Source organism: Yersinia vastinensis (assembly GCF_044905075.1).
Classification (GTDB): Bacteria; Pseudomonadota; Gammaproteobacteria; order Enterobacterales; family Enterobacteriaceae; genus Yersinia; species Yersinia vastinensis.
The window spans coordinates 3,165,428-3,280,770 of sequence record NZ_CP173260.1; the positions used below are offsets into that span (position 1 = coordinate 3,165,428).

The window sequence follows — 115,343 nt, forward strand, 5'->3', positions numbered from 1 at the left end:
TTGGGGGGAATTGGCTTGTCTGCCGTCATCGGTGCACAGATGGCTGGAGCCAGCCGAATTATCGGCATCGACCTAAATACCAGTAAATTCGAGCTGGCACGCAAACTGGGGGCAACTGATCTGATCAACCCGAAAGATTATGATAAACCTATCCAAGATGTGATTGTTGAGCTGACCGACGGTGGCGTAGATTTCTCATTTGAATGCATTGGTAACGTCAATGTCATGCGTTCAGCTTTAGAATGCTGCCACAAAGGTTGGGGTGAATCCGTGATTATTGGTGTTGCCGGTGCCGGCGAAGAGATCTCAACCCGTCCATTCCAGTTGGTAACCGGCCGAGTCTGGCGTGGTTCTGCATTTGGTGGGGTGAAAGGTCGCTCAGAATTACCCGGCATTGTGCAGCAATATCTGGACGGTAAATTCGCTCTGAATGATTTTATCACTCATACCATGGGTCTGGATCAAATCAATGAAGCCTTTGATTTAATGCATGAAGGCAAATCCATCCGCACCGTGATTCATTTCGATAAACCTTCACAAGATAAATAAGGCAAGGAGGCAGACAACGCATGAATACGTCACTTGAACTTCTCGAAGAGCACCGGATGTTTGGTGGGTGGCAGCAACGCTACCGCCACGCCGCCAGCAGCCTGAATTGTAATATGACTTTCAGCATCTATCTGCCACCGCCACGGGATGATAATCCTCCTCCCGTGCTTTATTGGCTTTCAGGGCTGACATGTAATGATGAAAATTTCACCCTGAAAGCAGGCGCACAAAGAGTTGCTGCCGAACTCGGATTGGTATTGGTGATGCCCGATACCAGCCCACGTGGTGATGAAGTGCCCAATGATGATAGCTATGATTTGGGGCAAGGCGCTGGTTTTTATCTAAATGCAACGCAAGCGCCTTGGTCAGAGCATTTTCGAATGTACGATTACATTAGCCAAGAGCTACCAGCGCTAATCCGCCAGCATTTTAGTGTTAACCAAGAGCATCAATCTATCTGTGGTCACTCAATGGGGGGCCATGGAGCACTAATGCTCGCCTTACGCAATCCTGGTCAGTATAAATCTGCTTCTGCTTTCGCACCGATCGTCAATCCGTGCCAAGTCCCTTGGGGCCGCAAAGCCTTTACAGCATATTTAGGTGCGGATGAAAGCCAATGGCTGCAATATGATAGTTGCCATTTACTTACTCATGCCCAAACCACATTACCCATGTTGGTTGATCAAGGTGATGGTGATCAGTTCCTGGCTGACCAGTTGCAGCCAGCAAAACTGGCTGAACTCGCGCGTCAACGTGACTGGCCGCTGACTCTGCGTATTCAACCTGGTTATGATCATAGCTATTTCACCATAGCGACTTTTATTGAGGATCACTTGCGCTTCCATGCGGAATATTTACACCCGTAACTGTCGCAACTAACTAAATTATCAATAATAAATATTACCAGCCCCTTTTGGGGCTTTTTATTTGATAAAAAACTTATCATCATCATCGTTACATTTAGTTCTAAAAAATAATTTAAATAACAATAAAATTAATTAGAGGCTATGTGACAATCAGAAATAAAAAACATTGATAAAGTCCAAAAAAAGAATTACAAATAAATGGCTGAACACTTACCAAGCTTCAGTAACATCTAAAGGATATTATTTAAATGGAGAATTATATGCATATTTCACACCAAACTGACGGAAAAACAAACAAGACAAATTTAATGATGTTGAGAACCAAGTTAGCGTCATTAGAAGCATCATTTGAAAATAATTCGCTCTCTATAAATGACCATGAAATAGAAAATTTAAAAAACAACGGAACCAATACCAAAATAACCGCATGGAATTGGTCAAAAAGCTTTACTCAACAATAAGTTAATCAATGACATTTTTTAATATATTGGATTAAGGTGTTTCATTAACATCTTAATCCTAACTGTTACTCAGTATATTTTCAGCATTGCAATAGAAATATAATATATTTTAGTGTTGATACGATAATTAAAATAAATAATTTAAAGAAATAACATCACTAAATTTCATTAAAACAAGTGAGATACTTCCATATGCTGACAAGTGAATTTTTCAATGATTTGAAAATAAGTCCATTATCAAGCCTGTTAGCCATAATAGTAACAGCCATTGGATTAATCTCCTCGTTCTTAGTTTTACTTCTTTATTTAACGGATGATCGCATTGAAAAACAACATAACAATTACAATGATATTTATCGGATAGAAACACAGTTTAACCTGCCCAATGGTGATGAAGTAAAATCAGCACAATCCCCCTTACCGCTGACTTCCGTTTTAAAGAATGATAAAAATATCAAACGCGTGGATTCTATGGTTCGTATTGTTACTCACTTGCAGGTTAACGATAAGACATATTCTGATGTAGATATCTATGCAGTTAGCACTGATTTTTTTGATGCCGTAAACCCTTTTCGACAAAAGCCATCTCACTTGGCACATAACGAAATTATTATCACCCCCGAGTTCAACCATCGATATCTTCATTTAGATATTCCACAGGGCCACGTCATTACACTCGGAGATAAAGGACAATTCATTATTAAAGATATGGTTGAACTTGATAAATCCAGTCGCTTTAAAACCGGAGCTTTCGTCACATTGTCTCCTGACATAATAGATAACTACCATGATAAAAGGCACGATTGGTATGACACGCACGCCTACGTTTTTATCACTATGGAATCGGGAATAAAGCCTAATATTAAACAATTGAATTCACACATTAGCCAACATGCCCCCCAACTTCCTGGTGCACCCTTTAGCCCTGAAGAGTTCATTCAATTATCAGCCCGCAATATCACTGATATCCATTATGACAATGCACTCCCCGATGAAATGAGTTCCGTTGTCTCAAGTGCATATTTAAATATTTTATACGCTACAGGTTTGTTTGTTTTTTTAACCACGACCATGAACTTCTTCAACATTAATAATGTCATTAACAACAATAAGAAAAACAGTTTCTATGTGAAAAAAGCCGTCGGAGCCTCTCTGTACCAACTACTGATTGAATCTTTTTTCATCGCAACATTACAAACTGTATTTATGCTTCTATTGGTTCTTTTCATTTTAATATCACTCACACAGTTTTCTGATAACGTCAGAGAACTCATACTGACTCAAGGTAGTCAGGATTTTTTAACCGCATTTTCTATGACTTTAGCTGCAACGTACATTGCCATTTTGCTTGCTCATATTTTATTCTTATTTACACTATCACTCCCTAGCCATATCTATTATGACAGTATTTATGCTAGACAAAATCATACTCAGAATATGCATCGCATTATGTTTTGCCTGCAAATTATTATTGCTGGCATCATCATTTATTTATGGGCAGGTATCATGACGCAAATATACTTGATGCAAAACAATAATTTCGGCTATGAGAAAAATAATGTAGTGACTTTTGCATTAAATGATGAACTTAAATCCCAGGTGTTGATTAATAGTTTACAGGATGAATTAAATAAAAAAATTCGCACCGAAAATATAGCGATGAGCAGTTGGCGTCCATTTGATATGTCGAGAAGAAATATTTCTATTTTTCACCACAATCAACAGGAGAAAGATAAACTTATTACGGTTAACACACTAAATGTAAATAATCACTTCATTAATACATGGGGGATAAAAACACTTGCAGGTGATAATAATCTAATATTGCCGAGCACCAGTAATAATATGCACCATGCTATTGCTACTAAGTCTTTTTTGGCATTAATGGGGCTATATTCCTATGATCAGGTATTGAATAACGTATTTTACATTAACGAAAGCGGTACACCGCAGACCGTAAGAATCCTTAGAGTTATCGATGATTTCCATCTTGCCGAGCGAGAAGATGTATCATCTCCGTTACTTATTTTTATTCAGAACAGTGCCCAACGCTATGCTGCAATCAAGCTAAATAACATTACAGATCGCGCTGCTGTAGAGAAAATATTAAAACACTATAACGTTAGCACTGAACAGATAAAATCCGCCAATGAATTACATCAAGATTACTTTAACAATAACAAACTTATGAAAGAGACCATTAATATGGCCACCTTACTTTCTGTAATATTAATACTCATCAGCACCATTATAGTTGGTACTTCAGAAACAAAACGACTAGGGAAAACATTAGAAATAATGGAGTCAATAGGTGGTTCTATTTATACTAATGTTATATTTTTTATACAACAAAACCTAATCCCTATAGTGATAGCCGCTGGAATATCACTTCCTATCAGTTTTTTATTATTGCAACGCTGGCTCAGTCAATACCCCTTAGTGAATAGTATTTCTTATATTTATGCCACCAGCGCACTTATTATTTTCATGTTAAGTGTAATTACAGTCATGGTTGTCACACTCATATTTAGCAGCAAATCATTGAATATTTTGGGAAATAAATAATACCCATGGATATAAAAATAGAACCAAAAAAACATATAAATAACAGCGCTAAATTAATTATTATTTGCGTGCTCATGCTGTTTATTGGCAGCCTTTACTCTGTATATTATTTATCAACAATTCAGCGAGCACTCCTAGTTTCGCGAGAGGATGTTATCTTTCATGAAATTAAGCCAGAGTCGTATCAAGATCTACTCATTACACGGGCAATTACAGTACCAAAGGAGAGCATAATTATCTCAAGTGAACGCGGTGGGAAAGTTATAGATATCACAAAGCAGGCCTTTGATACTGTGGCTAAAGGTGATGTTATTGCCAATTTATCAAACTATGACTTTATGCTAGAAGCAACATCTAGAATAGCGAATATTGCAGAAAAAATAAATAACCTGCGTAATATAAAAATGCAGCTTGAGCAAGATAATCGAGATACAAAAATAAACTTGCAAGACGCAGAGTATCAAATAGCTGTCATTTCTAAAACATTAGACAGACATCAAGTACTAGATAGGAAATCAATGATTGCCAAATCTGAATTAGAAAACCAAATTGGCATGCTAAGAAACTGGCAGATAAAAGTTGACATATTGCGGGAACATAATGATAAAAATAAAAAATCATTTCCATCACAATTTAAGGAGATAGAGAATTCTATTTCATTACTAGAGAGAATGATGGGAATGATTGAAGATGGTGTGGATCAGCTAGTAATAACGGCACCAATTGATGGAACATTATCTGTTCTGGATATTGAGTTAGGTCAGCAGATAAAACCCGGTGAAAAAATCGCAATAATAGATAATTTACAATCATACTATTTTAATGTTTACTTCAGTGAGTATTATCTCGATAAAATCATACCGCAGAGCCATATCGTTTCACAAATAAATGGTCAGAATGTCCCTCTCCTCATTGAGTCGGTATCAACCATTGTTGAAAATGGTAAGTTCAAAGCCAAACTTGTACCGTATCAAGAAAGTATTTTTCCGTTAAAGAGAGGACAGTCGATTGAAATACAGATTATATTGCAGGAAGAAAATGATAATGTATTACTAGTTCCGACAGAAAGTATTGTCTCTAGCAAAAATGGGGATTATTTTATCTATATTTACCAACCAGAAAAAGATACAGCCATTAAATCCAAAGTAAGCATTAAACGAAGAAGTGCCATAAAAACAGAGATCACAGCAGGGCTGACGGCTGGACAACAAATTGTCATGCCTCCTGAAACCAATAATAATGAATACGATATCATTGAGTTTAAATAAAATGCTAAATATACAAAATGCTGAAAAATGCTACATAACCAAAACAGTAAAAACTAAGGTTCTTAATCATTTGAATTTTTCTGTTGAAAAAGGCGATTTCGTTTCAATTATGGGACCATCGGGATCGGGAAAATCAACACTGCTCAATATCATTGGTCTATTTGATAATTTGGATAGTGGTTCACTAACTCTCGCGGGAGAGGAAATAACTAACTTAAGTTATTCACAAAAGATCATTCTGAGAAGAACTCTGATAGGGTATATTTTTCAATCATTTAATCTTATACCTCATCTATCCATTTTTGATAATATTGCATTACCCCTTAAATATCGGGGTATTAACAAGAAAGAGCGGATTGAAAGGGTCGATCAGATTTTAACTCTCTTCGGTATTGATAACCGGAGAGAACATAAGCCTGCGCAATTATCAGGCGGTCAACAGCAGCGTGTAGCTATCGCCCGGGCGATGGTGTCTAAACCCACATTGCTTTTGGCTGATGAACCTACTGGGAATTTAGATAGCAAAAATGCACATGCTGTACTCCAGCAATTGAAATATATAAATAAAAAAGGCACCACTATTATTATGGTGACGCATTCAGTTGAAGCAGCCACTTACGGAAATAGAGTAATCAATATGAAAGATGGTAATTTCACATGACCAAATAGGAATATTTTATGGAAAATAGAATTCCAGTCAAAAACATTGATTGCATTAAAATTAATGATATAGACACTCAACATTTAAAAAAACTTGAAACTTGTGAATATAAATCATTATCCGCATATTTGATTGGTAAAATCCCTGCCGATCAAATATTAGATAATGATGAGGTGGAAATATACAATCAAGAAATAAAGAAATATATTTCTGCAAAAGCAATCAAAGCAGAAAAACTGGTTATTGTATTGAAGGCGACACGTTTATGTAATCTACGCTGTACCTATTGCCATTCATGGGCCGAAGGCCCCAACCAAACGGTTTCATTTCATACACTAGTTCATAGTGTACGCCAGATTCTGGCTATTCCTAATGTAAATAGATTTGAGTTTGTATGGCATGGCGGTGAAATAACATTACTCAAACCTGCTTTTTTTAAAAAGTTGATCTGGTTGCAACAACAATTTAAACGGCCGGGACAATATATTACGAATACGATGCAATCAAACTTAGTCAGTATTTCAGATGAGTGGCTAAAGTTTATTCAAGGTATTGGAATGAATGTCGGAATAAGTCTGGATGGTGTCCCAGCAGTGAATGATAAAAGAAGAATTGACTATAGAGGAAGGGGAACTTCCGATCGTATTGCAAAAGGAATAAAAAAATTACAGCAACATAATATATTGTATGGTGCCCTCATAGTTGTTGATCGAGATGTGTACCAAACGGATATGAAAGAAATGCTCGATTACTTTATTTCAATTGAATTAACCAGTATTGAGTTCCTCAATATAGTGCCTGACAATCGGTTAGTTAAAGGTGAATACATCGGCAACAGTTTCATCAGTTATGCCGAGTTTATTAACTTTCTCTCCATACTGTTTACGCTCTGGGTTAAAGGTTATCAAGATAAGATACATATCGCTGTTTTTGACGATTTTATCAAAGTGCTAAAAAACCCGGCGACAAAAACTGCCGCTTGTTATTGGTCTGGGAATTGTTCACAAGAGATAATTACTTTGGAGCCCAACGGAGATGTCTCCCCCTGTGATAAATATGTCGGTGATAAAGACAGTATTTATGGTTCATTATTACATACTGACTTAGCCGATCTTTTAGCTCACTCATCCCATAATCAACAAGCCATCAATGAGGAAAAAGAGGCGACGATAAAAATGCACCATTGTCAGTGGTTTTCTATTTGTCACGGTGGATGCCCCCATGACCGCGTCATTAATCGCCGGCATACTGAAGGATATAATGATACATGCTGCGGGACAGGGAGTTTGCTGGCAACAATCCAACATTACATCGCTAATACCCACTGAAGCCACATGATTGTGGCCTCAATTTTTTATTATAGGTATTTATAATTTAATTTATAAATCAACTTCTTGCCCTTTACGATGTAAACGTAAAGAGACGAGGAAAGTCAGGAAACACATTGCAGAGACGTACCAAAAGAAGCTGCTCTCCATATCAAATGACTTGAGTGATAGCGCCACATATTCGGCACTGCCACCAAACATGGCATTTGCGACAGCATAAGATAAACCAACCCCCAGTGCCCGGACTTCTGGCGGGAACATTTCTGCTTTCAGCAACCCGCCAATGGAGGTATAAAAGCTGACAATAATAAGAGCAGTGACAATTAACATAAAGGCAATATAAGGGCTGGTAACACCTTTTAGCGCATGTAAAATTGGAACCGTCAGCAACATAGCTAATAACCCAAAAGTGAGCATAGATGTACGTCGACTAATACGGTCAGACAATGCACCAAATAAAGGTTGAATTATCATAAAAATAAACAAAGCAGCAGTCATCACCAAACTGGCAGTTTTCACATCCATGCCCGCAGTATTAACTAAATACTTTTGCATATAGGTGGTGTAAGTATAAAAAGAAAGCGAACCACCCGCAGTGAAGCCCAATACCATAATAAAGGCACGGCGGTTTTTCCACAGCCCTTTCAAACTGCCGGCATCTTTCTTATTGCGCGTCTTTTCATCTGAAGTTTCATTCAATGAACGGCGTAAATAAAGTGCAACAACTGCCAGCAGCGCACCTAATACGAAAGGAATACGCCATCCCCAGCTATGTAACACTTCGGATGAGAGTGTTTGTTGTAATAAAACCAGTACCAGTAAAGCCAGTAATTGACCACCGATTAATGTGACATACTGGAATGAAGCATAAAAACCTTTACGCCCTTTTACTGCAACCTCACTCATATAAGTTGCGCTAGTGCCATATTCTCCGCCAACTGATAGCCCTTGGAATAAACGTGCAACCAATAGTAAAATTGGTGCCAAACTTCCAATCGAGGCATAGGTAGGTAGGCAAGCAATCATCAGCGAACCGGCACACATCATATAAACCGAAATAAGCATTGAGAGCTTACGCCCATGCTTATCAGCAATATAACCAAATAACCAGCCGCCAATTGGCCGCATCAAAAAGCCCGCAGCAAAAACCCCCGCAGTTTGAACTAATTGTGTCGTGGGATTATCACTAGGAAAGAAAAGTGGCGCAAAGTAGAGCGCACAGAAAGAATAAATATAGAAATCGAACCATTCAACCAAATTGCCTGAAGAAGCACCAACAATAGCCCGAACTCTCTGCCGAGTATCCGCCTTATCTGTGAGTCGTGCTGATTGCGCTGCTATTGCTGTATTTTCTGCCGATACTATCTCTATTGATGTTGTGTCTGCCATATTTGATGCATCCGTCATCTTATGAGACATCCACGCCGGCATAAACCGAGAGCTGAGAATATGCAAACATTGAAGGCTCATTTATATATTGTCGTATTGTTATATATTAGTAACAATACCGTTTCAATCTAAGTTCTATCCTAGACAATAGTTTAGGAAAAACCTTATTTCTCCTGTGATCGCAATCGAATAAATATGCAATGTGGAGTGTAAGATTAATATTGGTTTGTGAGAAACGAAGTTATTAGGAATATTTCCGCCCACAGAGAAAGGGCGGAATAGCGTTGTCTTAGCCTTTGTATTTTAGCTCTGCAACTTAAAATGCTGATCCCGGTTCTAACAGAAAAGCCTGTTCTTCTACGCTGGATACCCGCCCAAGAATAAGGTTACGATGTGGGTACCGACCAAAACGATCAATAATGGCTTTGTGACGCAATTCATAATCTAGCTGAATCTCGTTACCTAATTCCGTATAGAGTGCTAACGCTTGTTGGTGAATTAATGCAGATTCGGAATGCATAAAAGGCAGATAGAGAAACCCGCGTTGAGTATCGGATAACTGCCCTGCCAGACCGGTATTCACAGCCTCCTGAGCCAACACGAGTGCCATTCCATCACAGGAAAATGAGGCCGGTAAATCACGGAATAGATTTCGACTAAACTGATCTAATATTAGAATTTCAGCCAAACGCCCTTCAATACTCTGCCGCCAATGAGCTAGCTCCCCCTTTGAGGCAGACTGCCAAATGGAGCCAAAATGCTGGCGTAAATGGGCATCAAAATTCTCGTCTTTTTTAAACCACAAAGCCGAATCCATCTCACTAAACCAGAATTTCAGAATTTTTTGATAGTCCATGTCCCCTCCTATTCACCCAATAAAAGCAAGTATCGATAAAAAGAATATTACTGACCAAGACAGTAACAGTCTGAGGTCTCTTTGCCTCCCATCAATTCACCCACATGGTAATCTCTGCCATAATGATGCTCTTATTTGATAGGTATCTCTGCATCCATGATATGCAACGATGCCCTCAGACCACGGAGTTCAGCATGGATCACTGTAATACCTCGGATTTACTCTCTCTGGAACAAGCACTGACTAAAATGCTGTCACAGGTCACGCCCTTACAGGCGACAGAAATCATCGCACTCACTGATGCTGCGGGCCGTATCACAGCCAGTGCAATAACATCACCCATTGCCGTACCACCTTTCGCCAATTCTGCCATGGACGGTTATGCTGTTCGCTGCAATGAGCTTAGCAGCACAATGCCATTACCGGTGGCGGGTAAGGCTTTTGCAGGCGCGCCATTTAAAGATGTATGGCCTGTCAATACTTGTGTGCGAATCATGACCGGCGCACCTATTCCTGAAGGTGCCGATGCCGTCATCATGCAAGAGCAAGCAACGGTGAGTGAACAAGGGGTAACCTTTAGTGGCAACCCGCGTGCGGGGCAAAATATCCGTCTAGCGGGCGAAGACATCGAGCAAGGGGCTGCCGTTTTTCCTGCTGGTGTTAGATTAGGCGTAGCGCAACTGCCGTTATTGGCTTCATTAGGTATTGCCGAGATTAACGTTTTCCGCACATTAAAAGTGGCTATTTTTTCCACAGGAGACGAATTACAACCTGTCGGACAACCACTCGGTGAAGGCCAGATTTATGATACGAATCGTTTTGCTGTCCGCTTAATGCTGCAACAACTCGGCTGCCAAATTATTGATCTCGGTGTTATCCGTGATGATCAGCAAGCATTACGTAAGGCATTTGAAAAAGCGGATGCCGCCGCAGATTTGGTCATTAGCAGTGGTGGCGTTTCAGTCGGTGAAGCCGATTACACTAAACAAATGCTCGATGAGCTGGGAGATATTAGCTTCTGGAAACTGGCCATAAAACCCGGTAAACCTTTTGCTTTCGGCAAGTTGAAGAATGCCTGGTTCTGCGGCTTACCGGGTAATCCGGTTTCGGCAGTACTGACATTTTATCAATTGGTGCAACCGCTTATCGCCAAGCTTTCAGGGCATTCGCAATGGCAACCACCATTACGTTTACAGGCAAAAACGACGACGGCGCTGAAAAAAACGCCGGGCCGTTTAGATTTCCAACGTGGGATCTTTTCAACTAATGCTCACGGAGAACTAGAAGTTCGTACCACCGGACATCAAGGTTCCCATGTTTTCAGCTCATTTAGTCAAGGCAACTGTTTTATCGTCCTTGAACGAGAGCGGGGTTCGGTGGCGGTCGGTGAAACCGTTGAGATCGAATTATTTAACGGGTTATTGAATTAGTCGATTGTTGAACAACTAATTGCTAAGAGGCTACTATGTTGCCGGAACTTTCCGATGCACAAACCCTGCGCTATAACCGGCAAATCATTCTGCGCGGTTTTGATTTTGATGGTCAGGAAAAACTAAACGCAGCCAAAGTCTTAATTGTTGGGTTGGGCGGCCTTGGATGTGCAGCAGCACAATATCTAGCCGTGGCAGGTATTGGCCATCTTACACTGCTGGATTTTGATACGGTTTCTCTTTCCAACTTACAACGACAAATTCTACACCGTGACAGCCGCATCGGTATGCCTAAAGTGACCTCTGCGGCACTGACGCTGTCAGAGCTGAACCCTGATGTAAAACTGGAAGCTATTGATGCACAACTAGATCATGAGTCACTTTCTGTTGTTATTGCAGAACATCAATTAGTACTGGATTGCACAGATAACGTCGCCAGCCGTGAGCAGCTTAATCGTCTATGTTATTTGCAGCATAAACCACTGGTGTCTGGCGCAGCAATCCGCATGGAGGGGCAAGTGAGTGTCTTTACTTATCAGGAGAATCAGCCCTGCTATCGCTGTTTGAGTCGATTGTTTGGCGATAACGCCCTGACCTGTGTTGAGGCTGGTGTCATGGCCCCATTGGTAGGGGTTATTGGTAATTTACAGGCCATGGAAGCCATTAAGCTGCTGGCTGATTACGGTCAGGTAATATCAGGTCGCATACTCATGTATGATGCCATGACGGCCGAGTTTCGTAGTATGAAACTGGCAAAAGATGCCAACTGCGAAGTTTGCAGTAAGGCAGAGTGAGACCATCGTCTAATCATTAAAATAAAAAAAGCTGATGCGATGCATCAGCTTTCTTATTAACACTCAATCAAATAATCAGGACTGAATACCTTGGCTACGCAGATAATCTTCGTAGTTACCGGTAAAGTCGATCAGTTTTTTCGGTGTCATTTCAATCACTCGGGTCGCCAGGGAGCTAACGAACTCACGGTCATGGGAGACGAAAATTAACGTACCTTCGTACATTTCCAATGCCATGTTCAGAGATTCGATGGATTCCATATCCAAGTGGTTGGTTGGTTCATCCATGATCAAAATGTTAGGGCGCTGCATCATCAACTTACCAAACAGCATCCGTCCTTTTTCACCACCAGACAGCACCTTAACTTTCTTCTTGATGTCGTCTTGGCTAAACAACAAACGGCCTAACACACTGCGCACAGCCTGCTCGTCGTCTTTTTCTTGCTTCCACTGACTCATCCAGTCAAATACAGTCAGGTCGATTTCAAAATCGCTGGCATGATCCTGTGCGTAGTAGCCAATTTTGCTATTTTCTGACCATTTAACCGTACCTGCATCAGCCTCATAATCCCCGACTAATGTTTTCAGTAAAGTCGATTTACCGATACCATTTGGCCCAAGGATTGCCACTTTCTCACCCACTTCCAAGCGCAAATTCAGGTTCTTAAACAGTGGACCGTTATCAAAACCTTTGGTCAACATTTCAACTTCTAGCGCATTACGGAACAGCTTTTTATCCTGATCAAAGCGGATAAACGGGTTCTGGCGGCTGGACGCTTTTACTTCATCAAGTTGAATTTTATCAATCTGACGAGCACGTGATGTGGCCTGCTTGGATTTAGAGGCGTTGGCACTAAAACGGCTAACAAATGATTGCAGTTCAGAGATCTGAGCTTTCTTCTTAGCGTTATCAGAGAGTAGACGCTCGCGGGCTTGCGTCGCCGCCGTCATATATTCGTCATAGTTACCCGGATAAACGCGTAATTCGCCGTAATCCAGATCTGCCATGTGCGTACAAACCATGTTTAGGAAGTGACGGTCATGGGAAATAATGATCATGGTGCTGCTACGTTCGTTCAGAACTTGTTCCAACCAGCGGATAGTATCGATATCCAAGTTGTTGGTTGGTTCATCGAGTAACAGAATTTCTGGGTCTGAGAACAGGGCCTGCGCCAGCAACACACGCAGTTTCCAGCCGGGAGCAATTTCGCTCATCAGGCCGTAATGCTGTTCAACAGGAATACCAACACCAAGTAGCAATTCACCGGCACGGGCTTCTGCGCTGTAACCATCCATTTCACCGTAGGCCACTTCCAGATCAGCGACTTTATAGCCATCTTCTTCGCTCATCTCAGCGAGGGCGTAAATGCGGTCGCGCTCTTCTTTTACTTCCCACAGTTCGCCGTGCCCCATAATGACGGTGTCCAGCACAGTGTTGTTTTCAAAGGCGAATTGATCCTGACGTAATTTACCCAGACGCTCGTTTGGATCCAGGAAAACGTTACCGCCGCTTGGCACCAGATCACCACCGAGGATTTTCATGAATGTGGATTTACCACAGCCATTAGCGCCGATCAGGCCATAGCGATTACCGCCGCCGAATTTTACTGAAATGTTTTCAAACAGCGGCTTGCTGCCGAATTGCATGGTGATATTGTTAGTACTTAGCACAGAGCTCGCTCTCGATTGGATTACTGAATAGGGATATTCAAGAATACTAGAAAATGTGATTCGGCGCGCATTATGCCACAAGATGGCAAGAGTATCGCCTCCAGTTTGCATGAAATCTCAACAGGAAGATAAATCGGGGAATGAGCGGCGGCTACAGCAAGGCCTATCACCAGAAAAAGGGCCAAATAGCCCCTTCTCAATAAAGCTCAGATGGTATGTGTCAGTTAGGCACTTTATTGCTGCATTGCAATGCACCGCCTTTATTCAACAAGAAAGGCCGGAGATAACCCACCGTATTCGACATTGGCAATACTTCTTCACTTAGATGGATATTCAGTGTCTCACTGAGATAATCGCGACGTTTTTGTATTCTGTGCCAAACATCTGGATAACGGGTAGCCAGTTCATCACGTAACGGTTTGTCAGCCAAAGCAATACAGTCCTCTGCGCTAACTCCTGCATAGCCTTTTACCGAAGGGATAATATCAATTTGGAATAGCATCCCGCTGCGAATTTTCTCTTCTGAACCAGAATAAATCGGCGAACAAAGCCACTCTTCATCCGCAGTCAAATGACCTGGATTTAATGACCAGTGGTATTGCGCTTTAGGGAAAATAGTTTCCACTAGCGCATACATCTCTTTGCCGGGCATTCCGATTCGAATGCTTTCCAGCCAAGCCACTACCGTGGAGTAATAAGGAATAGCAACCTTATCAAGGTAATCTCTTTGCGCTTTTGGTAGCTCATCTGCATGATGGACGGCATAACCGGTTCGGCTACTTAAGCCGCCTTTAAAGCCCGTGGTCAATGATATTTTATCACCTAGCGTTACCGTTTTATCGCCCGGATACAGATTAGCCTGTTCAAAACGATCACCCGTGGCAGCAATTATCACAACGGTGTTCGGTTGCCCTTCATCTGTCAGATAACTGCCAAGTTGTTTTTCTGTTATGCCAATATCTACTGCAGCTAATGCACTGAGAACGCAATTTGATGCCAAATTAGCGCCATATTCATAATGAGCTAATTCATTAGCACTGTTTGTCGCCCTAGCCGCCACATCACTGCCAATAAATAGATTTGTCGCATTCGTTACCGACGCTGCCGATGAAACAGACTTCTTGATAGCATCGAGAAGAAAATAGGGAACATCAAATAGCTGGCTATTATCTTCTAACTTGCTGGTGAACAATTTCCACCCCACCACTCCGACATTTTTTGCCTGTCGTATTCCGGTTTCAGCCAGTAATTCCGCCATGGTTTTAGTGGTGTCCATCGGCTGATTAGGCAGCGAAAAATAAGGAACATGGATCGCGGTATTTTTCACTCGGGCATATTGTGACAGCTTTAAATTCTCATTACCGAGCAATAAATAGATTTCGCCTGAAGCATGCACAACCATGGCAGCCTCTTCAAACCGCGGAATAAATCCGGCCAAATACTCGAAATTACCACCATGCTCTTTATCAGCATAAATAAGTAAGTAATCAATATTAGCGTAAGCCATATTACTGATAATTTTAGCTTTACGTGCAGCAATAGTGTCATCACTAAGCGCTACTTTAGCAACTGAAGTCAATCTTGGTGGTGCATCAATCGGGTTAAGTTTTACTTGGCGTTTCGTCATCATCTTTTTCATTATCCCGGTGAGTTAATGTACATTCATCTGGCCCATGACTTTTTACTATAACCACTTCGCATTGCGGGTAAAGGAAATGGTTAACCAACGATGTGGCCCTGACTCGCCAATCGCATGGGAGATTTCATCACGTATTTGGTCAAAATAAGAGACTCCGCTATTTTCCATCTCTGGTGGAATAACCACATGAATTTCGACAAATAATCCCCGACCAATACGGGTGGCGTAGTGTGAATAATCAACAAACTGGTACTTAGCCATTAGTCTGTCCATTAAGCTTTCCATCGATGCATCCAGTGTATCGGGTGTCATCTGTAATACTTCACGAACAGCGGCAATGACTGTTTTTATTGGAACTGGAATCAAGACCAATGTTAACAGTGCTAACACGCTAGGGTCAGTATAAACAATCAAATGTTCATAGCGCGTGCCTTCCATGCTCCAGGAAAGCAAAAAGGCCACTAATAAAGCAGAGCTAATACAAGCTGACATCAGCCAGCTTTTGGTATCCAATGCAATTAATTCAGACTTCACTCGTTTATTTAGGCGGCGTTGTTTTAAGAAGATAGTAAAACAGAAAACACTGACGACCAGCGCATAAACAATTGCCCAGCCAAGCTCCAGCTCCCGCCCTCCATCGATAATCCCTTTAATAGCATTAACAAAAGCATACAGACAAAGGAAAGCCAGTAGACTGCCATTAAAGGCCAAAACTAAAGGTTCGACATGCCAGAAACCATATTGAAAACGCCGGCTATTGGGTTGACCCAGTAATCGAGATACCAATAAAGATAAACTGCACATCCCAGCATCTAACGCAGAAAACATACCATCAAAAATAATCGACATTGAGCCACACACAATACCGAAAACGATGCCCATAATGGCAATAAACAAGGTACAAAAAATCGAGCGGCGTAAAATTTGCTGTTCTAGTTTGGTATCATGCAGTATAGGAGCTACCTGTTCACTGAGTATTGTCATGATTACAACCTATTTTAGGGCAACTTATTGTTTTATATTGACCAATTGTTTTTATTCAGCTTGATACGTCAATCACGATAAACACAGTGACAATCAATCAAAGCTATGAGTAGTGTGTCATATTATTCCATTTTTACCAGTAAATTACGTGGTAATATCAAGAGATAAAATCAGGTTAATCTCTTGTTTTTACTTATTTAAAATAGCCTCTATTTTGTTATTAGGGATTTTATATCGTTAAATATCACATTAATAGATTAATTGAATAGCCTTTTTTAGTATTTATCTTAAAGCCATTCATCTCCGGAAGCTTATACTTTAATTCTAATAACAGAGTTGATTAATTTTAATAACATACATCAGTCATTAAAACTTGTAATTAAGAACAGTAAATGACCAGAAATTGTTATTCATCAAGAATACCGTATCTGCATAAAGATATTATGCACGACTGACGATAATACCCGTTCAGGGGGAAATATGGTGGCAAAACTTAATATTCTATTAGTACATGGAGCATGGGCTGATGGCTCACAATGGCGACATATTATTCCCGCCTTACATGCAATGGGACACCGAGTTATTGCTATCCAGAATCCGCTTACATCATTAGCCGATGATGTAGAACGCACGATCAAACTCACCACTGCATTGTATGGCCCGACATTATTAGTCGGTCACTCTTATGGCGGAATGGTGATTACACAGGTCGGGCACCTGCAAAATGTGGTAGGGATGGTTTATCTTGCCGCATTTGCCCCTGATGCTGGTGAAAGTTTATCTAGCCTATTAGCTTTACGTGCCCCCCCTGCCGGGACAGCTTACATTCGCCCTGATGATAACGGTTTTTTGTGGATTGATTCCGACAAATTCCATGAGCACATGTGCCAAGATATCGATGAAAACGAAGCCTTGGTTATGGCGTTATCACAAAAACCTTTAGCCGCCCGCACTTTTACTGATAAGTCAGCCCAACCAGCCTGGCGCGTCAAACCCTGCTGGTATCAAGTTTCAACCGAAGACAGAATGTTACCAGCCGAAACACAACGTGGATTTGCCGAACGAATTCAAGCACAAAAGGTGATTGAGTTACTCTCTAGCCACGCATCACATATTTCACATCCACAACAAATCATCGATTTGATTGCTGATGCCGCCAATACGGTCAAATAGTTTTCATCCCGTCAAATACGGCCACTCCCAGCATCACTGATTGATACCGATGTAGGGTACAGACGAAAAAAATCCGCCCGAAAGCGGATTTTTCAAGCACAGCATGTCACGATAAAAGATGAATGCTGAATGCTGATAGACCTGAGCAATTGCTTAGAAAGTGTAACCTACGCCAGCAACCCAAGTACCCACATCAACGTTGCGGATACGGCTCTGTTCGTAAGAAACATCCAGAGCAACATTTTGCATTGGGTTAAACTGCATACCTGCGCCGTAAGTGAAACCGTAATCGCTGGTGCTGTTTTTGTCGCCCGCAGAAGTTGGGAAGTTCTGAGTGAAACGACCGTAACCCACACCTACCAGACCATAGATGCTAGCCCAATCGTTGATGCGGTAAGCTGGACCACCGGTGATGGCATTGTATTGTGCTTTGTTGTAAACAGACGCGCTGTCACCGAAGCTGCTTTTTTCAGTGTGAGTGAAAGAGGTGATGTACCCCAGTTGAGAATCACTCCACTCGTAACGGTATTTCAGGTTGAAACCTGAAGATTTGTTAGCAACACCTTGGTAATCGCTCTGGGCATAACCACCAGAAACAGTGCTTTGACCTGCAAAAGCGGAACCTGCGGTCACTGCTAATACACAAGCTGCTACAGCTGAAAGACATGCAATTTTATTCATAACCACCTCGAAAGACGCAAAATTTTAGATGAAACAAAAACACCATGAAATTATAACAATAAACAGTTAGAAACTCTGCCTGATAATGATTGTCTAACTATTTATTTGGTGTAACAAAGAATTTCAAGCATCTTCCATCTTGCTAATACGCTTACGATTTTTCACTATACCACTCTATTTTGTGACATCCATCACCAAAAGGCATTCCAGACTATTCTTAATTTTCATGCTCAAATTAACGTCAAAAATAGCGTTAAAAAACAGCAAGTCAGAAAATTATTTATCTTTAATTTTCTGGGCGACGTCTTTTCTTTAGTTCTTGGTTATTTTCAAACACTTCGCTGACATTTCATTTACACTGGCAGACATGGATATCTAATACTTTTCTTCGAGGCTCAACAGGATGTCTTTGTCTCCTTCATCCAAACATTCACTGCCACTGCTTCCGATTTTCTTGCTGATAATCGCTATGATCTCAATACAGAGTGGCGCATCGCTTGCAAAAAGCCTGTTTCCCGTCGTCGGAGCACAGGGAATAACGTCGCTGCGCCTTGGTATTGGCACATTAATACTGTTTATCATCTTTAAACCGTGGCGAATGCGATTTGAAGCGGGCAGTCGTTTACCCTTGTTTATTTATGGGGTGACGTTGGGTGGCATGAATTTTCTGTTTTATCTGTCATTAAAAACGGTGCCATTAGGGATTGCCGTCGCACTGGAGTTTACCGGACCTCTGGCGGTAGCTATGCTATCTTCACGCCGCCCCGTTGATTTCATCTGGGTCGGATTAGCCATACTTGGTTTGTGGTTCCTATTACCCTTAGGGAATAATATTGGCACGATAGATTTGTTTGGTGCGGCTTATGCGCTAGGTGCGGGGGCTTGCTGGGCACTGTATATCGTTTCAGGGCAAAAAGCCGGGGGAGATCATGGGCCAGGAACCGTTGCAGTTGGCTCTCTGATTGCGGCACTGGTTTTCTGTCCAATAGGGGTGGCTTATAACGGTTTGGCACTGTTTGACCCCGCAATTTTACCGGTTGCCTTAGCGGTGGCTATTTTGTCCACCGCGTTGCCCTACTCACTTGAGATGGTCGCCCTCACCCGCCTTCCAACCCGTACATTCGGTACGCTGATGAGTTTGGAACCTGCATTAGCGGCAATTTCGGGGCTGGTATTCTTAAATGAACATCTAACATTGATTCAATGGTTGGCTTTGGCATCCATTATCAGTGCATCGATTGGTGCAACGTTAACGATCAAACCCAAGCCCCAAATTGACCAAATTGCCTAAAAAAGGAGCTATACATGGAAATCAGAATGGCGACGCCCGCAGATTTTGCCCAAATATGGCCGCTATTTCAGGCAGTCATCAGCCGTGGGGATACTTATGTCTTCACTCCTGATACCTCTGAGCAAGATGCTTATGATTACTGGTTTGGCCCCGGGGTGCGCTGTTTTGTCGCGCTGCATGAACAACATATTGTTGGCATGTATAAATTAATCGATAACCAACGCGGTCTCGGTTCTCATGTTGCTAATGCATCGTTTATGGTTGACGGGCAAGCTCGCGGCTTGGGGATTGGCAAAGCCTTAGGGATTCATTGCATTGAACAGGCAACAACTCTCGGCTATCGGGCAATGCAGTTTAACTTTGTTGTCAGCACCAATACTCTGGCCGTTGCTCTATGGCAAAAGTTAGGTTTCGACATCATTGCCACATTACCAAACGCATTTAACCATCGCGAACTGGGTTACGTTGATGCCTATGTTATGCATCGGGTACTCGTCCCAAACTCGCACTAATAGCCTTTCTGATGCCTACCAGTATTCTCGCCAACCCAGTAATTTCAAGGGTTGGCGTTTTTTCTTTATTATTTTTTAATTTTTTTGCATCCAAAACACCAAGCTGATTCGTATAGGTAGATGTGAGGCAAGACTTCACCTCAACCATCCTAAAAGGAATACATTATGAAAACGCTTATTCGTACCGCTATCTGTGCTTCTTTAGTGTTCAGCAGTGTTTCAATGGCCGCCATGATGTCCGACACTGTCATGGTGGGTGGCGCTTCAATGTTTCCGAGCAAGAATATTATTGAGAATGCGGTGAACTCGAAAGACCATACCACTTTGGTTGCAGCAGTTAAGGCCGCTGGGTTGGTTGACACACTACAAGGCCAGGGTCCCTTTACCGTGTTCGCACCCACTGACGCCGCGTTTGCAAAATTGCCAGCAGGTACGGTTGAAAATCTGGTCAAACCAGAAAATAAAGCCATGCTCACCCAGATCCTGACGTATCACGTGGTGGCCGGGAAGTACGATATGAAGCAGTTAGCAAGTAAAATTAAAGCCGGTGGGGGCACTGCTGAACTGAAAACTGTTAACGGTCAACCACTATGGTTTATGAATAATGGTCCGCACAATATTCAGATCAAAGATGCGAAAGGGAATGTCGCCAACATCAGTACCTATGATGTACAACAGAAAAATGGTGTGATCGATGTTATCGATACTGTCCTGATGCCTAAATAAAACCCGTCTATACTGGGTGCAGTGTCTCACTGCACCTGACGGATTTTTTAGGGATTGGCACATGAATGAATGTTCGCTGGAACAACAGATCGGACTGATAAATGCCATAGCTCAAGGCGATCAGTCCGCTTTTGAAAAGCTTTATCGACTCACCTCCCCCCGATTATTCGCAGTCGCGCTACGCATGCTCCGTAATCCTGCCCGAGCAGAAGAAGTTTTACACGACAGCTTTCTCACCGTTTGGCACCGAGCAGGAAATTATAATGCGCAACTCAGTGCACCGCTGACGTGGCTAACGCATATCGTACGTAACCGAGCTATCGATTTGATGCGGGGTAGTGATAATCGCCTGCAAACATTGGACGATGAAGAAACTGCTGCACTGCCCGATGACACCCTGACACCGTTGGCGCAATTGCAGCAAGATAGTGAAGCTCAACAATTAGCCAATTGCCTGGCGCACCTATCAGTAGAGCAACGGCAAAGTATTATGCTGGCTTATTATCAAGGGCTTTCTCATGGGGAAATCTCAATTCATTTACAGCAACCACTTGGTACGATAAAAAGCTGGATACGTCGTGCACTGGACCACCTGAAGGACTGTGTAGGCTTATGAAAAACAGACGCGAATATGACTCAGCACTGGCTGCAGAGTATGCGCTGGGAACCTTGCGCGGACTGGCCCGGGTGCGTTTTGAACGAAGAGTCCGCCGTGATCCCCGGCTGGCAGCAGATGTTGCCAGTTGGCAAAGCTTGTTTACTCAATTGGATAATCAGCTAGCCCCGTTAGAGCCGCCTGAGCGTGTTTGGAAACGGCTGGAGCTACAGTTACCAGCCATTAATGTGCGCCATATTAAGCGAAATCGTTGGTCTTATGCTGGTTGGGCGGTCGCCGCCGCTCTTGCTGCTATATTAGTGATACCGCGACTACTGGTAACCCCCCCCACGGCAATACCTGTAGCAGTGTTGTCTAATAGCCAACAACATGGCCAATGGGTTGTCAGCCTTGAAAAATCGACTCGCAGTTTAACGCTAACACCACTCAATCCAGTTGCAGTCAGTGATAGCAACAGCCTTGAATTATGGAGTATTCCCGCCGGTGAAAAACCTCACTCACTGGGCTTGCTAAATACCCATGGGCCAACCCAACTGACACTGGCTGAAAATCAGTTAAGCGCAAATTCATTGCTGGCAATCAGTCTGGAGCCGCACGGCGGATCTCCTACTGGTCAGCCAACTGGGGCGGTCTTATTCAGTGGCGCATTACAAAATCTGTAAGATACTGTTGTTCTTTGTTTTTGTAAGGCTTGAAGTTGTAGGACTTACGTTAAAGAGTGATGGCGGTTTTTACTACCCAAATCACTCCACTGTTACTCTCTTGGAGGTTATTCATGCAAGACTGGGATCCTGATTTATACCGCCAATTTGAAGCGGAACGCACCCGCCCTGCCAATGATCTGCTCGCGCATATTACGCTAGCAGCCCCAAAACGGATCAGTGACTTAGGGTGTGGGCCGGGCAACTCCACTCAGTTATTGCAACAGCGTTTTCCCCACAGCCAACTTGTTGGAATTGATAATTCAGCAAGTATGTTACTCAGCGCGCAGCAGCGCTTGCCTGATTGCGCCTTTCTCGAAACAGATATCCGCCAGTGGCAGCCTTCTGAGCCACAAGACCTTATTTATGCCAATGCCTCATTACAGTGGATCACTGACCACCAGCAACTTTTTCCTGATTTATTGACCAAGCTGGCACCCGGCGGTGTCCTTGCGGTTCAGATGCCTGATAATCTGGATGAACCCAGCCACAGAGCCATGCGGGAAGTGGCAGAAAATGGCCCATGGCAACAAACCTTACAAGAAGCAGGGGTTATCCGAACAAAAGTGCTCACGGCCAATCAATATTACGATTTGTTGGCTCCACATGCCGAACGGGTAGATATTTGGCGTACCACCTATCACCACCCAATGCCTTCAGCACAAGCGATTATTGACTGGCTACGTGCTACCGGTTTACGCCCCTTCCTCGAGCCACTTTCTGAAGCTCTGCGAGTAGATTTCTTGCAAGATTATCTGGCTCTCATCGATACCGCCTATCCACAACAAGTTGATGGGCAACGCTTACTCGCATTCCCACGCTTATTCATTGTTGCCCACATGCCACAATAACCCTCTTATCAATGCCGGTTAAATTAATCGGCATAACATATTGATAAAATAGCAATGAAATAGTCCAGAGTAGAAACTATTTATTTTTCATGTTATTAATCACCGAAACTGAGCCACGCAAGTTATTAATTAACCACAGCTTCATTTCATCTTCAGTATAAAATACCATTCAAAACCATTTAAATAATAAAATATATATAAATCACAGCCATAGTCATTATCGATTAGACGCCATAAAAGCAAAAAATCTATTTTAAATAGGAAACACTCAATTACATTTTAAAACACTCTTGCTAATAAGCTATTTAATTGATAGGCACTATCTAAACCACAAAGTTAAATATTCTTGTTATACTTATTGCGGTGAAGAAATTGGCAATCAACTCAATAAAGGGATACCTATTATGAGTACAGCAAAACTGGTAAAAGCAAAATCTTCCGAACTCATCTACACACGCAATGATGTTGATGAACATACTAAAGAAATAACCATTAAGTACTTAAATGACATGGTTATTCAGTTCATCGATCTGTCACTTATCACCAAACAAGCACATTGGAATATGCGTGGTGCCAACTTTATTGCTGTCCATGAAATGTTGGATGGCTTCCGCACTGCCATTAATGATCACTTGGATACCTTCGCTGAGCGTGCCGTACAGTTAGGTGGCGTTGCGTTAGGTACTGCACAACTCGTAACTCAAGAAACACCATTGAAGAGCTATCCAACCAATATCCACAGTGTGCAAGAGCACCTGAAAGAGTTGGCGGATCGTTATGGGGTGGTCGCGAACTTCATCCGTAAAGCAATTTCAGAAGTTAAAGATGAAGATACGGCAGATATGTTTACCGCCGCATCTCGTGATCTGGATAAATTCTTGTGGTTTATCGAAGCAAATATTGAGTAATTATCATCCTATAGCTCAGTAGATTTTAAATTGTAGGATACGATACAGGGCCGGTGATTATCCGGCTCTGTTCATGGAGGTCATATGGCAAGTGGATGGGCTGGCGACGGCGCAGTACAAGATCAAATTGACTCGACCTTAGAAGACGCAGTCCAACGCGCCCGACAAGCTCTTGGTAAAGGTGAGAGTGAATTATATTGTCTGGAGTGTGGGCACGCTATTCCTGAAGCACGACGCAAGGCACTGGCCGGTGTTAAATATTGTCTGACCTGCCAAAATGAATTAGATAAACACCAAGCAACCCATGCTGGCTATAATCGTCGTGGCAGTAAAGATAGCCAACTTAGATAGTTTTCAACTCCCCTCACTGCACCCTTTTCAAGCAAAAATCCGATACAGTTAACAATATTGTTACATTAATGTTGATTACCGATTGTTTATTATTGACTACCGAGTTAATAATAAGTAAATAATCGATAAGTTGCACCAAAATGACAGTAACGCACCATTTTGGTGGGTCACATTGGTGCAATGAGTGTCAGCTAAGTATTTACCTGCAAATTAATTTAAGAAATCTCTTTGTTTTTAAATAACTTGCATTTCTGGCACGATCTTTTCATATTGCATCCTGAAATATAAAAATGGATCTCCATGCCTCAAGCGATTGGCATTGCAGCTCACTGCAATCTCAACAACCCAAGGTATATCCACAAAAGCACAAAGGAACTCCCACTTATGAAGTCACTTGTCAAAGTTTCATTGGCCGCACTCACGCTGGCCTTTGCCGTTAGCTCCCACGCCGCAGAGAAAGAACTGATTGTTGCAACAGACACCGCTTTCGTTCCTTTTGAGTTCAAACAAGGGGATAAATATGTCGGTTTTGATATCGATTTATGGGATGCCATCGCGAAAAAACTGGATCTGAAATATACCCTGAAACCAATGGATTTCAGTGGCATCATTCCTGCGCTGCAAACCAAAAACGTGGATCTGGCACTGGCCGGTATCACCATTACTGACGAGCGCAAAAAAGCCGTTGATTTCTCCGATGGTTATTACAACAGCGGCTTACTGGTGATGGTCAAAGCAGATAACAATGACATTAAAGGCGAAGCTGATCTGGCGGGGAAAGTGCTGGCAGTGAAAAGTGGTACGGGTTCTGTTGATTACGCGAAAGCCAATATCAAAACCAAAGACCTGCGCCAATTCCCAAATATTGATAACGCTTATCTGGAGTTAGGTACTGGCCGTGCTGATGCTGTATTGCATGACACACCCAACATCCTTTACTTCATCAAAACCGCCGGTAATGGCCAGTTCAAAGCTGTAGGTGACTCCATTAAAGCCCAGCAGTATGGTGTCGCATTCCCACAAGGCAGTGACTTGCGTGAAAAAGTTAACGCTGCTCTGAAATCCCTGAAAGAAGACGGCACTTACGCTGCAATCTATAAAAAATGGTTCGGCGTAGAACCTAAGTAATTTATTTTTGCCGTTTTTAGACCAGGAGAATATCCATGCAGTTTGAATGGAGCGCTATTTGGCCCGCCATCCCAATCCTGCTTGAAGGCGCCAAGTTAACCCTATGGATTTCGGTCTTGGGGTTGCTTGGCGGCCTGATTATTGGGGTTATAGCCGGTTTTGCCCGCGCCTATGGCGGTTGGCTGAGTAGAAATATCGCATTAGTTTTTATTGAACTTATCCGTGGCACGCCAATTGTGGTGCAGGTGATGTTCATCTACTTTGCATTGCCGATGATGATGCCTGTGCGCATTGACCCCTTCTCAGCAGCCGTTGTGACGATCATTATTAACTCTGGTGCCTATATCGCGGAAATCACCCGTGGTGCCGTGCTATCCATTCATAATGGGTTCCGTGAAGCCGGACTGGCGTTGGGTTTATCCAAACGTGATACCTTGCGTTATGTGATTGCGCCATTGGCCTTGCGTCGTATGTTGCCGCCATTAGGTAACCAATGGATCGTTAGCATCAAAGACACTTCACTGTTTATTGTGATTGGCGTAGCCGAACTGACTCGTCAGGGTCAGGAAATTATTGCCGGCAACTTCCGCGCCATGGAGATATGGAGTGCGGTGGCGGTGATCTACCTGATAATTACCTTGGCTCTGAGCTTCGTTCTGCGCCGGTTAGAAAGAAAACTGAAAATCATATGATTGAATTTAAAAACGTCTCCAAACACTTTGGTAAAACCCAGGTGCTCCACGACATCAATCTGAATATCACCAAGGGAGAAGTGGTGGTCATTATTGGTCCTTCCGGTTCAGGTAAATCGACCTTGCTGCGTTGTATCAATAAGCTGGAAGTGATTACCAGTGGTCAACTGATTGTCGACAGTCTGGATGTCAATGACCCTAAAGTCGATGAACGCTTAATTCGTCAGGAAGCTGGCATGGTGTTCCAGCAGTTTTACCTGTTCCCGCACCTGACGGCGCTGGAAAATGTGGCATTTGGCCCGATCCGTGTACGTAAGGCATCAAAAGAAGCTGCCAATAAGCTCGCGATGGAGTTATTGACCAAGGTGGGTTTAGAAGAGCGCGCTCATCATTACCCGGCGGAACTGTCGGGCGGTCAACAACAGCGTGTGGCTATCGCCCGTGCATTGGCGGTAAAACCGAAACTGATGCTGTTTGATGAGCCAACATCTGCACTGGACCCTGAATTGCGCCATGAAGTCCTGACGGTAATGAAAGACTTGGCCGAAGAAGGCATGACCATGGTGATTGTGACTCATGAGGTCGGTTTCGCCCAAAAAGTGGCGTCGCGCCTGATCTTTATTGATAAAGGCCGCGTGGCACAAGATGGTGATCCTGATAGCTTGATTTCTCATCCACCCAGTGAGCGTTTACGGGAATTCCTGCAACACGTATCTTAATGCGCTACAGGTATCAAATCACAACGGGCGGGTATCTCACCGATACCTGCCCGTTTTTTATCTTGCGCTATCTTAAACCTAGCCTGGCATACTTTGCCGATTCTTTACTTGAGCAAATGCGGCCATCAACTTCACCACATCCTGCATACCGATATTGACCTGATTGATAACCTCACCGGCATCTTGTGTCAGTGTCACTCCGCCACCGGCATGTTCGACGCAAACATCCATGCCCTTAATGGCCGCCATAACACCGTTTTGAATCGTCTTTGTCATATGTTCGATTTCTGTCGCTGCCTTGCGAGACCTCTCTGCCAGCATCCGGACTTCACTCGCTACCACTGAAAAACCTTTACCATGTTCACCGGCGTGGGCAGCTTCAATAGAAGCATTGATCGCCAGTAAGTTAGTTTGCGAAGAGATTTTACGAATAGCTTCTACAATGGTGCCTATCTCTTTCGAGCAGCGGCCTAACTCACTGACAACATCCGATGTTTCACGAGCGACAGATTCGACCTCTTGCATACCACGCACCGCCTGCTGAACAATTTCAGCGCCCTGAGATGCGGAACGATCGGTGGTTAATGACAAATGGTGCACATCGCGGATCAGGTTTTCCTCATGTTCTTGCTGCAACATCAACTGTGTAATATCTTGAGCAATCTTTACTACTTTCAGTATCTGCCCATCATTATCCATAATCGGGTTATAACTCGCCTCCAGCCATACCCGCTCACCACGGCTATTGACTCGCTCAAAACGCCCGATAACAAACTCACCTCGTGCTAATCGCTGCCAATGCTGACGATATTCATCCGAGTGAGCAAATTCAGGAGTACACAAGATATGATGGGGTTTATGCTGAATCTCTGCCAATGAATAGCCAATCACCTTAAGCAAATTATCATTGGCATCCAAAATAATGCCCTGCGGTGTAAAGGTAATCATCCCCATAGAGCGATTTAAAGCAGCCAGTAAACTTTGATGTTCCTGAGATTGCAAAACTCGCTCAGTTACATCACTCGCAATCTTAATTATTTCCACAACTCGGCCTTGACTATCAAGTACCGGTGTATAGGTCCCCTGTAGCCAGATAATGCTGCCATCTTTACGAATGCGCTTAATATTATCGGTAATAGGTCGCCCTTCATTGAGTAATTGCCAGTGGCGGCGATAAGCATCACTTCGCGCATAATGTGGGTCACAAAATAATTTATGATGTTTACCCACAACCTCATTTTGCTGATATCCCATTGCCTGTAAAAATAATGTATTCGCGTGTTTTACTGTGCCGTCGGGCTTAAAAATAATCATTGGAACTGCATTATCAATTGATGTCAGTTCTGCGCGTGGAGATGCATGAGATGAGCTGAAGTTAAACAGCATAAGTTGAGTCCTTATGGCGAATGATTGAGCCGCAAATTAACAATGTGCCGATCAACGTGCATGCACGATAAAACCAAAAAGCCTTAAGGCTCTTTGGATTTTATTCTTCACCCTGGACGATGAGTTAGAGGAGTTTCTAAAATCAAAATACGACAAAAAATTACAATAAAGCCATTACTTGTCGGCTTATTATGCCCAACTAAGATTTATCTTAATTAGCTTAGACTAAAGTCGATAAGCATCAAGTCATTAGCTTATATAACTCAGTGATTCGGGAGACATATCTGCTCGCTGTGCCCCAAAGAGTCGAGGCACAGGAAAGAGTTGAACCAGTGAAATCAGTATGTGATTCGGGTGAGTGAATACAGCGAACACCGCTGCAGCGTCAAGAACGCAGAGTATGACCCAAAGTTATTGCCGTTGCAGCAAGGCAGCAAGTGAACTCATCCCGATGAGCTTACATCAGTAAGTGATTCGGGTGAGTGAATACAGCGAACACCGCTGCGGCGTCAAGAACGCAGGGTCCAGCGCTCGGCTTTCCAAACGACTTGCTCCTCTGGTGTCAGAAAAGTCCATGCAACAAACCGACTCACTTTCTGCCCTTGTGCCATATCAATGGTGCGAACTTCCACAGCATTGGCGTAACGCAGGGCATGATAAATAGCCGGTAATGTTGTTTTTTTGGAAATCAATGAAGTAAACCAGAAGCAATTTTTTGCCTTGGTTGCGCTCTCAGCTACCATGCGACTGACGAACCCTTCTTCGCCGCCATCACACCACAGTTCGCTATTTTTCCCCCCAAAATTTTGTACGGGTTTCGCTGCAACTTCCCCTTTGCCCAACTTATGTAGCTTGCGGCGCGTGGTGGCTGCCGCTTCTTCAGCTGAACCATGAAATGGTGGGTTACACAATGTGGCATCGTAGCGCTCATTGACTGCCAGAACACCGTCAAAAATTGCCTGTGGATTCTTCTGGTGTCTCAGTCGCAGTGCGTTTTTCAGTGTCGGGTTCATAGAGACCACCATTTTTGCCGCACTGAGTGCTTGTGTGTCAATCTCCGTGCCGGTAAAACGCCAGCCATATTCTCGCTGACCAATAATGGGATAAATACAGTTAGCGCCCACACCAATATCTAGCAAAGCAATGTTCTTCCCCTGCGGGATCACGCCATCGTTACAACTGGCAAGTAGATCAGCTAGATGATGCACATAATCGGCTCGGCCTGGGATAGGTGGGCATAAAAAATCAGCAGGAATATCCCAATACTCAATACCATAGAAGTGTTTTAGCAGGGCCTTGTTTAACATCTTCACCGCCAAAGGATCAGCGAAATCGATGGAAATATCACCGTAGGCAGTGGGTGCCAAAAAAGGGATCAACTCAGGGCAACTCACTGAAAGAGCATCAAAGTCATAACGCGAACGATGACGGTTTCGGGGATGCAATCCGTTTTTTTCTTTCGGGAATACTTTTTTGTTTTCCATCGTACAGGCTCTCTGGTAGGCATTTTCTGGCGCGTAAGATAGCATAAATTAGCGTTAAGCGGGTTAGCGGTAAACGGATGAGTGTCCGCCTACAATTAATATTCAAATATTTTGATCAATTAACTCAATTCTATCCGGTTTTAAAGTTTCAACAATGGCGTAGCATAGCTTCTATCGAAAGGAAGCGCCCTTTCAACTTTAAAATCGAATAGGAATACATCATGAAAAGCATCAAAAATTTCGTTGCAGTTATCGCACTCTCTACTCTCTCTTTCGGTAGCTTTGCAGCTGAATACGTTAACAGCCAAGATGCCGCTAAATTAGAACAAGTCGGGGTCGTCTCTGTCAGTGGCGTGACTGATTTAAGCAGCTTGAAAGCACAACTGGCAGAAAAAGCAGATGCAGCTGGTGCGAAAGCGTTCACCATCACATCTGCAACAGGGAATAACTTGATGCACGGTACTGCGGTTATTTATAACTAATTTAACGTTTTTGTTTGAAATTATCACGGTGTCAGTGGTGTCTAATCCCCTTCGCTGCCATAAGAGAAAAAGCTCATCAGCACTGGTTTGATGAGCTTTTTTTTTGGCGAGAAAAATGCCAAATTCATACTTAATGAAGCAATTTATTTATTGCATTGGCAAATGTGCGGCACATTGCTTCATCACCTTGCTGATTATCCGCCAGTAATTTATCCCCATCGACTATTCGCAACGTGACATTCAAATCAAAGTCTGCCGTGGATTGTGGGCGCAAAGCTGCCTGCTCGATGGTTTTTTGCGCATCGAACCAAGCGTCCTCAACGGTTTGGTTACAAACTTTCGCCAAATAATCAGGATTGAAGCCTTCCCCTGTCAGGCTACGCAATGTCTCATCGTGGCTGACACTGTTACCTGGTCGCCAATAATGTTGCGCCAGATCCGGGCCGATTGTTGGGTTATCTGTCAGATAACCATCACGTTTAAGGAAAAATGCTCTCGTCTGCTCAACTGCCATCAGTGCCAGTAAATATCCCTGATAGGAGCAAGCCGACTCCATCGATAACAGATGCGGAATCGCTAATGTTGGTCTTGGGCTACCACTGACTCCTAGAATTTTCAGTTCAATATCCCGAGCTAATTGAGTAATAGCTTGTGGTGTGCGTTGCGCATCATCCCACTGATAAAGCTGCCATTCAAAATAGGGAACCAATAATATATGACGCTCGTTAAAAGCCCGCATGGGTTGCCGCGCCTGAATACTTTCTTGAATCAAGACGTCGGGTACAGATTCCCCCGCGCTGTTTTTAGCATAACGTTTTAGCCAATCAGCATCGTTGAGCAGGCTGTCGCAGAACATGGATTGAGTTTCGGCATAGGCCATTGAGGTCGGTGGAAACTCTTGTGAAAAACAGGGTGCATTTTGCACAATATTGGCGAAGTGTGCCGCATGCCCACCTTCATGAAATAAGGTGTTTAACCCCGAAGCCCCACTACCAACCTGATCTGGCTTGGCTAAACTGGTGAAATTAATCCGCGCCGGGATCCATTTTCCTTGGTCGACATAGGGTGGTACCGGGCCATGCATAAAGCCATTTTCATATTTCCCTGAGCGTACCAGCAGATCCAGATTCATTTGTGCGCCGCGAAAACTAATATGCAGTCGTTTAAAGCTATTGACCCAACGGTGGAGAGACTCAGCAAAGGGGAAATAAGGGTCTAATTGACGAGTCACATCGCCACTGCTGGCGAAACGGATATTCCAAGGTTCCAGTGTTTCAGGGCCTTTTTCTGCAGCTAATTGCCTTAAACTGCGTTGATTCGCCTCACGCGTCTGCACTTCAAAGCGGTCTAAAATAGTGAACAACTGCTCTGGCGTCATGCGTTCGGTTTTATTCACTTTATAATCGAAGTAATTGCGATACCCCATTTGCCGTGCAAAGCGATTCCGTAAATTAATTAACTCTGGTAATCCATTGTGTAATAACCATTGCTCCAGTTCACGCAATGCCAGATGTGAACTATGGCGACACTCTGCATTTTCATTTGTACCCTGATTGGTCAGTAGCTCACCTAATGATGCGGGAACTCGCTCACCCGCTGCATTCATGTGCGTTAGAGTAAAGGCTTTACGCCGCTGATATAGATCGGATTCAGCAGAAATAATCTCATCAAGTAAGACTTGCGTACTGGGGTCTTCAATCGCATTACAGTCAAAAAAACGATACCACCCCTGTAACCCATGCATTAACTCATCACGCTCTATACTAGCCGGTTGATTTTCTAATGATTGAATCAAGTCGCGCAATTCTGTTAAACGATGGCTTTGAGCAATAAAACGTTTGTAAGCTGTTTCCGCCGCAGAAAATTGCCGTGCAATATCATCCCCCCCTATCCCCATGTAGTTCTGCCAGAAAAGATCTTCTTTGGCTTGATGGACAGCCAGATAATCCTGGTTCAGTGCAGTAAAGTAGTTCAAAGCCTGTTGCATAATCTTCCTTTTCAGCAATGTTCCGGTAAGAGAACTAATGGACTTTCCTCAGTCTAGCACTGTCAGAACAGACGACAAATGGCGATTATCATGAGGCAAAAACACACAGAAAAGAGGTAAAAAGCCGACTTAATTAAGAAAAAAAGCGATTGCTCTTTAAATATTCGGTTAGCAGTTTAAAAATCGTATTTATTGGTTATAAACACTGATTAGATAGGCATTTGATTGAGGAAAATATTTTATTGCAGAAAATACGCCGGGGGCATTAAAAGTAAAAAATCTTATATTAAAAATCGGTATTTAGGAAAGTTTTTGACACCTTGTAAATAGCAATAAAATGCATAAATAACCCGATAAGATAATTACAGGCCATATATTCACCGGATAAATTAATAAGGCCCGATGATTCAGGCCCAGTGTTCACACAATTTTAACCTGCTGTAGTGCCTGCTCAACCGTGTCTGCTCGCCCTACGCCGACCAAACAGCATGCTAATTGTTTTTGGATAGCATCAGGGATTGGCAATTCACCTGCCAGACAACGTTCAATCCAACGTGCCGTGACGGCAACCTCTTTCGACTCAGGTAATATCAGCTCAGTCGCTTCAGGTTGACGATCCAATAAAATTGTCTGCGCACCACCATGAATATAATGAATTGGTGGGCAGCGCAGTGGATTGGCATAAACTTCCCCTTCAGTGCCTTGCTGCAACAGTGCTGGGGCGTTTATCGCCTGGAAGAACCCTCCTACTTTTTCCATATATTCGGGATGAGAAACACTGGCAAGACGTAGCGCTTTATCGTGAATAAAGGGCGTAGCCAGCTTTGCCAGCGTGTGACTGCTATTTCTGACCCCCATACGCCAACGTTGCTGTAGTTGTTCATCTAATGGACTGGATAATGCCGACACCGGAATAAACACAGGTAACCCGCAATCAAGGCGCTGTTGAGCGTCTTTAGAATTCAGTGACCAAGGGATATTCAATTGTTGGAAAATCTCGGCACTGGTCACTCGGCTACTGTCTTCTGTAACACCATGCACTACCACGGGTAGGCCAAGGCGTGAAAGCAACAATGCTAATAATGGTGTAAGGTTGGCTTGCTTACGAGCGCCATTATAACTGGGGATCACGACAGGTAATGGGTATCCCTTCGGCGCACGCAGTGGCATAACCTGTTCTTGCATCGCCTGATAAAAACCCAGAATTTCTTGTTCGGATTCACCTTTAATACGAAATGCAATCAGGATACCCCCCAATTCCAGCGCTGGAACCTGCCCCGCCAGCATGGATTTATACAGTTCATAGGCGGTATCCAAACTCAGATCGCGAGCATGATTCTTACCACGTCCAATCTCTTTGATAATTTTGCTGTAATCCATGGTGCAGTGTTTCCCCTGTCCGTATTCGGCAAATATAAATCAGGTTAAATATTACTTAAACTTTATCATTGATAGCGATAGCTATACTCGAAATATCGGCATTGCAACGGTAGGCAGCACGAATATAGGGGAATAAAGGGCAAAACGTTGATAGGGGGAAGTCGGCCGCAACAGAGGATTAGCTCCCGCTGCGACCTATAAATCACTCTAGGTTACTCAATTCCTCCGGCGGGCTAAAGAGTACACGGTAGATGGCTCCGCCCAAAGCACCGCCAACCAAAGGTGCTAGCCAGAATACCCACAGTTGCTGCAAGGCAATACCCCCGGCAAAAATAGCCACCCCAGTGCTGCGCGCAGGATTTACCGACGTATTATCCACGGGAATACTGATCAGATGAATCAGCGTCAAACATAGTCCAATGGCGAGTGGTGCAGCGGCAGGATGTGAACCTTTGTCCGTTGCTCCCATAATCACCATCACAAATCCCATAGTTAAAACCACTTCAGCGACCAATACCGCTTGTAGGCTATATCCGCCCGGCGAGCGTACACCAAAACCATTACTGGCAAACCCGGCGCTAACGTCAAAACCGGCTTTACCACTGGCAATTAAATACAAAATTGCCGCCCCCATTAACCCGCCAAGAACTTGTGCCACAATATAGGGGATTAATTGTGCGCCGGAGAAACGACCACCGACCCATAAACCAAGAGACACTGCTGGGTTAAAATGTGCGCCTGAAATATGCCCCAAGGCATAAGCCATTGTGACTACAGTCAGCCCGAATGCTAACGCGACGCCAAGAAATCCAATCCCCGCTACTGGAAACATTGCGGCTAATACTGCGCTGCCACATCCGCCCAATACCAGCCAGAAAGTGCCAATAAACTCTGCCATTAGCTGTTTCATTCTGCTTCACCCCTGCCCGCTAAACATGTCGATACAGTTAGCGCTGCCGCTAACCAATAACCAGCAATTGACACCGGAGGTACGGACTGGCTTGACTTGTTAGGTTCAGCTCACCAGCGGCTTATATAATCTTAGTCACTGGATTGATGTCTATAGGGAAAGATTTCAAATCAAATGGTTTTTTATATCGATAATTAGCTACTGGGCGTTCGTTTCCTTCGCACTTTTTTCGCGCCTGACTTAGCGGGTACTTTAGTCACTGCGGCAGGTGTAATGAGGCCCTTTGGCATTTCCGGCTGTTCAATTGGGAATACCGGCAGTGCCGCTAATAGCCGCGAACCATAACCTTTAGTTAATAAACGCCGGTCATAAATAACTATTTCACCGTGACATGCATTACTGCGAATCAAGCGCCCAACCTGCTGAATCAAGTTAAACGAAGCACTAGGTAGACTTTGAACTTCAAATGGGTAGCGGTTCTGTGATTTTAGCCACTCGCCTTCCGTTAGAATCACCGGGCTGTCGATCGGCGGAAACGAGATCTTGTGAATATGAACCTGAGTCAGCAATTCACCTTTCAAATCCAACCCTTCGGCAAATGATTGCAGGCCAATTAATACACTGGCGGTGCCATTTTTTACCCGCTTGCGGTGTTCTTCAACCAACCGATAACGCGGTTGATCCCCTTGAACCAACAGCATTAAACGCAAATCGGTGACATGACTAAGGAAAGTTTGCATTGCGCGGTGGCTACTAAACAGGATCAACATGCCTTTATGCCGCCCGCTGGCGTGTTGCGCACGGAAAAATTGAGCCATCTCAGCCAGGTGTTCCGCTTCATGGGCCATGGTTGGCTCATGGCACATCTTGGGGATAATGAGTTTCCCTTGTTCGATATGATTAAACGGCGATGACAATGTTTCAAACCGATCACCGGCTTTCTCACTCAACCCGCTAAGTTCTTGTAGGCGTGCAAAACTGTTCAGCGAACGTAAGGTTGCCGACGTCACAATCACATGAGGAACTTTACGCCACAGCATTTTATCGAGCTGATCACTGACACGAATTCCCACACAGTGGAAATAGAGGTGCGTTTGGTTCTCGCGATACTCACGGGTTACCCATTTGGAAATCGGCGCATTCGAGGCTTTTTCCATTGCTGCCAACCGCCAGAGTTTACTCATGGCTTCCAAATAACCCAACGTCCTGCTCATTTGCAAAATAGCGCGATGTAAACGAACGATATCGTGCTTACCGGTTTGTTCACTCAAGTCATTGAGGACAAATTCGGCCAAGCCACGCAGAGCGTCCGTCAGCTTGAATAATTTGGCACAATCGTCTGTCAAACTCCCCGGTAGCACCCCCATTTCAAAACGATGCACCGCCGGACTATTATCCGTTGGCAAAAGTTGGCTGACTTGTTGCTCGACACTCAACATCAACTCACGCAACTGCTCGCAATGATCTTTCAAGCGCTCAGGGTTTGATAAGCCTGGCGGGTTTTTAGGCCGATACTGCACCATGCATTGGTCCACCAAACGTACAATCATGTCCAGCTGCATATTGGCAAAAACGGCGGTAATTTCACCGTCAATTTCCAATGCATCCCGCGCCACATCGGGCAAATGGTGCCCCTCATCCAACACCAACAGCAACTCTTTTGGATTGGGTAACACAGATTCGGTTTCGAGTGCGGCCATCACCAGCGCATGGTTAGCGACCACCACATCAGCACTTTCAATCTCTTTACGGGCAATAAAAAACGGACATTCACGAAAATAATGGCAATTACGGCCAAGACAGTTGGCTTTATCGGTACTCAATTTCGCCCACAAGCTGTCACTAAGGGATAACTGATGATGGTCACGCAATCCATCCCAGGCATGGCTGTTCAGTGACTTCGTGAGCGCTAAACAGGTCGCCTGTTCTTCACCGTTAGCAGGTGCCAACTCACCGCCGAGAAACAGTGACAAATCCCCTTGCCCCGAGACGTCCGTGCACATTGCCGCTAAATTACGCGGACAAACATACCGCCCGCGCCCAAAGGCACCGGTGAATTTGAGGTCAGGAATAATTTTCTTCAACAGCGGCAAATCTTTGCTGTAAATCTGATCCTGCAACGCCACGTTCGCGGTACTAACCACCAGCGGCTTACTTTCTGCACGACTGACCGCAATACCGGGGATCAGATAAGACAGCGTTTTACCCACACCGGTAGGAGCCTCAATCGCCAAATGGCGACCGGCATCACCGGCTAGCGTTTTCGCCACTTCGGCTATCATCTGACGCTGAGGTGCTCGAGAGATAAAGTCCGGAATCTGCTGCGAAAGCGCTTTATACCACTGACTGATTTGTTCTTTTACTGCTGGGGATAACGCCATGCATATCTTATCTAAACTGAATGTTGCCCTATTGTCCCACACCACAACGTCCACGTCAGCCCGAAAGCCCGTTGCAGTAGTTGAAATATCCTTCTTACGCAAATGACAGTGGGATGAAATTTACGCAATGTCGCAGTTATTTATGATTTGTCATAAATATATCACACAGATGCGGTAAAAATTCTGCGCTGGATGAATTCAGAAAGATATTGGATACAGCAAAAAATTCTACTACTCGCGTCTTTTAAATAAGAGAAACAGGGCAAAAATATGAAACGTAATATTCTGGCAATCTTAGTACCGGCTTTATTAGTTGCCACAACAGCACACGCAGCAGAAATTTATAATAAAGACGGTAATAAACTTGATTTATACGGAAAAGTAAAAGGATTGCATTACTTCTCTGATAATAATAAAAGTGATGGCGATAAATCTTACGTCCGCTTTGGTTTCAAAGGTGCAACACAAATTACTGACCAATTGACCGGTTACGGTCAGTGGGAATATAACATTGCCGCTAACTACGCTGAAAGCCAAGAAACAAAAGACAATAAAACACGTTTAGCGTTTGCGGGTTTACGTTACGGAAAATTAGGTTCAATCGATTATGGCCGTAACTACGGTGTGTTATATGATATCGCCGCTTGGACAGATATGCTGCCGGAGTTTGGTAATGACAGCTATACCAGAACCGATAACTTTATGACTGGCCGCACAACTGGCGTGGCGACTTATCGCAACACCGACTTCTTCGGTTTGGTTGATGGTCTGAAGTTCTCTCTGCAATACCAAGGCAAAAACGGCAGTGAATCAGATAGCAATAATGGTCGTGCCGACGCAACAAAACAGAATGGTGATGGCTTCGGTTTGTCTTCCAGTTACGAGATTGGTGCCGGTGTGAGTGTTGGTGCCGCTTATGCGTCGTCTAACCGCACTACCGCTCAGAAAAATAGTAACTTCGGTAAAGGTGATAAAGCAGACGCTTGGACTACCGGCCTGAAATATGACGATAACGGTGTTTATTTAGGTGCAACCTATGCCGAAACTCGTAATATGACGCCTATTTCTGGTACTGCGGTTATTAATAATGTCTCAACCAGCGTGAGTGGCTTTGCAAATAAAACCCAAAACGTTGAATTGGTCGCGCAATATCTTTTTGATTTTGGTTTGAAACCTTCTTTGGCTTATATTCAGTCTAAAGGAAAAGATATCGAAGGTATCGGTGATGCTGATCTGGTTAAATATGTTGATATTGGGGCTTACTATTACTTTAATAAAAACATGTCTACCTATGTTGATTATAAAATCAACCAACTGAACGATGATAACAAGCTGAAATTAAATACAGACAACGTTGTTGCTGTCGGCCTGGTTTATCAGTTCTAAGTAATGTACATCGGTATTATCCTCATTGTTTGAATGCTTCATCGTGATTTGTGAATTTTATTAATCATCATTATTTTCACTTTGCCGGGAGGTCACTCCCGGTTTTATTTTTATCAATAAATTATTCATAATTAGCAGGAACAGATAATAACCCCACCTCACGCACCACTTCAGCCCGCGCACCTTGTTGTCTCGGCATCGTTTTGGTCAAATCCGCATGTTGAATCCAATATTGATAACGATTCTTCCCTAACGCTTTATCTGCCTGAACCATCAGCGGAACTAACCGTACCCCTATATGGTCAAGGCTGTGATAGGGCCACGCTTTTTGTTCATCGGAAAAAGGAGCCATAAAATCAAGTGCTTTAATCACACTACTGCCGTGAGATGTTTGATAATGCCACAGATCTATGTGCATTTTATCCGCTAACTGAGCCATCAATACTGCGGCTTGCAAACTGAAATAGCTGTAATGGAATGAACGTGTTCTGGCCAGTTCCAAAGGTTGTGAACCATCTGCGGCTAGTTGTGTATCCAGTTTTGTTTTCAATAAATTGGCCATCTCTGATACCACATCCGGTTGTTGCAGATACCAAGCGATGCCCGCTACTTGCACTGCATACCAGTTAGCGTGGTTATTCCGTGCTGCCGCCTCTTTTTTACCTGCCGGGCTATGCCGTAACCACGCCAGATATTCTGTCATCCATTGCTGTATCAGCTGCTCATCCTGCGCTGTCCAATGTTTGTTTTGCTGCAGCATAATGAGTGAATCGACAATCCGAGTGGCGAAATAACGCCCATCCAAAACCCCAGCCCCCCGCCCAGAAGCCATTCCCGGTACACCTTGCGCAAAATCGAGATTCGGGTTCATTCGGGTTTTCGGAGCAATAAACCAGGTTCGAATCAAGCTGATGGCTTTATCGGCATATTTTTGTTGTCCAGAGAAATACCAAGCTAATGTCAGTGTTTGTACTTGGGCCGTAAAATCGGCCAAGCGCACACCATCACTATCATCATTTTTACTCGCGGGGTTAACCAGCCCATCTTTACGTATCCAGGGTAAACCCTCATTTTTTTGGCTATCGGGCCACCAATAAGCGCTGAGACTCAGATAATCATGTTTAGAACCACTGGGAGGTACCCTATTTTTATCCATGACACTGGGATTCGCCCGTTTCAGCGCTTTATCTGCCTGCTGTAATAACTGGCGGTAAGCTTGCTGAGTCATTGCGGGCAGTTGCCCCCTTTGCGCATCTTCCGCTATGGCCCGTTGATTATGCTGCACCGCGCTGGTCGATAAAAAGGCATAGTCATGTTGCGCTGCATCAGCTACAGGTGGCATAACAAAGGCCAGTAACATCATCAGTACAACGTAAACAGGTATCCAATTTAGAGCACGAATATCAGCTAATTTACCCACGCGCACAGCACTCATAATTTATTCACCTTGTCTGATAATCGGTTATGTATGGCCGTTATTCTCTGATTTTATGCATCATGCCTGAAGCTTTATATGCTTTCTTAAAAAGTGCAGTTTTTGTCACTGTTTCTTAACCTAACCATTGTACCCACAAGAATAACCCTCTGTTTTAGTGCAAATTTTAGACGAATAATTAAAAGGTAAAAAAATGATAAAAACCTTTGCTAACGATCACTGTTCTCATGTTTACTGGTGCATCTGTGTTTTACCTCTCCTTTCTTATTGAATAACTATGCTGAAGCAAAATAGTCGTAATCTGTGGTTGCTGATAGGTTCACTCTTCACCTTATACTTCGTCTGGGGTTCTACCTATCTAGTCATTCGTATTGGGGTAGAAAGCTGGCCTCCCTTGATGATGGCAGGATTACGCTACTTGATTGCCGGGATATTACTGTTCAGTTTTCTTGCTATTCGTGGTCACGCATTACCAACGTTACGCCAATGGATGGGAGCCAGCGCCATCGGTATCTTATTATTAGCAATAGGTAATGGCCTGGTAACCATAGCCGAACATCAGCATGTTCCCTCGGGAATTGCCGCCGTGATGGTGGCAACTGTTCCCCTATTCACCTTGTGTTTCAGCATGTTATGGGGGATGCGTAACACTAAATTGGAGTGGGCTGGTATTGCACTCGGCTTAGTAGGCATAATATTGCTTAACACTGGCAGTAACTTGCTTGGCAACCCACTGGGCGCGATGCTGATATTACTGGCGTCGGCCAGTTGGGCGTTCGGCTCTGTCTGGAGCTCACGTTTGGCGCTGCCGAGTGGTGCAATGTCCGGAGCAGCTCAGATGCTAGTTGCAGGAGTGGTTTTACTGCTGGCCAGTACAATCAGTGGCGAAGAACTTAACCAAATGCCCTCTATGGGCGGGATTCTTTCGTTACTTTATTTGATTGTTTTCGGTTCAATGCTCGCCATCAGTGCTTATATGTTTTTGCTAAAAAATGTTCGCCCTGCGGTAGCCACCAGCTATGCCTATGTAAACCCGGTCGTCGCAGTATTGTTGGGTATTGGTTTTGCCGGTGAAAGTTTATCAACTACCGAATGGTGCGCATTAGCGGTTATTGTTTCTGCGGTGGTATTGGTGACCTTGGGGAAATTTTTGTTTAAACCTCGTTAATCTCTATACAGCAAGAATGCAACATGGTTGTTTCATTTAGTGAACGGGCTATAATTCACGCTGTTTAGGTAAAAAGTGAAAATAATTATGCTGAGAAAAGCACTCATTATCCTGATTGCGATAATGGCTCTGAGTTCGTTAGGCGGCGTTTTTCTGGCTGGGCTGAACATCTACACCCGTTCAACCACTCCACATGAAACTGAAACCATCGAATCGACCCCCTTGTCTGATATTGGCCCTGCGGGCTTATCTAACAATGGTCAAGAATCACCGTAAGCGCCGGCATCACTGCTGCAAAAGTGCTTGTAAGCCCCTAACCCATTCAGACACCTGTGAGCGGTGGGGGCACAAGATCATTAAAGGTAAAATATCCCCCGACCAATCCGGCAATATATGGATCAAACTTCCTGCACGAATATCGTCAATAACATCAATTGCCGATTTAATGACCATATTCCATCCTGCCAACGGCCAATAACGAGCAACTCGCCATCATCACTGCACATTCACCTGACATGGCGATCTCTTGCATATTGTCTTACCAAATTAATCGCTACTGACTATAAAGGCACCCATATCGGAAGAAGTGTACAAAGAGAGGTTAGTCACTTATTTATGTACGCCATATTCCTCACAGACAATTTTATATCCTGCCTGAAGGTACTGATGTAGTACCCAGATAACCGAAATACACCCGCTCACTCACCTAAAAACAAGAACCTGCATCAAACTGTGGTGACTCCCAATGCAAACGCTTTTTTTTGCATTTGACTAATGACGTCATAGGCCGTCCAAGGCAACACAGTAAATGTTCCTATTAATAACTTATTTTTAGCTGAAGTTGATGTCGGTGAGTTGACTGTAGCAGTGATGGCCTGACGTATCCGCAGAAGTTGCTCCTGCGATGTCGATAATGAGGTAATTAGCGGTAACCCTGGTGCTGCCTCTGTTAGCGCAATGATCTTTAGCCCGGCAACTGCGGTGGGTTTGGCTCGTTGTAATAGCGCAAAACTCACACAATCTATCGCTGCTATATCGGCCTGCCCTTGCTGAATCATTTCGATTGATTGGTAATGCCCTCCGGAAACTAACCCGCGAGAAAAGAAACCCCCATTAACCGCCAGCGGTGCAATTAAAGCACGTAAGGCATTATAACCAGACTGAGAGTCTGTACTGTTGTAAGTAACTATTCTATGGCGAAAATCCGCTAATCGTTGACCCTCTTCATTCTCGCGAACAACAACCAGACTGCGATAATACGGGCCTGTGCAATACGGTGATTGATAACCCAAAACCCCCACTAATTGCACTTGCTGTCGCAATGATGTCACCAGCGGGAAACCACAGGTTTGACTCAGTAGCATATTGGGGTCTCGCCAATGCTGTAACAAGTCAGAGGGCCAGATCAGCTGCTCTTCGACTCCCGTAACCCCATGATGACGCAGTTGACAAGACAAACGTTGCCAAAAAGGCTGCACGTCCTGCGGATGGATGCCATACATAGGCAGCGAAACTAGCATAGGGGCTCACCACGGAAACGGTAAAAATTCAAAGTATCAGTTGTTTTTAACGTCAATTGTCTTTAACAACAGTGAAGGTTTGTAATTCGCGCCACCGTGACAATCGTCGATTCCAGCGAGTAAATATCATATCCGTGATAATTGCCAATAAGGCAACTACGACGGCCCCTTGAATAACATAAGCCGTATTAAAACCGCTAAGCCCGATAATAATAGGAGAGCCTAAGGTTTTTGTTCCAACCGTTGAGGCTATTGCGGCTGTACCAATATTAATAATGACCGATGTTCGAATACCCGCAACGATGACTGGGGATGCCAATGGTAGTTCTACCTTCCACAAAATCTGTCTGGCACTCATTCCGACGCCTTGAGCGACTTCACGAATATCCCGAGAAACAGACTCAATACCAGTGATAGTTCCCTGTAAAATAGGCAATAAACCATAGAGCACTAAAGCGATAATGGCGGGTTTTTCACTAAACCCCATGACAGGAACAGCAATAGCAAGCACTGCAACAGGAGGAAAGGTTTGCCCCATGGCAACAACTGTTTCCACCACAGAACGGAATTCTTTCCCAGCCGGCCGAGTGACCGCAACACCGGCACTCACTCCGATAACAACGGCAATAACACTGGAAATCAATACTAGAAAAACATGGGCCACAACTAGTGACCAAAAGGTATCCTGTACGTAAATGGGCCTATCGAGATCAGGAAACAGTGCTGCGAAAAAGCCTTGCAAGGAAGTCATGCCAAAAACCAGACCAGCCAATAATAGCAACACCCAGCAGAGGGGGTCTTTTAAACCCTGCGATAGAGCTGACCACATTCGTACCGCAAACGTATTTTTTATATTCCCGCCTTTGGTCACGGTCGGTTTCACAAGTCCTCCTTATCTGCATCTGCAATAAGATCTGCAAAATAAAGCACACCCAATGGCTGCCCATGTTCATTAGCAACTGGCAACTTATCCGTCTGGCGAGATACAAATAAAGAAAGAGCTTCACGTAGACTCATGGTACCCAATATCGGCTGCCCTATTAGCGTTTCACCCTGCCTGACACGCTGTTCAGCCCTACCTAGGGATAATAATTTAATACCGAGATCGCTACGGCCGAAGAAATCGCGAACAAAATCATTGGCTGGTTGAGTTAACATTTCAAGAGGAGTCCCTTGCTGAATAACTCTTCCCTCATCCATCAAGACTATGCGGTCAGCCAGAGCTAAGGCTTCATCAATATCATGGGTGACCAGCACGATGGTCCGGCCTGACAATTGATGAATACGGGTAATTTCAAACTGCAATGCGGAACGCGTCACGGGGTCTAATGCCCCGAATGGTTCATCCATCAATAAAACTTCAGGGTCTGCGGCTAAAGCTCGAGCGACACCGACTCGCTGTTGCTGCCCACCTGAAAGTTGGTGAGGATAACGATGCAGGAATTGCTCTGGATCCAGATGCAATAACTCCAGCAACTCGATAACCCGCTGATGAATACGTTCTCGAGGCCATTTTAGCAATTGCGGCACAGTGGCAATATTGCGCGCCACTGTCCAGTGAGGAAATAGACCAATGGATTGAATGGCATACCCCATACGTCGCCGTAGATCTTCGGGATTATAATTACGGATTTCTTCACCGGCAAAATGGATTCTTCCCTCGTCATGCTCAATAAGTCGATTAATCATTTTTAACGTAGTCGACTTACCTGAACCAGAGGTACCAATCAGTACAGTAAACTCTCCTTTCGCAATCTGTAGCGTGAGGTTATCTACTGCACGTTTACCTGCAAAATATTTACTTACCTGATGGAAATGAATCATCGATGTGAAGTATCCATAAAAATAACGATGAATTTAAACAGCGAATCAACCACTACCGCCATCACGATCACGGGTATGACACCCAGCAACACTAAATCCAATGCACTGCTCAGCAGACCTTGAAATACAATTGCGCCCAAACCACCAGCACCAATCAATGCCGCAACGACAGCAAGCCCAACGGTTTGTACTGAGATAATACGAATGCCGGATAAAATGAGTGGCATAGCGATGGGTATTTGCACCCGAAAGAACAACTGGCTACGGGTCATTCCCATGCCTTGGGCTGATTCAACGACACTGTCAGGAACCGACTCTAATCCAGCAACGACATTACGCACTAAGGGTAATAAGGCATAAAGCACCAAAGCAACAATCGCTGGGGCCAGTCCTATACCACTGACACCATGCTCTGCTAACCACGGAATTGCCGCTGCTAGCCCCGCTAAAGGGGCAATCAGCAACCCAAATAAGGCAATTGATGGAATGGTTTGAATAATATTCAGTGTTGAAAAAATAGCGCCTTGAAAACGATGAGAACGAAAACAGAATAGGCCGAGAGGAATACCCAGAATGACAGCAGGTATGAGCGTTGCGACTAGGATTTGTAAATGCTGCCACAATGCATCGTCAAATACGTCTTGCCGATTCACATATTCTTTCATCAATGACAGCTGATCAAGTTGCCCTGTTACCAGCAATAGAACAACCGGTAATACCAACAAAACGTTAGCTAAGCTGCGCCAAATAGGGTTCATCACAGCACGGGATAAGCTATCGATCGCTATCAATATGCTCACCCCACTCATTAGCCAAAACCCACCACCGAGTGAAGTACGAGTGAGGCTATCTTCACCTCCAGAAAGTTGTATGGCTGTGGTACCCGCTAGCAACAGCAAGGTAAATAGCAACACCTCCGCCACTAAAACTGTCGACCAGTACAAAGTCTTACTCTGTTTAAAAAAAACAAAAATAAACAATATTGCTATAGGTGCTAATCCCCACCAAACCGGCCCAGTCATTAGCGACCAAAGCGAGATCCCCTGCCCAGAGATCAAGCGATTCGGCGCATGGCTAACAAAAGAAAGTCCCATGCCAGATAAAATCAGCAAAATAACCAGTGCTAACAGGACTCGGTTTTTTACAGTCATAAAAATCCATCTCCATGACAGATAATCTTTGTCTTAATAAGCGATTACCTGTTTATTTGATGGCACTATAATGCAGACGGTTATAGCACCACCCCCATACTCATTATTATCCTTTAACGAATCCTTTCTCTTTCAGATAATTGGCTGCGACTTTTTTCGCATCCTGCCCCTCTACCGCAATACGGGCATTCAGTTTTTGTAACGTCGGGCCATCAAGTGTGGCAAATACAGGATCGAGTAAGGTAGGTATATTGGGATGCGCTTTCAGTGTGGCTTCGCGAATTATCGGCGTTGGGGCATAAATAGGCTGGACACCTTTAGTATCTTCCAGCGTTTGCAATCCTAAGGCCGCTACCGGGCCATCAGTACCATAAGCCATTGCGGCATTAACACCAGAGGTTTGCTCTGCGGCAGCTTTGATTGTTACCGCTGTATCTCCCCCAGCCAATGATAACAACTGATCCTGATTTAATTTGAAACCATACGCTTGCTGGAAAGCAGGTAAAGCATCAGGACGCTCAATAAATTCGGCAGAAGCCGCCAGTTTAAATTGCCCCCCCGCATTAATCCACTTGCCTAAGTCATCCAATGTTTTCAAGTTATTCGTTTTGGCTAAGTCTTGGCGGACTGCGATAGTCCAAGTATTATTTGCTGGAGCCGGCGAAAGCCATACTAGTTTATTCTTTTCGTAATCCAGCGCTTTGACTTTTTCATAACCTGCTTTGGCATTCTTCCAAGCCGGATCTTTTTCATCAGAGAAGAAAAAGGCACCATTACCAGTATATTCAGGATAAATATCAATCTCGCCAGCAGTGATTGCACCTCGCACCACTTTAGTTGTACCCAACTGCGATTTATTAGTGGTTTTAATTCCGTTAGCATCCAAAACCTGCACAATAATGTTACCCAACAATGAGCCTTCGGTATCAATTTTTGAGCCAACACGGACAGTATCTGCAGCTTGAGATGCACCACTAGATGTCGCCAACATAACTGTTGCTAACGCAAAAATCTGGCCACGAGTTAAGTTCTTTGCCATGTTTTACCTCTATGTGCTCAAGGGTTAGAGAAAGTTAGGTTGCTAATGTTTGTCAACAGAAACGCCAGTAAAGTATACAACCTGCCATCATTAACAAGTCAGTAACCATATTAGATTTAGTCCAAAACAAACCAAATAACCAATTGATATCAAATATATTATTCGCAATTTTTTAGGCTAACAGACCGATCATTTTCATACATAACAGTATGATAGCTAAGTATTTAAAAATTATTTTGTCTACAAAACTTACGGTTAAGATTACACAAATGGCTGTATATAACAACAGTAAATTTTAGCTAACTGAAGAGAGTTTCTAGAGTGTTTGTTCAGCATCAATGAGCTGCTTTTTACATTTAACGGGCTATTTGAGATGGAGTTTGAGTAGGGCTATCGCCACTATCAATCTTGTCATGTTGTCGTTTACTGATTGATGTTTTATTTTCGCTATCGTAAAAAGGATGAATTTCTATTGCTAAAGCTGTAAAAGCAAAAGCTTCAAACCATTGAGTATAGCCATTCACCACAAAGTACCCGCTGCGATGTTGATATTGAACGCGATTTTCCAGATAAATCTGACGCAATCCATACCAAGGCAAAGCAGGTAAATCATGATGAACTAGATGATAATTAAGGTTTAGAAATAACAATCGCCATGGCCATGCCGCCTCATTCAATGTTGAACGTGCTGCACTGTCTTGCGCGGCTCTATGCTCAAAAAACGACCTCACTTTAGTCAGGCTAAGTGCCGGATAAGCAATCACTAAAATGGCAAAAATTGTTGAAATACCATGACTGGACATCCAGTGAAGCAATAAACTCAGTAGCCCCAAATGAATTAACCACATGATAATGGCAGGACGATCACCAGTAATAAAGGCACGAGTTGCGCTACGGATAGTATCAATGATATCTAGCGCTGGCCCCAGCACCAATCGGCCAATGAAAGTATTGCTAATACGTACAATACTTTTGAATACAGAAGGAAAATACCGCCATTGCTCTGCTGTATAGTAATAACCTTCAGGGTCTTTTTCTGGGTGGGTTAAATCCTCATCCCTGTGATGTTGAATATGAGAGTCACGATAGAGACCATAGGGATACCACACTGCAAGCGGCAAAGTCCCGAATAGCTGATTGACTCTCCGCCAGCGAGTCGGATGTCCGTGAATCAACTCATGTTGTAGCGACATATACCACGTGCTAAACAAGATTAGAAACACGCTACCAATCACAGAACCCAGTTGTTGCCAATAGATAACACATGCAAACCAACCCGTGTATATAACACTAATCAACGCCCAAGTTGGCAATTCCAAACGCCAGACCCAAGAACGTGATAACTGTTTTATTCGCGCTCGTTGCTGCCGGCTAAGATAATAAGCAGCACCTGCCGGGCGGTAATCAGATTTGGCATCAGCAGTCGACATATTTAAGGCTCATACTTGGCATAATTTGGACCAGTATCAGCTTAAGCATACCCACTGCTAACTAATTTAAAGCACTATGTATATCTAAAAACTGTCTATCTAAACCTCTATCCAACACAATTCTTGCGCTGAAACGGCAATAGCATCCAACACTTTAGATACTTTCCAACCTTCTTCAAAATCTGGCCACATACTCTCCTCACCAGCTATACCGTTTATCAAATCACGAATCTCAACCGTTTTTTGATCGTTAAAACCGATACCATGCCCTGCACTGACACAAAAAGCAGCATAGTCTGGGTGCTGCGGCCCGGTGAGCAATGTTTTAAACCCTTGTCTTGATTGCGGATCATCATGGCGATAGAGTTGTAATTCTGCCATGCGTTCCTGTGTATAACTGATAGTGCCTTTAGTCCCAGTAACCACATAGGTTAACCCCATTTTGCGGCCACAAGCGATACGAGATGTCTCTATTGTTCCCATTGCCCCATTAGCAAAGCGTACCAATGCGCTGGCCTGATCCTCATTTTCTACTGTTCGTAAGATTGAGCGATCTTTTGGGTCGGGCCGCTGCTGTATAACTGTCTGCATATCACCACAGACATTGGTAATATCACCGACCAAATAATGAGCCATATTCACAATGTGTGCAGCTAGATCCCCTAACGCACCAAGCCCTGCTTGTGATCTGGTGCAATGCCAATCTAAGGGAGTGTTCGGATCGGCCAAATAATCCTCATTATGTGTACCGTAAAAATGAACAACATCACCAATTTCACCGTTAGCAATAATCTCACGTGCTAACTGGCTAGTAGGGTTTTTCATATAATTGAAACCTACCAACGTTTTTACGCCTTTTGCTCGCGCAGCTTCGACCATTTCTTGGGCATCTGCAGCATTAAGAGCCAAAGGTTTTTCTGAGTAAACATGCTTCCCGTGGCTAATTGCTGCCAGCGCCATTTCCTTGTGCAAGAAATTTGGCGCACATATATCAACCACATCAATATTTGGATCAGCAACTAGCTCCTGCCAATTTGCAGTGGCGCGAGAAAAACCAAATTCAGCTGCGCGTTGTTGGGCTAATTCAGGAGTGACTTCAGCTAGCATTTCCAGTACTGGCAGCCCCTTTAATGGAAAAACAGTCGCGACCTGCGCGTAAGCAATGGCATGACAACGACCGATATAACCAGTACCGATAAGGCCAATTCGAACCTTTTGCATTCTATTCCCCTTGCCTGTTTAAGGTGACATCCCACTTAGGACTTTACTTGGTAACGGTTATACGAAATTAAAATTTCATCATCAAGGGAATTATGGAATAAAAACTCCTTTTGAGAGCTACTACAAATAATATTGTTAGTGCAATGAAATTTTGCATATGCAAAGCATAAATCGCGTTACTCAGTTCACAAAAACAATGAACAAACACACTGAAAATGAAAATTTAATTTTCTTTATGTAATAAATGAAATAATAGATTTCAATTATTGCGACGCATTGCGCAACGCTGATAACTCAAGGTTTCAATCATGTTATTTCGTTATATAGTGAATACCACGATGGAGTACTCACTGAGCTGCTCCTTTATAATTTCGACAGGTAACTTGCTATGAACTCACCTTTTCTGGTAACACCACACTGGCTGGCAGAAAATATTCATGATGCCAACATCGTTATTCTGGATGCCAGAATGTCACCACCAGGATTAATACCTAAGAGAGATATTCGAGCTGAATTTGAGCAGGGGCATATTCCTGGCGCGGTTTATTTTGATATTGACGCAATAGCAGACCACAGCACCGATTTACCTCATATGCTGCCATCCCCCCAAGTATTCAGTGAAATGGTTGGCCAATTAGGGATCAATGAGCAGCAGACATTGGTTATTTATGATGATGGCAACCTGTTTTCTGCTCCGCGGGTTTGGTGGACGTTTCGTACATTTGGCGTAAAAAAAGTACATATTTTAACGGGCGGTATCAGCGGATGGCTACAGTCTGGATTTGCATTAGAAAGCGGGCCAACTGACCGCTCCCCAGAAATATTCAATGCGACATTCAACGCTGCTGCGGTTAAAAATGCTGAACAGATTTTAGCCGCACTTGGCGATAGTGAGATACAGATTCTAGACGCACGCCCGATGGGGAGATTTAACGCTCAGGAACCAGAACCTCGACCAGGCCTGCGCTTAGGGCGCATTCCTGGAAGCATTAATGTTCCCTGGGGGAGCATGGTTGAAAACGGTAATTTGAAATCGCCACAGGTGCTGGCAAGTATTTTTGCTGCTCAAGGCGTGGACTTGAGCAAGCCCATTATTACCAGTTGTGGTTCTGGCGTGACCGCCGCCGTTGTTGCTCTGGGATTAGCGGCAGTCAATGCCCCTACAGTCTCATTGTATGATGGTTCTTGGGCTGAGTGGGGTGCATCTGATTCACTGCCTATTGATAACAAGAAACTGCCATAAAACTAGCCTATACCATAAGACAGTTAAATAGCGACTAGGCCACGGACACCCTCAAGCTCCATATCGGTGCCGTGTCCTCGCTGGATAATTTTGCCACGAGACATCACTAAATAATTATCGGCCAACTCCGCAGCAAAATCATAAAACTGCTCTACCAACAAGATAGCCATATCTCCTTGGGCCGCTAATTTTTTGATGACTAATCCAATCTCTTTAATCACTGAGGGCTGAATTCCTTCTGTGGGTTCATCAAGAATTAACAGCCTCGGTTGGCAAGCCAATGCCCGGCCAATCGCTAGTTGTTGTTGTTGCCCACCAGATAAATCCCCGCCACGGCGATACTTCATCTCCTGCAACACAGGGAAGAGTTGATAAATATGCTCAGGGACTGTTTTACTTTGTGAGTTTGGGAAACGCGAAAGCCCTAATAAAATATTCTCTTCGACAGTGAGTCGGGGAAATATTTCCCGCCCTTGTGGCACGTAGGCAATTCCCCCTTTGACTCTCTGATGGGGAGATTGGTGGCTAATGTTTTTACCTTCCCAAATAATGCTGCCATTTCTGGCTGACACTAATCCCATCAGACATTTGAGTAATGTTGTTTTACCTACACCATTTCTACCCAATAAGCATGTCACTTCACCCACCGCAGCCTCAAATGACAAGCCGCGCAATATATGACTGCCACCATAATATTGATCGAGTTCATTTACTTGCAGCATATATTATCTCCCAACGGATCCAGATAACTGCTTATCACCAAATGCTAAGTATCACGGTGACTAGTCGTTCAGAATCAAGACATGATCCCAAATACAAAGGGGTAAAGTAACAATAAGTCAGAGCAACTCAGCGCCCCAAATAAACCTCAATCACTTGCTCATTAGCCTGCACCTCTGCCAATGTCCCCTCAGCTAATACCTGCCCTTGATGCAACACTGTTACATGGTCGGCAATGGTCTCAACAAATCCCATATCATGCTCCACCACCATTAAGGAATGTTTACCTGCCAACTGATTAAACAACTCTGCTGTATAAGCAGTTTCTGCATCAGTCATCCCTGCTGCTGGCTCATCCAAAAGAAGCAAATGCGGGTCTTGCACTAATAACATGCCGATTTCAAGAAACTGTTTTTGGCCGTGCGATAACAAACCGGCAGGGCGCTGCCGCATATCAGCTAAGCGCAATATGGCTAATGTTTCATCAATTTGATCTCGCTGTTCACTACTCAATCTGGCACACAAACTTGCCCAAACAGTTTTTGTGCTTTTTTGTGCCAACTCAAGATTTTCAAAGACACTCAGCGCCTCAAATACTGTCGGTTTTTGGAATTTTCGCCCAATACCCGCCTGTGCAATCTCAATCGTATTCATTGCCAAAAGATCATGATGTTGGTCATACATCATTTTGCCACTCTGTGGTCGCGTTTTACCGGTGATGACATCCATCAATGTTGTTTTACCCGCACCATTCGGGCCAATAATGCAGCGCAACTCCCCAACACCAATTTGCAATGAAAGATTTCTCAATGCATGAAAGCCATCAAAACTGACATTGATCTCTTCCAGTGTCAGCACGGGGTCTCGCTGCTGGCGGTATTTGTCTGCTGCATGCTGCACAACCCCGGGTTCTTGAGCAATGATTTCGGGGTAAATTAGTTGTTCAGTTATTTGAAATCGGCTCATTTATCTTTCCCCCGACGCAGTAAACCAATAACACCTTTAGGCAAGAACAAGGTCACCAGAATAAATATCAAACCAAGGAAGAACTGCCAATATTCCGGCATTGCCATGGTAAACCAACTTTTTGCACCATTAACAATCCCCGCCCCCAGTACCGGGCCGATCAAAGTACCACGTCCACCAAGCGCTACCCAAATTGCGGCTTCAATAGAGTTGGTTGGAGACATTTCGCTGGGATTGATAATACCAACCTGTGGCACATATAACGCACCAGCTAAAGCACACAGCACCGCAGAAAGTGTCCAGACAAACAATTTGAAACCTTTGGGGTCATAGCCACAAAATGTCAGGCGGTTTTCAGCATCTCGCACCGCGGTTAATACTCGACCGAATTTGGTTCGCGCTAACGCAAAGCCTAATGCCAGGCTGGCGATTAACAGTATGAGAGTGGCGAGAAACAGGGCAATGCGTGTTGATGTCGCTGACACTGAAAAGCCTAATATCGTCGTAAAACCAGTAAAGCCATTATTGCCACCAAAACCCGTTTCGTTGCGAAAAAATAGCAGCATCCCTGCGTAAGTGAGTGCTTGTGTCATGATGGAAAAATAGACCCCTTTTATTTTGGAACGAAAGGCAAAATAGCCAAAAACAAAAGCCAATAAACCGGGTACGAGTACAATCAAACACAGCGCCCACACAAAATATTGGCTACCACTCCAAAACCACGGCAACTCACGCCATGACAGAAAAGACATAAATGCAGGCAGGCCCTCTCCTGCAGCCTGTCGCATTAAGTACATGCCCATAGCATAACCACCGAGGGCGAAAAATAAGCCATGCCCCAGTGACAGTAACCCGGCATAGCCCCACACCAAATCTAGTGCAATTGCGACCACCGCGTAACACAGAATCTTGCCGATAAGTGTTAGGGTATAGGTTGAAATTGCCAATGGATTATCCATTGGTAACAAAGCCAGAAAAGGAAGAGTAATCAATAAAATAAGTACCACCACCCCCAGTGATAGAGTGAGAGTTGGTGCTTTTTGTGTCATCGTAATCGCCAAAGGTTGATTCATTAGTCACTCACCCTGCCCTTGAGAGCAAACAGACCCTGTGGTCGTTTTTGAATAAACAAAATGATCAGCACTAAAATTAAAATTTTGCCGAGCACTGCACCAATCTGAGGTTCCAGAATTTTATTCAGCATTCCCAATCCCAGTGCGGCAACAACACTACCTGCTAGCTGCCCTACGCCGCCGAGTACCACCACCAAGAAAGAGTCGATGATATAACCCTGCCCTAATTCCGGGCCGACATTCCCCAACTGTGATAGTGCTACGCCCCCCAATCCGGCGATACCGGAACCCAGTCCAAATGCCAACATATCGACTCGCCCTGTCGCCACACCACAACACGCCGCCATTGCGCGGTTCTGGGTGACTGCACGTACTTGTAATCCGAGACGAGTCTTATTCAGTAACAGCCATGTGAGCAGCAATACAATCACCACAAAAACAATCACCGCAATACGATTCCAAGGTAAAACCAGATTCGGCAAAACCTGTATCCCTCCCGATAACCAAGCCGGGTTAGCAACCTCTAGATTTTGTGCACCAAAAATCATCCGTACACTCTGAATCAACATTAGGCTGATGCCCCACGTTGCCAATAAAGTTTCCAATGGTCGGCCATACAAATGACGAATGATTGTTCGCTCTAAAGCCATACCAATTCCTGCGGTAATAAAGAAAGCGACGGGTAAAGCGAGCAATGGATATAGTGCCAGCCAGTGAGGGGCAAAATGTTGGAATAAGGATTGCACTAAATAAGCGGAATAAGCCCCCAGCATGAGCATTTCGCCATGAGCCATATTAATGACACCTAGCAAACCATACGTAATGGCTAATCCCAGCGCGGCTAACAACAGGATAGACCCCAGTGATAGCCCACTAAATACCTGCCCGATGATATCCCCAACCATCAGCCGATGTTGTACTTGTTTTAGACTACTGGCAGCCGCAGTACGCACTTGCTCATCAGGTTCTACCTTGATGTCCGTTAAACTTTGTAGCCGAGACTGAGTCTGAGGCGAACCCGATTGCCCCAGTAACTGCACGGCATTCAGGCGTACCTGAGGGTCACTATCAGTGAGCTGCAAATTGGCAAGCGCAATGCTCAATGCCTCTTTCACTTTATTATCAGTTTCTAATTTCAGACGCTGATTAAGTAATAACAATTGACTGCTTTGCGCCTGTTTCTGTAACTCTTGGGCTGCAAGCAAACGAACCGATGGGTCCTCACTAACTAACCGTTGAGCTGACAACGCATTAGCAATCAGGGTACGTAATCGGTTATTAAGCCAGATTTTTTTCGGTATATCAGTGGGTTGTGCCTGACCCTCTAGAGGTGTGAAAGTCTGATTATTTTGGATAAAAGCTTGCCCGGCGCCATCAATCACCAACGTTTCTTGCTTCAGCGCTTGCAATAAGGGTAACCGGCTAACATCGGGTTCTGTTGCCCACTGCTGCAACATAATGGCCTGCTGTGAACGATTGGCTGCAACAAAATCATGGGCAGGCCCTGCGACTGCTAGTGCCGATATCCCCATTAACAAACCGATTATCGGTCTGAGCAAATAATTAGCTGCTCTACCCCAAAATGGAATTAATGATTTCATAGGCCCACTCATCACAGGTATTTGGCAAAGGAGAAACGGAGCCAACTTAACCTGGCTCCGGAGTGTCACCGCTATTGCGTGCTTTTCACTGGATGATCCGGTTTTTTATCATTTCCGGCGATAAATGGGCTCCATGGCTGCGCCCGAATGGGCGCATCAGTCTGCCATACCACATTGAACTGTCCGTCAGACTCAATTTCGCCAATCATCACCGGCTTATGTAAATGGTGATTGGTTTTGTCCATCGTCAACGTAAAACCGGACGGAGCCGGATAGGTCTGCCCGGCCATGGCCGCTCGAACTTTATCTACATCGGTTGATTTGGCTTTTTCTACCGCCTGAGCCCACATATGCATGCCTACCCAAGTTGCTTCCATCGGGTCATTGGTGACTGCTGTATCTGCATTCGGCAAGTTGTGTGCTTTGGCATATGCTTTCCATTGCTCAACAAATTTCTTGTTAGTTGGGTTATCCACGGATTGGAAATAGTTCCAGGCCGCAAGATTGCCCACTAATGGCTTAGTATCAATGCCACGTAACTCCTCCTCTCCTACGGAGAAAGCAATAACCGGTACATCGGTCGCTTTAATACCCTGATTAGCTAGCTCTTTGTAGAAAGGAACATTTGAATCACCGTTGATGGTAGAAATAACCGCCGTTTTGCCATCAGCAGAGAATTTCTTAATATTGCCGACAATAGTTTGGTAATCGCTATAACCGAATGGAGTATATATTTCCTCAATGTCTTTATCTTGGATACCTTTCGTATGCAAGAAAGCACGCAGAATTTTATTCGTAGTCCGTGGATATACGTAATCAGTGCCCAGTAAAATAAAGCGCTTCGCCGCACCACCATCTTCACTCAATAAATATTCTACAGCAGGGATAGCTTGTTGATTTGGTGCGGCCCCCGTATAAAAGACATTCGGAGACATTTCTTCACCTTCATATTGCACCGGGTAGAACAGTAAGCCATTTAACTCTTCAAATACGGGTAATACTGATTTACGAGAAACTGAAGTCCAGGCACCAAAGACAACAGCAACTTTATCTTGTGTTAATAATTGCCGTGCTTTCTCAGCAAATAAGGGCCAGTTGGATGCCGGATCGACAATAACTGGCTCAAGTTGTTTACCTAATACACCGCCATGAGCATTAATATCATCAATACTCATCAATGCCATATCTTTCAGTGGTGTTTCAGAAATAGCCATCGTGCCGGACAACGAGTGCAAAATACCCACTTTGATAGTATCAGCAGCCAGTGTGCCAAAAGCCACACCCATGCTGATGACCGAAGCTGAGAGTGCAAAAACTTTAAATAAGTGACGGTGTTGCATAGCGTTAACCTCTGGTTGTTGAGTAAAAACACACAAGATTGAATTACTCAGCGCAATCGCCATGCCAGTTTTATATCTTAATAATTTAATTGAAGATTATAGATATTATGGCCAAATAGCCTGATATCCCCCCCAATATCTGCACCATTAATGAGCAGCTGACGAGCACAGATAGTGCAATAAAGTGAAAAGTAAGGTATGACAGAAGATAAGCAGAAATGGCTTAATTTAGAAGTTAACAGAGATAATATAGTGAAGAGGCTATGGCGTTAATTAACGAAAAACAGGAATCGCTTATTGCCATTCCTGTTTTCTTGAGTGGTAATTTATACCAATAGACGGGTTTACTTCTTAGGACCACGTATACGTAATGTCAAACCTTTCAAGAAATAACGCAATACCTGATCACCACAAGGACGGAAGTTTTTGCTCCCTTCTTTACGGAACAAGGCATTTAACTCAGGTTTGGATACTGGGAATTCAACGGCATTAAAAACATCGTGCATATCAGTGTCTTTTAACTCAAATGCCACACGCAGTTTTTTGAGCACAATATTGTTAGTAATGACTGGCTCTACCGCAGGTGCCGGGAACTTGTCATCTTTACCACGTCGAAAGAAAATCAGGCCATTAAGGAAATGTGCCATCACCAGATCAGGACAATCCTGATAGCCAGCTTCATCTTCTTTTTTAAGAAAATTAACGACATCCGCATTGTTCACATCAAAATCCGCCAGCTTAATGATTTCTGTTATCTTGGTATCGTTTACGTTAAGCATGTAGCGAACACTACGGAGCACATCGTTGTTGATCATATTACTGCCCTATTCCTATTATGTAGATTAGACGTGTGCGAATATCGCAAGAAAAACAAAAAATCTTCTTTAACGTCTAGCGGGCAGTATTGTATAGATCAAAGCCAATTTTCTCAATGTAAATCTGATTAATGATAAAGCACTCAATAGACCAATAATAACGAAATATAAATAACAAACTCAGAAAGCACATTTATTTATACATGCGATTCATAATGAATTATTAGATATATCAATAAAACACTCTAGCACTAATATATTAATTTCAGTCATGTGTTTTAATACTATTAGTGGGTTGGTAAAGTGCAATTTCTTCACCAATAATATATTTCTTGCGTAATGTTGCAGAGATCTTATCCATGACCATTACTACAACAACCATTATCAATGTGATAAACATGACCACGTCCCAATTCCATAAGCGCATATTTTCGGCATAAACCAAACCAATCCCTCCTGCTCCTACGAAACCAAGCACGGCAGCTGAACGGGTATTGGATTCAATTTGATAAAGGCTAAGGGCCAAAAAGGTTGGAAAGGATTGAGTAAAAATACCAAAGCGCTGTTTTTGTAAGGCATTGGCTCCCATTGCGGTTAGGCCGCGGTTAGGTGATTTATCGACAGCCTCATGCCCTTCAGCATAAAGTTTTCCTAGCAGCCCCATATCTTGCATAATTATTGCGAGTACCCCCGCCAGTGGGCCCATCCCCACTGCACGCACAAATATCAGCCCCCAAATAGCCATGTCGATACCTCGGAAAATATCCAAAAAACGACGAACTATAAATGAGATAATACGCAAGCCCGGAGCCGACATCACATTTCGTGCTGCCAGAAATGACAACGGTAAAGCCATTAAGGTTGCTGTGAGAGTACCAGCAAAAACAATCGCCAAGGTAATAAAGATCTGACCAAAATAATATTTAAATGGCCAATTAATAAAATCATGCCAAACAAACATGCGTAAAAAGTAGCGGCTTATTTGCTGACTACCATTAACGAATGCTTGCCAGGAAATACCAAAAGTCTTGAAGAAAAAAAGATAGTATAAAAAAATACCTATAGCGATGATTGCGACCCACCGAAGATAGCGCCTCTGTTGTAAGAAAATGTGTGGATGCTGCTGTTTTAGCATTGAAAGCTGATCCGCACTCAAATGATGGGTCAACATTATGAAACTCCTTCCACAACTCGCTTACGTAATTTACCAGATGTGTAATCCAGTAATGAAACCACAATAATAATCAGTAGTAACGTCATACTGACTTGGTCATAGCGATCTAATTTTATTGAGGTCATTAATTCTTGCCCTATACCGCCCGCTCCCACCAATCCTAAAATTGTCGATTGACGAAAATTAATTTCCAGACGCATAAAGCTATAGGAGAGAAATATAGGTTTTACTTGTGGCCAAAGTGCAAAGCGCATTCGTTGTAATTGACCTGCCCCACAAGCTGCCAGACCACGTACAGGTTTATCCGATGCTGTTTCTAATGATTCATAAAACAACTTGGTTAAACTGCCAATAGTATGCAAAGCCAAAGCTAAAAAGCCGGGAATAGCCCCGATGCCAAAAGCCATTACAAACATTACTGCCCAAGCTAATTCTGGCATGGTACGTAAAAACGCGACAAATGTGCGAATAGATAATCGCAACCACGCTGGGCTTTGGGTATTACTTGCAGCCAAAAAAGCAAGAATAGTGGCAACAATAACCGATAAAATAGTTGAGGCTACTGCCAATTGCAGCGTTTCCCAAATCAGGGGTAACTGAATTGGCAGACGATACCCCCAATAAGCCAAAGAGCCTTCCGTACGACCATCTGCAAATAGAGAGTGCCAGTGGAGTATGGGTATCGTTTCGCCCAGATAATCAAAAAAACTCGGAATAGAAACAAAAACAGTATGTAAATTAAACTCAGCAATACTCCCCGCACCAAGATAGATAATTGCCAGCATCAATGACCAAATCAACGTTTCACGTTTTTGTTTAGAGCGAATCTGCTGATAGTAATGGTTAAAGTCTGTATTCAAAATTAGCTACCACCTAAAAGCAATAGCTCCGGATTACCGGAGCGATACCCTGCAACGTCAGGTATGCAGGGTATATTTTTGTCCGCAGAACCGATTTAACGGTCGCCTTTAGTGAGTTCGCGCTTCATATCAATAATCGTTTGATATTCGCTCAATGATGTTTCACCAATATGCTGTTTGCCACCCATAGCTTTAATGAAGCAACCATGATCTTCTTTATCGAGTTTTTTTACCGCAGCGACTAATTGGGCTTTAAATTCAGATGGTAATGCGCTACGAACCAATATTGGGCCATTAGGAATAAGTGGGGACTGCCAAATGATACGAATTTGTTTCATTAAATCAGGATGATCCATACGAATCATGCGAGTGAATGCGCCACTGGTATAGCCGGTATTGTAATCACCAATCATGGAGGCCCAAGTCACTGCGCCATCAAATTGACCATTAATAACACCCAGAATATCTTGCTCATGACCACCAGAGAATGTGACACTAGAGAAGAAATCGTTATATTTATTATCTGGTGTTCCACCAAATTTCTGTTTAAAACTCTGATTAGGGATCAAGAATCCTGACGTTGAATCTGGATCAGCAAAACCAAATGCTTTGCCTTTTAAATCTTCAATTTTCTGATATGGACTATCTGCCTTTACCACCACGACGGAGTGATAACCGCGTGATTTATCAGTATCGTCAATTGCAATACCTACAATATCTACAGCTTTAGGATCTTTGATATAAACAGATGCAAAGGAAGAAGGAGACATACTTAAGACTAAGTCAATTTTTCCGCCTAATAAACCTTGAATAACCCCTGAGTAGTCAGATGCATTATGCAGATTTGTTTTTACGTTTAATTCTTTATCCAAGAATTCTTTGACACACATATTATCGCCAATTTGCTGCGTTGCATTTTGCCCGCCAAGAATACCCAGATTAATTTCTTTTGGTGCATCCGCTGCAGTGGCATTAAATACCATCATACTTGCCACTAATGAGGTAAGACAAAGTACTTTTTTCATTAGATTAACCTATTCTGATAAGGGGATAAGTGGGAATTAATGCAAAAGGTCTGTTGATTCGTCGCTATATATATCCTGAATAACAGTATCGTTCAGCATTGATGGATGCCCATCAAAAACAATCCTTCCATGAGCAATACCAATTACTCTTGTACAATAATCTTTAACTAAATCGACAGAATGTAAATTGACGACAACTGCTATATCATTTTCACTTATTTTCTGTAATGTATTCATTATACGAGTAGTGTTTTTGGGATCTAGAGATGCCACGGGCTCATCTGCCAATAATATTTTTGGGTTTTGCATCATGGCACGACAAATAGCAACACGTTGCATTTGGCCACCAGAAAGATTTTCTGCTCGCTGTAAAGCGTGGGGTAACATATTAAGCCATTGCAACAACTCAATTGCTCTGGCCCTATCCTGTTCAGCAAATATTTTAAAAAATGATTTTAGTGTCGAGGTATAACTGAGGCGGCCCAATAAAACATTGGTAATAACATCAAGCCGGGGAACCAGGCAGAAATCTTGAAAGATCATGCCACACGTAGCCCGCCACTTTCTCATCTGTTTTGTCGTTAATGCAGCGATATTTTGTGTGTCACCATTGTCATGATAATTAATGATTTCACCAGCACTGCTGGGAATAGTGCCGTTCAAAACATGTAGCAAAGTAGATTTCCCGGCACCAGAACGGCCAATTATTGCTACAAACTCACCGGCATGAAGTTCAAAATTAACATCATCCAAAACTCGGTGCTGCGATTTGTATGCTTTAACTAACCCTTTGACAGCAAGTAGCTTTTTACGTGGTTCTTGCACCGTAACTGGATATTCAGCCACAGTGAATTTACGCAATGCCTGGCCCATATCATGTCTCTCAGATTGCCTGTAGTCATGAGCCATTAACGAATATTTCTATTGCATATTGATGATAGTTTTATGAGAAAAAGGTGACAAAAATTTGCCACCTTTCTCTATTTTATTGAATACGTATTTTGGCAAATACGTCTCTTTTGATTCATGCCTATATCAGTGACCAATGAGCATTTAAAACCATTGTCATCTGTATATTCATCTCATCTAACTTCTTAATTTTCGGTAGACAAACAGGACTACCAGTGAGCCGATGACGGCAACAACGAAGCTGCCAAGGTTAAATCCATCAACCTTACCCATACCAAAGAAGGTACTAATATAGCCACCGACTAGTGCACCCACCACACCAAGGATGATGGTCATGATAAAACCACCACCATCTTCTCCAGGCATAATCCATTTAGCCAGAATACCGGCAATAAGACCAAAAATAATCCAAGATAGTATGCCCATACAACCTCCATAAATTAATTTTCACTGATAGCTGATTTGACTACCCGGCTAATGACAGCCACTTTCCATTTTGCTTTTAGTGTTAAAACGCAGCATCTCAAGCAAACATTACAGTCTCAACCTGACTGACTCATAACCCCTATCATCATTAAGTTAAGACCTGAATAACAAAATCTGCAAATCAAACCAGCCATGTTCCGCACAAATTAAATAATAGGCTCACGGGGTGTAAAAATATGATTAACATCCCGTTGTTGCAGTTTTTTCAGCAAATCATGCCCACCGTTTGGCACAGCATGAGCAGCCTCTCTTTCATTGGCAAAAATAGGGCTAGCCCAATATATATTGACCGGTTCACCTTGCTGAAGAGGTAATATAAGATTGTCAGCATCAGCATAAAGCTCTGATGATAAAATATAGCCTTCATATCCTTGAGGAGCGGCAGTTGATTCCAATGTATGTCCTTCACCCAGCCACGTTATTTTGCTCCAAGGAACATGGGCAAATCCGGCGAGTGCACTCGCCATCTGGATAGCGTTCTCTTCATTAACATATTGGCTATCAATCGCTATAGCCATTTCCAGATGCCGGTATTTGGCCGCATCATCATTGAATAATATTTCAACCCAAGGTTGAGGGCGAATACTCACCCCCAATGTCAGAAAATAATAGATTCCTGCTTTTTCATGCTGAGAGATAGCCATAGGCGGCCACTTTCCTTGATCGATGGCATAATATTTCACCGACGGGCCAAAATGTTGTTCATAGCATTGAATATATTCAGACTGTAATGCAGGCCAAGGATTCCCCTCTTCCTGTTGCCAAACACGCCAGAACTGGCGTGTTTTTTGAGCCTGAGCATATTGTGTATTGGTTGAGGCTGACCCCAAAGGTAAAGTCAGAGGGTTATCTTTAATACAACTGGCTGAATAACAAACGGAGTGATCAATATATAAACTCCAGCCAGGAATAATTGCCAACAATTGTCCCTGATACCATAATGCAGCCCCATCATCGCTTTCTGACCAGACTATTGAAATAAACTGCGCATCAAGTTCAGCCTCACCTGCAACATTGCGGCAAAACTCTGCCGCCAACCGCGGAGCCAACCCCTGCTCGAGGGCAGCGTTATCAGCCGATAAAGGAGCAGCAACCAAATTTCTTACCCAACAAGCGCGTACCGGAAAACGCTCTTCAAACGCCTCTTGTGGATAAATATAGAAATATACAACCCGTTGGTCTTGTTGTACCACTGCCACGAGTGTCTGGTTTTCATTACTGACTTCAGCCAGTACCTCGGATTCTTTCATATCGCCTCAACTGTATCGGCATAGGATTTCAGGCTAAACACACCGCATTGCCTATTGTAAAATAAGTTTGTTATCGGGATACGCATAATCCCACGTTAATCACTGTATGCTGAATAATGTAAAACATGCGAAGACTAAAACATAACGATAGTGTAAAACGACTTATCCCTTTAAATCATCACCAAAAGTCTCAAAAAACCTTGTATCTGTATAAATATCTGAATGAAGTATTTCTATAATTGATTCAATATGTTTCTACTGAGCCGCTGTCAAATAATGGGATATCACATAGATATTAATCACAAACAGTTGATAGTCTGCCATCCACTTTCACGCTAAAATAAAACAATTATTCATTGCAGAATTGAAGGTTCACATATGGCATATATACCGAAGAATTACGCCCGTTTGGAAAGCGGTTATAGAGAGAAAGCCCTGAAGATTTTTCCGTGGGTTTGCGGTAAATGCTCACGGGAGTTTGTCTATTCCAACCTGCGGGAGCTAACGGTTCACCATATTGATCACGATCATAGCAATAACCCCGAAGATGGCAGTAATTGGGAGATGTTATGTCTCTTTTGTCATGATCATGAACATTCAAAATACACTGAAGCGGATCTCTATGGTTCAACCGTGATCGCCGGCGATGATGCACAGAATGAGCAAGGTGTCGCTACCCATAACCCATTCGCAAATTTGAAATCTTTGATGAAGAAATAAGTCTATCTGGCCGTAGAACCTATGACGGCCAGTACCTTATCATCACAACATAGTTAAAAACCAAGTAACTGCCGGTATGAGCGGCTCTCTTGTTCTTCTGGCAATAATCCGAGTTTGTCCGCTAAATCACGACATTCAACCTTAAGATAATCTAAAGCTGTAGCATCATCGGTCATGATGGCTATTTCAGCAAAATCCCCCAGCCCAGCTAAACAATCAACAGTAACGTGAAACTTCCCAACAAAATAAATACTACGCTGTTTTTCCAGTATAAAGGCTGGCTGATATCCTAACGTTGCCAGCATACTTTGCACTTTATTTATATCTTCAATTTTACTGGCTTCGCAACGCTCTATTTCAGGTCCCTTAACTATCCATAAACGAATACCCGAGGGATTCATTTCACGTAAAACCATACTGATCTTTTTTGCGGCCAAATCACCGCTGTTCGCTTCCAAATAGATATCTTTTTCATAATTATTGATCGCAAATGGCGTTGCCTTTTGTATTGCTAACTGCTCATGTAATTGAATGATGTCCGATACATGGAACTTTAACTCAACTTCATATTTGCCGACAAAATGCTCACTCATGAAAGACCTTACTAACCAGCGTTATTATGATGCTCGATCCTATACTCCATCGTGCAATGATCAAAATCATTATCGACACTTTACAGACTGACGGCACACATTGCCGAAGAGCAACCTATTTTAATCATTAGCGTTAGTTATGTTTAAACCTCAATTTCTTGGTGTTTGAGTACGATGAGAGCAGGAATAATGTGAGGGTATTCACAAAACAAACGATTTATCGAGAAAGCCTGACGTCCCTCATGTTTACTCATTGCACCAAAATAACTATCACCAATAAGTTTGAATGTGGGTGTAGAGCCAACGTATAGAAGTAATTGCAATGAGAGGAAGCCGCACAGATGAATCAATTCAATGATGAGAAAATGCAAACCTTGCTGACCCAATTGCGGCATATAGTGGGTGCGCGCTACTTACTCACGGGTGAACGGCAGACGGAACGCTATCGCACTGGTTTTCGCTCTGGGACGGGTTCTGCCTTAGCGGTAGTATTTCCTTCCACGCTATTGCAGCAGTGGCAATTACTACAAGCCTGCGTAGCTGCTGATACGATTGTTATTATGCAAGCAGCGAATACTGGGCTGACGGAGGGTTCGACCCCTAGCGGGGATGATTATGATCGCCCCATCGTCATATTAAATACTTTGCGTCTTAATCAGATTCAATTATTGAATGATGGTAAGCAAGTGATTGGCTTTCCGGGCAGCACTTTGAATCAACTGGAAAAACGCTTAAAACCTTATGACCGTGAACCCCACTCTGTCATTGGATCCTCGTGTATTGGAGCCTCTGTTGTTGGCGGTATTTGCAATAACTCAGGTGGATCGTTGGTGCAACGAGGGCCAGCATATACCGAGATGGCATTGTTTGCACAAATTGACGCTCAAGGTGAATTACAGCTCATTAATCATTTGGGTATTAATTTAGGTAATACGCCGGAGGAAATTTTAAAACGCTTAGAACGCGGTCAATATCGTGCCAGCGATATTGACCAAGGTATGCAGCAAGCCTCTGATCACGAATATGCGACACGAGTAAGAGATATTGATGCGCCAACACCATCACGTTTCAATGCCGATCCGCGGCGTCTATTTGAAGCTTCAGGATGTGCTGGAAAATTGGCGGTATTTGCCGTTCGACTGGATACATTTCCCAGTGAAAAACAGCAGCAAGTATTTTATATCGGCACTAATCAGACTCAGGTATTAACACAATTACGCCGGGCTATTTTGCGTGACTTCAAATATTTACCGATAGCCGGTGAATACATGCACCGCGATATTTTCGATATTGCCGAAGTATATGGCAAAGATACATTTGTGATGATCAACAGTATGGGCACCAATAACATGCCACGCTTCTTTACTTTAAAAGGCAAGATTGATGCTCGTCTAAGTAAAGTTCCTTTTCTCGTTGATCACTTAACTGATCGTATTATGCAGGGTTTTAGCCAAATTTTACCCAACCATTTGCCTAAAAGACTAAAAAGCTATCGTGACAAATATGAGCATCATCTGATGCTGAAAATGTCAGGGGAAGGAATTTCTGAAGCACAGCGATTCTTGAAAGAATTTTTTGCCTCTGCGGAAGGTAATTTTATTACTTGTACAGCGGATGAAGGGAAAAAAGCATTTTTACATCGCTTTGCCGCAGCAGGTGCGGCGGTACGATATCACGCAGTTCATGCTGATAAAGTAGAGGATATTTTGCCACTAGATATTGCCCTGCGCCGCAATGAGGAACAGTGGTTTGAAACTCTACCACCAGAAATAGATAACTGTATGGTGGCCAAACTTTACTACGGCCATTTTCTCTGTCACGTTTTTCACCAAGATTATATTGTGAAGAAAGGGGTTGATACACATGCACTCAAAGAAAAAATGTTGGCACTGCTAAATAACAAAGGAGCAGAGTATCCAGCCGAACATAATGTCGGCCATCTCTATATTGCAAAACCCGCATTGAAAATGTTTTATCAGCAGATAGATCCTACTAATAGTTTTAATCCTGGCATTGGTAAAACGTCAAAGCTGAAATACTGGCAGAAAAAATGACTCTCTCGACATGAGATTGCCAGTATCGAAACTAACTAGGTATTATCCGAATTTCGGCTGAAAATCACCTGAATCTTGTCAGACAAACTATAGTCAAAGTCTGGCACCATCATAGGTTAATACAACTGACAAATATTTTTTGATACTGAATTCGGGAGATAAAATGAAGATAATACTGTGGATTATTGCGATAATTTTTATTGTCGGATTACTGACCATTACTGGCGTATTTAAATTAATTTTTTAGTGAAATAATAATTGTCCATCCGACACTAATAAGCAGAACTTACAGATCATCTGCAAATTCTGTCACTTAGTAACCTTTAGACTCGAAGAACTTGGAGTGACGGGTGAAGAGCAAGAGTACAAATCCCGAATCACTTGTTCAAGTAAGTGATTCGGGTGAGTGAATGCAGCCCCTGCAACTTCAAGAGCAAAGATTATATTTACTCTGAAAGTTGAGCCAAGCGACCCTGAGAGTCCTTCTGCTGACGATAACTTTTTGCCGCCCCCGGAATTGGCGCTGCCTTACCCGTTTCTATCCAGCTACGTAGGCGATTTGCATCAGCAAAATGCGTATATTTACCAAAAGCATCCAGCACGACCAACGCGACAGGGCGATGACCTATGACAGTCCGCATTGCCAGACAATGCCCTGCTTGGTTGGTAAAACCGGTTTTCGTCAACTGAATATTCCATTTATCGTTATAAACCAAATGGTTAGTATTTCTAAATGGCAAAGTGTAATTAGGATCTCGGAACGTGGCCATTTTCTCTGTCGTAGTACTCAACTGACCAATCAATGGATATTGCTTAGTTGCTACCAATAATTTGGTCAGGTCGCGGGCTGTAGAAACATTATTTATCGACAACCCCGTCGGTTCAACATACCGCGTTTTTGCCATTCCCAATGATTTTGCTTTCGCATTCATAGCTTTAATAAATGCATTATAGCCACCAGGATAATGGTGAGCCAAGCTCGCCGCCGCACGGTTTTCCGACGACATAAGAGCCAGTAACAGCATATCTTTGCGGCTGATCTCGCTGTTTACCCTTACCCGTGAAAAGACCCCTTTCATTTCTTTTGTTTGATGAATATCGACAGAAATAATTTCATCAAGCGGTAATTTGGCATCCAATACCACCATTGCTGTCATTAATTTGGTAATTGATGCAATCGGCACCACTTCATCCGCATTATTGGCATAAATGACTTTATTTGTTTGTAAATCAATCACCATCGCACTACCCGATGCCAGCTCCAGAGGGGCTTTCCCTTGCATCTCACCTGACCCACCACTGGCCACGGCTAAAGGAGCAACACTGATACTGGTGGATAAAAGCAAGAAACTTAATAGTGCAGAACGGATTTTCACATGCATATGCGTCAGCTTAGATAGGTTGTCGGAAGACATTGTGGTTGTTCCGGCGCATTATAAATTACAGTAATGTATTGCGCACCACTCATTCTAAAAATGATTGTTACAAAGATTAAAACTGCCTAATTGCTATTCAGCAGTAAACATTTACCAAAGAAAACAAAGCCACCGATTAAATATTATTCTATAATTGCCAACATAAATTTTATGATAAAACTAATTTACAGGTGTTTATATGGGAACAACAATCTTTGGGATTCTCTTCGGGGTATTTTTAATCGCCGCAGGTTTGGCTGATATTCATGATGAAAACCTCGCCTCACTGACTTTTTGGGTTGACGCATTGTTGATTTTTGTTGGAGCCGTCTTCCTATTGGGTATTGCAAAGTTTATTGGTCGCAAAAGAAAGTAATCGGTGAGTCCCCATTAAAAAGGCGCTTAATGCGCCTTTTTATTATCTATAATCCTTGTTCTTATACCAAATCAGTCATCACTAACTGGGCTATTTCGAAATAGATAATCAAACCGGTACCATCGATAAAGGTAGCAATAAAGGGGGCCGATACCACAGCCGGGTCAATAGACATCCGCTTTAGCACCATCGGAATAACAGAAGAAACAATAGCACTCCACACGGTGATAGCCACTACCGTCAAACTCACCACGATAGTTACTTCCATCCCAACGCCCAAGAACCACGCTCGAATCCAGGCAGCCAGACCAATGGTTATGGCAACCATAAGAGAAGTGGAAACTTCTTTACGCAATACGGCACCAACATTTCGCAGGCTTACTTCGCCAAGCGCCATAGCTCGTACAAGGGTCGATGTAATTTGCGTGCCGCTGTTTCCTCCCGTACCAATTAATAGTGGGATAAAAAACGCTAGCGCAATAGCCGCTTCCAGTTGTTCCTCAAAAGCTTTTAATACTGTTCCAGTATAGGCCTCCGCAACAAACAGCAGTAATAACCAAACGACCCGCTTACGCCATAATGTCACTGGGCTGGTTTGTAAATAAGGCTCATCAAGAGGCAAACTGGCTCCCTGTCGTTGAGCATCCTCAGTATTTTCGTCTTCAATTAATTCGGCAATATCTTGCGCCCGTAATACCCCCATTAACTTTCCGTGGCTTAATACTGGAACAAGATCCAAACCACATTTTGCCAATAAGCTGACGGCCTCATGACGGTCTTGGTCTGGGGATACCGAGAAATAACTTTGATTGATAATCTGAAAGACGTTTATATCTTGCTGCTCTTCTGTCAGTAAACTCTTAACTGAGAGCAACCCGAGCAAGTGCCGATTATTATTCGTTACCAGCAATTGCGTCGGTATTTCATTGTCTGAGATATTTTGTAAAAAATAAGCTTTAGCTTCTGCGACAGACATATCAGCCGACACCGTAATATAAGCATCGCTCATATAAGCGCCTATAGTAGACTCTTTATCTTCGCCTGGATTGAATGGATTTTGTTTTGGTAATGCTAAGTCGAAATGTGAACTCATAAATGACCCTATTACTGTTATCAATTAGCTAAACAGTCCTCACATAGGGGCGTAACCAGATTAGAGAGTGCTCTATGGCTATCTCCGTGTCTAAGTTTTAGCACTATACAACGTATCTGATTTCTCAGAAGTTACTTTGGGTTATACCTTAATCCGATATAACCTGTCCTAACCTTGGGCGTCTCTGGACGTCGTCAGATCAGTAACCTGTGTTTGTATAGGAGCCTCGCCTAACGAGATACTGCATTTAAAATGCGAGTACACTATAAACGCGATACTTAAACCAAATCAAAAGAATAACCATTCTTGTTTAAGGTATATTGAGAGTTCGGATTTTTATGTCGTTCTATTAAAAAGCGGCTAGTTCACACTCGTAAAATAGCTGCTGCAATATCTTTCGAGGTTTTTAACGCGCGGATTTCACTGAATAAGTTAGTCGCTTCGGTATATTCTTTACGCAAATAACCAAGCCACTGTTTGATGCGGGCAACATGATATAAACCCGTATCCCCCTGTTTTTCTAGCTGTACGTATTTTTGTAGCAATTTTATGACTTCCGGCCACGGCATACGCGGTTCGTTATACTTAACAACTCGGCTCAAATTCGGCACATTCAGCGCCCCTCGCCCAAGCATAATTGCATTGCACCCCGTTACTTTCATGCACTCCTGCGCACTGTGGTAATCCCAGATTTCACCGTTGGCGATGACCGGTATGGTGAGCCGCTGACGAATCTCACCTATCGCCTGCCAGTTTATCCGTTCAGCCTGATAACCATCTTCTTTCGTACGGCCATGCACTGCCAGTTCAGTCGCTCCGGCCTGTTGTACCGCATCAGCAATTTCAAATTGACGAGCGCCAGAATCCCAACCTAAGCGAATTTTTACTGTAACAGGGAGATGAGCCGGTACGGCTTCGCGCATAGCTTTAGCACCCTGATAAATCAATTCAGGGTCTTTTAGCAATGTCGCCCCACCACCACTGCCGTTAACCAATTTAGAAGGGCAGCCACAGTTTAAATCAACGCCGTAAGATCCCAATTCAACCGCACGAGCGGCGTTTTCCGCTAGCCACTGTGGGTACTGGCCTAACAATTGGATACGTACCTGTGTACCCGATGATGTTCGGCTCTGTTGGTAAAGCTCAGGGCACAACCGGTAGAAGGATTTCGCTGGCAATAGTTGGTCGACCACCCGTAAAAATTCGGTGATACAAAGATCATAATCATTGACCTCACTGAGAAGCTCGCGTACCAGTGAATCTAATACACCTTCCATCGGTGCCAGTATTACCCGCATGCTAATTACCCTGACCTCTTATCTGTGTCATAACATCCCCGCCCAGTGGCGATAAATTCTATACAATATAATGATAAAAAAGACCCGCAATGATACGGGCGAAGCGCGGTTTAAAACAAGTGATAGCCCTGTAATGATGGGCTTAGATGAAAAAAAACCGCCTCCATAGAAGCGGTTTGATCAGCGAATATCTTGTGACTTATTCGCCGGGATTACGGCTACGACCACGTGAAGATGGGCCTGCCGGGCGGCGTTGACCATCAGCCTGGCTGCGTGGGCGGCTGTTACGGCTATCACCGCGACCTGCTGCGCCACCCCCATTTTGCGAACGGCCCGCGTTGCTACCACGCCCCATACCCGGACGTTGTGCTCCACGGCCTTGACGGCCATTTTGAATCGGATCTGCTTTGATGCTCGGGTCCGGCTCATAACCATCCAGCGCAATACGTGGAATTTCACGCTTCAGTAAGCGCTCGATATCACGCAGCAATTTATGCTCATCTACACAGACTAAAGAAATTGCTTCACCAGTACGTTCCGCGCGGCCAGTACGACCAATACGGTGTACGTAATCTTCCGGTACGTTTGGCAATTCATAGTTAACCACATGCGGTAACTGATCGATGTCCAAACCACGGGCAGCGATATCCGTCGCCACCAAGACACGGATTTTGCCGTCTTTAAAATCGGCCAATGCACGAGTACGCGCCCCTTGGCTCTTATTACCGTGAATTGCCGCGGCAGTAATGCCGTCTTTATTCAACTGTTCAGCTAAATGGTTAGCGCCGTGCTTGGTACGGTTAAACACCAAGACTTGCTGCCAATTACCTTCGCCAATCATCTGGGACAGCAATTCACGTTTGCGGTTTTTATCCACAAAATGAACGCTTTGCGCAATTTGCTCAGATGCGGTATTGCGACGAGCCACTTCAACTGACGCTGGATTGTGCAGCAGTTTGCTCGCCAATCCTTTAATTTCATCAGAGAACGTCGCGGAGAACAGCAGATTCTGGCGTTTAGCGGGCAGTTTCGCCAATACACGACGGATATCATGAATAAAGCCCATATCCAGCATGCGGTCGGCTTCGTCCAATACCAAAATCTCAATCTTGGACAAGTCAACTGCGTTCTGATGTTCCAGATCCAGTAAACGACCAGGCGTTGCGACCAAAATATCAACGCCACCACGCAATTTCATCATCTGTGGATTGATGCTCACGCCGCCAAATACTACCAGCGAACGCAGCTTCAAATATTTGCTGTAACTTTGTACGTTTTCATCAATCTGCGCAGCCAGTTCACGGGTCGGCGTCAAAATCAACGCACGGACAGGACGACGGCCTTTAATGGGCTGTTGGTTCTGACTCAATAGTTGCAACAATGGCAAGGTGAAACCAGCGGTTTTACCTGTACCGGTTTGCGCACTGGCCATTAAATCGCGGCCTTCCAGTACCACAGGGATTGCCTGACGTTGAATTGGCGTCGGCACAAGGTAGCCCTGCTCTTCAACAGCACGCAGGATGTCGGCGTTTAGGCCGAGAGAATCAAATGACATATTACGAGAAGCTCCAGATCTTCCCAATCCCGACGATATCGTCAGGTGCAGTTTCAAGGGAAGATTATCAGACGAGGTATGAATTGAGGCATTACCACGAGGATTGGCACAAACTGCAGTGCACCATTGCGGCTGATTATAACAGATGTTTAGCAAGAAAAGGGATATTTACACGTTTCTTAAGATTTTTATTAGTTTAAACATCAGAAAAATTGATTTATGGCTGGCGATTGCTACAACTTAGAAAACAAAAATGGGGCTTTTGGCCGACATAACTTTACAGAACCACAAGAGCGGCCTAAAGTTAATCATATGATTGATTTATTATTTAGCTATCTATTAATATTTGTAAAAATAATATTCGCTGAGTATGAAGCCCATGCCCAATTCATCAATACCACCAATGCCTATGACGGCCCGCGGTGAGCAAGCCCGCCAGCAGTTGATACAAGCAGCGACCGAATTGTTCGGTGAGCTGGGTTTGAAAGGCGCCACCACGCGTGATATCGCCCAGCGTGCGGGTCAGAATATTGCTGCAATAACCTACTATTTCAATTCCAAAGAAGGTCTATATCTGGCAGTTGCGCAGCAAATTGCCGATTTTATCAAGCAAGCCTTCGCACCCTTGGCACAGGAAATTGAGCAGTTCCTCTTACTGCCTTCCCAAGAGCAACATCCTGAGCAGCAATTACATTATATTCGCCGAGGACTGCTGGAATTCAGCCATTTGATGACACAGCCTGAAACCCTGAATATCAGCAAAATAATGGCACGCGAGCAGCTTTCTCCCAGCGATGCCTATCTGCTGATACACACACAAGTCATTGCGCCATTACACCAAAAATTGAATTTGCTGCTGGCCGCATTTATTGGCGCTGATGCTAATGCCACTAAAACTATTCTTCATACTCATGCATTGATCGGTGAGGTTCTGGCTTTTCGTATGGGACGTGAAACTATCCGTCGGCAAGCCGGATGGCTGGACATTGGTTATGCAGAAAGTGAAATGATTAATCAGGTACTTATCGAGCATATTGACCTGCTTCTTCATGGCTTACGGGCCAAAAATTTAGGGTGAAATAACTCATCATTTTTTTAATGAAACTTGTGGTAATAGAATCAGTAACAGATAGGGAGCATTATGAATCGCAAGAAGATTATAGTGGCCGTCGTTATTGTTGCGCTGTTGGCGGCGCTAGGTTATGGATGGCATTATTATCGTCAGCAACAGGACGCAGCATTAACGTTATACGGCAATGTTGATATCCGCACAGTGAATCTCGGTTTTCGGGTGGGTGGCCGTCTGGCGTCATTATCCGTTGATGAGGGAGATAAAATCCAACCGGGACAGGCGCTAGGAAAACTGGATGATGGCCCTTATCTCAATGCACTCAAACAGGCACAGGCCAATGTGCAAAGTGCTCAGGCGCAGTTGGCTTTACTGAAAGCCGGGTATCGAGAAGAAGAAATTGCTCAGGTAAAATCTGAAGTTTCTCAACGTGAAGCCGCATTCAGTTATGCCGATAGCTTCCTAAAACGCCAGCAAGGATTGTGGGCAAATAAAGCCACTTCTGCCAACGAATTAGAAAATGCCCGTACGGCGCGTAATCAGGCACAAGCAAATCTACAAGCATCAAAAGACAAACTCGCTCAATATTTGAGTGGCAATCGCCCGCAGGAAATAGCCCAAGCCGAGGCCAATCTCGCCCAGAGTGAAGCCGAACTGGCGCAAGCTCAATTGAATTTACAAGACACCATTCTACTCTCACCATCCTTAGGCACTGTACTAACTCGCGCAGTAGAGCCGGGCACAATTTTATCTGCCAGCAATACGGTATTTACCCTCTCGCTCACCGATCCCGTCTGGGTACGAGCCTATGTCAGTGAACGCCATTTGGGTCAAGCGATTCCGGGGACAGAGGTAGAGATCTTTACTGATGGCCGCCCAAACAAACCTTATCACGGCAAAATAGGGTTTGTTTCACCGACAGCTGAATTTACCCCTAAAAGCGTTGAAACACCGGACTTGCGTACCGACTTAGTTTATCGCTTGCGAATTATCATCACCGATGCTGATGAGTCACTGCGACAAGGTATGCCCGTTACCGTCCGTTTTGTGCAACCTTAAGGCGGTATGAGTTATGAATGGAGTCCAGCATCTTATTACTCTGGAAGGGGTCGAAAAGTCTTTCCCCGAATTGGATAGACCTGCCGTTGCCAGTCTGACCACGGAAATTCGCAGCGGAGCGGTCACTGGTTTGGTTGGGCCGGATGGTGCGGGTAAGACCACATTGCTCCGCATGCTGGCAGGGCTGCTAAAACCAAGTCTTGGAAAGATAACCGTTGTCGGCCTAGATCCACTGGAAAATGATCGCCAGTTACATTCAATTCTTGGTTATATGCCGCAAAAGTTTGGTTTATACGAAGATTTGACGGTCATGGAGAACCTGACGCTGTATGCTGACCTGCGTGGCGTGACCGGAGAAGAGCGGCGCCAGACCTTCGAACGCCTGCTGACATTTACTGATTTGACTCGATTCACAGAGCGGCTGGCTGGCAAACTCTCTGGCGGGATGAAACAGAAACTTGGATTAGCCTGTACCTTGGTCGGTCAACCCAAAGTTTTACTATTGGATGAACCGGGGGTGGGTGTTGACCCTATCTCGCGCCGAGAGTTATGGCGCATGGTTCATGAGTTGGCCAGTGACGGAATGCTTATCTTGTGGAGCACATCCTATCTGGATGAAGCAGAGCAGTGCCGCGAAGTCTTACTGCTCAATGAAGGTAAATTACTGTATAGCGGCGCGCCTCAAAATCTGACACAACGCATGAGTGGGCGCACAATTCTGGTCGCTACCCGAACGGGAACTAACCGTAAATTACTGCAACATGCACTAACAATGCCTCAAGTCAGCGATGGTGTTATTCAAGGAAAATATGTGCGGCTAATCCTTAAGCCGGATGTGGATCACCGCCAAATTTTGTCACTTTTAAATCAACCCAATGCCGAGATGATGGAGGCAGAACCGCGCTTTGAAGATGCTTTTATCGACCTGTTAGGTGGTGGCCCAGCCAGTGAATCTGCACTGGCAAAGATAATGCCCAAGGTTGAAGGCAGCCACGATGAGACGGTGATTGAAGCCCAAGAGTTAACGAAAAAATTTGGTGATTTTGCCGCAACTGACCACGTTAACTTTCAGGTTAAACGCGGCGAAATATTCGGCTTACTCGGCCCAAACGGAGCGGGGAAATCAACCACTTTTAAAATGATGTGTGGGTTATTGGTGCCCAGTTCAGGCAAAGCATTAGTGCTGGGAATGGACTTAAAAACCAGTTCAGGTAAAGCACGGCAACATTTAGGGTATATGGCACAGAAATTCTCCCTGTATGGCAACCTGACTGTTGAGCAAAATCTAAAGTTTTTCTCCGGTGTTTATGGGCTACAGGGCAGTACCCAGCGCGACAAAATAACAGACATGATCTCGGCCTTTAATTTCACCCCGATTCTTAGGCAAACCCCGGACTCACTGCCGCTGGGTTTTAAACAGCGTCTGGCACTGGCTTGTGCCTTAATGCATGAACCCGACATTCTGTTTCTTGATGAACCGACCTCCGGCGTCGACCCACTCACTCGCCGTGAGTTCTGGCTACATATTAATGGGATGGTAGATAAAGGTGTCACTGTCATGGTCACCACCCACTTTATGGATGAAGCGGAGTACTGTGACCGCATCGGGCTGGTTTATCGCGGTAAAATTATTGCGGCGGGTACGCCAGACGAGCTAAAGCAGCAAGTTGCTACTGATGAAAATCTTAACCCATCGATGGAAGAAGCATTTATCGGGCTGGTCCAGCGCTATGACCAGCAAAATGATAAGGAGCAACAGCCATGACTGAACCACAGTCATTCTCCGCAAATACACTGCCGGCAAATAAGGGAGAGACTTATCAGGATACCGGATTTTCCTGGCGTCGCCTGCGTGCATTATGTCGTAAAGAGACCCGACAAATTCTGCGAGACCCAAGCAGTGGCTTGATCGCCTTTGTCATCCCGTTGTTGTTACTGTTTATTTTTGGCTATGGTATCAATCTGGATTCCAGCAAACTGCATGTCGGCATTTTGATGGAGCAACAGAGCAAACCTGCGCAAGATCTCGCTAATGCTTTTGCCAGTTCGCCGTATATTTCTCCACAAATCAGTGATAACCGCCATGCCCTGATTCAGGCGATGCAAGCTGGCAAAATTCGTGGATTAATCGTCATTCCTAATGATTTTGCCGAACAACTGGCACGGCCAGAAAGCAAAGCTCCCATTCAGGTGATTACCGACGGTAGTGAACCCAATACTGCCAACTTTGTGCAAGGTTATGCGCAAGGGGTATGGCAAATCTGGCAACAACAGCAGGCACAAAATCTAGGGCAAAAAAATGATCCACTGATTGAGATACAAGTGCGCTATTGGTTTAACCCAGCCGCCATCAGCCGACACTTTATTATTCCCGGTGCCATCACCATTATTATGACGGTAATTGGTGCAATCTTAACTTCGCTTGTCATTGCGCGCGAGTGGGAACGCGGCACCATGGAAGCGCTGCTCTCCACACAAGTCACCCGCAGTGAATTACTGTTGTCGAAACTCATCCCCTATTACGTTCTGGGCATGATTGCGATGGCCCTTTGTATGGCGGTGTCAGTATTTATCCTAGGCGTGCCTTATCGAGGCTCCTTGTGGATATTATTTGTTATCACCAGCCTGTTTTTAGCCAGCACACTAGGGATGGGGCTGTTAATCTCAACGATTACGCGCAATCAATTTAATGCCGCCATGATAGCGCTGAATGCCGCCTTCCTACCGGCAGTCATGCTCTCGGGCTTTATTTTTGAAATTGATAGTATGCCCGCAATTGTTCGTGCTGTGACCTATATCATCCCTGCCCGCTATTTTGTCAGCAGCTTGCAGACCCTATTTCTAGCGGGAAATATCGGGACGGTTCTGGTGGTTAATCTGCTGTTTTTAATAGCATCAGCCGCGGTATTTATTGGCCTGACTGCATGGAAAACGCATCGCAGGTTAGATTAAAGGAAGAGAATATGTTTCATCGCCTCTATACATTGATTATTAAAGAGTTACAGTCGCTGCTGCGTGAACCGCAGACCCGTGCGATATTAATCATGCCGGTGATATTGCAAGTGATCTTATTCCCATTTGCCGCCACGCTAGAAGTCACCAATGCCACAATTGCCATTTACAGCGAAGACAGTGGAAAAGCCTCGGTAGAGCTGACACAGCGCTTTGCTAAAGCCGAAGCATTTTCTAATGTGTTGCTGCTGCATAGTCCGCAAGAGATTAAGCCCGTAATTGATAACCAGAAAGCGCTGCTACTGATCCGCTTCCCGGAACAGTTCAGTGCCGATTTGGCCAATGGTAAAACCACCCAATTGCAGCTGGTGCTGGATGGACGCAATTCCAACAGCGCCCAGATAGCCGCAAATTACATTCAGCAAATAGTCCAAGAGTACCAACAGGAATTAACCCACGGTCAAATCAAACCCAATAACAGCGAGTTGGTTATCCGAAATTGGTATAACCCGAATTTGGATTACAAATGGTTCGTTGTGCCATCATTGATTGCGATGATTACGACGATTGGCGTGCTGATTGTGACGTCATTGTCAGTGGCACGTGAACGGGAGCAGGGTACGCTGGAACAGTTATTGGTTTCACCGTTAACAACGTGGCAAATTTTTATCGGTAAAGCAGTACCAGCACTGATTGTTGCTACTTTTCAAGCCACTATCGTGTTGTTTATTGGTATCTTTTTCTACCAAATCCCCTTCGCAGGATCGCTGGCACTCTTTTACGGCACCATGCTGCTTTACGGCCTGTCGCTGGTTGGCTTCGGCTTATTGATTTCATCATTATGCTCAACTCAGCAGCAAGCGTTTATCGGCGTGTTTGTCTTTATGATGCCCGCCATTCTGCTTTCGGGTTATGTCTCGCCGGTGGAGAACATGCCAATCTGGCTGCAAAATATTACTTGGATCAATCCTATTCGCCACTTTACTGATATTACTAAACAGATTTACCTCAAAGATGCCAGCTTCGATATTATCTGGAGCAGTTTATGGCCACTGCTGGTCATTACAGCGACCACGGGGAGTATGGCGTATGCGATGTTTAGGCGGAAAATAGCTTAAATGTTAACTCGTTGATTTAGCTCTGTTCATAAGTAAGACGGCGAAGAGTGAATGAATATTAACCGAAACCTTATCCGCTACTTTAACAAGCAGGCAGACCTCAATTCTTAAAAAACAAAAAGGGCACCAACTTGGTGCCCTTCATCAAAGTCTTAAACTACCAGCTTAAGCTGGATCAGAGTTAACGGCGGTTGCCGAAAATCCGCAATAACATCAAGAACAAGTTGATGAAATCAAGATACAGGGTCAATGCGCCGACGATAGAATATTTACGGAAATTATCTCTATCATTAGAATCCAACTGTGCGCCCATATTTTTTAGCTTCTGGGTATCATAAGCAGTCAGACCAACAAACACCAACACACCGATATAAGTGACAGCCCACATCAATGCCGGGCTTTTCAGCCAGATATTAACGATAGAAGCCAACACAATACCGATCAACCCCATAAACAGCATGCTCCCCATACCACTCAAATCACGTTTAGTGGTATAGCCGTACACACTCATCGCACCAAACATCCCGGCACAAATAATAAAAGTGCTAGCAATAGAAGCGCCGGTGTACATGATAAGAATGCTAGAAAGTGTCAGGCCCGTCAGTGCCGAATACAACATAAATAGGCTGGTTGCCATTGAACCGCTTAAGCGATTGACCATGCCAGAAATCACAAACACCAAACCTAACTGAGCAATAATCAGCCCGAAAAAGGTGATCTGGCTGGAGAAGATAAAATTCAATACCGCAGGCGTATTCGCTGCGTACCAGGCGACAACCGCCGTTAATAACAGACCACAGGTCATCCAGCCGTATACCTGCGCCATATATGCCTGAATGCCAGAGTTGGCACGTTCGACAATTGAACCATTAGAGCGTGGATAGCGATCCATGGTAGTTACCTTATGCATATAAATAATGATACAGGCTATCAGCTGACAGCCCACCGACTCTTTAAGGGTATCACAGAAATAGGGCAAACAAGGGAGTAAAAATAGGTATTTAAGGCTAATCTTTACACGGGTTTACGTACAGTTTACCAGCGCTTGGCCGCCGCATGATCACTGTCTCGCGATTCGACCCAACGCTCACCCTCAGCAGTGGCTTCCCGTTTCCAGAAAGGTGCTCGCGTTTTTAGATAGTCCATAATGAATTCTGCCGACTCAAACGCCATACTGCGGTGGGCGCTGGTCACACCCACAAAAACAATTTCGTCACCGGGAAATAGCGGCCCTACCCGATGGATCACCGAGACCCGCTGCAGTGGCCAGCGACTACGCGCTTGGGCAATAATTTCACCCAGTGCCTTTTCTGTCATGCCGGGATAATGCTCCAGCGTCAGAGCACTGACATTGGCACCAAGATTATGGTTACGCACTTTGCCAGTAAAAGTCACTACCGCCCCATCTTCATCACACTGTGATAGCCACTGATATTCATCGCCAACATTGAATGGCTCCGATCCAACACGGATACGGGTATTTTCCATGATCAACCTCCGGTAACCGGTGGGAAGAATGCCACTTCATCGCCCGCAACTAATGGGTGTTGAGCATTGACCAGCGATTGATTCACCGCCGTGAGCAATTTGCCCTCTTCCAGCGCTAACTGCCAGCGCTCACCACGTTGACACAAAGATTGTCGCAGAGCATCGACGGTAGGGAACTCTGCCGCCAGTTGCAGGCGGTCAGTCCCTACCAGCTCACGGACTTGAGCAAAAAATAGAATCTCAATCATGTGTTCACCTTAAAATCACCTGATTTACCGCCACTTTTTGCAAGCAGGCGAACCGGGCCAATTATCATGTCTTTTTGTACAGCCTTGCACATATCGTAAATTGTTAATGCTGCAACGGATGCCGCCGTCAAGGCTTCCATTTCCACCCCAGTTTTACCGGTTAAACGGCAGCAAGATTCAATGCGAACCCGATTGTGTTCCGGCTGCGCCTCCAGTTGGACTTCCACCTTGGTGAGCAACAACGGATGGCACAATGGAATCAATTCCCAGGTGCGTTTCGCCGCCTGAATCCCGGCAATGCGCGCGGTGGCGAAGACATCGCCTTTATGATGGCTGCCCTCAATAATCATCGCCAATGTCGCGGTATGCATCTCAACAAAAGCTTCCGCTCGCGCTTCACGTACAGTTTCAGCTTTGGCTGAAACATCCACCATATGTGCTTCACCAGCGGCATTAATGTGAGTCAGTTGGGTCATATTCATTATCCCTTCGTTCTTGACGTTGCAGGGGTGTTCGCTACGTTCTTGACGTTGCAGACAATCAGCCACCAATAAACGATAAATTCTGTGTGATGCCGCTATTGCCTTGATGCAAGAAATGGGTTTGTTTCTTGGTTTGCAATGCACTCTGAATCCGCGCCATTAATTCATATTGTTGATCATCGCTGCTCAGCAAGTCGCGTAGCGTAATACCTTGCTCACCAAATAAGCATAAATGCAGATTTCCCAGCGCTGAAACACGCAGGCGGTTGCAACTGGCACAGAAATCTTTCTCATATGGCATGATAAGCCCCACCTCACCCAGATAGTCTGGGTGGTGAAACACCTGAGCCGGGCCATCGCTGCGTGCGCGCTCTTGCTGTTGCCAACCTTGTTGGAGTAACTGCTGACGAATGATGTCACCGGAAACATGGTGTTTACGGAATAGATTGCCACCCTCTCCAGTTTCCATCAGTTCAATAAATCGCAACTGAATAGGTCTGGATTTTATCCAATGAAGGAATGCCGCCAGATTACGATCATTGACATCTCGCATCAGCACAGCATTGATTTTGACTTTCTCAAAACCAGCATCAAAGGCGGCATCAATGCCTTGCATAACCTGTTGAAATTTATCTTGCCCAGTAATGGCATGGAACTGCCGAGGATCGAGGCTATCAACGCTGACATTAATGGCTGTCAACCCTGCCTCACGCCATTGAGCGGCATCACGCGCTAAACGATAGCCATTAGTGGTTACCGCCAAAGTACGGATCGCTGGGTTTTGCCGGATAGTGGCAATGATATCGGTGAAATCGCGTCGCATAGACGGCTCGCCGCCAGTTAGACGAATTTTCTCCGTGCCCAACAAGGCAAAAGCACGGCTAACCCGGCTTATCTCGTCAAGGCTTAGAAAACTTTTCAATCCGTCCGGACGATAGCCATCAGGCAGACAATACGTGCAACGAAAATTGCACACATCGGTAATCGATAGGCGCAAGTAATAAAACTTGCGCGCAAATGCGTCAGTCAGTTGTACCATAACACCTTTCCAAATACGGGAGATGCAGGCATTTCTACCTCGCACCCTGGTGGCTTATCGCCACGGCCAGAACATCATATTGTCGGTAACAGAAACAACGTAGACGCTAAGGCTAGGAGTTTGCGTTCAGTCACTGCTTTAAGCATTGAGCGAACCATGGTTAAAAAAGCAAAACTCATCACGACTGTTAATCGCTAAAAACCTCACTTTTCCTAGAGATTCTAACGCTAAAACTGCAGGATAGCCAATTGCTGTTTTTCGCTATATATTTTTATATACAACGACTTATACAACAAAACACCTTGTTATTGAGCTTATTTTAATCGGTGGCTAATACTTTGTTTAAAATCACGAAAATCATGGCTTTTATCGCGTTTTAACGTCAAATCCATTAACGTATGCAGCAATTTCACTATTAGCTACGCTGTAAGAGCTAGGCAACACTATTTTTGACAGGAAACATATGCGAAATCGCACATTAGCGGATCTTGACCGGGTGGTTGCATTAGGCGGAGGACACGGTCTAGGGAGAGTTATGTCAGCACTTTCCCCATTAGGCTCGCGTCTGACCGGTATTGTTACCACCACCGATAATGGCGGTTCAACCGGCCGTATACGTCGTTCTGAAGGCGGAATCGCTTGGGGGGATACGCGTAATTGCCTGAATCAGTTAATAACCGAGCCAAGTGTTGCCTCTGCTATGTTTGAATATCGCTTTACTGGTAATGGCGAATTGGCGGGCCATAATTTGGGCAATTTAATGCTCAAAGCGCTGGATCATCTGAGCATTCGGCCAATTGAAGCCATCAATTTGGTACGCAGCTTGCTGAAAGTCGATGCTTGGTTAATCCCAATGTCAGAACAACCGGTAGATTTACTGGCTATCGATCATGAAGGGCATCCGGTATACGGCGAAGTGAATATTGACCAACTAGCACATATGCCACAAGAGATGCTGCTATCGCCCCATGTCCATGCAACAAAGGAAGCGATTGAAGCGATCAGTCAGGCCGATGTCATCTTAATCGGGCCGGGCAGCTTTTTAACCAGTTTGATGCCACTTTTGCTGCTAGATGATCTAACGCAAGCTTTGCGGCGCAGTTCTGCCAGCATGATTTATATTGGCAACCTAGGGCGAGAGCTCAGTGTGGCTGCTGCAGAACTGTCGTTGCATGAAAAACTGGCTATCATGGAAGAAAAGATTGGCCGAAAAATAATTGATGCAGCAATCGTTAGCCCGCGTATCGATATTAGCGGTGTTACGGACAGAATTATTGTTCAGCAGCCGTTGGAAGCCAAAGATATCCCTTACCGCCATGACCGTGAATTGCTGCGTCAGGCACTGGAAACCACGTTACAGCAATTGGGTGGCGCAAGCCCAACACCGTTGAGCTGAGAACGTTATTTTCTGATCTGCTCCTGCAAAGCAGCGTTAGCATTCATATGGATATAAAGCGCTTCTACTTTAGCCCGTGCCCATGGGGTACGGCGTAAAAACTTCAAACTCGATTTAATGCTGGGGTCACTGGTGAAACAATTGATTCGAATACGGTATGCCAGCTCTTCCCAGCCATAATGATCTACCAGCTTAGTCAGTAACTGTTCCAGAGTAATGCCGTGTAGTGGATCTTTGGATGAGTGGTCGCTCATGATTTATCTCGCGCTTTTATGATGACGATTTTATCAGCCGCACACCTTAATCAGGATCGGTTGATGCGACAAGCAAAATTCCCAATTTATCACCCCGCTATTTTACATATCACGGGGTGATCCCCTGAACATCAAGATATTGCAATAAACTGTTGGCGCAGTTGATGAACCTGATCACGTAACTCCGCCGCCTGCTCAAACTCAAGATTTTGTGCGTGCGTATACATCTTCGCTTCCAACTCACGGATTTTCTGATCGAGTGCTTTAGGTGGCAATGATTGATAATTGTCAGTATCAGCCACTTTGCTACCCCGCCCCTTCCCTTTACCACGGGTCGAAGGCTGGCCTAATTGCAAGATATCGCCAATTTTTTTATTCAACCCTTGAGGGATAATGCCGCGCTCTTCATTGTATGCTTGCTGTTTAGCCCGACGCCGTTCAGTTTCACCAATGGCTTTCTCCATTGACGCAGTAATTCGGTCACCATAGAGAATCGCTTTACCATTGAGATTACGCGCCGCACGGCCAATCGTCTGGATTAAGGAACGCTCAGAACGCAAGAAGCCTTCTTTGTCGGCATCCAAAATGGCAACTAAGGAAACTTCTGGCATATCCAACCCTTCCCGCAGCAAGTTGATGCCCACCAGCACATCAAATTCGCCTAGGCGTAAATCACGAATAATCTCCACCCGCTCAACAGTATCAATATCCGAATGCAGATAACGCACACGAGCGCCATGCTCTTCCAGATATTCCGTGAGATCTTCGGCCATACGTTTAGTCAGTGTGGTAACCAGCACCCGCTCGTTAATAGCGGCCCGAATACGGATCTCCGACAGCAAGTCATCTACCTGAGTGGCCACTGGACGAACTTCAATCACGGGGTCAAGCAAGCCCGTTGGCCGCACCACTTGATCAACCACCTCGCCGCCAGATTTCTCCAACTCATATTTACCCGGTGTGGCTGAAACATAGATGGTCTGTGGGGCTAACGCCTCAAATTCTTCAAAACGCATTGGACGGTTATCCAACGCTGATGGCAGCCGGAAGCCATATTCCACTAATGTTTCTTTACGTGACCGGTCACCTTTGTACATCCCACCAATTTGCGGGATGGTGACGTGGGATTCATCCACAATCAATAAGCCATCGGCGGGCAGATAATCAAATAAGGTTGGAGGTGGCTCACCCGGCCCACGGCCAGAAAGATAGCGAGAATAGTTTTCAATGCCAGAGCAGTAACCCAGCTCATTCATCATTTCAAGATCAAATTGAGTGCGCTGGGTAATACGCTGTTCTTCCAGCAATTTATTGTTCGCTAAGAGCACCTGACGCCGCTCGGCCAATTCAACTTTAATCTCTTCCATCGCCTGCAAGATACGTTCTCGCGGGGTAACATAGTGTGTTTTAGGATAAACCGTAAAACGTGGAACTTCGTGCTGTAGCTGCCCTGTTAGCGGGTCAAATATGGATAACCGCTCAACCTCTTCATCAAACAACTCTACCCGCAATGCCCACTCATCGGATTCTGCCGGGAAGATGTCAATGACCTCACCCCGCACACGGAAAGTCCCGCGCTGAAAGACTTGATCATTACGGCTGTATTGCAGCTCTGATAAGCGACGTAGAATTGAGCGCTGGTCAATAATCATCCCCTTGGTCAAATGCAACATCATTTTCAGATACAAATCTGGGTCACCCAAGCCATAAATGGCAGAGACCGAGGCGACCACGACCACATCCCGTCGTTCTAACAATGCTTTGGTTGCAGATAGCCGCATCTGCTCGATATGTTCGTTTACAGAAGCATCTTTCTCGATAAAGGTGTCAGAGCTTGGGACATAAGCTTCAGGCTGGTAGTAATCATAGTAAGAGACGAAATATTCCACCGCATTCTCGGGAAAGAACTCTTTCATCTCGCCATAAAGCTGGGCGGCCAATGTTTTATTTGGCGCTAAGACCATCGTTGGGCGGTTCAAATCAGCAATAACATTTGCGACGGTAAAAGTCTTACCGGATCCCGTTACCCCCAACAGTGTCTGATGGGCCAGACCATTTTCTAACCCTTCTTCCAATTTACGGATGGCCTCAGGCTGATCGCCTGCTGGCTTAAACTCAGAATGTAGTTTGAATGGTTTACTCATGAATTTGCTACCCGCCGGAGAATTGCACACTGTCAGGAGGCTAATTATGAAAGCCCCATGGATTTTTGCCACCGCTATGATACTGGATATAAAACCAGCTTAAAACAGTAAAATGCCTTAATTTGCCTAACCACCATATTGTTTGCATCGTTACAGTGACATGTTGCTCTCGTTTGCACACTAAAAGTGTTTTTATCCCCAGCCATTAACATAAACACATTATTCATAGTTAATTGATTAAAGATCATCCATCCATCAAGGTTATCTTTTTTGAGTGCTTGATTTTAACTAACTCATTGAAAAAACAAATTTTTATTAAAAAGTCGAGAATCCGGACAACTGGAGCCAAAGCCGCGCCGGCTCTCGCTTGCCACCAGTTTTCTATCGCTCATGCACAAGGTTATCCACAGGAATGGTGGATAACTCATTCCACCCCATAAGGGCCGCGTGTTGGCGAAAAGCGAAGGTTAGCGATGAAATAGAGACAAACTGACTTTTTTAGTGTTTTTTTTACATTTTTATTTCGCCGCATATTTCAATTAGTACTAAGTAAACTATTTGCTAATTCTATAAAGTTCGTCTTCTGCTATCGCCATGTAGACAGTTCTCTCCCCCAAAATTGTTACTGCACCATTATTTTCGCCTTGGCACTGCTTGAGTGCAATGAAGCACTGTTCATCGCTGTTCCCCGTCGTCGCCTCGGCCCTTCTTAACCCTATTTATGCATTAAAACCATTTACAGCTCGTTAACATGCGAGTTTTCATTCGGACTCTGCCAACTTGGCCCAAGAGTTGCTTTATATCTCTACGAAACGAAGAAATGAAAGGAGGAATGCGCTAAAGCAGTGCATAACATCAATTGACCAAGAAGCTCTCATAAAGAGGGTGATAAAGGGTGAAAATACCCCATTGATGTCATTTTATGCCGCTATCAGCTCACTTTACATCAATTTACACTCACAACCACCCACTAGAGATGTGGTGTTTTATGCTGCAATGCCGCTATCAAGTATGCAGATTTGCTGGTTAATTCTTCACTAGCCGTTACAGAACACCGGGACACCTGTGAACTACTGAGATCGACTGAGGAGAAGCACTGATGCTGAGTTTAACCGCTGTAAATCAATACTATGGTCAGAATCATATCTTATGGGATATCAATCTAGAGCTTCCTCGTGGCCAATGTACTTGTCTGATTGGCCGCAATGGCGTGGGTAAAACCACGTTAATTAATTGCATCATGGGGCATTTACCGATTAAGAGTGGCACCATGACTTGGCAACCTAACCACGAACCACCACAGAATTTACTACAGCAATCGGTCGAGGGGCGCACCGCGCTGGGCATCGGCTATGTTCCGCAAGGGCAGCAGATATTCTCTCAACTGAGTGTTGAGGAAAATATGTTGATCGCCGTGTTAGCAGGTCGGCATAAGTCACACCCGATTCCAAGCTGGGTTTTTGATTTATTCCCCCAGTTACATGATAAACGCCTCCAGCGTGGCGGAGAACTCACTCGCCATCAGCAGCAACAATTGGCTATCGCCAGAGCCTTAGTTGCCGAACCAGAATTGCTGATCCTTGATGAACCGGGAAGCGGCACATTACCCCCACTAAGTGAAGATATCGGCAATATTTTGCATCAACTCAGCCGTAGCCTTGGTATGACCGTGTTACTGGTTGAACATCGATTGCCTTTTATTCAACATGTTGCTGATCGGTTCTGTTTGATGGCGGGAGGGCGAAATGTGGCACAAGGGACATTAGAGCAATTGGATGAAAAGATGATTATCGAGCATTTAGCCAGTTGATTGGGCTATGGATATTTTTCGCTTGTCCTGTTTGGTTCCGGTAACAGGGCTAATCTTCTATTAGCCCTGAGGTTGTTGACATCCAAGAGGCCGCTACACCCCCGTCGGTACATTCTTCCTAATCATGGGGTGTGCCAGCAATCCCAAATCCAGATACTCCCCCAGATTGCAGCGTGCCATCGCGGGTAAAGCCTTCAAATCCGTCAAATGAGGGATAACACCCAGTAATGGTGCCTTTATCATCTGCGTTAATGTTGCCAAATATTCCGATTGCCGCGTACCTGCGGGTATCACCTCATTGGCGACCCAGCCGGCCAGCGTCAATCCCGCTTGCTCGATAGCCAAAGCTGTCAGCAATGCATGATTGATGCACCCCAACTTAACCCCAACAACCATAATGACTGGCAATTGCTCTTGCTGTACCCAATCGGCAAAAGTTGCTTGTGCAGAAAGTGGCGTAAACCAACCTCCAGCCCCTTCTACCAGTACCCAATCCGCAGTTTGCTCAAGTTGGCGTAAGCCATGCGATAAAGCAGGCAAATGAATCTCACGCCCTTCGCTTATGCTGGCAATATGTGGTGAGGTGGCCTCCCGCAAGGTCAGTGGATTAACCTGCGCGTAACTCAACATCTCAGTACTGTTAGCCTGTAGTGCCAAAGCATCACTGTTGCGTAATCCGTCAACCGTCATCTGGCTGCCCGAGGCCACCGGTTTATACCCTGCGGTGCGGTAACCCATCATTTCTGCGGCTTGCAGTAATGCACAACTGGCGACAGTTTTACCGACATCGGTATCTGTGCCGGTGATAAACCAACGTTTAATCACGATAAATTACCCCATAAACCAAATGGTAACTCAACGGGCAGTAGCCAGATTGCGTGTTATAGGCGCGTTGCAACGCCATCAAGCGTTGACGGCCACTTAACCCGGCCTCACGCCCCTGATGCAAATGCGTGGCCCCAATACCCTGTAGCGAGCGCATAAGAGCAATGACGTCTGGAAATTGCTGCTGATACAACTGCGGTGTCAGGGTATGTCGATAGTCTTGGCAAGCGGCACTAATATGCTGAAATGAAAGAAAATCGTTCACATGTCGTTTACCATCAACTTGTTGCCACGCCTGCCCTAACTCATCAAGAGACCCCTTCGCCAGAGTAGAGAATAAAATGATTCCACCCGGGCGCGTGACTCGGTGCAACTCAGCCAGTGCGAGCGGTAAATCAGCACACCACTGCACCGCTAAATGACTAAAACAGATATCAACGGATTGATTAGACAGAGGAATAGATTCGATATCACCGAGTAGATAGTCATCAGCCTGCTGCTGCTGCTGCGCGTGCGCCAACATGCCTGCAGCCAGATCCAGCGCAATGACATGCTTGCCGAGTTCACGCCAGCGGCGGCTAAAATGCCCGGTGCCACATCCGGCGTCCAACACTGAATGTCCAGAATATTGCGCGCCAAGTGCCAGTAAGATTTCACCTGTTTGGCGCTGCATATCAGCCGCAGTATCGTAGCTACCCGCCGCTCGGCTAAAGGCTGCCGCAATTGCCTGTTTATTCACTGTTGATTTATTCTCAGCCCATGTTGACCGTAGGTTTTCAGTGGCAAATGCCATAAAGCACCTCCAATAACCGGTCAATATCCTCACGGCGGTGGGCGGCACTTAGCGTAATGCGCAGCCTGGCTCCTCCCGGTGGAACGGTCGGTGGCCGAATCGCCGTAACCCATAATCCTGCGGTGCGCAGTTGATCTGCCAATGCTAACACTTGCTGATTATCCCCTACCCGCAATGGCTGGATGGCTGTTTCAGATTCCCCTAATGACAATGGTAACTCTGCTACACCACGACGAAATTGTGCAATGCGCTGTTGAAGCCGCTGGCGTAAATCATCACCTTGCTGAATACGTTTTAATGCCGCTTGCAAAGCAACTGCCTGTGCTGGAGGCATCATGGTGCTGTAAATCAGATGACGAGCATATTGCAGCAAATATTCGGCTACCGGCTCCTGACACAACACCGCTGCGCCACTTAAACCAAATGCTTTACCAAAAGTGACCACCAGCAGCTCAGGTTTCACCCCTTGCGCCCAGCAACTGCCCCTCCCCGCCTCACCTCGCACACCAATGCCATGCGCATCGTCCACTAATAACCAGCCCCCGGCTGATGCGCTCTGCCGTTGCAACTCGGCCAACGGTGCACTGTCACCATCCATGCTGAAAACCCCTTCAGTCACCACCAAAGTTTGACCGGAGCAAGGCTTATTCAACAGATTTTGCAATGAATCGGCTTGATTATGGGCAAAGCGCCGTAATTGAGCCGGAGAGTGCGCCGCGGCTTCCAACAAAGATGCATGGCTGAGTTTATCCGCCAATATCCGATCATCAGCGCCCGCCAACGCCGCCAATACCCCTTGGTTCGCAGCATAGCCAGAGATGAATAATAAGGCGCGCGGATATCCCAACCACTCAGCTAATTGCTGCTCTAGTTGAGCATGAGGTTGGCTATAGCCCGTCACATGGCCGGAACCACCACTGCCTACACCATAGCGCGACGCCCCTTGCTGCCAAGCGGCAATCACTTCTGGGTCCTGACTTAGCCCCAAATAGTCATTGCTGGAAAAGTTAAGATATTCTTGATCGCCTCGCTGCAACCAGCGCCCGTTGACGCTATTGTTGACTTGGCGGGTACGATAGGCCAATGCTTCGCGCCGCTGTTGCAGCCCGATTTCAATCTTGTTGTGCCAGCTCATCAGACTGCCGCGTTATAAAATTGAGCACTGTCTGCGTGCAGCAATTGCTTGGTTAATGCTTGTTGCTGTTCATGAATACCCTGCTCTGTCGCTGTCTGTTGCGGGTTCAACCCCAGTTTACGAAATAGCTGCAAATCTTTATCTTCTTCAGGGTTCGGCGTTGTCAGTAGTTTGCAGCCGTAGAAGATGGAGTTAGCGCCCGCCATAAAGCACATCGCTTGCGTTTGCTCGTTCATTTGCTCACGCCCGGCAGAGAGTCGCACATAGGATGTTGGCATCATGATGCGGGCTACCGCGATGGTGCGAATAAACTCAAACGCATCGACATCTTCGTTATTTTCGAGCGGCGTCCCTTTTACTTTGACCAGCATGTTGATCGGCACGCTTTCCGGTGGTTTGGGCAAGTTTGCCAGTTCTACCAATAATCCGGCTCGGTCACGCACGGTTTCGCCCAATCCAACAATTCCACCGGAGCACACTTTGATTCCGGCATCGCGAACTTCACTTAACGTATCGAGCCGCTCCTGGTAGCTGCGGGTGGTTATGATGCTGCCGTAGAATTCTGGCGAGGTATCTAAATTGTGGTTGTAATAATCCAACCCGGCCTCGGCCAAACGGTGGGCTTGTTGCTTATCCAGTGTGCCAAGGGTCATGCAGGTTTCCATCCCCATCGCTTTAACCCCTTCCACCATTTTTTCCAAATAAGGCATATCGCGCTCATGGGGATTTTTCCAGGCAGCGCCCATACAAAAACGGGTCGAGCCGGCAGCTTTGGCTTTTTTAGCGGACTCCAGCACTTGCTCAACCTGCATTAAGCGTTCGCTTTCTAATCCGGTTTTATAGCGGGAACTTTGTGGACAATATTTGCAATCTTCCGGACAAGCGCCGGTTTTAATTGACAACAGCGTGCTGACTTGTACCTGACGAGGGTCAAAATGTTGACGATGAATTTGCTGTGCTTCAAACAACAAATCCAGCAGCGGTTTTTCAAACAGGGCCTGGGCTTGCCCGACTGTCCAGCGAATATAATTTGCCATTACAGCTTCTCCAAGGAAGAGAAAAAAGTGTCGCCAGTGTAAATAAACTCGATATACTGTCAACCATTCTTGCATCAATTTGGTTTACAACAAATCCCCATGACACCTTCTGACCTAGCCTTCGACCAACGCCATATCTGGCATCCCTACACTTCAATGACCGACCCGCTCCCCTGCTATCCCGTTGTGGCAGCCGAAGGCGTTGAGTTGCAGTTGGCTGATGGTCGACGCCTGATTGATGGCATGTCGTCATGGTGGGCAGCTATTCATGGCTATAATCATCCGGCACTAAATCATGCTGCACATCAGCAGTTAGATGAGATGTCGCATGTTATGTTTGGCGGAATTACCCATCCACCGGCGGTCAAAGTGTGTCGGCAATTAGTCGATATGACCCCGACAGAGCTGGAATGTGTGTTTTTAGCCGATTCTGGTTCAGTCGCGGTGGAAGTGGCACTAAAAATGGCGTTGCAATATTGGCAGGCGAAAGGGGAACGGCGGCAGCGAATTTTGACACTACGCCATGGTTACCATGGCGATACTTTCGGCGCAATGTCGGTTTGTGATCCTCAAAATTCCATGCACAGCTTGTATCAGGGTTATCTGACAGAAAATCTGTTTGCCACGGCCCCACAATGCCGATTTGATCAGCCGTGGGATCCTGAAGACATCACAGATTTTGCCGCGATGCTAGGTAAACACGCCCATGAGATTGCTGCAGTAATTCTGGAGCCAGTGGTGCAAGGTGCCGGTGGGATGCGTATCTATCACCCTGATTATTTACGCGAGGTACGAGCATTGTGCAATCAACACAATATTTTGTTGATTGCCGATGAAATTGCCACGGGTTTTGGCCGTACCGGTAAATTATTTGCCTGTGAGCATGCGCAAATCGTGCCGGATATTCTCTGTTTGGGTAAGGCGCTTACGGGGGGATATCTGACGTTATCCGCCACACTGACTACCCGTAAGGTGGCTGAAATTATCAGTAACGGTGATGCTGGCTGCTTTATGCATGGGCCGACATTTATGGCCAACCCACTGGCTTGTGCTGTTGCCTCCGCTAGCCTGAATTTGTTGGCTGAAAATCACTGGCAGCAGCAGGTTATGTCGATAGAAAACCAATTAAAACAGGCATTACTCCCACTAGTAGAGCGCCAAAACGTCGCAGATGTACGGGTGCTGGGGGCCATTGGGGTTGTTGAAATGAAAGAAGCGGTTAATGTTGCTCGCTTGCAACGCAGTTTTGTCGAACGTGGGGTGTGGATACGGCCTTTCGGTAAGCTAATTTACCTGATGCCACCTTATATTATCTCGCCAGAGGCGCTAACCCAGCTCACAGATGCTGTAGCTGACGCAGTAAATAAGCGCTAATAACATAATTTAATAGGTGTAATTGTCGATGTCAGTCGGAATGCGGGCAGCGCACAGTAACCGGAATCTACACAGAATACGTGAGGACGACAGGCACTGCCCAAATTCAAAATGACAAGTAAAATAGCCTATCGCGCCAGGATACTTACCCACATTGGGCCTTTACCTACCGGATAACGGCCTAAGGTTGTCAGTTGGCCACTGTTCTGATCGATTCGGTACACGGCAATATGATCAGATTTTTGCCCGGAGGAGATCAGGAAATGACCGCTGTGGTCGATATTGAAACCGCGCGGTTGTGCTTCTGTCGGATGATGCCCCACCAACGAAATTTCACGCCCATCGTCAGAGACACTGAAAATGCTGAGCAAGCTGGCTGTACGGTCACTGATATATAAATGGCGACCATTTGGGGTGATATGGATATCAGCCGCCCAGCAGGTATCGGTAAAGTCAGTTGGCATCGCATTCACAGTTTGAATTAACTGATATTCCTGCCCGTTATTACTGATCTGATAAACATCAACCGAGCTATTCAGTTCATTGACACAGTATGCAACGTGATGATTTGGATGGAAATCCATATGACGTGGACCCGCTCCGGTAGCAACAGTGATATCTGTTTGTGCATGTGGGGCCAGTTTGCCATCAACACTCAAATCAAATAGCCGCACTTTGTCTTCTTTCAGACAAGGCACCAACAGAATCTGATTAGTTGGGTCAATATTTGCCGAATGAGGCGCAGGTAAGCCGTCTAATTGCTGAATAGGTGCCTGCACCACGCCATGTTCATCAATAGGGCTGATGCTCACGCAGTTGAAACTATAAGAAGCAGAGAACAAGAAGCGGCCTTGCAAATCCGTACCAATATGTGTCGGGCTACCAGGAAGTGGCGCCATACCGGCTGCGGTCAACGTCCCCTCATCGCTAATATTGTAGCTGACAATACCGAAATCAGGGCGCACCCCAACATAGAGATGACGCTGGTTCGGGTTGATTGTCATTGGCTGTACCTGACCCGGCACCTCGACTGTTTGCAGTAAGGTTAATTCACCGGCGGAATCTAATTGCCAGACGTGAATCTGCTGACTGTCTGGGCTTGCCACGTAAACCACTTGCTTCATCTTTACTCCTTAGCCAAATGTTTTTTCATTAACTCATCATTTTAGCCTAGCTTACCTGACTGAACAGACATAACAACAGTCCGCCACTCTGTGGCTCAAACTTATCCTACTTTTTGATTAATATTTGAGGGAACGATAAGGCAAGAGAGGGAGAAATCAGTATAAAAAGGGAGCAATTGTTACTATTGCTCCCTTAAATGAAAGTAATCAGAAGTTGTATTTCACACCCAGCATTGCGCTGGTGTCGCTGTAGCCTTTATTCCCTAACTGCTGACCAATATTACCCCAAAGGTTGAGCCGCTTATTAACCTGGCCCTCAACACCCAATTTCAACTCAGCAATATTAGCTGTACCGGTTTGCTTAACGGTGACATTGTCCATTATTGTGCCAAAATCTTTAGTATTGTGAATCCAATTGGCTTCAACAAATGGTTGGAATATCCGATCATTATCTTTATCTTGCTGACTATAACCGTGCATAAAAGCTTTCACCCCAAGGCGGGTTTGGATATTGCCATCTCCCACACCTGAAACGTGAGTACCGTTATCTTCTTTATGAGAGTCCGCTTTCACCCCCATCCAGACGGCTTGAGCTTTAGGCTGTATAAAGTAGCTACTATTTAGACTTTCGCCGACCTTAAAGGTATAGCCGGTCTCAACAGAGGCTGTCACACCACGAGATTTATAACTTTCTGCCGCCAGACTCTGTCCTTCAACCCGGTTATTAAACCAACTGTATTGCGCCCAACTGTCCACATATAAACCTGACTTGTCGGCTTCATTGGCATACCACGTGCCATACATGCCAAGGCTATAGCCATCGACTGAAGAACGGGCACTGTATCCGGATAAGCGAGATTCGCTGCGACTTTTACTATTACCGTAGCCAGCCATGACACCCAAGTGGAAACGATTTAAATTATTAGTGCTCCACTGAGCAATATCGCCTCCTAGCTGCAACACATAGCGATTGCTCTGGGTGCCCAATTGGTCATCACTGTCCCTAACACGAGTATGCCCCCCAGCATTGCGCATCCACATACTGGTTACTTTCCGTTCGCCTGTTAATGCATCAATATATTGAGTTTCGCCTAAACGATCATGCAAGCGCATGACAAACATATTATTTGCTGCCGCCAGATTGGCGGAGTAACCACTGGCTTCTGGGCGCTCAATTTTCTGTTTTTGACCGGGATGAACCTCAGAGGGAGCGGTTGGGTCGACGGGATCAACTGGGTTAACAGGGTCTACTGGGTTAACCGGATCAACTGGGTCTACTGGGTCTACTGGGTCTACTGGGTCAACCGGGTCAACCGGGTCAACCGGGTCAACCGGGTCAACTGGGTCAACTGGGTCAATAATCTCAGGCGGATCGATCGGCGTAATGATCGGCGTAGAGGCATTGGTCAAATACCAGTGGTTGCTATTACCGTTTTGAGTTCGGTCTACACTGCTATCATGTCCGCGATTCAGACTGTAATCGTAAGCACCAGCGACAATACGCCCCGACTGGATAAATTCCCCCTCGGAATCACCATTAACCCGAATCAGCTCAATACCCTCCAATGTTTCATTACCTAACCCTCCAGCATTTCTCACCACGACGTAAGTGGTTCCGGAGGTGTTGCCCTCGACTAAGAGCTTATCCGTCTCTGAAGTATCATCATTGAGTGCGGTATTAAAATAGATATACCCTCCGTCACTGTGATAATTCCCGGTAACGGTCAGCGTTTTGAACGTCGAACTATTATCAAGATAATTAACAATGGCACCGTTAGATAAATTCAACGAGGTTAAATTTGAATCACCGGACATATTCCAGATACTGGAGTCGCCATTAATGGCCAAATTAATCACTCCATCATTGCTACTAGTGCTAGCAAGACTTTTGGTGACCCCATTAAAAACAGAACCATCAGCAAGTCTCAAGTCAATTAAACCACTTTTCTCTGCCAACACGTTGCCATCAATATGGAAAATACCGGTAGTAGAGAGATTATTATCCGCATTATAAGACTTTATTTCTGAACCTACGCCTGTCGCATAAATGGCATTTGAATTAGTGCCACTCACATTAATGGTTAAACCACCTAATATATTGATAATACCGCCATTAGTATTGGTATAAAGCCCCACTGCGGCTTTTAAGCCATTCGCATTATTACCCGTCGTCATCACCGTAGTGCCATCACCTAAATTGACGACACCTCTTTTATTGGCAAAAACCCCATCCGCAGCGCTGCCTGAGGTGGTAATGCGACTCTCCTTACCGAGCGTCACACTGGCAGACCCTGTTTGCCCCGAATCCCCCATTTCACGGTTACCGGCATAGACTCCGTAGCCCAGACCGTCGACAAGATTTGCCCCCGAGCCTTCGGTCGTAATACGAGCTCTATCGCCCAGGACAATATTATTGTACTGCCCGGCGGTATTGGTGAGGTTGGCACGGACACCAATTCCATATTTAGCAGATATTACGGCATCACTGCCAAGTGTAATGAGACTTGACCCCGTGTTATTTCCCGCATTAATACCATCCCCAGAAGCCCCTAATGCTGAAATGATAGCATTATCACCAATAGTAATGATGGCCGGATTATTCGCTGGCGCACCTGATTTTATTTGTATTGCATCAGCTTTGTTACCCGAGACACTGATAAACAGATTATGACCAAACTTCATCTCCCCGGCCTGATTTTTATACAATCCAACAACCGCATTCGTTGGGCTTGAGACTAAATCAAATGTATTGGTAATAGAATAATTGTCACCATAGATACCGTCCCAGAATGTCGTATCAGTGCATATCGTTAAATTACACCCAGCATAACTTTGAGCGGTCAACAGACCCATAGCCAATGAAACAACAATAGCAATTCTTTTCTTTTCGAAAATTTTAGCCGGGGAAATATTCATATTAATGTCCTGGTTGGTCCGTACAAAAATCAAAAAATTGAAAACTTGCCATTTTCATCAACACTTTATTTTTATTAGAATCACGTCTATTTTTTTATAAAAAGCTTGAAGAGATATATTTTTAAATAGATAAATTCTGAGTAAAATATACCATGTCCGTATCACTCAATAATTTAGGAAGAAAGACCCTGCAATGTGTGAATATTCCTACAAGGAAATGCACACTAAAATATTTAATTTAAATTCAATCAATTGACCTAATAAGGCGAATGATGAAAAATAATAAACATGAAGATTATTTGATTAAGATCATTTAAAAGCTAACCTACCACTTGAGTGGGTTATTTATGATTTTTACGGGAGAAAATAACATTTTAACCCCCATTAGTATTATATGAGTATGAAGACAATGACATTATCTGTTTTCTGGATTGTCATGGGTAAATCATGCTCACTCACCTCACTCTGGTTTAATCAGCCCCCTATCCGGTGTATTATCAGAAAATACTGCACGGACATATTATTCTCATACTTAGAATTAGGGCTGCTATGACATACCGTATAATTGCATTGGATTTGGACGGGACACTGTTAGACAGTAAGAAACGTATTCTGCCGGAATCCTTATCCGCATTAGCGCAAGCACGCGCTGAGGGCGTGAAAGTTGTGGTGGTCACTGGCCGCCACCATGTAGCGATTCACCCGTTTTATCAAGCATTAGAGATAGATACGCCGGCGATTTGTTGTAATGGCACCTATATTTATGATTATCATGCTAAAAAAGTTTTGGATTCCAATCCATTACGGCCTCAGCAGGCAGTTCAAGTCTTACAGTTACTAGAACAAACTCATATCCATGGGCTGATGTACGTAGATGATGCGATGCTGTATCAGCACACTAACGGGCATGTTGTTCGCTCCCTAAATTGGGCAGAGTCATTACCTCCGGCACAACGCCCGACACTCCTCCATGTCGATAGCCTGTTCGATGCAGCCCATAGTGCCAACGCTATCTGGAAATTTGCCACCTCCCATGCTGATATCAATCAGCTAAAAGCATTTGCCACCATGGTTGAAGACGAAATGGGGCTGGCTTGCGAGTGGTCATGGCATGATCAGGTGGATATTGCACAAGTGGGGAACAGTAAAGGTCACCGCTTGCAACAATGGGTAGAGTCTCAAGGTCTGAGCATGAAGGATGTGGTCGCGTTTGGTGATAACTTTAACGACCTCAGTATGCTAGAAAGTGCAGGTTTAGGGGTGGCTATGGGTAATAGCGCCGATGCTATCAAGCAGCGGGCCGATTTGGTGATTGCCGATAATGAACAGCCCGGGATTGCCGCGGTTATCCATCAACATATTTTGGCTTGATCCCCATCATTATTGCGTTGTAACGATGCTAGCAATAAATAAAAAGCGCCTCTATTAAGGGCGCTTTTTTGCTTTGTTGATAATCGGAGGCCGCGGTTAGTTCTTGCGATTAAACGATACGCTTTTTATCTGCGCATAGACCCACTGGCCTGGTTTCAGCCCTAACTCATCCCGCGCCCATGGTGTAATCCGCGCCCATAACCATTGCTCGCCAATAGCCAATTTGACATCAATTTGCCCATCAACTTCAAGGCACTCGGCTATTTTCACCGGCAAGATATTGCGGATACTGCTGTTTTGCGGCGGCTGCAATACCAATGAAACATCCGCCGCATTAATGCGGATACGCATTGAGTCTTCCTCCTGCGCATCCAGCTTGCCAACCCACAAACGCTGATCACCTAAGGCCAGCGCCGTCATTGCATAGCGATCATGGTGACCAATCACATTCACCCGCAATATGCTGCTCGGTTCCTCCCGTTGCAGCCACGGACGCAGTGCACTACTGGCCCATACCTCTTCCAACCCACCGACAGCACGAACTTTACCGGCATCCATCACCACGACTTGATCAGCCAAACGCAAGATTTCATCCATACTATGGCTGACGTACAAAATAGGCGTATTGACGTCTTTCCCCAGCCGCTCCAAATAAGGCAGCAGTTCGCGCTTACGCGGTAAATCCAGTGAGGCTAATGGTTCATCCATCAGCAACAGCTCTGGCGCAGTCAACAGCGCACGGCCAATGGCCACTCGCTGTTTCTCACCACCGGAAAGCGTCAGTGGAAAACGCTTTAACAGCGGCTCTATCCCCAGCAACCCCACAATAGTCTCAAACTGCCCGCGCATTGACGGGTTCATACCGTACTGCAAATTGCCAATCACGCTGTAATGAGGGAACAGACGGGCATCTTGAAACACATAGCCCACCCGCCGTTTTTCCGGTGGCAGATAAATCTGCCGCTCGGCATCCACCAGCACTCGGCCATTTAGCACGACTTTGCCTTGTTGTGGACGAGTCAACCCCCCAATAACATTAATAAGCGAGGTCTTGCCTGCACCCGATAAACCAAAAATAGCGGTAATGCCTTGCGCCGGTAGCGTTGTGGAGACGTGCAAATGCAACGCTCCCAATTGTTGACTGAAATCCAACTCTAGCATGGCGCCCCCATGCGTTTTTTGCCCCAGCGGGCCAACCATTCAGACAGCAGCAAAGAAACCAATGAAAGAATGATGGCAATAATGCACAGACGCCCCGCTGCGGCTTCTGCTCCTGGTGTTTGAATCAGGGTATACATCGCTAGAGGAATAGTGCGGGTTTCACCGGGAATATTCGACACAAACGTGATAGTCGCGCCAAATTCCCCCAGTGAACGAGCAAAAGACAAAACAGTGCCGGCAATCACGCCAGGCAAAGAAAGTGGTAGCGTAATGGTGAAAAAAACTCGCCACGGGTTCGCACCTAATGTGCGCGCCGCAAGTTCCAGACGAGTATCAACCGCCTCCAGAGCCAAACGAATAGCCCTGACCATCAGCGGAAAAGCAACCACCGCCGAAGCCAGCGCCGCACCGCGCCAACTGAAACTGAAGTTAATACCAAACCAGCTATACAGCCATTCACCAATAAAACCACGCCGGCCCATACTCACCAGTAATAGATAACCAATGACCACAGGGGGCAGCACTAACGGCAGGTGAATAATACTGTCTAACAACGACTTACCGGGGAAGCGACAGCGCACCAGAATCCATGCCATTAGGATACCTAATGGCAGACTCCACACCACCGCGACACCAGAAACTTTCAGGCTAAGAATAATAGCCTGCCACTCATACTCGCTCAAAATCATTAGCGTGGGGTAAATCCATAATTTTTGAAAATAGCCGCCGCGGCTGGGGTTTTCAGATAATCATAAAAAGCAGTAACGGTCGGATTTTCGTGGCCCTTAACAATTGCCATTGGGTATTCAACCGGTTTGTGACTCGCTTCCGGGAACATCCCAACAACCTTAACTTTCTTACTGGCTACCGCATCTGAACCATAAACAATACCCAGCGGTGCTTCAGCCCGCTCAACCAGAGTCATAGCATTACGTACGTTATCAGCACGCGCCATTACCGGTGCTAACGTTTCCCAAGCACCTAAATACTCCAGAGCCTCTTTAGCATAAATCCCCGCAGGAACATGGTCAGGATCGCCGACAGCCAGACGACCACCATCAAGCAATTTCTTCCAGTCGGTTTTTTTATCAATCTCAACTTTAGTTATTTTGCTGTCTAGCGGCGCAATCAATACTAACTCATTACCTAGTAAGGTATAGCGCGTATTAGTCACTATTTGCTGTTTATCAATCGCATAGTCCATCCATTGCTGGTCAGCAGAGATAAACAGATCTGCCGGCGCGCCCTGCTCTATCTGACGTGCCAGTGTTGAAGATGAGGCAAAAGAAGAAACAACATCCACTTGCTTCTCTTTTTTATACTGCGCGGCAATATCTTGTAGTGCATTGGTCAGTGAGGCCGCAGCAAAAACCGTAATATTGTCATCTGCCATGCTCGGGCTAGAAAAAGCGGCCAGCAACGTTGCACCAGCTACCCACTTGCCCACTTTTCCGTATTGATTCTTCATGTTGTTCTCCGCGTTAATGAAATCGCTATATACTTGGAAATATAACGTAACATCATAGGCAGGTCATGCAGTTTATCGGCAAGATGTGAGCTTTCTTGAGTTATCGGAATCGCGCAGTGAAATGAAACAAAAGACAAAAACGAAAATGCCCAGCGTTTACACGCCAGGCATTCAGAAATTAGATGCAACCACTCTACTTAATGTGACTTTCCGCAAGAAAGATTCATTAAGAGCGTTCTTTCCCGTGACCGGTCTTAGAAATGATGTTAAACACTTCACCCAGCCCGTAGATCATACCCAGAATCACTGCCATCACTACCGGAACCATGACCACAGCAAAGAGCAGACTTTTCAATAGTTCTAACATGCCAGCCTCTCAAATGACGACAATAGAGCGATAACTCACGTTATCACAATAACCAATATGTATTCACTGTAAATTATACAGACAGTGAATGAATCGAGTTATTCTAACCAACAATAAAAAAATGTAACCTGCCAAACGTGCGGTTTGAGTCACTACCCTACATACATGGCGTTCATTGGATATACATCGACTGTCGAGTCACACTAACCGTTTCCCGCTGGAGCAAAAAACATGCAGGCCGAAATCTTACTCACTCTAAAACTTCAGCAGCGACTGTTTGCCGACCCTCGCCGTATTTCACTCCTGAAACAAATAAAGAATACTGGCTCTATCAGTCAGGGGGCGAAACTGGCAGGCATTAGCTATAAAAGTGCTTGGGATGCCATTAATGAAATGAATATATTGGCAGAAGAGATACTGGTCGAGCGGGCAACTGGCGGCAAAGGCGGTGGCGGTGCTTCGCTGACCCGCTATGGCGAACGCCTTATTCAGCTTTATGATTTACTGGCGAAAATTCAGCAAAAAGCCTTCGACACCCTAAAAGACGATTCAATGCCATTGGATAGTTTACTGGCCGCAATTTCCCGTTTCTCACTGCAAACCAGCGCCCGTAATCAATTTTTCGGCACAGTGATTGAGCGCGACCATCAGCAAGTTCAGCAACACGTCAATATTCTACTGGCTGATGGCAAAACCCGCTTATCTGCGGCCCTGACCCAGCAGAGTGCCGATCGGCTGCAACTTTCGACAGGCAAAGAAGTATTAGCTCTGATTAAGGCACCCTGGATAAAACTGGTCACTGATCAAGCATTGGCAGGTGCCGCGGATAACTCATTGCCAGGCACTGTCACCAGTATTGAACCGGGTAATGAGCACAGCGAAGTTATCGTGACACTGACAGGGGGAGCCACGCTTTGTTCGACACAAAACAATAGCGAGCTGCATAAACTGAATTTACGAGTTGGCAGTGATGTTATTGCACAATTCAATTCAGATCGCGTCATTATCGCAACACTTTGCTAATTTATTTAGTAAAGTTATTAACTGTTAACAACCTATTACCTGTTGACATTTTTGCCCTTTCCGCATATCCCTAACACCTTATTGTGTTGCAGATTATGGAAAAGATAATGTCTGAGTTGCAAATATCGCAAGGTTGTTTTCGCCTGAGTGACACACGGACACTCACCCTGCCAGCACTACAGGTTTTGTCCGGAGATAGCTGGGCGTTTGTCGGGGCCAACGGCAGCGGAAAATCTGCACTTGCTAAAGCATTATCTGGGGAACTGACCCTCCTTAACGGTAGCCGTCAGAGCAATTTCACCCATATTGTGCGACTGTCATTCGAGCAACTTCAACAGTTGATAAGTGAAGAGTGGCAGCGTAATAACACCGATTTACTCAGCGCTGATGAAGATGATACCGGCCGCACTACCGCCGAAATTATTCAGGAAGAAGTGAGCAACCCACTGCGGTGCCAGAACCTGGCAGCACAGTTTGGCATCAGCCACTTACTGCCACGCCGCTTTAAATACCTTTCTACCGGTGAAACACGCAAAACATTGTTATGTCGGGCATTAATGCCACAGCCCGACCTGTTGATTCTGGATGAGCCATTTGATGGTCTGGATGTTTCTGCACGTGCTCAGTTGGCAGAAATGTTATCGACGCTTTCTGCTCAAGGCGTCACACTGGTTTTAGTCCTCAATCGTTTTGACGATATTCCTGATTTTGTACAGCATGTTGGCGTGCTAGCGGATTGCCATCTGAGCCACACCGGTCCACGCCAGCAAGTTCTTTCCGAAGCCCTGATTGCTCAATTGGCACACAGTGAAAATCTTGATGGTTTATCACTGCCAGAAACAGAAAACCCGCAACAGCAGGCCCGTTTACCACAAGACAAACCATTGATTACTCTGCGTAATGGCGTAGTTGAGTACAACGATCGCCCCATCCTGCACGATCTGAGCTGGCAAGTTAACCCCGGTGAACACTGGCAGATTATCGGCCAGAATGGGGCGGGTAAATCAACTTTACTTAGCCTGATTACTGGCGATCACCCGCAAGGTTATAGCAATGATTTAACGCTGTTTGGTCGCCGTAGAGGAAGTGGTGAAACCATCTGGGACATCAAACGTCATATAGGTTATGTCAGCAGCAGCCTGCATTTGGATTATCGCGTCAGCTCTAATTTGCGCACCGTGATTTTGTCCGGATTTTTCGATTCAATTGGGATTTATCAGGCCGTCTCTGATCGCCAACAACAGCTTGCAGATCAATGGCTCGCATTACTTGGATTCTCTGCTGATGCCGCTAATCAGCCTTTCCATAGTTTATCCTGGGGCCAGCAACGGCTGGCACTGATCGCCAGAGCGCTGGTAAAACACCCCGCGCTATTGATTCTTGATGAGCCTTTGCAAGGTTTAGATCCACTTAACCGTTTATTAGTACGCCGTTTTATTGATGTGATGATCGGCGAAGGCGACACTCAATTACTGTTCGTTTCTCACCACGCCGAAGACGCACCACAATGTATTACTCATCGTCTAACTTTTGTTGCTGATGGCGAAATTTATCGCTACACGCAAGAGAAATTATCCTGCTAAACATGATTAAAACTGACATCTCATTATATTATCCTGAGAAATAATGAGAGTAGCACCCAAGTGACGCAGCGTTTATTCACATTAACCTATGCTACTATCTGACTCAGAATATGGACTTAATAGTAAAAGGATGATTTATGTGGGGCATACTTGCTGCATCGCTGCTTTTCTTATCAATTAACCGGGTACTCTCCCTGTTTCTCTTGGCGCTTTCCTTATCGATTGCGCTTTATCACGGTGTTCTCACATTACCGTCAGCGGCGTTTTTACTGCTCACGCTGGTGGTTGCACTGCTGCTGCAAAAATATCGTCAGCGAAAATGGCTGGCTGTTGGGCTGGAATTGCTCTTGGTATTCGCCTCCATTGCTCTGTTCCTGCATCTCATCCCCGGTTTCAACAACCTGAAAGTATTGGATAAAGTGGACGTGGGGCCACTTAGTGCCACCTTTAGCATGTACTACAATCTGGATAAGGCGCTCATCCCCTTTATCTTGCTCGCCTGCTTACCCACCTTATTTGTCGCCAAGAAGCATCTATCTATTAGTCGGCTGGGTTGGGTGGGGTTGATTGTCAGCGTACCGGCTTTACTGCTGCTGGCTGTCGCCTTAGGTGGCTTGAAAATTGAGATGCATACCCCGGCATGGATTGGCTCTTTTGTTATCGCAAATGTCTTCTTTGTCTGTTTAGCTGAAGAGGCGCTATTCCGTGGTTATTTGCAACAACGCCTAAGCCAATGCCTTGGCAATTACCCAGCTCTGCTGCTCACTGCCCTGCTTTTTGGTGCCGCACATATTGCTGGCGGCCCACTGCTGATGGTGTTTGCCGCGCTGGCTGGGATAATTTATGGTCTTGCATGGCTGTGGAGTGGTCGTTTGTGGGTGGCGGTCGCCTTCCATTTCAGCCTGAATTTGATGCACCTGCTGTTCTTTACCTATCCGTTGTATGTGGCGCATTAATTTTTAATGACTGCCTATCCTCAAAGCCATTGATATTGTTGGTAGCCGATAAACGAACGCATCCCGATGAGCTGACCCACGTCAGTGATTCGGGGGTGTGAGAGCAGCTAACAGCGCAGTAACTCGAAGGACGAAACCCCAAAGTCATGGGTGTTACAGCTAGGCTGCAAACGAACGCATCCCGATGAGCTGACCCACGTCAGTGATTCGGGGTGTGGGAGCAGCTAACAGCGCAGTAATTCGAAGGACGAAGCCCCAAAGTCATTGGTGTTACAGCTAGGCTGCAAACGAACGCATCCCGATGAGCTGACCCACGTCAGTGATTCGGGGGTGTGAGAGCAGCTAACAACGCTGTAGCGCCAAGGACGAAGGGGGGGAGGACATTCCTGCTAAATTGATGGATGAGAACGCTACCACCTCAGTTATCTTTGCCATACCTGAGATTTCTTCATTTTTTTGCCTATTCTTATTCATTCCCCTGTATTTATGCTCCCACAGATATGAAGCTGAGAAAAATTTAAATGTAAGCGATTCCATTATTGAGCGTAGATCACCTTTTCTCAGATAATGGCGTGCTATCTTTTATAGACGATAGTCATTCGAGGAGTCTTTTATGTACGTTCTGGTAACAGGTGGTAGCGGTTACATAGGTAGCCATACTTGTGTGCAATTGGTTGAAGCGGGCTACAAGCCGGTTATCCTCGACAACCTTTGCAACAGCAAATCCAGCGTATTAGCCCGAATCAACCATTTGACTGGCTACACACCTGAACTTTATCAGGGTGACGTCCGTGATCGCGCGCTACTCGACAAAATATTTGCCGCCCATCCTATTCATGCAGTCATTCATTTTGCTGGCCTAAAAGCTGTGGGTGAATCTGTCAGTAAGCCTTTGGAATATTACAATAATAATGTTTATGGCACCTTAGTCTTACTGGAGGCCATGTGCGCCGCACAGGTCAAAAACTTTATCTTCAGCTCTTCGGCTACAGTCTATGGTGATCAACCACAAATCCCGTATAAAGAAAGCTTCCCTACGGGCACGCCATCCAGCCCATATGGCCAGAGTAAATTGATGGTTGAGCAAATTTTGCGAGATGTGCAACTAGCTGATCCTCAATGGAATATGACTATTTTACGTTACTTCAACCCGGTTGGTGCACACCCGTCAGGACTGATGGGCGAAGATCCACAGGGCATCCCCAATAACTTGATGCCATTCATCGCGCAGGTCGCTGTGGGTCGTCGTGAATCATTAGCCATTTTCGGTAATGATTACCCCACCCCCGATGGCACCGGGGTGCGTGATTATATTCATGTGGTTGACTTGGCTGACGGCCACGTTGCCGCGATGAAAAAACTGCACAACCAGCCCGGCGTACATATTTTCAATCTTGGTGCTGGTGTCGGTCACAGTGTTTTACAAGTGGTTGAAGCCTTCAGTAAAGCTTGTGGTAAGCCACTGGCCTACTATTTTGCCCCACGCCGTGAGGGTGACCTTCCAGCTTACTGGGCAGACCCAATTAAGGCAGCAGAGCAATTAGGCTGGCGCGTCAGCCGCACACTTAATGACATGGCGGCAGATACCTGGCGCTGGCAATCCAATAATCCTCAGGGCTATCCCGATTAAGGTATTTTCATGACTGATTTTAACCCTGTGGATCATCCACATCGCAGATACAATCCGTTAAGTGACCAGTGGGTCCTGGTCTCGCCTCATCGAGCCAAACGCCCTTGGCAAGGCCAGCAAGAAGCCCCGGCCACCGAGAGCCTACCGGCGCATGACCCTGATTGCTTCTTGTGCCCCGGCAATACACGGGTGACCGGTGATGTGAATCCCGACTACCCGTCAACCTATGTGTTTACCAATGACTTTGCTGCATTGATGCCTGACACGCCTGATGCACCGCAAAGTGATGATCCACTGATGCGCAGCCAAAGTGCGCGCGGTACCAGCCGAGTTATTTGCTTCTCTCCGGATCACAGCAAAACCTTACCGCAACTGACCTTACCAGCGTTGGAACACGTTATCCAAACCTGGCAGCAACAGGGTGCCGAGCTGGGTAAAGTGTATCCGTGGGTACAAGTGTTTGAGAATAAAGGGGCAGCAATGGGGTGCTCTAATCCGCATCCTCATGGGCAAATTTGGGCGAATAGTTTCCTGCCAAATGAAGCTGCACGAGAGGACCACTTACAGCAACAATATTTTCAACAACATCAGTCGCCTATGTTGCTCGATTATGCTGAACGTGAGTGCCGCGACGGTAGCCGAACCGTGGTTGAAACCGAGCACTGGCTGGCGGTGGTGCCTTACTGGGCGGCATGGCCATTTGAAACCTTGTTGTTGCCGAAAGCCCATATCCTACGATTAGAAGCATTATCGAATGCGCAGCGCAGTGATTTGGCGATTGCGCTAAAAAAACTGACCAGCCGCTACGACAATTTATTCTCATGCTCATTCCCTTACTCAATGGGATGGCACGGCGCGCCTTATAACGGTAATGACAACACACATTGGCAACTACACGCACATTTTTACCCACCATTACTGCGCTCGGCATCAGTGCGGAAATTTATGGTGGGTTATGAAATGCTGGCTGAAACCCAGCGAGACCTTACAGCAGAACAGGCGGCTGAACACCTGCGGGCAGTAAGTGATGTTCATTATCGAGAAGCAGGAGTCAACTAATGAGTTTAAAACAGCATACCCAGGCTATTTTCCGCCAACAGTTTAGTCATGAGCCTGACATCACCATTAAAGCGCCGGGTCGCGTCAATCTTATTGGTGAACATACTGATTATAATGATGGTTTTGTGCTGCCCTGTGCCATTGATTACGAAACCGTTATCAGTTGCGGCACACGTGCTGATCGACAGATTCGTGTGATTGCCGCTGACTATGAAAATCAGCAAGACATATTCTCGCTAGATATGCCCATTGTTCCACATCCAGAGTATCGCTGGGCCGATTATGTCCGCGGTGTGGTGAAGCATTTGCAATTACGTCATGCCGATTTTGGCGGTGCTGATTTGGTTATCAGTGGCAATGTGCCACAAGGCGCGGGTCTGAGTTCTTCAGCTTCCTTGGAAGTGGCGGTCGGCCAAGCATTACAATCACTCTATCAGCTTCCTCTCAATGGTGTGGAGCTGGCGCTAAATGGCCAAGAAGCCGAGAACCAATTTGTCGGCTGTAACTGCGGCATTATGGATCAACTTATTTCAGCACTGGGTGAGCAAGATAGTGCGTTGCTTATCGATTGCAGAACATTGGAAACACGCGCGGTACCGATGCCAGAAAACGTGGCAGTGGTGATAATTAATTCCAATGTGAAACGCGGCTTGGTAGATAGCGAGTACAACACCCGCCGCCAGCAATGCGAAACTGCGGCGCGTTTCTTTGGTGTCAAAGCCCTACGTGATGTTGATCCTAATCTGTTTTTCTCCATTCAAGATGAGTTGGACCCTGTGGTAGCGAAACGCGCTCGCCATGTCATTACCGAGAATGAACGGACGTTGGCGGCGGCAGATGCACTGGCTTCTGGGGATTTGAAATTAATGGGGCAATTGATGCACGAGTCTCATATTTCAATGCGTGATGATTTCGAGATCACAGTTCCGCCGATCGACAGTCTTGTAGATATTGTGAAATCGGTGATTGGGGAGCAAGGTGGGGTTCGAATGACAGGTGGCGGTTTTGGCGGCTGTATTGTTGCACTGATGCCAACGTCACTGGTCGAGCAAGTTCGTGCTGTCGTGGCTCAGGAATATCCGAAGTACAGCGATGGCCGAACAGAAACTTTCTACGTCTGTCAGGCTTCACAAGGAGCGGGTTTATGCTGAAAAACGACGCTGCATCATTAGGCAGTGTTGACCAGTTAGCACCGGATGGTCACCCTTTTGAATTGACCGAGCTACATAATAAAGCAGGTATGAGTGTGACGCTGATGGATTGGGGCGCAACTTGGTTATCTGCAATATTACCGCTTAAAGGGGGAGAAAAACGCGAGTTACTGCTGGGCTGCCAAACCCCCGCGGATTATCTGCATCAGGGAGCCTATCTCGGGGCTACCGTTGGTCGTTACGCTAACCGCATTGCTAACGCGCAAATCACGGCAGAGGGGGAGATTCTTCATCTGATACCCAATCAAGGTGTTCACCAGCTGCATGGCGGCCCTGAAGGGTTCCATGCCCGGCGCTGGCAAAAAGTGAAGCAGGATGAAAAGCAGGTGACCTACCAACTGCACTCTCCCGATGGCGATCAGGGTTTTCCCGGCACGTTGACCGCCGAAGTCCAATATCTATTGACCGAAGATAATCGACTGGAAGTTCACTATCAGGCCCAAGTTGACAAAACCTGCCCGGTAAATCTGACGAATCACGCCTATTTTAATCTTGATGGCGAGGGGCACGATGTCCGTGCTCACCGGTTACAATTGTTTGCCGACAAATATTTGCCAGTCGACAGTGACGGTATTCCAACCGATGGGCTTAAGAGTGTCGAAAAAACCGGTATGGATTTTCGTCAGGCAAAAACACTGGCTCGCGATTTCTTACAAGACCGCTGCCAGCAGCGTGTTAAAGGTTATGACCATGCTTATCTGCTGCATCGTACTTGTGGTGCTACAGAAAGCCCAGCAGCACATTTATGGTCATCTGACAATCAAGTCCAAATGAGCGTTTACACCACTGCCCCGGCATTACAACTGTATAGTGGCAACTTCCTAGGCGGAACGCCTTCGCGTAATGGCGAAACTTATGCCAGCTACACGGGCGTCGCGCTAGAAAGTGAATTTCTCCCCGATAGCCCCAATCACCCTGAATGGCCACAACCCGATTGCTGGCTAAAACCGGGGAAAACCTACCACGCGACCACCGTTTACCACTTTATCGCGCTGTGACTGTTTTTATTTACGGCTGCCGACTACGCTTAAAAGCATCTGTCAGGCAGCCGTATTCATGCCTTTCAGATTCCAATTTGGCTGATATAAACAAAGCTTAAATAAAGGAACTCCTATGCGTCTAACTACCTTATGGCTGCTCTCAGCAGGATTGTTGCTGAGTGCCAATGTGATGGCAGCAGACACCGCGAAAACACCCTCACCCGCTCAGGCGGCTCAGCAGAAAAAAATGACCGATTGTAATCAGCAGGCGACGACTCAATCGCTGAAGGGTGATGATCGGAAAAAATTTATGAGTCAGTGCCTAAAGGCGCAGGTACATCCGGATGAGAAGGCGCTGACACCGCAGCAGCAAAAAATGAAAAGCTGCAACGCAGAAGCGGCAACTAAAGCGTTAAAAGGTGATGAACGAAAAACCTTCATGAGCACGTGCCTGAAAAAAGCGGCTTAAACCTCGCTAGACAGTATCCACATTTCATCTCTATGGGGTATTTAATACCCCATATAAGCCCTCATATATTAATTAGTTACAGATTTTGCAGAATCGATTCGACTTCCAGTCTTACGCTAACGTAAAAAATTGGCTATGGTTAAACACAAACGATTGATGTCTGCGGCAATCACGCAATATAATGATAATAATTATCATTGAACAAATGAGTTATCTGAGGAGTTCGAACTATGGCAGTAACAAAGCTGGTTCTGGTACGTCACGGCGAAAGTCAATGGAACAACGAAAACCGCTTCACCGGTTGGTATGATGTTGACTTGTCAGAAAAAGGCCGTACTGAAGCAAAAGCAGCGGGCAAGCTGTTAAAAGACGAAGGCTTCACTTTTGATTTCGCTTACACCTCTGTATTGAAACGCGCAATCCACACCTTGTGGAACATTCTGGATGAGTTGGATCAAGCTTGGCTACCAACTGAAAAATCCTGGAAACTGAATGAGCGTCATTATGGTGCTTTGCAAGGTCTGGATAAATCAGAAACTGCGGCGAAATACGGTGATGAGCAAGTGAAACAGTGGCGTCGTGGCTTTGCTGTCACCCCTCCAGCGCTGGATAAAAGCGATGAGCGTTTCCCTGGCCATGACCCACGCTATGCAAAATTGACTGATGCCGAGCTGCCAACGACTGAAAGCCTGGCTCTGACCATTGATCGTGTTGTTCCTTACTGGAACGAGGTGATTTTACCTCGCATTAAGAGCGGTGAGCGTGTGATTATCGCAGCCCACGGTAACTCTCTGCGTGCCCTGGTAAAATATCTGGATGACATTAGCGAAGAAGCTATTCTTGAACTGAACATCCCAACTGGCGTGCCATTGGTGTATGAGTTTGATGAAAACTTCAAACCGGTCAAACACTACTATCTGGGCGATGCTGATGAAATCGCTGCAAAAGCAGCAGCGGTTGCCAATCAGGGTAAGGCCAAGTAATTACACCTGATTAGCACCATTAAAAAACCCCCGAACATAGCTGATGTCGGGGGTTTTTAGTTATCCGCCTGTTCAACATGACAAGCTCGATAACTTATTGGCGACGCGCTTTCACCGCGTTCGACAACTGACGTAACAGCACTTCAGTATCTTCCCAGCCAATACAAGCATCGGTGACACTCTGGCCGTAAGTCAGTGGTTCGCCACTTTCCAGATTCTGATTGCCTTCCACCAAATGGCTTTCAATCATCACGCCCATAATGGATTTTTCGCCCTGAGCAATCTGGCGGCAAACATCGGTGCCGACTTCCATCTGCTTTTGGAATTGTTTGCTGCTGTTAGCATGACTGAAATCAATCATGATTTGCGGGTCCAGACCTGCTTTACTTAGCCCATCTTTGACTGCTGCAACATGCTCACTGCTGTAATTCGGCTCTTTACCGCCACGCAGAATAATATGGCAATCATCATTACCCGCCGTGTTGACAATCGCAGAGTGGCCCCATTTGGTCACCGACAGGAAACAGTGTGGCGCGCTGGCTGCATTAATTGCATCGATAGCCACTTTGATTGTGCCATCAGTACCATTTTTAAAACCAACCGGGCAAGATAAACCAGAAGACAGCTCACGGTGAACCTGAGATTCTGTCGTTCGTGCGCCAATCGCTCCCCAGCTCATCAGGTCAGCCAAATATTGCGGGGTAATCATATCCAAGAATTCACCCGCAGCCGGTAAGCCGCTGTCATTAATGTCCAATAGCAACTTACGTGCAATACGCAGACCATCATTGATGTCGTAGCTGCCATCCATGTGCGGATCGTTAATCAGACCTTTCCAACCTACTGTCGTGCGCGGTTTTTCAAAATAAACCCGCATTACCACTTCAAGCTCACCATTTAGTTCTTCACGTAATTTCAGCAAACGAGTGGCATACTCTTTGGCCGCCTGAGTGTCGTGAATCGAACATGGACCAATCACCACCAGCAAACGATCATCCTGAGCTCGCAAAATTTTGTGGATGGCGGTTCGGGCCTTGGCGACGGTTTCTGCTGCATTGCTACTGGCGGGGAACTTCTCTAACAGAGCAACAGGTGGCAGGAGTTCCTTAATTTCATTAATCCGTAGGTCATCATTCAGGTAATTCATAGCTCTTCCATTAAGTCTTGTGACGATCATCGCACAACGTATATCTCAACCAATCTAGCTGGTGAATTGACCGCTGTAAATCTACTTTATTGCATTGGGGGTTCAGCGCAGATAAACAGCAACCTAAGCATCAATCTATAATGTGGATCAATTATTGAATGAAATCCTATCAGGGTTAACATAGACAGACAGTTCAGGTTCTGCGCTCACATTTCGGGTTACAAGGATAAATATGGCTGCATCATCATTTTTTCCGCAAGACAGCAACAGTAAGCGCTTGCTAATCGCTTTCGCCGTCACCACTGTTTTTATGGTGGCAGAAGCCATTGGAGGTTGGTTATCTGGCTCATTGGCACTGTTGGCGGATGCTGGGCATATGCTGACGGATTCTGCTGCACTATTTATCGCATTAATGGCCGTACATTTTTCGCAGAGAAAACCAGACTCTCGCCACACTTTTGGCTATTTACGCCTGACCACTCTGGCGGCTTTTGTTAATGCGGCTGCATTACTGCTGATTGTGGTATTGATTGTTTGGGAAGCCATTCGACGCTTTTTTTCTCCCCATGAAGTCATGGGAATCCCGATGTTAATCATCGCTGTCATCGGGTTATTCGCGAATATTTTCTGCTTCTGGATACTTCATCGAGGAGAGGAAGAAAAGAATATCAATGTGCGAGCTGCAGCCTTACATGTGCTAGGTGACTTATTGGGGTCTGTCGGGGCTATTGTGGCCGCGGTGGTGATCCTGACAACCGGTTGGACCCCCATTGACCCAATTTTATCTGTTTTGGTTTCGGTCTTGGTGCTGCGCAGTGCCTGGCGGCTATTGAAAGAAAGTTTCCACGAACTATTGGAAGGCGCACCGCAGGAAATTGATATCGAGAAATTGCGCAAAGATTTATGCACCAATATATATGAAGTACGCGATGCCCATCACGTACACTTATGGCAAGTGGGTGACCAGCGGGTAATGACTCTGCACGTGCAAGTCATTCCACCGCGAGATAATGATGAGTTATTGCAACGTATTCAGCACCACCTACTACACCATTACAACATTGGTCATGCCACTGTTCAGATGGAATATCAGCACTGTAACGCACCGGACTGTGGTATCAATCAGGCTAGCAGTGCCGGAGAGCACCATCATCACCATCACTAATAAATAACGGGCACCATCAGGGGAGGCGGGGAGGCTCTGTTGCGAATTATCCACAGAATCGCCCCTGACTCCGGTTTCCAATCAAAAGCTATTTAACTGAGTTATTAATGACCTTGGGTAGACAGCGGGCGCGAATGATTTCGAGCCGCACTCTTAATCCATAGCCAAGAACCATTCAGGGCAATCAACGTCAGTAATACGTATTCCAGCGCCATGGCATAAACACCCTGATAAGCAAAAATAGCGACACTGATGACATCAATGACTACCCAAATCAGCCAGTTTTCCACATACTTACGAGTCATCAGGATCATCGCAACAATTGACAACACCATCATGGTGGAGTCCCAGAATGGGAAGGCATCGGGTTGCAACTCTGGCATTTGTACCGTCGCTCCCAAGCTTTGCATTACAGTCACCGCCACACGGGTAAGCCAGGCAAATACTGTATCAATATGCAGAGTCATTAAGGCGATACCGGCCACGCTAACCGCCCCCCATGCCAATGCTTTAGGCAAAGACAACCACCGAATTTTCAATTCAATTTGGTTATCGGGAGTTTGTTTGCTCCAAGCGTACCAACCGTAAATATTGGCCACGAAGAAGAACAACTGTAGTAGCAAGCTGGCATAAAGTTGGATTTGGAAAAAAATGACCGCAAATAAGGTCACGTTAATCAAACCAAACAGGTAGTTGATAATCTTCTCTTTGCTGGCAAACCAGATGCACAATAACCCGAACAGTGTCCCTATAGCCTCTATCCATGAAAGGTCATAGCCCCCTGCCCCCAGAGGAATATGCACCAATATGTTGCTTGTACTGAAGAAATCCATCTGCCAGTCCTTTTCAAGAGAGAATAAATATTAGGTCGCTACGTGCCATTTACCGCTCAAGCGTTGCCTTTGATCTGCAATTTAAGCTGGTTGGCAAAATCCAACATGCGATTTAGGGGGATCAGCGCCTGCTGACGCAATTCTTCATCAACATGTATCTCATGCATCACTCCACCCTGTTCTAGCCCCTCAGCAATGGCCTTAAGGCCATTCATCGCCATCCACGGGCAATGAGCGCAACTTCGACATGTCGCCCCTTCACCGGCCGTGGGTGCTTCAAATAATTCTTTATCAGGGCAAGCTTGCTGCATCTTATAAAAAATGCCCCGATCGGTGGCTACAATCAGTTTTTTCTGCGGCAGCGTTTTGGCAGCCTGAATCAGTTGGCTGGTTGAACCAACGGCATCAGCCATATCAACAACCGCCTGCGGTGATTCCGGGTGAACCAATACGGCAGCATCTGGGTGTAATGCTTTCATCCGGGCCAGTGCTTGGGTTTTAAACTCGTCATGGACAATACAAGCCCCTTGCCAGCACAACACATCCGCACCACTCTTCTTCTGTACATAGCTGCCAAGGTGGCGATCTGGCGCCCAAATTATTTTCTCGCCCAAGCTATCAAGATGTTCAATCAGCTCAACCGCAATACTGGAGGTGACCACCCAATCCGCTCTGGCTTTGACTGCTGCCGATGTATTGGCGTAGACCACGACAGTACGATCTGGGTGGCTATCGCAAAACGCAGCAAACTCATCCACTGGGCAACCTAAATCCAATGAGCATTCGGCATTGAGCGTTGGCATCAATACTTGTTTCTCTGGATTCAGTATTTTGGCGGTTTCTCCCATAAAGCGCACACCAGCAACCAGCAGCGTCGATGCGGGGTGGTTGTTACCAAATCGCGCCATTTCAAGGGAATCAGCGACACAGCCGCCAGTCTCTTCGGCCAATGCTTGAATTTCGGGGTCAGTATAGTAGTGAGCGACCAGCACGGCATCACGTTGCTTCAACAGTGTTTTGATTTTCTCACGGTAAAAGGCTTTTTGATCCACATCCAACGGGACTGGTCGCGGAGGGAAAGGATAAATAGCCGCATTCACATCAAAAATTTCGCTCATCGCTCACGTCTCTAATTGCCAGTTATTCTGGAGCCACGGTATGCCTTAGGCTGCCAGTAAAGTTGGTTTGTTTTTTATCCTAAACAAAATACTCAATATTTAGCAAAAAGTCGCCAGAATTCGTCTGATAATGGCAAAAATGTTTAATAGAGTTAAAACTCAGCTAAAAAACGGAATGACAAGAGAGATATTAGAAGATTATAGGGTTTATATTCAGAACAAGAAGAAAGGATTATTGAAGCGGACAAATCTGAGAAGGAATGTTAACTGAAAGCATAATAATAGGTCGTGCGGGATGACTCGTCCTGCGGACTCGCCCTTCGGGTCAACGCTCGCGCGTTGCTGTCTCGCATCCTCGGCTCGAACCTGAACGCAGGGTCTCACCCACACGCATCGGGTAGTCTGTGATTTCTGAGCTTGGGGGATGTTCAGAGGTACTTGATATAATGGTGGGTCGTGCGGGATGACTCGTCCTGCGGACTCGCCCTTCGGGTCAACGCTCGCGCGTTGCTGTCTCGCTTCGCTCGGCTCGAACCTGAACGCAGGGTCTCACCCACACGCATCGGGTAGTCTGTGATTTCTGAGCTTGGGGGATGTTCAGAGGTACTTGATATAATGGTGGGTCGTGCGGGATTCGAACCTGCGACCAATTGATTAAAAGTCAACTGCTCTACCAACTGAGCTAACGACCCGCTGCAATGCGGTACTGCGTAACATAATGGTGGGTCGTGCGGGATTATTCGCCCTACGGACTCACCTTTCAGGCCAACGCTATGCGTTGTTGTCTCACTTCGCTCGACTCGAACCTTTGACGGTTCTCATCCCGCGATTTGATTACCTTACAGTTCTTCATAATGGTGGGTCGTGCGGGATTCGAACCTGCGACCAATTGATTAAAAGTCAACTGCTCTACCAACTGAGCTAACGACCCATTATGTATTATTGCTTAAACGCTTTAGAGAATACTGCGAGACAAAACAGGAAGAGGAATATCGT

General features: G+C 45.2%; 105 protein-coding genes, 2 tRNA genes, 3 other RNA genes and 2 riboswitches (1 of these 112 cut by a window edge). Of the genes, 48 read left to right on the forward strand and 62 right to left on the reverse strand.

Translation table 11 applies throughout. The features are described from left to right. From ACIOG0_RS14750 to darE, 7 genes are all read left to right on the forward strand, one after another. Positions 1-549: the 3' portion of an S-(hydroxymethyl)glutathione dehydrogenase/class III alcohol dehydrogenase gene (locus ACIOG0_RS14750; RefSeq protein ID WP_050098706.1), read on the forward strand. It extends 591 nt beyond the left edge of the window; the window shows 549 of its 1,140 coding nt (coding positions 592-1,140); its start codon lies beyond the left edge, outside the window; it ends in the stop codon at positions 547-549. Positions 550-569: 20 nt separating this feature from the next. Then, positions 570-1,415: an S-formylglutathione hydrolase gene (gene fghA, locus ACIOG0_RS14755; protein WP_050098707.1), complete on the forward strand. Its 846-nt coding sequence runs from the start codon at positions 570-572 to the stop codon at positions 1,413-1,415. Between the two features lie 260 nt (positions 1,416-1,675). Then, positions 1,676-1,876, forward strand: a complete 201-nt coding sequence (gene darA, locus ACIOG0_RS14760; RefSeq protein ID WP_072086597.1) for a darobactin family peptide antibiotic — start codon at positions 1,676-1,678, stop codon at positions 1,874-1,876. Positions 1,877-2,068: 192 nt separating this feature from the next. After that, the gene (gene darB, locus ACIOG0_RS14765) at positions 2,069-4,441 is read left to right on the forward strand and encodes a darobactin export ABC transporter permease subunit (protein WP_145581834.1); all 2,373 of its coding nucleotides are present in this window, start codon (positions 2,069-2,071) and stop codon (positions 4,439-4,441) included. Between the two features lie 5 nt (positions 4,442-4,446). Then, a complete protein-coding gene (gene darC, locus ACIOG0_RS14770; RefSeq protein ID WP_128451751.1) occupies positions 4,447-5,709 on the forward strand; it encodes a darobactin export ABC transporter periplasmic adaptor subunit in 1,263 nt (420 codons plus the stop codon). A 1-nt stretch (position 5,710) separates the two neighbouring features. Further along, the gene (darD, locus tag ACIOG0_RS14775) at positions 5,711-6,370 is read left to right on the forward strand and encodes a darobactin export ABC transporter ATP-binding protein (protein WP_050098715.1); all 660 of its coding nucleotides are present in this window, start codon (positions 5,711-5,713) and stop codon (positions 6,368-6,370) included. A gap of 17 nt (positions 6,371-6,387) precedes the next feature. Further along, positions 6,388-7,698, forward strand: coding sequence for a darobactin maturation radical SAM/SPASM protein DarE (darE, locus tag ACIOG0_RS14780; RefSeq protein WP_128451750.1), 1,311 nt, complete (start codon positions 6,388-6,390; stop codon positions 7,696-7,698). Positions 7,699-7,749: 51 nt separating this feature from the next. On the opposite strand, the gene ACIOG0_RS14785 is transcribed toward darE, so the two are convergent. Together ACIOG0_RS14785 and ACIOG0_RS14790 are read right to left on the reverse strand one after the other, a co-directional pair. Next, complete coding sequence (locus ACIOG0_RS14785) at positions 7,750-9,087, reverse strand: MFS family transporter (protein ID WP_050099217.1); 1,338 nt, start codon at positions 9,085-9,087, stop codon at positions 7,750-7,752. Between the two features lie 316 nt (positions 9,088-9,403). Next, positions 9,404-9,943: a DUF924 family protein gene (locus ACIOG0_RS14790; RefSeq protein ID WP_128451749.1), complete on the reverse strand. Its 540-nt coding sequence runs from the start codon at positions 9,941-9,943 to the stop codon at positions 9,404-9,406. Positions 9,944-10,137: 194 nt separating this feature from the next. Between ACIOG0_RS14790 and moeA the strand changes: the two genes are divergently transcribed. Both moeA and moeB read left to right on the forward strand, forming a co-directional pair. Next, positions 10,138-11,373: a molybdopterin molybdotransferase MoeA gene (gene moeA / locus ACIOG0_RS14795; protein ID WP_050098721.1), complete on the forward strand. Its 1,236-nt coding sequence runs from the start codon at positions 10,138-10,140 to the stop codon at positions 11,371-11,373. Between the two features lie 35 nt (positions 11,374-11,408). Next, positions 11,409-12,167 (forward strand): molybdopterin-synthase adenylyltransferase MoeB, encoded by a 759-nt coding sequence (moeB, locus tag ACIOG0_RS14800; RefSeq protein ID WP_050098723.1) that lies wholly within the window; start codon positions 11,409-11,411, stop codon positions 12,165-12,167. Between the two features lie 75 nt (positions 12,168-12,242). Here the strand turns inward: moeB and ACIOG0_RS14805 are convergent, their stop codons facing one another. The 3 genes from ACIOG0_RS14805 to ACIOG0_RS14815 all read right to left on the reverse strand — a co-directional run bounded on the left by ACIOG0_RS14805 (position 12,243) and on the right by ACIOG0_RS14815 (position 16,461). Next, on the reverse strand, positions 12,243-13,838 hold the full coding sequence (locus tag ACIOG0_RS14805; RefSeq protein WP_072087678.1) for an ABC-F family ATPase: 1,596 nt from the start codon (positions 13,836-13,838) through the stop codon (positions 12,243-12,245). Positions 13,839-14,058: 220 nt separating this feature from the next. Beyond that, the gene (locus ACIOG0_RS14810; protein WP_050295453.1) at positions 14,059-15,477 is read right to left on the reverse strand and encodes a Xaa-Pro peptidase family protein; all 1,419 of its coding nucleotides are present in this window, start codon (positions 15,475-15,477) and stop codon (positions 14,059-14,061) included. 45 nt (positions 15,478-15,522) lie between these two features. Next, positions 15,523-16,461 carry a cation diffusion facilitator family transporter gene (locus tag ACIOG0_RS14815; protein WP_050098727.1) on the reverse strand — a complete coding sequence of 313 codons (939 nt, stop codon included), beginning with the start codon at positions 16,459-16,461 and terminating at the stop codon, positions 15,523-15,525. 480 nt (positions 16,462-16,941) lie between these two features. Here ACIOG0_RS14815 and ACIOG0_RS14820 point away from each other — a divergent pair, with 480 nt between their 5' ends. Beyond that, positions 16,942-17,634 carry an alpha/beta fold hydrolase gene (locus ACIOG0_RS14820; RefSeq protein WP_050098729.1) on the forward strand — a complete coding sequence of 231 codons (693 nt, stop codon included), beginning with the start codon at positions 16,942-16,944 and terminating at the stop codon, positions 17,632-17,634. A gap of 153 nt (positions 17,635-17,787) precedes the next feature. Here the strand turns inward: ACIOG0_RS14820 and ompX are convergent, their stop codons facing one another. Then, entirely contained in the window at positions 17,788-18,315 is a 528-nt protein-coding gene (ompX, locus tag ACIOG0_RS14825; protein ID WP_050098731.1) for an outer membrane protein OmpX, read from the reverse strand. Between the two features lie 403 nt (positions 18,316-18,718). Between ompX and rhtA the strand changes: the two genes are divergently transcribed. The 11 genes from rhtA (at position 18,719) to glnQ (ending at position 26,810) form a co-directional block, all read left to right on the forward strand. Next, entirely contained in the window at positions 18,719-19,606 is an 888-nt protein-coding gene (gene rhtA, locus ACIOG0_RS14830; RefSeq protein ID WP_050140999.1) for a threonine/homoserine exporter RhtA, read from the forward strand. Positions 19,607-19,620: 14 nt separating this feature from the next. Then, entirely contained in the window at positions 19,621-20,118 is a 498-nt protein-coding gene (locus ACIOG0_RS14835) for a GNAT family N-acetyltransferase (RefSeq protein WP_050098736.1), read from the forward strand. A 165-nt stretch (positions 20,119-20,283) separates the two neighbouring features. Continuing rightward, positions 20,284-20,844, forward strand: a complete 561-nt coding sequence (locus ACIOG0_RS14840) for a fasciclin domain-containing protein (protein ID WP_050098739.1) — start codon at positions 20,284-20,286, stop codon at positions 20,842-20,844. 61 nt (positions 20,845-20,905) lie between these two features. Continuing rightward, the gene (locus ACIOG0_RS14845; RefSeq protein WP_050098740.1) at positions 20,906-21,460 is read left to right on the forward strand and encodes a sigma-70 family RNA polymerase sigma factor; all 555 of its coding nucleotides are present in this window, start codon (positions 20,906-20,908) and stop codon (positions 21,458-21,460) included. Beyond that, positions 21,457-22,122 (forward strand): anti-sigma factor domain-containing protein, encoded by a 666-nt coding sequence (locus ACIOG0_RS14850; protein WP_050098741.1) that lies wholly within the window; start codon positions 21,457-21,459, stop codon positions 22,120-22,122. The genes ACIOG0_RS14845 and ACIOG0_RS14850 overlap by 4 nt, the downstream gene beginning before the upstream one ends. Before the next feature lie 113 nt (positions 22,123-22,235). Next, complete coding sequence (gene tam, locus ACIOG0_RS14855; protein ID WP_050098742.1) at positions 22,236-23,012, forward strand: trans-aconitate 2-methyltransferase; 777 nt, start codon at positions 22,236-22,238, stop codon at positions 23,010-23,012. 404 nt (positions 23,013-23,416) lie between these two features. Further along, positions 23,417-23,920, forward strand: a complete 504-nt coding sequence (gene dps, locus ACIOG0_RS14860; RefSeq protein ID WP_050098744.1) for a DNA starvation/stationary phase protection protein Dps — start codon at positions 23,417-23,419, stop codon at positions 23,918-23,920. 84 nt (positions 23,921-24,004) lie between these two features. After that, positions 24,005-24,271 carry a DksA/TraR family C4-type zinc finger protein gene (locus ACIOG0_RS14865; RefSeq protein WP_050098745.1) on the forward strand — a complete coding sequence of 89 codons (267 nt, stop codon included), beginning with the start codon at positions 24,005-24,007 and terminating at the stop codon, positions 24,269-24,271. 384 nt (positions 24,272-24,655) lie between these two features. After that, on the forward strand, positions 24,656-25,399 hold the full coding sequence (glnH, locus tag ACIOG0_RS14870) for a glutamine ABC transporter substrate-binding protein GlnH (RefSeq protein WP_050098746.1): 744 nt from the start codon (positions 24,656-24,658) through the stop codon (positions 25,397-25,399). 35 nt (positions 25,400-25,434) lie between these two features. Next, positions 25,435-26,091, forward strand: coding sequence for a glutamine ABC transporter permease GlnP (gene glnP / locus ACIOG0_RS14875; RefSeq protein WP_004709093.1), 657 nt, complete (start codon positions 25,435-25,437; stop codon positions 26,089-26,091). Beyond that, the gene (glnQ, locus tag ACIOG0_RS14880; RefSeq protein ID WP_128451747.1) at positions 26,088-26,810 is read left to right on the forward strand and encodes a glutamine ABC transporter ATP-binding protein GlnQ; all 723 of its coding nucleotides are present in this window, start codon (positions 26,088-26,090) and stop codon (positions 26,808-26,810) included. The genes glnP and glnQ overlap by 4 nt, the downstream gene beginning before the upstream one ends. A gap of 78 nt (positions 26,811-26,888) precedes the next feature. Here glnQ and ACIOG0_RS14885 read toward each other — a convergent pair whose 3' ends face one another. Beyond that, entirely contained in the window at positions 26,889-28,196 is a 1,308-nt protein-coding gene (locus ACIOG0_RS14885) for a PAS domain-containing methyl-accepting chemotaxis protein (protein ID WP_050098748.1), read from the reverse strand. Positions 28,197-28,705: 509 nt separating this feature from the next. Further along, a complete protein-coding gene (gene rlmF / locus ACIOG0_RS14890; RefSeq protein WP_186372041.1) occupies positions 28,706-29,680 on the reverse strand; it encodes a 23S rRNA (adenine(1618)-N(6))-methyltransferase RlmF in 975 nt (324 codons plus the stop codon). A gap of 221 nt (positions 29,681-29,901) precedes the next feature. On the opposite strand from rlmF, the gene ACIOG0_RS14895 reads away from it, so the two are divergent. Then, a complete protein-coding gene (locus ACIOG0_RS14895; RefSeq protein WP_050098750.1) occupies positions 29,902-30,162 on the forward strand; it encodes a multiple stress resistance protein BhsA in 261 nt (86 codons plus the stop codon). 130 nt (positions 30,163-30,292) lie between these two features. On the opposite strand, the gene ACIOG0_RS14900 is transcribed toward ACIOG0_RS14895, so the two are convergent. The 4 genes from ACIOG0_RS14900 to dinG form a co-directional block, all read right to left on the reverse strand. Continuing rightward, positions 30,293-32,149 carry a M3 family metallopeptidase gene (locus ACIOG0_RS14900; protein ID WP_145524802.1) on the reverse strand — a complete coding sequence of 619 codons (1,857 nt, stop codon included), beginning with the start codon at positions 32,147-32,149 and terminating at the stop codon, positions 30,293-30,295. A gap of 420 nt (positions 32,150-32,569) precedes the next feature. Further along, positions 32,570-33,529: a DNA-binding protein YbiB gene (ybiB, locus tag ACIOG0_RS14905; protein WP_050098752.1), complete on the reverse strand. Its 960-nt coding sequence runs from the start codon at positions 33,527-33,529 to the stop codon at positions 32,570-32,572. A 202-nt stretch (positions 33,530-33,731) separates the two neighbouring features. Continuing rightward, on the reverse strand, positions 33,732-34,439 hold the full coding sequence (aqpZ, locus tag ACIOG0_RS14910; RefSeq protein ID WP_050295450.1) for an aquaporin Z: 708 nt from the start codon (positions 34,437-34,439) through the stop codon (positions 33,732-33,734). A 194-nt stretch (positions 34,440-34,633) separates the two neighbouring features. Further along, positions 34,634-36,820, reverse strand: a complete 2,187-nt coding sequence (dinG, locus tag ACIOG0_RS14915; protein ID WP_128451744.1) for an ATP-dependent DNA helicase DinG — start codon at positions 36,818-36,820, stop codon at positions 34,634-34,636. A gap of 270 nt (positions 36,821-37,090) precedes the next feature. Here dinG and ompF2 point away from each other — a divergent pair, with 270 nt between their 5' ends. Further along, the gene (gene ompF2, locus ACIOG0_RS14920) at positions 37,091-38,206 is read left to right on the forward strand and encodes a porin OmpF2 (RefSeq protein ID WP_050098757.1); all 1,116 of its coding nucleotides are present in this window, start codon (positions 37,091-37,093) and stop codon (positions 38,204-38,206) included. Positions 38,207-38,327: 121 nt separating this feature from the next. On the opposite strand, the gene ACIOG0_RS14925 is transcribed toward ompF2, so the two are convergent. Further along, positions 38,328-39,641 (reverse strand): alginate lyase family protein, encoded by a 1,314-nt coding sequence (locus ACIOG0_RS14925; RefSeq protein ID WP_128451743.1) that lies wholly within the window; start codon positions 39,639-39,641, stop codon positions 38,328-38,330. 277 nt (positions 39,642-39,918) lie between these two features. On the opposite strand from ACIOG0_RS14925, the gene yedA reads away from it, so the two are divergent. Together yedA and ACIOG0_RS14935 are read left to right on the forward strand one after the other, a co-directional pair. Next, a complete protein-coding gene (yedA, locus tag ACIOG0_RS14930; RefSeq protein ID WP_050098761.1) occupies positions 39,919-40,809 on the forward strand; it encodes a drug/metabolite exporter YedA in 891 nt (296 codons plus the stop codon). 87 nt (positions 40,810-40,896) lie between these two features. Continuing rightward, positions 40,897-41,085, forward strand: a complete 189-nt coding sequence (locus tag ACIOG0_RS14935; RefSeq protein WP_050098763.1) for a hypothetical protein — start codon at positions 40,897-40,899, stop codon at positions 41,083-41,085. A gap of 449 nt (positions 41,086-41,534) precedes the next feature. Here the strand turns inward: ACIOG0_RS14935 and ACIOG0_RS14940 are convergent, their stop codons facing one another. The 7 genes from ACIOG0_RS14940 to ACIOG0_RS14970 all read right to left on the reverse strand — a co-directional run bounded on the left by ACIOG0_RS14940 (position 41,535) and on the right by ACIOG0_RS14970 (position 48,994). Then, positions 41,535-42,311, reverse strand: coding sequence for a phosphate/phosphite/phosphonate ABC transporter substrate-binding protein (locus ACIOG0_RS14940; RefSeq protein ID WP_050141043.1), 777 nt, complete (start codon positions 42,309-42,311; stop codon positions 41,535-41,537). A 70-nt stretch (positions 42,312-42,381) separates the two neighbouring features. Further along, complete coding sequence (locus ACIOG0_RS14945; protein ID WP_050141044.1) at positions 42,382-43,080, reverse strand: ABC transporter permease; 699 nt, start codon at positions 43,078-43,080, stop codon at positions 42,382-42,384. A 128-nt stretch (positions 43,081-43,208) separates the two neighbouring features. Then, positions 43,209-44,153, reverse strand: coding sequence for an ABC transporter ATP-binding protein (locus tag ACIOG0_RS14950; protein ID WP_050141009.1), 945 nt, complete (start codon positions 44,151-44,153; stop codon positions 43,209-43,211). Further along, positions 44,150-45,304 (reverse strand): ABC transporter permease, encoded by a 1,155-nt coding sequence (locus tag ACIOG0_RS14955; RefSeq protein ID WP_128451742.1) that lies wholly within the window; start codon positions 45,302-45,304, stop codon positions 44,150-44,152. Before ACIOG0_RS14955 ends, ACIOG0_RS14950 begins: the two co-directional genes overlap by 4 nt. A 106-nt stretch (positions 45,305-45,410) precedes the next feature. After that, on the reverse strand, positions 45,411-46,343 hold the full coding sequence (locus tag ACIOG0_RS14960) for an ABC transporter substrate-binding protein (RefSeq protein ID WP_050141011.1): 933 nt from the start codon (positions 46,341-46,343) through the stop codon (positions 45,411-45,413). A gap of 356 nt (positions 46,344-46,699) precedes the next feature. Beyond that, on the reverse strand, positions 46,700-47,773 hold the full coding sequence (locus tag ACIOG0_RS14965; protein ID WP_050141012.1) for a fatty acid desaturase: 1,074 nt from the start codon (positions 47,771-47,773) through the stop codon (positions 46,700-46,702). 99 nt (positions 47,774-47,872) lie between these two features. Beyond that, positions 47,873-48,994, reverse strand: coding sequence for a Gfo/Idh/MocA family protein (locus ACIOG0_RS14970; RefSeq protein WP_128451741.1), 1,122 nt, complete (start codon positions 48,992-48,994; stop codon positions 47,873-47,875). Between the two features lie 388 nt (positions 48,995-49,382). On the opposite strand from ACIOG0_RS14970, the gene sseA reads away from it, so the two are divergent. Beyond that, positions 49,383-50,237, forward strand: a complete 855-nt coding sequence (sseA, locus tag ACIOG0_RS14975) for a 3-mercaptopyruvate sulfurtransferase (RefSeq protein WP_050098775.1) — start codon at positions 49,383-49,385, stop codon at positions 50,235-50,237. 23 nt (positions 50,238-50,260) lie between these two features. Here sseA and urtE read toward each other — a convergent pair whose 3' ends face one another. From urtE to ACIOG0_RS15035, 12 genes are all read right to left on the reverse strand, one after another. Then, a complete protein-coding gene (urtE, locus tag ACIOG0_RS14980) occupies positions 50,261-50,959 on the reverse strand; it encodes an urea ABC transporter ATP-binding subunit UrtE (protein WP_050098777.1) in 699 nt (232 codons plus the stop codon). A gap of 127 nt (positions 50,960-51,086) precedes the next feature. Further along, on the reverse strand, positions 51,087-51,923 hold the full coding sequence (urtD, locus tag ACIOG0_RS14985; protein WP_128451740.1) for an urea ABC transporter ATP-binding protein UrtD: 837 nt from the start codon (positions 51,921-51,923) through the stop codon (positions 51,087-51,089). Next, positions 51,920-52,996: an urea ABC transporter permease subunit UrtC gene (gene urtC, locus ACIOG0_RS14990; RefSeq protein WP_128451739.1), complete on the reverse strand. Its 1,077-nt coding sequence runs from the start codon at positions 52,994-52,996 to the stop codon at positions 51,920-51,922. Before urtC ends, urtD begins: the two co-directional genes overlap by 4 nt. After that, complete coding sequence (gene urtB / locus ACIOG0_RS14995; protein WP_145579898.1) at positions 52,996-54,597, reverse strand: urea ABC transporter permease subunit UrtB; 1,602 nt, start codon at positions 54,595-54,597, stop codon at positions 52,996-52,998. The genes urtC and urtB overlap by 1 nt, the downstream gene beginning before the upstream one ends. Before the next feature lie 71 nt (positions 54,598-54,668). Then, positions 54,669-55,937, reverse strand: coding sequence for an urea ABC transporter substrate-binding protein (gene urtA / locus ACIOG0_RS15000; RefSeq protein WP_050099223.1), 1,269 nt, complete (start codon positions 55,935-55,937; stop codon positions 54,669-54,671). A gap of 344 nt (positions 55,938-56,281) precedes the next feature. Beyond that, the gene (locus ACIOG0_RS15005; RefSeq protein ID WP_004713424.1) at positions 56,282-56,752 is read right to left on the reverse strand and encodes a DUF1456 family protein; all 471 of its coding nucleotides are present in this window, start codon (positions 56,750-56,752) and stop codon (positions 56,282-56,284) included. Positions 56,753-57,017: 265 nt separating this feature from the next. After that, complete coding sequence (gene phnE, locus ACIOG0_RS15010) at positions 57,018-57,923, reverse strand: phosphonate ABC transporter, permease protein PhnE (protein WP_128451737.1); 906 nt, start codon at positions 57,921-57,923, stop codon at positions 57,018-57,020. Further along, positions 57,923-58,786, reverse strand: a complete 864-nt coding sequence (gene phnE, locus ACIOG0_RS15015) for a phosphonate ABC transporter, permease protein PhnE (protein WP_050098786.1) — start codon at positions 58,784-58,786, stop codon at positions 57,923-57,925. Before phnE (ACIOG0_RS15015) ends, phnE (ACIOG0_RS15010) begins: the two co-directional genes overlap by 1 nt. A gap of 95 nt (positions 58,787-58,881) precedes the next feature. Next, positions 58,882-59,811, reverse strand: a complete 930-nt coding sequence (gene phnD / locus ACIOG0_RS15020) for a phosphonate ABC transporter substrate-binding protein (protein WP_128451736.1) — start codon at positions 59,809-59,811, stop codon at positions 58,882-58,884. Positions 59,812-59,847: 36 nt separating this feature from the next. Further along, entirely contained in the window at positions 59,848-60,684 is an 837-nt protein-coding gene (gene phnC / locus ACIOG0_RS15025; protein WP_128451735.1) for a phosphonate ABC transporter ATP-binding protein, read from the reverse strand. A gap of 213 nt (positions 60,685-60,897) precedes the next feature. Next, positions 60,898-61,146: a GlsB/YeaQ/YmgE family stress response membrane protein gene (locus ACIOG0_RS15030; protein WP_050098790.1), complete on the reverse strand. Its 249-nt coding sequence runs from the start codon at positions 61,144-61,146 to the stop codon at positions 60,898-60,900. Between the two features lie 206 nt (positions 61,147-61,352). Further along, the gene (locus ACIOG0_RS15035; protein WP_050141020.1) at positions 61,353-62,456 is read right to left on the reverse strand and encodes a suppressor of fused domain protein; all 1,104 of its coding nucleotides are present in this window, start codon (positions 62,454-62,456) and stop codon (positions 61,353-61,355) included. A gap of 378 nt (positions 62,457-62,834) precedes the next feature. On the opposite strand from ACIOG0_RS15035, the gene yajD reads away from it, so the two are divergent. Beyond that, complete coding sequence (gene yajD, locus ACIOG0_RS15040) at positions 62,835-63,176, forward strand: HNH nuclease YajD (RefSeq protein WP_050098793.1); 342 nt, start codon at positions 62,835-62,837, stop codon at positions 63,174-63,176. Positions 63,177-63,229: 53 nt separating this feature from the next. Here yajD and cyaB read toward each other — a convergent pair whose 3' ends face one another. Then, positions 63,230-63,769, reverse strand: coding sequence for a class IV adenylate cyclase (cyaB, locus tag ACIOG0_RS15045; protein ID WP_050098794.1), 540 nt, complete (start codon positions 63,767-63,769; stop codon positions 63,230-63,232). A gap of 341 nt (positions 63,770-64,110) precedes the next feature. Here cyaB and dld point away from each other — a divergent pair, with 341 nt between their 5' ends. Then, positions 64,111-65,823, forward strand: coding sequence for a D-lactate dehydrogenase (gene dld / locus ACIOG0_RS15050; RefSeq protein ID WP_050098795.1), 1,713 nt, complete (start codon positions 64,111-64,113; stop codon positions 65,821-65,823). A gap of 446 nt (positions 65,824-66,269) precedes the next feature. Here dld and pbpG read toward each other — a convergent pair whose 3' ends face one another. Then, a complete protein-coding gene (gene pbpG, locus ACIOG0_RS15055) occupies positions 66,270-67,205 on the reverse strand; it encodes a D-alanyl-D-alanine endopeptidase (protein ID WP_128451733.1) in 936 nt (311 codons plus the stop codon). A gap of 232 nt (positions 67,206-67,437) precedes the next feature. Here pbpG and ACIOG0_RS15060 point away from each other — a divergent pair, with 232 nt between their 5' ends. Beyond that, entirely contained in the window at positions 67,438-67,614 is a 177-nt protein-coding gene (locus ACIOG0_RS15060) for a hypothetical protein (protein ID WP_072086582.1), read from the forward strand. A gap of 61 nt (positions 67,615-67,675) precedes the next feature. On the opposite strand, the gene ACIOG0_RS15065 is transcribed toward ACIOG0_RS15060, so the two are convergent. From ACIOG0_RS15065 to rhlE, 3 genes are all read right to left on the reverse strand, one after another. Continuing rightward, positions 67,676-68,707 (reverse strand): magnesium transporter, encoded by a 1,032-nt coding sequence (locus tag ACIOG0_RS15065; RefSeq protein WP_050098796.1) that lies wholly within the window; start codon positions 68,705-68,707, stop codon positions 67,676-67,678. Between the two features lie 75 nt (positions 68,708-68,782). Next, positions 68,783-68,952, reverse strand: a riboswitch (M-box (ykoK) riboswitch). A gap of 120 nt (positions 68,953-69,072) precedes the next feature. Next, positions 69,073-70,005 carry a tRNA dihydrouridine(16) synthase DusC gene (gene dusC / locus ACIOG0_RS15070; protein ID WP_050098797.1) on the reverse strand — a complete coding sequence of 311 codons (933 nt, stop codon included), beginning with the start codon at positions 70,003-70,005 and terminating at the stop codon, positions 69,073-69,075. A 199-nt stretch (positions 70,006-70,204) separates the two neighbouring features. Then, on the reverse strand, positions 70,205-71,560 hold the full coding sequence (gene rhlE / locus ACIOG0_RS15075; protein WP_050098800.1) for an ATP-dependent RNA helicase RhlE: 1,356 nt from the start codon (positions 71,558-71,560) through the stop codon (positions 70,205-70,207). Between the two features lie 370 nt (positions 71,561-71,930). Between rhlE and cecR the strand changes: the two genes are divergently transcribed. The 5 genes from cecR to ACIOG0_RS15100 all read left to right on the forward strand — a co-directional run bounded on the left by cecR (position 71,931) and on the right by ACIOG0_RS15100 (position 77,758). Beyond that, positions 71,931-72,638, forward strand: coding sequence for a transcriptional regulator CecR (cecR, locus tag ACIOG0_RS15080; RefSeq protein ID WP_050098801.1), 708 nt, complete (start codon positions 71,931-71,933; stop codon positions 72,636-72,638). 63 nt (positions 72,639-72,701) lie between these two features. Then, on the forward strand, positions 72,702-73,688 hold the full coding sequence (gene hlyD, locus ACIOG0_RS15085; protein WP_050098804.1) for a secretion protein HlyD: 987 nt from the start codon (positions 72,702-72,704) through the stop codon (positions 73,686-73,688). Positions 73,689-73,701: 13 nt separating this feature from the next. After that, positions 73,702-75,453 carry an ATP-binding cassette domain-containing protein gene (locus ACIOG0_RS15090; RefSeq protein WP_050098805.1) on the forward strand — a complete coding sequence of 584 codons (1,752 nt, stop codon included), beginning with the start codon at positions 73,702-73,704 and terminating at the stop codon, positions 75,451-75,453. Further along, positions 75,450-76,640 carry an ABC transporter permease gene (locus tag ACIOG0_RS15095; protein WP_050141021.1) on the forward strand — a complete coding sequence of 397 codons (1,191 nt, stop codon included), beginning with the start codon at positions 75,450-75,452 and terminating at the stop codon, positions 76,638-76,640. The genes ACIOG0_RS15090 and ACIOG0_RS15095 overlap by 4 nt, the downstream gene beginning before the upstream one ends. Positions 76,641-76,651: 11 nt before the next feature. Continuing rightward, complete coding sequence (locus tag ACIOG0_RS15100; RefSeq protein WP_050098809.1) at positions 76,652-77,758, forward strand: ABC transporter permease; 1,107 nt, start codon at positions 76,652-76,654, stop codon at positions 77,756-77,758. A gap of 181 nt (positions 77,759-77,939) precedes the next feature. On the opposite strand, the gene ACIOG0_RS15105 is transcribed toward ACIOG0_RS15100, so the two are convergent. The 5 genes from ACIOG0_RS15105 to moaA all read right to left on the reverse strand — a co-directional run bounded on the left by ACIOG0_RS15105 (position 77,940) and on the right by moaA (position 81,015). Next, positions 77,940-78,650, reverse strand: a complete 711-nt coding sequence (locus ACIOG0_RS15105; RefSeq protein WP_050098811.1) for a Bax inhibitor-1/YccA family protein — start codon at positions 78,648-78,650, stop codon at positions 77,940-77,942. Positions 78,651-78,793: 143 nt separating this feature from the next. Then, complete coding sequence (moaE, locus tag ACIOG0_RS15110; protein WP_050098813.1) at positions 78,794-79,246, reverse strand: molybdopterin synthase catalytic subunit MoaE; 453 nt, start codon at positions 79,244-79,246, stop codon at positions 78,794-78,796. A gap of 2 nt (positions 79,247-79,248) precedes the next feature. Then, positions 79,249-79,494 (reverse strand): molybdopterin synthase sulfur carrier subunit, encoded by a 246-nt coding sequence (gene moaD / locus ACIOG0_RS15115; RefSeq protein ID WP_050098815.1) that lies wholly within the window; start codon positions 79,492-79,494, stop codon positions 79,249-79,251. Then, positions 79,491-79,970, reverse strand: a complete 480-nt coding sequence (moaC, locus tag ACIOG0_RS15120; protein ID WP_050098817.1) for a cyclic pyranopterin monophosphate synthase MoaC — start codon at positions 79,968-79,970, stop codon at positions 79,491-79,493. Before moaC ends, moaD begins: the two co-directional genes overlap by 4 nt. A 64-nt stretch (positions 79,971-80,034) precedes the next feature. Then, positions 80,035-81,015: a GTP 3',8-cyclase MoaA gene (gene moaA / locus ACIOG0_RS15125; RefSeq protein WP_050098820.1), complete on the reverse strand. Its 981-nt coding sequence runs from the start codon at positions 81,013-81,015 to the stop codon at positions 80,035-80,037. After that, positions 81,002-81,146, reverse strand: a riboswitch (molybdenum cofactor riboswitch). It overlaps the preceding gene by 14 nt. 332 nt (positions 81,147-81,478) lie before the next feature. Between moaA and yvcK the strand changes: the two genes are divergently transcribed. Further along, complete coding sequence (yvcK, locus tag ACIOG0_RS15130; RefSeq protein WP_050098822.1) at positions 81,479-82,411, forward strand: uridine diphosphate-N-acetylglucosamine-binding protein YvcK; 933 nt, start codon at positions 81,479-81,481, stop codon at positions 82,409-82,411. 5 nt (positions 82,412-82,416) lie between these two features. On the opposite strand, the gene ACIOG0_RS15135 is transcribed toward yvcK, so the two are convergent. Together ACIOG0_RS15135 and uvrB are read right to left on the reverse strand one after the other, a co-directional pair. Further along, complete coding sequence (locus ACIOG0_RS15135) at positions 82,417-82,665, reverse strand: VF530 family DNA-binding protein (protein WP_050098824.1); 249 nt, start codon at positions 82,663-82,665, stop codon at positions 82,417-82,419. 131 nt (positions 82,666-82,796) lie between these two features. Beyond that, entirely contained in the window at positions 82,797-84,809 is a 2,013-nt protein-coding gene (uvrB, locus tag ACIOG0_RS15140) for an excinuclease ABC subunit UvrB (protein WP_050141022.1), read from the reverse strand. Between the two features lie 1,099 nt (positions 84,810-85,908). Here uvrB and ACIOG0_RS15145 point away from each other — a divergent pair. Continuing rightward, positions 85,909-86,619, forward strand: a complete 711-nt coding sequence (locus tag ACIOG0_RS15145) for an ABC transporter ATP-binding protein (protein ID WP_050098827.1) — start codon at positions 85,909-85,911, stop codon at positions 86,617-86,619. A gap of 93 nt (positions 86,620-86,712) precedes the next feature. Here ACIOG0_RS15145 and bioD read toward each other — a convergent pair whose 3' ends face one another. The 4 genes from bioD to bioB are packed head-to-tail and all read right to left on the reverse strand — an operon-like array spanning position 86,713 to position 90,409. After that, entirely contained in the window at positions 86,713-87,444 is a 732-nt protein-coding gene (gene bioD, locus ACIOG0_RS15150; protein ID WP_128451731.1) for a dethiobiotin synthase, read from the reverse strand. Beyond that, on the reverse strand, positions 87,437-88,237 hold the full coding sequence (gene bioC, locus ACIOG0_RS15155; protein WP_050098832.1) for a malonyl-ACP O-methyltransferase BioC: 801 nt from the start codon (positions 88,235-88,237) through the stop codon (positions 87,437-87,439). Before bioC ends, bioD begins: the two co-directional genes overlap by 8 nt. Then, positions 88,221-89,372 carry an 8-amino-7-oxononanoate synthase gene (gene bioF, locus ACIOG0_RS15160; protein WP_050098834.1) on the reverse strand — a complete coding sequence of 384 codons (1,152 nt, stop codon included), beginning with the start codon at positions 89,370-89,372 and terminating at the stop codon, positions 88,221-88,223. The genes bioC and bioF overlap by 17 nt, the downstream gene beginning before the upstream one ends. Further along, on the reverse strand, positions 89,372-90,409 hold the full coding sequence (bioB, locus tag ACIOG0_RS15165) for a biotin synthase BioB (RefSeq protein ID WP_050098836.1): 1,038 nt from the start codon (positions 90,407-90,409) through the stop codon (positions 89,372-89,374). Before bioB ends, bioF begins: the two co-directional genes overlap by 1 nt. 99 nt (positions 90,410-90,508) lie before the next feature. On the opposite strand from bioB, the gene bioA reads away from it, so the two are divergent. Beyond that, the gene (gene bioA, locus ACIOG0_RS15170; RefSeq protein ID WP_050098838.1) at positions 90,509-91,783 is read left to right on the forward strand and encodes an adenosylmethionine--8-amino-7-oxononanoate transaminase; all 1,275 of its coding nucleotides are present in this window, start codon (positions 90,509-90,511) and stop codon (positions 91,781-91,783) included. Positions 91,784-91,911: 128 nt separating this feature from the next. Here the strand turns inward: bioA and pgl are convergent, their stop codons facing one another. After that, positions 91,912-92,907 (reverse strand): 6-phosphogluconolactonase, encoded by a 996-nt coding sequence (pgl, locus tag ACIOG0_RS15175; protein ID WP_128451730.1) that lies wholly within the window; start codon positions 92,905-92,907, stop codon positions 91,912-91,914. 207 nt (positions 92,908-93,114) lie between these two features. After that, positions 93,115-95,760, reverse strand: a complete 2,646-nt coding sequence (locus ACIOG0_RS15180) for an autotransporter outer membrane beta-barrel domain-containing protein (protein WP_128451757.1) — start codon at positions 95,758-95,760, stop codon at positions 93,115-93,117. A 612-nt stretch (positions 95,761-96,372) separates the two neighbouring features. Between ACIOG0_RS15180 and ACIOG0_RS15185 the strand changes: the two genes are divergently transcribed. Continuing rightward, a complete protein-coding gene (locus tag ACIOG0_RS15185) occupies positions 96,373-97,194 on the forward strand; it encodes a pyridoxal phosphatase (protein ID WP_050098844.1) in 822 nt (273 codons plus the stop codon). A 96-nt stretch (positions 97,195-97,290) separates the two neighbouring features. Here ACIOG0_RS15185 and modC read toward each other — a convergent pair whose 3' ends face one another. The 4 genes from modC to ACIOG0_RS15205 form a co-directional block, all read right to left on the reverse strand. Next, positions 97,291-98,355: a molybdenum ABC transporter ATP-binding protein ModC gene (gene modC / locus ACIOG0_RS15190; protein ID WP_050098846.1), complete on the reverse strand. Its 1,065-nt coding sequence runs from the start codon at positions 98,353-98,355 to the stop codon at positions 97,291-97,293. Beyond that, positions 98,349-99,044, reverse strand: coding sequence for a molybdate ABC transporter permease subunit (gene modB / locus ACIOG0_RS15195; RefSeq protein ID WP_050098848.1), 696 nt, complete (start codon positions 99,042-99,044; stop codon positions 98,349-98,351). The genes modC and modB overlap by 7 nt, the downstream gene beginning before the upstream one ends. Further along, the gene (gene modA / locus ACIOG0_RS15200; protein ID WP_050098849.1) at positions 99,044-99,823 is read right to left on the reverse strand and encodes a molybdate ABC transporter substrate-binding protein; all 780 of its coding nucleotides are present in this window, start codon (positions 99,821-99,823) and stop codon (positions 99,044-99,046) included. Before modA ends, modB begins: the two co-directional genes overlap by 1 nt. 226 nt (positions 99,824-100,049) lie before the next feature. Continuing rightward, positions 100,050-100,190, reverse strand: coding sequence for an AcrZ family multidrug efflux pump-associated protein (locus ACIOG0_RS15205; protein WP_050098850.1), 141 nt, complete (start codon positions 100,188-100,190; stop codon positions 100,050-100,052). 231 nt (positions 100,191-100,421) lie between these two features. Here ACIOG0_RS15205 and modE point away from each other — a divergent pair, with 231 nt between their 5' ends. The 9 genes from modE (at position 100,422) to gpmA (ending at position 110,084) form a co-directional block, all read left to right on the forward strand. Continuing rightward, positions 100,422-101,213: a molybdenum-dependent transcriptional regulator gene (gene modE, locus ACIOG0_RS15210; protein ID WP_145581884.1), complete on the forward strand. Its 792-nt coding sequence runs from the start codon at positions 100,422-100,424 to the stop codon at positions 101,211-101,213. A gap of 107 nt (positions 101,214-101,320) precedes the next feature. Next, a complete protein-coding gene (gene modF / locus ACIOG0_RS15215) occupies positions 101,321-102,796 on the forward strand; it encodes a molybdate ABC transporter ATP-binding protein ModF (protein WP_145581885.1) in 1,476 nt (491 codons plus the stop codon). 137 nt (positions 102,797-102,933) lie between these two features. Then, a complete protein-coding gene (locus ACIOG0_RS15220) occupies positions 102,934-103,752 on the forward strand; it encodes a CPBP family intramembrane glutamic endopeptidase (RefSeq protein ID WP_128451727.1) in 819 nt (272 codons plus the stop codon). Positions 103,753-104,365: 613 nt separating this feature from the next. Continuing rightward, entirely contained in the window at positions 104,366-105,382 is a 1,017-nt protein-coding gene (galE, locus tag ACIOG0_RS15225) for a UDP-glucose 4-epimerase GalE (protein ID WP_128451726.1), read from the forward strand. Positions 105,383-105,391: 9 nt separating this feature from the next. Further along, the gene (gene galT / locus ACIOG0_RS15230) at positions 105,392-106,441 is read left to right on the forward strand and encodes a galactose-1-phosphate uridylyltransferase (RefSeq protein ID WP_050098855.1); all 1,050 of its coding nucleotides are present in this window, start codon (positions 105,392-105,394) and stop codon (positions 106,439-106,441) included. Then, complete coding sequence (gene galK / locus ACIOG0_RS15235) at positions 106,441-107,592, forward strand: galactokinase (protein WP_050098856.1); 1,152 nt, start codon at positions 106,441-106,443, stop codon at positions 107,590-107,592. The genes galT and galK overlap by 1 nt, the downstream gene beginning before the upstream one ends. Beyond that, entirely contained in the window at positions 107,586-108,650 is a 1,065-nt protein-coding gene (gene galM, locus ACIOG0_RS15240; protein WP_050098857.1) for a galactose-1-epimerase, read from the forward strand. Before galK ends, galM begins: the two co-directional genes overlap by 7 nt. A 115-nt stretch (positions 108,651-108,765) precedes the next feature. Then, the gene (locus ACIOG0_RS15245; protein ID WP_050098858.1) at positions 108,766-109,101 is read left to right on the forward strand and encodes a PsiF family protein; all 336 of its coding nucleotides are present in this window, start codon (positions 108,766-108,768) and stop codon (positions 109,099-109,101) included. A gap of 230 nt (positions 109,102-109,331) precedes the next feature. Further along, on the forward strand, positions 109,332-110,084 hold the full coding sequence (gene gpmA, locus ACIOG0_RS15250) for a 2,3-diphosphoglycerate-dependent phosphoglycerate mutase (protein ID WP_050098859.1): 753 nt from the start codon (positions 109,332-109,334) through the stop codon (positions 110,082-110,084). A 94-nt stretch (positions 110,085-110,178) separates the two neighbouring features. Here gpmA and aroG read toward each other — a convergent pair whose 3' ends face one another. Next, complete coding sequence (gene aroG, locus ACIOG0_RS15255) at positions 110,179-111,231, reverse strand: 3-deoxy-7-phosphoheptulonate synthase AroG (protein WP_128451725.1); 1,053 nt, start codon at positions 111,229-111,231, stop codon at positions 110,179-110,181. 232 nt (positions 111,232-111,463) lie between these two features. Between aroG and zitB the strand changes: the two genes are divergently transcribed. Then, positions 111,464-112,396 (forward strand): CDF family zinc transporter ZitB, encoded by a 933-nt coding sequence (gene zitB, locus ACIOG0_RS15260; RefSeq protein ID WP_050098861.1) that lies wholly within the window; start codon positions 111,464-111,466, stop codon positions 112,394-112,396. Between the two features lie 104 nt (positions 112,397-112,500). Here zitB and pnuC read toward each other — a convergent pair whose 3' ends face one another. The 7 genes from pnuC to ACIOG0_RS15295 all read right to left on the reverse strand — a co-directional run bounded on the left by pnuC (position 112,501) and on the right by ACIOG0_RS15295 (position 115,278). After that, entirely contained in the window at positions 112,501-113,229 is a 729-nt protein-coding gene (gene pnuC / locus ACIOG0_RS15265) for a nicotinamide riboside transporter PnuC (protein ID WP_050141038.1), read from the reverse strand. Between the two features lie 56 nt (positions 113,230-113,285). Further along, complete coding sequence (nadA, locus tag ACIOG0_RS15270) at positions 113,286-114,347, reverse strand: quinolinate synthase NadA (protein WP_050098863.1); 1,062 nt, start codon at positions 114,345-114,347, stop codon at positions 113,286-113,288. Positions 114,348-114,626: 279 nt separating this feature from the next. Further along, positions 114,627-114,751, reverse strand: a non-coding RNA gene (locus ACIOG0_RS15275) — RtT sRNA. A 43-nt stretch (positions 114,752-114,794) separates the two neighbouring features. Further along, positions 114,795-114,920: non-coding RNA, RtT sRNA (locus ACIOG0_RS15280), on the reverse strand. Positions 114,921-114,963: 43 nt separating this feature from the next. Then, positions 114,964-115,039: transfer RNA gene (locus ACIOG0_RS15285), tRNA-Lys, on the reverse strand. Positions 115,040-115,066: 27 nt separating this feature from the next. Continuing rightward, positions 115,067-115,190: non-coding RNA, RtT sRNA (locus ACIOG0_RS15290), on the reverse strand. A gap of 12 nt (positions 115,191-115,202) precedes the next feature. After that, positions 115,203-115,278, reverse strand: a tRNA-Lys gene (locus tag ACIOG0_RS15295). Positions 115,279-115,343: the final 65 nt, after the last annotated feature.

Coding starts and splice junctions, on each gene's coding strand:
- fghA (WP_050098707.1), top strand. CDS start 570: ATGAATACGTCACTTGAACTTCTCGAAGAGCACCGGATGTTTGGTGGG.
- darA (WP_072086597.1), top strand. CDS start 1,676: ATGCATATTTCACACCAAACTGACGGAAAAACAAACAAGACAAATTTA.
- darB (WP_145581834.1), top strand. CDS start 2,069: ATGCTGACAAGTGAATTTTTCAATGATTTGAAAATAAGTCCATTATCA.
- darC (WP_128451751.1), top strand. CDS start 4,447: ATGGATATAAAAATAGAACCAAAAAAACATATAAATAACAGCGCTAAA.
- darD (WP_050098715.1), top strand. CDS start 5,711: ATGCTAAATATACAAAATGCTGAAAAATGCTACATAACCAAAACAGTA.
- darE (WP_128451750.1), top strand. CDS start 6,388: ATGGAAAATAGAATTCCAGTCAAAAACATTGATTGCATTAAAATTAAT.
- ACIOG0_RS14785 (WP_050099217.1), bottom strand. CDS start 9,087: ATGGCAGACACAACATCAATAGAGATAGTATCGGCAGAAAATACAGCA.
- ACIOG0_RS14790 (WP_128451749.1), bottom strand. CDS start 9,943: ATGGACTATCAAAAAATTCTGAAATTCTGGTTTAGTGAGATGGATTCG.
- moeA (WP_050098721.1), top strand. CDS start 10,138: ATGGATCACTGTAATACCTCGGATTTACTCTCTCTGGAACAAGCACTG.
- moeB (WP_050098723.1), top strand. CDS start 11,409: ATGTTGCCGGAACTTTCCGATGCACAAACCCTGCGCTATAACCGGCAA.
- ACIOG0_RS14810 (WP_050295453.1), bottom strand. CDS start 15,477: ATGAAAAAGATGATGACGAAACGCCAAGTAAAACTTAACCCGATTGAT.
- ACIOG0_RS14815 (WP_050098727.1), bottom strand. CDS start 16,461: ATGACAATACTCAGTGAACAGGTAGCTCCTATACTGCATGATACCAAA.
- ACIOG0_RS14820 (WP_050098729.1), top strand. CDS start 16,942: ATGGTGGCAAAACTTAATATTCTATTAGTACATGGAGCATGGGCTGAT.
- ompX (WP_050098731.1), bottom strand. CDS start 18,315: ATGAATAAAATTGCATGTCTTTCAGCTGTAGCAGCTTGTGTATTAGCA.
- rhtA (WP_050140999.1), top strand. CDS start 18,719: ATGTCTTTGTCTCCTTCATCCAAACATTCACTGCCACTGCTTCCGATT.
- ACIOG0_RS14835 (WP_050098736.1), top strand. CDS start 19,621: ATGGAAATCAGAATGGCGACGCCCGCAGATTTTGCCCAAATATGGCCG.
- ACIOG0_RS14840 (WP_050098739.1), top strand. CDS start 20,284: ATGAAAACGCTTATTCGTACCGCTATCTGTGCTTCTTTAGTGTTCAGC.
- ACIOG0_RS14845 (WP_050098740.1), top strand. CDS start 20,906: ATGAATGAATGTTCGCTGGAACAACAGATCGGACTGATAAATGCCATA.
- ACIOG0_RS14850 (WP_050098741.1), top strand. CDS start 21,457: ATGAAAAACAGACGCGAATATGACTCAGCACTGGCTGCAGAGTATGCG.
- tam (WP_050098742.1), top strand. CDS start 22,236: ATGCAAGACTGGGATCCTGATTTATACCGCCAATTTGAAGCGGAACGC.
- dps (WP_050098744.1), top strand. CDS start 23,417: ATGAGTACAGCAAAACTGGTAAAAGCAAAATCTTCCGAACTCATCTAC.
- ACIOG0_RS14865 (WP_050098745.1), top strand. CDS start 24,005: ATGGCAAGTGGATGGGCTGGCGACGGCGCAGTACAAGATCAAATTGAC.
- glnH (WP_050098746.1), top strand. CDS start 24,656: ATGAAGTCACTTGTCAAAGTTTCATTGGCCGCACTCACGCTGGCCTTT.
- glnP (WP_004709093.1), top strand. CDS start 25,435: ATGCAGTTTGAATGGAGCGCTATTTGGCCCGCCATCCCAATCCTGCTT.
- glnQ (WP_128451747.1), top strand. CDS start 26,088: ATGATTGAATTTAAAAACGTCTCCAAACACTTTGGTAAAACCCAGGTG.
- ACIOG0_RS14885 (WP_050098748.1), bottom strand. CDS start 28,196: ATGCTGTTTAACTTCAGCTCATCTCATGCATCTCCACGCGCAGAACTG.
- rlmF (WP_186372041.1), bottom strand. CDS start 29,680: ATGGAAAACAAAAAAGTATTCCCGAAAGAAAAAAACGGATTGCATCCC.
- ACIOG0_RS14895 (WP_050098750.1), top strand. CDS start 29,902: ATGAAAAGCATCAAAAATTTCGTTGCAGTTATCGCACTCTCTACTCTC.
- ACIOG0_RS14900 (WP_145524802.1), bottom strand. CDS start 32,149: ATGCAACAGGCTTTGAACTACTTTACTGCACTGAACCAGGATTATCTG.
- ybiB (WP_050098752.1), bottom strand. CDS start 33,529: ATGGATTACAGCAAAATTATCAAAGAGATTGGACGTGGTAAGAATCAT.
- aqpZ (WP_050295450.1), bottom strand. CDS start 34,439: ATGAAACAGCTAATGGCAGAGTTTATTGGCACTTTCTGGCTGGTATTG.
- dinG (WP_128451744.1), bottom strand. CDS start 36,820: ATGGCGTTATCCCCAGCAGTAAAAGAACAAATCAGTCAGTGGTATAAA.
- ompF2 (WP_050098757.1), top strand. CDS start 37,091: ATGAAACGTAATATTCTGGCAATCTTAGTACCGGCTTTATTAGTTGCC.
- ACIOG0_RS14925 (WP_128451743.1), bottom strand. CDS start 39,641: ATGAGTGCTGTGCGCGTGGGTAAATTAGCTGATATTCGTGCTCTAAAT.
- yedA (WP_050098761.1), top strand. CDS start 39,919: ATGCTGAAGCAAAATAGTCGTAATCTGTGGTTGCTGATAGGTTCACTC.
- ACIOG0_RS14935 (WP_050098763.1), top strand. CDS start 40,897: ATGCTGAGAAAAGCACTCATTATCCTGATTGCGATAATGGCTCTGAGT.
- ACIOG0_RS14940 (WP_050141043.1), bottom strand. CDS start 42,311: ATGTATGGCATCCATCCGCAGGACGTGCAGCCTTTTTGGCAACGTTTG.
- ACIOG0_RS14945 (WP_050141044.1), bottom strand. CDS start 43,080: ATGACTTCCTTGCAAGGCTTTTTCGCAGCACTGTTTCCTGATCTCGAT.
- ACIOG0_RS14950 (WP_050141009.1), bottom strand. CDS start 44,153: ATGATTCATTTCCATCAGGTAAGTAAATATTTTGCAGGTAAACGTGCA.
- ACIOG0_RS14955 (WP_128451742.1), bottom strand. CDS start 45,304: ATGACTGTAAAAAACCGAGTCCTGTTAGCACTGGTTATTTTGCTGATT.
- ACIOG0_RS14960 (WP_050141011.1), bottom strand. CDS start 46,343: ATGGCAAAGAACTTAACTCGTGGCCAGATTTTTGCGTTAGCAACAGTT.
- ACIOG0_RS14965 (WP_050141012.1), bottom strand. CDS start 47,773: ATGTCGACTGCTGATGCCAAATCTGATTACCGCCCGGCAGGTGCTGCT.
- ACIOG0_RS14970 (WP_128451741.1), bottom strand. CDS start 48,994: ATGCAAAAGGTTCGAATTGGCCTTATCGGTACTGGTTATATCGGTCGT.
- sseA (WP_050098775.1), top strand. CDS start 49,383: ATGAACTCACCTTTTCTGGTAACACCACACTGGCTGGCAGAAAATATT.
- urtE (WP_050098777.1), bottom strand. CDS start 50,959: ATGCTGCAAGTAAATGAACTCGATCAATATTATGGTGGCAGTCATATA.
- urtD (WP_128451740.1), bottom strand. CDS start 51,923: ATGAGCCGATTTCAAATAACTGAACAACTAATTTACCCCGAAATCATT.
- urtC (WP_128451739.1), bottom strand. CDS start 52,996: ATGAATCAACCTTTGGCGATTACGATGACACAAAAAGCACCAACTCTC.
- urtB (WP_145579898.1), bottom strand. CDS start 54,597: ATGAAATCATTAATTCCATTTTGGGGTAGAGCAGCTAATTATTTGCTC.
- urtA (WP_050099223.1), bottom strand. CDS start 55,937: ATGCAACACCGTCACTTATTTAAAGTTTTTGCACTCTCAGCTTCGGTC.
- ACIOG0_RS15005 (WP_004713424.1), bottom strand. CDS start 56,752: ATGATCAACAACGATGTGCTCCGTAGTGTTCGCTACATGCTTAACGTA.
- phnE (WP_128451737.1), bottom strand. CDS start 57,923: ATGTTGACCCATCATTTGAGTGCGGATCAGCTTTCAATGCTAAAACAG.
- phnD (WP_128451736.1), bottom strand. CDS start 59,811: ATGAAAAAAGTACTTTGTCTTACCTCATTAGTGGCAAGTATGATGGTA.
- phnC (WP_128451735.1), bottom strand. CDS start 60,684: ATGGGCCAGGCATTGCGTAAATTCACTGTGGCTGAATATCCAGTTACG.
- ACIOG0_RS15030 (WP_050098790.1), bottom strand. CDS start 61,146: ATGGGCATACTATCTTGGATTATTTTTGGTCTTATTGCCGGTATTCTG.
- ACIOG0_RS15035 (WP_050141020.1), bottom strand. CDS start 62,456: ATGAAAGAATCCGAGGTACTGGCTGAAGTCAGTAATGAAAACCAGACA.
- yajD (WP_050098793.1), top strand. CDS start 62,835: ATGGCATATATACCGAAGAATTACGCCCGTTTGGAAAGCGGTTATAGA.
- cyaB (WP_050098794.1), bottom strand. CDS start 63,769: ATGAGTGAGCATTTTGTCGGCAAATATGAAGTTGAGTTAAAGTTCCAT.
- dld (WP_050098795.1), top strand. CDS start 64,111: ATGAATCAATTCAATGATGAGAAAATGCAAACCTTGCTGACCCAATTG.
- pbpG (WP_128451733.1), bottom strand. CDS start 67,205: ATGCATGTGAAAATCCGTTCTGCACTATTAAGTTTCTTGCTTTTATCC.
- ACIOG0_RS15060 (WP_072086582.1), top strand. CDS start 67,438: ATGGGAACAACAATCTTTGGGATTCTCTTCGGGGTATTTTTAATCGCC.
- ACIOG0_RS15065 (WP_050098796.1), bottom strand. CDS start 68,707: ATGAGTTCACATTTCGACTTAGCATTACCAAAACAAAATCCATTCAAT.
- dusC (WP_050098797.1), bottom strand. CDS start 70,005: ATGCGGGTAATACTGGCACCGATGGAAGGTGTATTAGATTCACTGGTA.
- rhlE (WP_050098800.1), bottom strand. CDS start 71,560: ATGTCATTTGATTCTCTCGGCCTAAACGCCGACATCCTGCGTGCTGTT.
- cecR (WP_050098801.1), top strand. CDS start 71,931: ATGAAGCCCATGCCCAATTCATCAATACCACCAATGCCTATGACGGCC.
- hlyD (WP_050098804.1), top strand. CDS start 72,702: ATGAATCGCAAGAAGATTATAGTGGCCGTCGTTATTGTTGCGCTGTTG.
- ACIOG0_RS15090 (WP_050098805.1), top strand. CDS start 73,702: ATGAATGGAGTCCAGCATCTTATTACTCTGGAAGGGGTCGAAAAGTCT.
- ACIOG0_RS15095 (WP_050141021.1), top strand. CDS start 75,450: ATGACTGAACCACAGTCATTCTCCGCAAATACACTGCCGGCAAATAAG.
- ACIOG0_RS15100 (WP_050098809.1), top strand. CDS start 76,652: ATGTTTCATCGCCTCTATACATTGATTATTAAAGAGTTACAGTCGCTG.
- ACIOG0_RS15105 (WP_050098811.1), bottom strand. CDS start 78,650: ATGGATCGCTATCCACGCTCTAATGGTTCAATTGTCGAACGTGCCAAC.
- moaE (WP_050098813.1), bottom strand. CDS start 79,246: ATGGAAAATACCCGTATCCGTGTTGGATCGGAGCCATTCAATGTTGGC.
- moaD (WP_050098815.1), bottom strand. CDS start 79,494: ATGATTGAGATTCTATTTTTTGCTCAAGTCCGTGAGCTGGTAGGGACT.
- moaC (WP_050098817.1), bottom strand. CDS start 79,970: ATGACCCAACTGACTCACATTAATGCCGCTGGTGAAGCACATATGGTG.
- moaA (WP_050098820.1), bottom strand. CDS start 81,015: ATGGTACAACTGACTGACGCATTTGCGCGCAAGTTTTATTACTTGCGC.
- yvcK (WP_050098822.1), top strand. CDS start 81,479: ATGCGAAATCGCACATTAGCGGATCTTGACCGGGTGGTTGCATTAGGC.
- ACIOG0_RS15135 (WP_050098824.1), bottom strand. CDS start 82,665: ATGAGCGACCACTCATCCAAAGATCCACTACACGGCATTACTCTGGAA.
- uvrB (WP_050141022.1), bottom strand. CDS start 84,809: ATGAGTAAACCATTCAAACTACATTCTGAGTTTAAGCCAGCAGGCGAT.
- ACIOG0_RS15145 (WP_050098827.1), top strand. CDS start 85,909: ATGCTGAGTTTAACCGCTGTAAATCAATACTATGGTCAGAATCATATC.
- bioC (WP_050098832.1), bottom strand. CDS start 88,237: ATGGCATTTGCCACTGAAAACCTACGGTCAACATGGGCTGAGAATAAA.
- bioF (WP_050098834.1), bottom strand. CDS start 89,372: ATGAGCTGGCACAACAAGATTGAAATCGGGCTGCAACAGCGGCGCGAA.
- bioB (WP_050098836.1), bottom strand. CDS start 90,409: ATGGCAAATTATATTCGCTGGACAGTCGGGCAAGCCCAGGCCCTGTTT.
- bioA (WP_050098838.1), top strand. CDS start 90,509: ATGACACCTTCTGACCTAGCCTTCGACCAACGCCATATCTGGCATCCC.
- pgl (WP_128451730.1), bottom strand. CDS start 92,907: ATGAAGCAAGTGGTTTACGTGGCAAGCCCAGACAGTCAGCAGATTCAC.
- ACIOG0_RS15180 (WP_128451757.1), bottom strand. CDS start 95,760: ATGGGTCTGTTGACCGCTCAAAGTTATGCTGGGTGTAATTTAACGATA.
- ACIOG0_RS15185 (WP_050098844.1), top strand. CDS start 96,373: ATGACATACCGTATAATTGCATTGGATTTGGACGGGACACTGTTAGAC.
- modC (WP_050098846.1), bottom strand. CDS start 98,355: ATGCTAGAGTTGGATTTCAGTCAACAATTGGGAGCGTTGCATTTGCAC.
- modB (WP_050098848.1), bottom strand. CDS start 99,044: ATGATTTTGAGCGAGTATGAGTGGCAGGCTATTATTCTTAGCCTGAAA.
- modA (WP_050098849.1), bottom strand. CDS start 99,823: ATGAAGAATCAATACGGAAAAGTGGGCAAGTGGGTAGCTGGTGCAACG.
- ACIOG0_RS15205 (WP_050098850.1), bottom strand. CDS start 100,190: ATGTTAGAACTATTGAAAAGTCTGCTCTTTGCTGTGGTCATGGTTCCG.
- modE (WP_145581884.1), top strand. CDS start 100,422: ATGCAGGCCGAAATCTTACTCACTCTAAAACTTCAGCAGCGACTGTTT.
- modF (WP_145581885.1), top strand. CDS start 101,321: ATGTCTGAGTTGCAAATATCGCAAGGTTGTTTTCGCCTGAGTGACACA.
- ACIOG0_RS15220 (WP_128451727.1), top strand. CDS start 102,934: ATGTGGGGCATACTTGCTGCATCGCTGCTTTTCTTATCAATTAACCGG.
- galE (WP_128451726.1), top strand. CDS start 104,366: ATGTACGTTCTGGTAACAGGTGGTAGCGGTTACATAGGTAGCCATACT.
- galT (WP_050098855.1), top strand. CDS start 105,392: ATGACTGATTTTAACCCTGTGGATCATCCACATCGCAGATACAATCCG.
- galK (WP_050098856.1), top strand. CDS start 106,441: ATGAGTTTAAAACAGCATACCCAGGCTATTTTCCGCCAACAGTTTAGT.
- galM (WP_050098857.1), top strand. CDS start 107,586: ATGCTGAAAAACGACGCTGCATCATTAGGCAGTGTTGACCAGTTAGCA.
- ACIOG0_RS15245 (WP_050098858.1), top strand. CDS start 108,766: ATGCGTCTAACTACCTTATGGCTGCTCTCAGCAGGATTGTTGCTGAGT.
- gpmA (WP_050098859.1), top strand. CDS start 109,332: ATGGCAGTAACAAAGCTGGTTCTGGTACGTCACGGCGAAAGTCAATGG.
- aroG (WP_128451725.1), bottom strand. CDS start 111,231: ATGAATTACCTGAATGATGACCTACGGATTAATGAAATTAAGGAACTC.
- zitB (WP_050098861.1), top strand. CDS start 111,464: ATGGCTGCATCATCATTTTTTCCGCAAGACAGCAACAGTAAGCGCTTG.
- pnuC (WP_050141038.1), bottom strand. CDS start 113,229: ATGGATTTCTTCAGTACAAGCAACATATTGGTGCATATTCCTCTGGGG.
- nadA (WP_050098863.1), bottom strand. CDS start 114,347: ATGAGCGAAATTTTTGATGTGAATGCGGCTATTTATCCTTTCCCTCCG.